This is a genomic window from Roseateles sp. GW821-FHT09H11 (assembly GCF_059415845.1).
Window position 1 is genome coordinate 431,939 of record NZ_JBWKOA010000006.1, and the last position, 108,760, is coordinate 540,698.

The 108,760-nt window shown below is 68.6% G+C and carries 89 protein-coding genes and 1 tRNA gene (1 of these 90 only partly in view); 40 read left to right on the forward strand and 50 right to left on the reverse strand.

The annotated features are described in order from the left end of the window. The 4 genes from AC07PR_RS21535 to AC07PR_RS21550 all read right to left on the reverse strand — a co-directional run. On the reverse strand, positions 1-1,358 hold the 5' portion of the coding sequence (locus AC07PR_RS21535; RefSeq protein WP_495136506.1) for an alpha/beta fold hydrolase. 952 nt of this gene lie to the left of the window's left edge; the window shows 1,358 of its 2,310 coding nt (coding positions 1-1,358); it begins with the start codon at positions 1,356-1,358; its stop codon lies off the left edge, out of view. Beyond that, the gene (locus AC07PR_RS21540) at positions 1,355-2,437 is read right to left on the reverse strand and encodes a tRNA dihydrouridine synthase (protein WP_495136507.1); all 1,083 of its coding nucleotides are present in this window, start codon (positions 2,435-2,437) and stop codon (positions 1,355-1,357) included. The genes AC07PR_RS21535 and AC07PR_RS21540 overlap by 4 nt, the downstream gene beginning before the upstream one ends. Before the next feature lie 94 nt (positions 2,438-2,531). Continuing rightward, positions 2,532-3,095, reverse strand: coding sequence for a YgjP-like metallopeptidase domain-containing protein (locus AC07PR_RS21545; RefSeq protein ID WP_495136508.1), 564 nt, complete (start codon positions 3,093-3,095; stop codon positions 2,532-2,534). A 7-nt stretch (positions 3,096-3,102) separates the two neighbouring features. Next, the gene (locus AC07PR_RS21550; RefSeq protein ID WP_495136509.1) at positions 3,103-5,103 is read right to left on the reverse strand and encodes a M3 family metallopeptidase; all 2,001 of its coding nucleotides are present in this window, start codon (positions 5,101-5,103) and stop codon (positions 3,103-3,105) included. Positions 5,104-5,136: 33 nt separating this feature from the next. Between AC07PR_RS21550 and AC07PR_RS21555 the strand changes: the two genes are divergently transcribed. The 8 genes from AC07PR_RS21555 (at position 5,137) to AC07PR_RS21590 (ending at position 12,029) form a co-directional block, all read left to right on the forward strand. After that, positions 5,137-5,541 carry a 2Fe-2S iron-sulfur cluster-binding protein gene (locus AC07PR_RS21555; protein ID WP_483105483.1) on the forward strand — a complete coding sequence of 135 codons (405 nt, stop codon included), beginning with the start codon at positions 5,137-5,139 and terminating at the stop codon, positions 5,539-5,541. A 202-nt stretch (positions 5,542-5,743) separates the two neighbouring features. After that, the gene (locus tag AC07PR_RS21560; RefSeq protein WP_377156685.1) at positions 5,744-7,288 is read left to right on the forward strand and encodes a methyl-accepting chemotaxis protein; all 1,545 of its coding nucleotides are present in this window, start codon (positions 5,744-5,746) and stop codon (positions 7,286-7,288) included. A 189-nt stretch (positions 7,289-7,477) separates the two neighbouring features. Then, positions 7,478-9,025, forward strand: a complete 1,548-nt coding sequence (locus AC07PR_RS21565; RefSeq protein WP_495136510.1) for a protein adenylyltransferase SelO — start codon at positions 7,478-7,480, stop codon at positions 9,023-9,025. Beyond that, on the forward strand, positions 9,022-9,477 hold the full coding sequence (gene msrB, locus AC07PR_RS21570) for a peptide-methionine (R)-S-oxide reductase MsrB (protein WP_495136511.1): 456 nt from the start codon (positions 9,022-9,024) through the stop codon (positions 9,475-9,477). The genes AC07PR_RS21565 and msrB overlap by 4 nt, the downstream gene beginning before the upstream one ends. A 25-nt stretch (positions 9,478-9,502) precedes the next feature. Then, entirely contained in the window at positions 9,503-10,150 is a 648-nt protein-coding gene (locus AC07PR_RS21575) for a septation protein A (RefSeq protein WP_483105481.1), read from the forward strand. Beyond that, the gene (locus AC07PR_RS21580) at positions 10,147-10,491 is read left to right on the forward strand and encodes a BolA family protein (RefSeq protein ID WP_483105480.1); all 345 of its coding nucleotides are present in this window, start codon (positions 10,147-10,149) and stop codon (positions 10,489-10,491) included. The genes AC07PR_RS21575 and AC07PR_RS21580 overlap by 4 nt, the downstream gene beginning before the upstream one ends. A gap of 69 nt (positions 10,492-10,560) precedes the next feature. Beyond that, complete coding sequence (locus tag AC07PR_RS21585; protein WP_377156693.1) at positions 10,561-11,358, forward strand: peptidylprolyl isomerase; 798 nt, start codon at positions 10,561-10,563, stop codon at positions 11,356-11,358. A gap of 110 nt (positions 11,359-11,468) precedes the next feature. Further along, positions 11,469-12,029 (forward strand): DUF2062 domain-containing protein, encoded by a 561-nt coding sequence (locus AC07PR_RS21590; RefSeq protein ID WP_377156694.1) that lies wholly within the window; start codon positions 11,469-11,471, stop codon positions 12,027-12,029. Positions 12,030-12,032: 3 nt separating this feature from the next. Here the strand turns inward: AC07PR_RS21590 and AC07PR_RS21595 are convergent, their stop codons facing one another. Then, positions 12,033-12,728, reverse strand: coding sequence for an ABC transporter ATP-binding protein (locus AC07PR_RS21595; RefSeq protein ID WP_495136512.1), 696 nt, complete (start codon positions 12,726-12,728; stop codon positions 12,033-12,035). Between AC07PR_RS21595 and AC07PR_RS21600 the strand changes: the two genes are divergently transcribed. The 5 genes from AC07PR_RS21600 (at position 12,727) to AC07PR_RS21620 (ending at position 18,638) form a co-directional block, all read left to right on the forward strand. Then, positions 12,727-13,431, forward strand: coding sequence for an arylesterase (locus tag AC07PR_RS21600; RefSeq protein WP_483105478.1), 705 nt, complete (start codon positions 12,727-12,729; stop codon positions 13,429-13,431). The genes AC07PR_RS21595 and AC07PR_RS21600 overlap by 2 nt on opposite strands. Positions 13,432-13,474: 43 nt before the next feature. After that, positions 13,475-15,136, forward strand: a complete 1,662-nt coding sequence (locus AC07PR_RS21605) for a phosphoethanolamine transferase (protein WP_495136513.1) — start codon at positions 13,475-13,477, stop codon at positions 15,134-15,136. Positions 15,137-15,250: 114 nt separating this feature from the next. Continuing rightward, positions 15,251-16,573: an Nramp family divalent metal transporter gene (locus AC07PR_RS21610; RefSeq protein ID WP_377156698.1), complete on the forward strand. Its 1,323-nt coding sequence runs from the start codon at positions 15,251-15,253 to the stop codon at positions 16,571-16,573. Positions 16,574-16,582: 9 nt separating this feature from the next. Continuing rightward, positions 16,583-17,683 (forward strand): tetratricopeptide repeat protein, encoded by a 1,101-nt coding sequence (locus AC07PR_RS21615; protein WP_495136514.1) that lies wholly within the window; start codon positions 16,583-16,585, stop codon positions 17,681-17,683. Positions 17,684-17,831: 148 nt separating this feature from the next. After that, on the forward strand, positions 17,832-18,638 hold the full coding sequence (locus AC07PR_RS21620; protein ID WP_495136515.1) for a tellurite resistance TerB family protein: 807 nt from the start codon (positions 17,832-17,834) through the stop codon (positions 18,636-18,638). A gap of 18 nt (positions 18,639-18,656) precedes the next feature. Here AC07PR_RS21620 and AC07PR_RS21625 read toward each other — a convergent pair whose 3' ends face one another. After that, complete coding sequence (locus tag AC07PR_RS21625; RefSeq protein ID WP_377156703.1) at positions 18,657-19,484, reverse strand: SPFH domain-containing protein; 828 nt, start codon at positions 19,482-19,484, stop codon at positions 18,657-18,659. Between the two features lie 12 nt (positions 19,485-19,496). Next, positions 19,497-19,679 (reverse strand): hypothetical protein, encoded by a 183-nt coding sequence (locus tag AC07PR_RS21630; protein ID WP_377156706.1) that lies wholly within the window; start codon positions 19,677-19,679, stop codon positions 19,497-19,499. 527 nt (positions 19,680-20,206) lie between these two features. On the opposite strand from AC07PR_RS21630, the gene AC07PR_RS21635 reads away from it, so the two are divergent. The 3 genes from AC07PR_RS21635 (at position 20,207) to AC07PR_RS21645 (ending at position 22,855) form a co-directional block, all read left to right on the forward strand. Next, positions 20,207-20,389, forward strand: a complete 183-nt coding sequence (locus tag AC07PR_RS21635) for a hypothetical protein (RefSeq protein ID WP_331613886.1) — start codon at positions 20,207-20,209, stop codon at positions 20,387-20,389. Beyond that, a complete protein-coding gene (locus AC07PR_RS21640) occupies positions 20,382-22,343 on the forward strand; it encodes an AAA family ATPase (protein WP_495136516.1) in 1,962 nt (653 codons plus the stop codon). The genes AC07PR_RS21635 and AC07PR_RS21640 overlap by 8 nt, the downstream gene beginning before the upstream one ends. Positions 22,344-22,456: 113 nt before the next feature. Further along, positions 22,457-22,855 carry a GFA family protein gene (locus AC07PR_RS21645; RefSeq protein WP_483105471.1) on the forward strand — a complete coding sequence of 133 codons (399 nt, stop codon included), beginning with the start codon at positions 22,457-22,459 and terminating at the stop codon, positions 22,853-22,855. A 264-nt stretch (positions 22,856-23,119) separates the two neighbouring features. On the opposite strand, the gene AC07PR_RS21650 is transcribed toward AC07PR_RS21645, so the two are convergent. Both AC07PR_RS21650 and AC07PR_RS21655 read right to left on the reverse strand, forming a co-directional pair. Continuing rightward, the gene (locus AC07PR_RS21650) at positions 23,120-23,911 is read right to left on the reverse strand and encodes a CPBP family glutamic-type intramembrane protease (RefSeq protein ID WP_495136517.1); all 792 of its coding nucleotides are present in this window, start codon (positions 23,909-23,911) and stop codon (positions 23,120-23,122) included. Between the two features lie 287 nt (positions 23,912-24,198). Further along, a complete protein-coding gene (locus AC07PR_RS21655) occupies positions 24,199-25,077 on the reverse strand; it encodes an IclR family transcriptional regulator (protein ID WP_495136518.1) in 879 nt (292 codons plus the stop codon). Between the two features lie 146 nt (positions 25,078-25,223). Here AC07PR_RS21655 and AC07PR_RS21660 point away from each other — a divergent pair, with 146 nt between their 5' ends. The 6 genes from AC07PR_RS21660 to AC07PR_RS21685 all read left to right on the forward strand — a co-directional run bounded on the left by AC07PR_RS21660 (position 25,224) and on the right by AC07PR_RS21685 (position 32,120). Next, positions 25,224-26,177, forward strand: coding sequence for an MBL fold metallo-hydrolase (locus AC07PR_RS21660; RefSeq protein ID WP_377156719.1), 954 nt, complete (start codon positions 25,224-25,226; stop codon positions 26,175-26,177). Between the two features lie 176 nt (positions 26,178-26,353). Continuing rightward, complete coding sequence (locus AC07PR_RS21665; RefSeq protein WP_495136519.1) at positions 26,354-28,177, forward strand: FAD-dependent oxidoreductase; 1,824 nt, start codon at positions 26,354-26,356, stop codon at positions 28,175-28,177. Continuing rightward, positions 28,168-28,458, forward strand: coding sequence for a DUF2783 domain-containing protein (locus AC07PR_RS21670; protein ID WP_495136520.1), 291 nt, complete (start codon positions 28,168-28,170; stop codon positions 28,456-28,458). The genes AC07PR_RS21665 and AC07PR_RS21670 overlap by 10 nt, the downstream gene beginning before the upstream one ends. After that, positions 28,455-29,828 (forward strand): homogentisate 1,2-dioxygenase, encoded by a 1,374-nt coding sequence (gene hmgA / locus AC07PR_RS21675; RefSeq protein ID WP_377156725.1) that lies wholly within the window; start codon positions 28,455-28,457, stop codon positions 29,826-29,828. Before AC07PR_RS21670 ends, hmgA begins: the two co-directional genes overlap by 4 nt. Positions 29,829-29,842: 14 nt before the next feature. Beyond that, entirely contained in the window at positions 29,843-31,165 is a 1,323-nt protein-coding gene (gene fahA, locus AC07PR_RS21680; protein ID WP_483105464.1) for a fumarylacetoacetase, read from the forward strand. Positions 31,166-31,352: 187 nt separating this feature from the next. After that, a complete protein-coding gene (locus tag AC07PR_RS21685) occupies positions 31,353-32,120 on the forward strand; it encodes a DUF481 domain-containing protein (protein WP_377156729.1) in 768 nt (255 codons plus the stop codon). Positions 32,121-32,136: 16 nt separating this feature from the next. On the opposite strand, the gene AC07PR_RS21690 is transcribed toward AC07PR_RS21685, so the two are convergent. After that, entirely contained in the window at positions 32,137-33,009 is an 873-nt protein-coding gene (locus AC07PR_RS21690; RefSeq protein WP_495136521.1) for a LysR family transcriptional regulator, read from the reverse strand. Between the two features lie 136 nt (positions 33,010-33,145). Between AC07PR_RS21690 and AC07PR_RS21695 the strand changes: the two genes are divergently transcribed. From AC07PR_RS21695 to AC07PR_RS21705, 3 genes are read left to right on the forward strand one after another with little or no spacing between them, the layout of a single operon-like run. Continuing rightward, the gene (locus tag AC07PR_RS21695) at positions 33,146-34,147 is read left to right on the forward strand and encodes a Bug family tripartite tricarboxylate transporter substrate binding protein (protein WP_495136522.1); all 1,002 of its coding nucleotides are present in this window, start codon (positions 33,146-33,148) and stop codon (positions 34,145-34,147) included. Between the two features lie 11 nt (positions 34,148-34,158). Next, positions 34,159-34,929: an RraA family protein gene (locus AC07PR_RS21700; protein ID WP_495136523.1), complete on the forward strand. Its 771-nt coding sequence runs from the start codon at positions 34,159-34,161 to the stop codon at positions 34,927-34,929. Beyond that, complete coding sequence (locus AC07PR_RS21705) at positions 34,926-35,843, forward strand: NAD(P)-dependent oxidoreductase (protein ID WP_495136524.1); 918 nt, start codon at positions 34,926-34,928, stop codon at positions 35,841-35,843. Before AC07PR_RS21700 ends, AC07PR_RS21705 begins: the two co-directional genes overlap by 4 nt. 80 nt (positions 35,844-35,923) lie before the next feature. Here the strand turns inward: AC07PR_RS21705 and AC07PR_RS21710 are convergent, their stop codons facing one another. Together AC07PR_RS21710 and def are read right to left on the reverse strand one after the other, a co-directional pair. Next, positions 35,924-38,038, reverse strand: coding sequence for a DUF6600 domain-containing protein (locus AC07PR_RS21710; protein WP_495136525.1), 2,115 nt, complete (start codon positions 38,036-38,038; stop codon positions 35,924-35,926). A 253-nt stretch (positions 38,039-38,291) separates the two neighbouring features. Then, entirely contained in the window at positions 38,292-38,828 is a 537-nt protein-coding gene (def, locus tag AC07PR_RS21715) for a peptide deformylase (protein ID WP_377156738.1), read from the reverse strand. 121 nt (positions 38,829-38,949) lie between these two features. Between def and AC07PR_RS21720 the strand changes: the two genes are divergently transcribed. Together AC07PR_RS21720 and AC07PR_RS21725 are read left to right on the forward strand one after the other, a co-directional pair. Next, positions 38,950-39,951: an MBL fold metallo-hydrolase gene (locus AC07PR_RS21720; RefSeq protein ID WP_495136526.1), complete on the forward strand. Its 1,002-nt coding sequence runs from the start codon at positions 38,950-38,952 to the stop codon at positions 39,949-39,951. Positions 39,952-40,058: 107 nt separating this feature from the next. Beyond that, positions 40,059-41,990: an NPCBM/NEW2 domain-containing protein gene (locus AC07PR_RS21725; RefSeq protein WP_495136527.1), complete on the forward strand. Its 1,932-nt coding sequence runs from the start codon at positions 40,059-40,061 to the stop codon at positions 41,988-41,990. Positions 41,991-42,086: 96 nt separating this feature from the next. Here AC07PR_RS21725 and ntrC read toward each other — a convergent pair whose 3' ends face one another. The 10 genes from ntrC to AC07PR_RS21775 all read right to left on the reverse strand — a co-directional run bounded on the left by ntrC (position 42,087) and on the right by AC07PR_RS21775 (position 53,275). Further along, complete coding sequence (ntrC, locus tag AC07PR_RS21730) at positions 42,087-43,583, reverse strand: nitrogen regulation protein NR(I) (protein WP_377156740.1); 1,497 nt, start codon at positions 43,581-43,583, stop codon at positions 42,087-42,089. A 42-nt stretch (positions 43,584-43,625) separates the two neighbouring features. After that, positions 43,626-44,735, reverse strand: coding sequence for a nitrogen regulation protein NR(II) (glnL, locus tag AC07PR_RS21735; RefSeq protein ID WP_377156742.1), 1,110 nt, complete (start codon positions 44,733-44,735; stop codon positions 43,626-43,628). A 63-nt stretch (positions 44,736-44,798) separates the two neighbouring features. Next, positions 44,799-45,338 carry a hypothetical protein gene (locus tag AC07PR_RS21740; RefSeq protein ID WP_377156744.1) on the reverse strand — a complete coding sequence of 180 codons (540 nt, stop codon included), beginning with the start codon at positions 45,336-45,338 and terminating at the stop codon, positions 44,799-44,801. Positions 45,339-45,557: 219 nt separating this feature from the next. Beyond that, on the reverse strand, positions 45,558-46,976 hold the full coding sequence (gene glnA / locus AC07PR_RS21745; protein WP_377156747.1) for a type I glutamate--ammonia ligase: 1,419 nt from the start codon (positions 46,974-46,976) through the stop codon (positions 45,558-45,560). A 243-nt stretch (positions 46,977-47,219) separates the two neighbouring features. Further along, entirely contained in the window at positions 47,220-48,014 is a 795-nt protein-coding gene (locus tag AC07PR_RS21750; protein WP_495136528.1) for a competence/damage-inducible protein A, read from the reverse strand. A 54-nt stretch (positions 48,015-48,068) separates the two neighbouring features. Further along, positions 48,069-49,046, reverse strand: coding sequence for an EI24 domain-containing protein (locus AC07PR_RS21755; protein WP_483105456.1), 978 nt, complete (start codon positions 49,044-49,046; stop codon positions 48,069-48,071). Further along, positions 49,046-50,098 (reverse strand): sterol desaturase family protein, encoded by a 1,053-nt coding sequence (locus AC07PR_RS21760; RefSeq protein WP_377156753.1) that lies wholly within the window; start codon positions 50,096-50,098, stop codon positions 49,046-49,048. The genes AC07PR_RS21755 and AC07PR_RS21760 overlap by 1 nt, the downstream gene beginning before the upstream one ends. 71 nt (positions 50,099-50,169) lie before the next feature. Beyond that, entirely contained in the window at positions 50,170-51,042 is an 873-nt protein-coding gene (locus AC07PR_RS21765) for a polysaccharide deacetylase family protein (RefSeq protein WP_495136557.1), read from the reverse strand. 98 nt (positions 51,043-51,140) lie between these two features. Next, complete coding sequence (locus AC07PR_RS21770; protein WP_483105455.1) at positions 51,141-52,169, reverse strand: YncE family protein; 1,029 nt, start codon at positions 52,167-52,169, stop codon at positions 51,141-51,143. 293 nt (positions 52,170-52,462) lie between these two features. Beyond that, positions 52,463-53,275 carry a TIGR00266 family protein gene (locus AC07PR_RS21775; protein WP_377162067.1) on the reverse strand — a complete coding sequence of 271 codons (813 nt, stop codon included), beginning with the start codon at positions 53,273-53,275 and terminating at the stop codon, positions 52,463-52,465. Positions 53,276-53,358: 83 nt separating this feature from the next. Here AC07PR_RS21775 and AC07PR_RS21780 point away from each other — a divergent pair, with 83 nt between their 5' ends. Then, a complete protein-coding gene (locus tag AC07PR_RS21780) occupies positions 53,359-54,165 on the forward strand; it encodes an IclR family transcriptional regulator domain-containing protein (protein WP_377156757.1) in 807 nt (268 codons plus the stop codon). Between the two features lie 82 nt (positions 54,166-54,247). Here the strand turns inward: AC07PR_RS21780 and phbB are convergent, their stop codons facing one another. The 3 genes from phbB to phaC form a co-directional block, all read right to left on the reverse strand. Further along, entirely contained in the window at positions 54,248-54,985 is a 738-nt protein-coding gene (phbB, locus tag AC07PR_RS21785) for an acetoacetyl-CoA reductase (RefSeq protein ID WP_377156759.1), read from the reverse strand. Between the two features lie 130 nt (positions 54,986-55,115). Further along, positions 55,116-56,303 carry an acetyl-CoA C-acetyltransferase gene (locus AC07PR_RS21790; RefSeq protein ID WP_495136529.1) on the reverse strand — a complete coding sequence of 396 codons (1,188 nt, stop codon included), beginning with the start codon at positions 56,301-56,303 and terminating at the stop codon, positions 55,116-55,118. Positions 56,304-56,415: 112 nt separating this feature from the next. Then, on the reverse strand, positions 56,416-58,209 hold the full coding sequence (phaC, locus tag AC07PR_RS21795; protein WP_483105454.1) for a class I poly(R)-hydroxyalkanoic acid synthase: 1,794 nt from the start codon (positions 58,207-58,209) through the stop codon (positions 56,416-56,418). Positions 58,210-58,358: 149 nt separating this feature from the next. Between phaC and AC07PR_RS21800 the strand changes: the two genes are divergently transcribed. After that, the gene (locus AC07PR_RS21800; protein ID WP_495136530.1) at positions 58,359-58,709 is read left to right on the forward strand and encodes a hypothetical protein; all 351 of its coding nucleotides are present in this window, start codon (positions 58,359-58,361) and stop codon (positions 58,707-58,709) included. Here the strand turns inward: AC07PR_RS21800 and pgeF are convergent. Then, a complete protein-coding gene (pgeF, locus tag AC07PR_RS21805) occupies positions 58,629-59,456 on the reverse strand; it encodes a peptidoglycan editing factor PgeF (RefSeq protein ID WP_495136531.1) in 828 nt (275 codons plus the stop codon). The two genes, AC07PR_RS21800 and pgeF, sit on opposite strands and share 81 nt — an antisense overlap. A 46-nt stretch (positions 59,457-59,502) precedes the next feature. After that, on the reverse strand, positions 59,503-60,141 hold the full coding sequence (maiA, locus tag AC07PR_RS21810) for a maleylacetoacetate isomerase (RefSeq protein WP_495136532.1): 639 nt from the start codon (positions 60,139-60,141) through the stop codon (positions 59,503-59,505). Positions 60,142-60,193: 52 nt separating this feature from the next. Here maiA and AC07PR_RS21815 point away from each other — a divergent pair, with 52 nt between their 5' ends. Further along, a complete protein-coding gene (locus AC07PR_RS21815; protein ID WP_377156768.1) occupies positions 60,194-60,742 on the forward strand; it encodes an NUDIX hydrolase in 549 nt (182 codons plus the stop codon). Between the two features lie 13 nt (positions 60,743-60,755). Here AC07PR_RS21815 and AC07PR_RS21820 read toward each other — a convergent pair whose 3' ends face one another. From AC07PR_RS21820 to AC07PR_RS21835, 4 genes are all read right to left on the reverse strand, one after another. Beyond that, on the reverse strand, positions 60,756-61,040 hold the full coding sequence (locus tag AC07PR_RS21820) for a type II toxin-antitoxin system RelE/ParE family toxin (protein WP_495136533.1): 285 nt from the start codon (positions 61,038-61,040) through the stop codon (positions 60,756-60,758). Then, complete coding sequence (locus AC07PR_RS21825; protein ID WP_495136534.1) at positions 61,037-61,369, reverse strand: hypothetical protein; 333 nt, start codon at positions 61,367-61,369, stop codon at positions 61,037-61,039. Before AC07PR_RS21825 ends, AC07PR_RS21820 begins: the two co-directional genes overlap by 4 nt. Before the next feature lie 108 nt (positions 61,370-61,477). After that, positions 61,478-63,406: an EAL domain-containing protein gene (locus AC07PR_RS21830; protein WP_377156774.1), complete on the reverse strand. Its 1,929-nt coding sequence runs from the start codon at positions 63,404-63,406 to the stop codon at positions 61,478-61,480. 22 nt (positions 63,407-63,428) lie between these two features. Beyond that, entirely contained in the window at positions 63,429-64,052 is a 624-nt protein-coding gene (locus AC07PR_RS21835; protein ID WP_495136535.1) for a transglutaminase-like cysteine peptidase, read from the reverse strand. A gap of 220 nt (positions 64,053-64,272) precedes the next feature. Here AC07PR_RS21835 and AC07PR_RS21840 point away from each other — a divergent pair, with 220 nt between their 5' ends. Beyond that, positions 64,273-65,139 carry an HDOD domain-containing protein gene (locus AC07PR_RS21840; RefSeq protein WP_483105448.1) on the forward strand — a complete coding sequence of 289 codons (867 nt, stop codon included), beginning with the start codon at positions 64,273-64,275 and terminating at the stop codon, positions 65,137-65,139. Positions 65,140-65,259: 120 nt separating this feature from the next. On the opposite strand, the gene AC07PR_RS21845 is transcribed toward AC07PR_RS21840, so the two are convergent. From AC07PR_RS21845 to aceE, 4 genes are all read right to left on the reverse strand, one after another. After that, on the reverse strand, positions 65,260-66,144 hold the full coding sequence (locus AC07PR_RS21845; protein WP_483105447.1) for a delta(1)-pyrroline-2-carboxylate reductase family protein: 885 nt from the start codon (positions 66,142-66,144) through the stop codon (positions 65,260-65,262). A 26-nt stretch (positions 66,145-66,170) separates the two neighbouring features. Beyond that, entirely contained in the window at positions 66,171-67,997 is a 1,827-nt protein-coding gene (lpdA, locus tag AC07PR_RS21850; RefSeq protein WP_495136536.1) for a dihydrolipoyl dehydrogenase, read from the reverse strand. Between the two features lie 110 nt (positions 67,998-68,107). Next, on the reverse strand, positions 68,108-69,799 hold the full coding sequence (gene aceF / locus AC07PR_RS21855) for a dihydrolipoyllysine-residue acetyltransferase (RefSeq protein WP_377156782.1): 1,692 nt from the start codon (positions 69,797-69,799) through the stop codon (positions 68,108-68,110). A gap of 24 nt (positions 69,800-69,823) precedes the next feature. Then, on the reverse strand, positions 69,824-72,553 hold the full coding sequence (aceE, locus tag AC07PR_RS21860) for a pyruvate dehydrogenase (acetyl-transferring), homodimeric type (protein WP_377156784.1): 2,730 nt from the start codon (positions 72,551-72,553) through the stop codon (positions 69,824-69,826). Between the two features lie 351 nt (positions 72,554-72,904). Between aceE and AC07PR_RS21865 the strand changes: the two genes are divergently transcribed. The 3 genes from AC07PR_RS21865 (at position 72,905) to folD (ending at position 77,108) form a co-directional block, all read left to right on the forward strand. Beyond that, positions 72,905-75,541, forward strand: coding sequence for a PAS domain-containing sensor histidine kinase (locus AC07PR_RS21865; protein ID WP_495136537.1), 2,637 nt, complete (start codon positions 72,905-72,907; stop codon positions 75,539-75,541). After that, a complete protein-coding gene (locus AC07PR_RS21870; protein ID WP_067268997.1) occupies positions 75,538-76,170 on the forward strand; it encodes a response regulator transcription factor in 633 nt (210 codons plus the stop codon). The genes AC07PR_RS21865 and AC07PR_RS21870 overlap by 4 nt, the downstream gene beginning before the upstream one ends. A gap of 80 nt (positions 76,171-76,250) precedes the next feature. Beyond that, positions 76,251-77,108 carry a bifunctional methylenetetrahydrofolate dehydrogenase/methenyltetrahydrofolate cyclohydrolase FolD gene (folD, locus tag AC07PR_RS21875; protein ID WP_495136538.1) on the forward strand — a complete coding sequence of 286 codons (858 nt, stop codon included), beginning with the start codon at positions 76,251-76,253 and terminating at the stop codon, positions 77,106-77,108. Positions 77,109-77,238: 130 nt separating this feature from the next. Here the strand turns inward: folD and AC07PR_RS21880 are convergent, their stop codons facing one another. Then, the gene (locus AC07PR_RS21880) at positions 77,239-79,731 is read right to left on the reverse strand and encodes an ABC transporter permease (protein ID WP_495136539.1); all 2,493 of its coding nucleotides are present in this window, start codon (positions 79,729-79,731) and stop codon (positions 77,239-77,241) included. A gap of 256 nt (positions 79,732-79,987) precedes the next feature. Here AC07PR_RS21880 and AC07PR_RS21885 point away from each other — a divergent pair, with 256 nt between their 5' ends. Further along, entirely contained in the window at positions 79,988-80,809 is an 822-nt protein-coding gene (locus AC07PR_RS21885) for a dioxygenase family protein (RefSeq protein WP_495136540.1), read from the forward strand. A gap of 27 nt (positions 80,810-80,836) precedes the next feature. Here AC07PR_RS21885 and AC07PR_RS21890 read toward each other — a convergent pair whose 3' ends face one another. The 8 genes from AC07PR_RS21890 to AC07PR_RS21925 all read right to left on the reverse strand — a co-directional run bounded on the left by AC07PR_RS21890 (position 80,837) and on the right by AC07PR_RS21925 (position 87,508). Further along, on the reverse strand, positions 80,837-81,754 hold the full coding sequence (locus tag AC07PR_RS21890; protein WP_377156791.1) for an aspartyl/asparaginyl beta-hydroxylase domain-containing protein: 918 nt from the start codon (positions 81,752-81,754) through the stop codon (positions 80,837-80,839). 30 nt (positions 81,755-81,784) lie between these two features. Continuing rightward, complete coding sequence (locus AC07PR_RS21895) at positions 81,785-82,987, reverse strand: MFS transporter (protein ID WP_377156793.1); 1,203 nt, start codon at positions 82,985-82,987, stop codon at positions 81,785-81,787. Between the two features lie 166 nt (positions 82,988-83,153). Continuing rightward, positions 83,154-83,228: transfer RNA gene (locus AC07PR_RS21900), tRNA-Gly, on the reverse strand. Positions 83,229-83,285: 57 nt separating this feature from the next. After that, positions 83,286-83,837 (reverse strand): PilZ domain-containing protein, encoded by a 552-nt coding sequence (locus AC07PR_RS21905; RefSeq protein ID WP_495136541.1) that lies wholly within the window; start codon positions 83,835-83,837, stop codon positions 83,286-83,288. A gap of 107 nt (positions 83,838-83,944) precedes the next feature. Next, positions 83,945-84,700, reverse strand: a complete 756-nt coding sequence (locus AC07PR_RS21910) for an SDR family oxidoreductase (protein ID WP_495136542.1) — start codon at positions 84,698-84,700, stop codon at positions 83,945-83,947. A 54-nt stretch (positions 84,701-84,754) separates the two neighbouring features. Further along, complete coding sequence (locus AC07PR_RS21915) at positions 84,755-85,330, reverse strand: TetR/AcrR family transcriptional regulator (protein ID WP_495136543.1); 576 nt, start codon at positions 85,328-85,330, stop codon at positions 84,755-84,757. 81 nt (positions 85,331-85,411) lie between these two features. Then, entirely contained in the window at positions 85,412-86,254 is an 843-nt protein-coding gene (gene dkgB / locus AC07PR_RS21920; protein WP_495136544.1) for a 2,5-didehydrogluconate reductase DkgB, read from the reverse strand. 45 nt (positions 86,255-86,299) lie between these two features. Further along, on the reverse strand, positions 86,300-87,508 hold the full coding sequence (locus tag AC07PR_RS21925) for an MFS transporter (protein ID WP_377156801.1): 1,209 nt from the start codon (positions 87,506-87,508) through the stop codon (positions 86,300-86,302). A gap of 206 nt (positions 87,509-87,714) precedes the next feature. On the opposite strand from AC07PR_RS21925, the gene AC07PR_RS21930 reads away from it, so the two are divergent. Then, positions 87,715-89,286 (forward strand): DUF1810 family protein, encoded by a 1,572-nt coding sequence (locus tag AC07PR_RS21930; RefSeq protein WP_495136545.1) that lies wholly within the window; start codon positions 87,715-87,717, stop codon positions 89,284-89,286. Positions 89,287-89,374: 88 nt separating this feature from the next. Further along, positions 89,375-90,271: a LysR substrate-binding domain-containing protein gene (locus tag AC07PR_RS21935; RefSeq protein ID WP_483105435.1), complete on the forward strand. Its 897-nt coding sequence runs from the start codon at positions 89,375-89,377 to the stop codon at positions 90,269-90,271. A 51-nt stretch (positions 90,272-90,322) separates the two neighbouring features. On the opposite strand, the gene AC07PR_RS21940 is transcribed toward AC07PR_RS21935, so the two are convergent. Beyond that, on the reverse strand, positions 90,323-91,801 hold the full coding sequence (locus AC07PR_RS21940) for an NAD-dependent succinate-semialdehyde dehydrogenase (protein ID WP_495136558.1): 1,479 nt from the start codon (positions 91,799-91,801) through the stop codon (positions 90,323-90,325). A 382-nt stretch (positions 91,802-92,183) separates the two neighbouring features. Between AC07PR_RS21940 and alaS the strand changes: the two genes are divergently transcribed. After that, positions 92,184-94,817, forward strand: a complete 2,634-nt coding sequence (gene alaS, locus AC07PR_RS21945) for an alanine--tRNA ligase (RefSeq protein ID WP_495136546.1) — start codon at positions 92,184-92,186, stop codon at positions 94,815-94,817. Between the two features lie 123 nt (positions 94,818-94,940). After that, on the forward strand, positions 94,941-95,693 hold the full coding sequence (locus AC07PR_RS21950; RefSeq protein WP_377156807.1) for a UPF0149 family protein: 753 nt from the start codon (positions 94,941-94,943) through the stop codon (positions 95,691-95,693). Between the two features lie 121 nt (positions 95,694-95,814). Here AC07PR_RS21950 and AC07PR_RS21955 read toward each other — a convergent pair whose 3' ends face one another. Then, complete coding sequence (locus tag AC07PR_RS21955) at positions 95,815-96,303, reverse strand: SET domain-containing protein (RefSeq protein WP_377156809.1); 489 nt, start codon at positions 96,301-96,303, stop codon at positions 95,815-95,817. Between the two features lie 356 nt (positions 96,304-96,659). On the opposite strand from AC07PR_RS21955, the gene AC07PR_RS21960 reads away from it, so the two are divergent. Next, a complete protein-coding gene (locus tag AC07PR_RS21960) occupies positions 96,660-97,265 on the forward strand; it encodes a GNAT family N-acetyltransferase (protein WP_495136547.1) in 606 nt (201 codons plus the stop codon). Between the two features lie 36 nt (positions 97,266-97,301). On the opposite strand, the gene AC07PR_RS21965 is transcribed toward AC07PR_RS21960, so the two are convergent. From AC07PR_RS21965 to AC07PR_RS21980, 4 genes are all read right to left on the reverse strand, one after another. Further along, entirely contained in the window at positions 97,302-99,911 is a 2,610-nt protein-coding gene (locus tag AC07PR_RS21965; protein ID WP_495136548.1) for a chemotaxis protein CheW, read from the reverse strand. 201 nt (positions 99,912-100,112) lie between these two features. After that, positions 100,113-100,418, reverse strand: a complete 306-nt coding sequence (locus tag AC07PR_RS21970) for a hypothetical protein (RefSeq protein WP_377156816.1) — start codon at positions 100,416-100,418, stop codon at positions 100,113-100,115. 52 nt (positions 100,419-100,470) lie between these two features. Further along, entirely contained in the window at positions 100,471-102,744 is a 2,274-nt protein-coding gene (gene pbpC, locus AC07PR_RS21975) for a penicillin-binding protein 1C (protein ID WP_495136549.1), read from the reverse strand. Next, entirely contained in the window at positions 102,741-108,515 is a 5,775-nt protein-coding gene (locus AC07PR_RS21980) for an alpha-2-macroglobulin family protein (protein WP_495136550.1), read from the reverse strand. The genes pbpC and AC07PR_RS21980 overlap by 4 nt, the downstream gene beginning before the upstream one ends. Between the last annotated feature and the right edge of the window lie 245 nt (positions 108,516-108,760).

The following is a 108,760-nucleotide window of genomic DNA, read 5'->3' on the forward strand; positions in this document are numbered from 1 at the left end:
TCCCGCCACTGACGCGGCTGCGCGCCATCCAGCGGGCGGCTCGTGCCGTTCAGGTCGATCGCAAACAGCTCGCGCGAGCGGCCGCGATCGCGCGCCGCCGCGTAGACCACCGTCTTGCCGTCGCTGCACACGCGGTGCGCGACCGGCTCGGGCTCGTTCGTCAGCGGCCGGCGCTCGCCGGTGCGGCGGTCCACCAGCACCAGTTGCCGGCGGCCCGAGGACTCGCTCGACCACAGCAGCGCCGGCTGACCCGACAGGGTCAGCCCGTCGATCTCCTGCAGGTCGTCGTGCACTTCGACCCAGGCCGGATCGCGTTCATCGATCACGGTGCGGCCCGGACCGGCGCCGTTCGCGTATTCGGTCAGCGCCAGCTTGTGCTGGTCGCGCGTCAGCGTCTGCAGCCACGGCGTGCCGTCGCCGAACCAGCCGGCGCGGGCGATGTATTCGGCGTCCGAAGGCAGCGGCAGCGGCGTCATGCGGCCGTCCGACACCTGCAGCGTCCACGCGGTGACACGGGCGTTGTTCTCGCCGGCGCCCGGGTAGCGCTGCTGCGTCATCGTCGTGCGGTCGGAGAAGATCTGCGCCCGCGTCTTCACCGGCACATCGCGCTCGTCGACGTTCAGCGCCAGCAGTTGTTTGCCGTCCGGAGACCACCAGTAGCCGCGCTGTCGACTGAGTTCCTCCGCCGCGATGAATTCAGCCAACCCCCAGAAACGCGTCTCCGTCGCGCCCTTCGTCAGCGCGCGCGCGGCGCCGTCACCGTCCAGCGCCTGCACCCACAGCTCGCCGCCCTTCACGTAGGCGATGCGGCTGCCGTCGGGCGAGCAGGTCGGATCCTGCTCCGGCACCTGCTCGTCGTTGGTGAGGCGCTGCGCCGTCGGCCCCTGGTCGCCGAGACGCACCAGGTACAGGTCGCCCGACAGCGGGAACAGCAGCGCCTTGCCCGACGGACCGCACCACTGATAGCCGGTGATGCCGCCCTGCGAGATCCGCTTGCGCTCCAGCGCCATGCGCTCGGCCTCGGTCAGTTGCTGGCTGCGACCGCCGAGCACGTCCGCCGCCGAGACCAGCTTGCGCGGCGCGCCGCCGGCCGCCGGCTGCGCCCAGAGTTCGAGCTGCTCGCTGTCGGTCTCCGACGGGCGCAGGTAGCTGACCCACGCGCCGTCCGGCGAGATCTCGGCCTGGCGCACCAGACGCCCCTGCAACGGCGGATCGCCGAAGACACGTTCCAGCGTCAGCGGGACGACGTCCTTGGCGGAGGAAGAAGCGGTCGGGGCGGCCGTCGCGGCCCCGGCGAACACCGGCGCCAATGCGGCGGCGAGCGCCAGCAGGCGCGAGGTCAGGCGGTAAGCGGTCATGCGGCGATCAGCGAGTCGCTGTCTTGTTGTTGATCGGGATCGGAGAGGTCTGCGGCGCGCTCGTCCGGAGCGCGCTCATCGGCCTCGCAGGCGCTGAAGGCGTCGACGAGGTCGTCCTCCTCCGTATCGGGCGGCGGCGCCGTCGGATCGAGCGGACGGCCGAACAGCGTCATGGCCAGCACGTCCGGCGCGTTGATCGTACGCACGCGCTGGTAGGTGTCTTCCGCCTCGGGATAACGGCGGCGCAGGTAATGCAGCCACTGCTTGAGGCGGCCGGCCTGGTGGCGCGTCGCCACGTTGCGGCGCACCTGGGCGAAGAATCTCTCCATCAGCGGGATCACGTCCGACCAGGGCAGCGCGGCGGCGCCGGACGCGTGGCCAAGCGCCGCGCGCACCGCCAACGCCAGTCCGGGATCGGCCACCATGCCGCGCCCCAGCATCAGCGAGGTGCAGCCGGACTCCTGCAGGCAGCGCAGCGCGTCCTCGACGGTCCACACCTCGCCGTTGGCGACGACCTCGATGCCGACGGCTTCGCGCAGCACGGCGATCTGGTCCCAGTAGGCCGGCGGCTTATAGCCGTCGCGCTTGGTGCGGCCGTGCACGACCAGCTCCGATGCGCCGGCAGCCTCGATCGCGCGGGCGCAATCGAGCATGCGGCCGCGGTCCTCGTTGCCGAGCCGCATCTTGGCCGACACCGGCAGGTGCGCCGGCACCGCGCGGCGCACGGCGGCGACGATCTCGCCGACCAGCTCCGGCTCGTCGAGCAGCACCGCGCCGCCGCGATGCCGGTTCACCGTCTTGGCCGGGCAGCCGAAGTTCAGGTCGATGCCCTCGGGGTCGAGCTCCGCGAGCCGCGCGGCGTTCTCCGCCAGGCATTGGGGGTCCGAGCCGAGCAACTGTGCCCGCACCGGCACGCCGGCGTGCGTGCGTCCGCCGTGGAGCAGCTCCGGCACGATGCGCGTGAACACGCGGCGCGGCAGCAGCCGGTCGGTGATGCGGATGAACTCGGAGACACAGCGGTCCACGCCGCCGACACGGGTCAACGTGTCGCGCAGCATGTGGTCCAGCAGGCCCTCCATGGGCGCCAGCAGAATCATTGGAGGCAGGAAGCCCGCCGCGCTCGTGGCGCCGCGGGTCGGCGGTCTGGAAAGACCGGGAGCATAGCGGAAGCGCCTATTCCAGGGACTTCCCGGACTGTTCGGCCGGCTCGGCGCCCGCACCCGCGACCGGAGCCGTGCCGGCCTTCGCCAGCTTCTCCTCGCGATCGCGCACGCTCAGCCACAGGCGCACGTCGAACTCCAGCTGCGAGTAGGCCGGCTCCATGTGGTGGCACAGCGAATAGAACGCCTTGTCGTGCTCCAGCTCCTTCAGATGCGCGAGCTCATGCACGACGATCATCTTCAGGAACTCCGCCGGCGCCTCGCGGAACAGCGTCGCGACGCGGATCTCGCGCCGCGTCTTGAGCCGGTTGCCGTGCACCACGGCCTGCCGCGTGTGCGTGCCCAGCGCGTGCTGGATGACCTTGAGCTTGGCGTCGTAGGCGACGAGCGCCAGCGGCCCTGCGTTGCGCATGAAGCGCTGCTTCAGGTCCTGGGTGTAGTCGAACAGCGCCTTGTCGCTGCGGACCTCGTGCGGCTCCGGGTACTTGCGCGCCAGCAACGGGCCGAGCTCGCCCGCGTCCAGCATCTGCTGCGCCTGCGCGACCAGCGCCGGCGAATAGCCCTGCAGGTACTTCACGACGCGGTCAGTGCGCCGCAGCGGCCGCCACTGGCGCCGGCGGCGTCGCGTAGTTCGCGCTGATCCAGTGCTCGAAGCGCTCGAACATCGCCTGCTCCGCCGACGCGCCGCCGTCGCCGTTGTCGGCCAGCAGTTCCGCGCCATGGACCACGCGGACATGCGCGTCCAGCGGCGGGCCCTCGTCGGCGCGCTCGCCGCGGCGCTCGGACGCGGCCAGCAGGTCCTGCGCCTTCGCCCAGGCCTGCTCGACGGTCTCGTCGCAGGCCTCGGCCAGATAGCGGGCCGTGAAGCCCTCGCCGGTCAGCCGGCGCAGCGTCGCGTCGTGGGACAGGCTGTTGCCCGGCGCCCAGTAGGCCTGCGCGAGCGCCGGCCCGATCGCCGGGTTGTCGGTGAGATAACCGTCGCGCTGCAGGAAGAAGGCCCGGGTCTGGTAGACCGCCATGTGCGCGAGCAGATAGCCCTGATACGACGCCGCCGACTCCTGGTTCAGCAGGTGCGGGATCGCGAGGATCGGCCGCGGCGCGCGATCGACGCCCTGGATGCGGCGCTCCATCGTGCGCGCCAGCGCGAGCACGGCCTCGGGCGTGCGCTCCTCGTCGGACATCGCGTACAGCGCCGCCTCGAAGTACGGCACCACGGCGATCGCGCGTTCGTCGAAGGCCCGCATCGGCTGCGCCGAGGCGATGCGGTCGTGGATCAGCTCGTCGGGGATCGCCTGCCCGTCGACGGTGCGCGCGTAGCGCTTGAGCCAGTCCGCGTCGCCGAGCAGGCTGTCGCAGAACATCGACTGCGTCTCAGCGTAGGCCATCGAGGTCGGCGCGAACTCCTGAGAGAAGCACGGCGAGTTCTGCGTCACGTTGGCGAAGTGGGCCGCGTGGCCGCCCTCGTGGAACAGCGTCAGCATCGCCCGCGCGCCGCTGCCGACCTGGTCGGGCTTGGCCTCGGCGGTGAAGTTGATCTCGCCGGCGTGCCAGCGGCCCTGCTCGTCGAACCACGTCGGCAGCGGGCCGTGGCAGAAGCCGTTCTGGTACTTGCCGGGGCGCTGCAGCAGGTCCAGGCGCATCGTCGCGCCGCGATACTGGATGCCCAGCCGGCGGAAGCTCCGCACCCAGCGCCGCAGCGCCGGACCGAAGGGCATGTACGGGTCCATCCGGCGGGTCACGTCGCCGGCGCTGTGGAAGCGCAGGTTCCAGGGCGCCAGCGCGTCCGGGCCGTGCTTCGCGACGAGCGCGTCATGCGCGCGCTTCTGCGCGGCCTCGGTGCGGGCGACGAAGTCGTCGAGCACGCCGAACAGCTCCGCCTTCGTCATGCGCTCGTTCTTGCGCAGCTTCATCTCGAAGTAGTCCGGGAAGCCCAGCGCGCGCGCCAGCCGGTTGCGCAGCGCGACGATCTCCAGGAAGCCGTTCTCCAGCACCCAGCGCTCGAGGCCGTGCAGCGCCTCGTAGGAACTGCGGCGACGCGATTCGTCCGGGTTGGTGGCCGCATTGGTCGACAGCATCGTCAGCGTGGCGGCCTCGGTCTCGCCGCGGTCGTTGACGTGCGTCGGCGCGAAGTCCTTGCGCTTGGCGAAGAGCAGGCGCTCGGCCTCGATCAGCTCGGCCATCAGGCGTCGGCCTTCGTCGTTGTCGACGATGTTGGCCTCGAACAGACCCAGCCAGCCGCGCAGGCCGTGGGCCAGCGCCTGACGCGCCTCCGCATCGGGGCCCGAGGCAGAGCCGCCCGGCGCGGCTTCCAACGCGGCCTCGACGGCGGCCAGGTGCGCGCGCGTCGCGCCCAGCTTCTCCGGATCGGAGATGAAGGCCTTGTAGTCGGTCTCGGCGCGGCCGAAGCCCTCATGGTCGTCGCTGGTGGCCATGTAGGTGGCCCAGAACAGGTCTTCCTTGCGCTTGTGGACCGCGACGTAATCGCGGTTGAGCTGGTCGAAGAAGGCCTGGGCGGCTGGGACGGCCTGGGCGGCCTGGGCGGTGGGCCCGCCGTCCACCGGGGTGGAAGTCGTGACGTGAGGCATCGGGCAAGCTTAGCGCACGGCATGATGGCGACCATGGATCACGCCCATGACGCCGCCGAGGACTCCGGCGCGCCCTCCCCGCCCTCGCACGCCCCGTCCGCCCCAGCCTCGCCGGCCGTCCACGCCGTCGAGCTCCATCCCCAGGGCTGGCGCTTCGACGCGCCCGAGGACCAGACGCTGCTGCTGGCGGCGCTCGACCATGGCCTGCGCCTGCCGCACTCCTGCCGCAACGGCACCTGCCGCGCCTGCATCGCGAAGCTGGCGTCGGGCCGCGTCGAGTACCGCATCGAGTGGCCCGGCCTGTCCCGGGAGGAGAAGGACGAGGGCTGGATCCTGCCCTGCGTCGCCTGCGCGCGCTCGGACCTGGTGATGGACCAGCCGCAGACGATCAACCTCTTCGACGTCCCGCCGCCGCCCGGGCCGGGTCCTCGGCGCTGAACGCATTTCGCACAAGCTGCGGCGATTCACCCACACGCGGGTTCACGACATCGCCTTCCGCGCTTTTGTTCACGGGCCACCCCGCTAATCCATCGATCAGTTTTCACCCCCAGCAGGCAGCATCGCGCCATCTGTCAAACCTGTCGGCAACGACACGACGGCCTTCCCGGGGGACGTCGGGCGAACAAGAAGGACTGTGGGAATGTTGAACCTGAATCGTTGGCGGCTGCGCAGCCGCGTGCTGGCCGGCTTCGCGCTGGTGATCGTGCTGATGGCGGTGGCCTCGGCGGTGGGCGTGATCCGGGTGTCGATGCTGCACCAGCGCATCGAGCGCCTGGTCGAGGTCGACATGCACACGCTGGAGATCTCGCGCCAGTGGTCGGGCCTGACCGAAGGCAACATCCAGCGCCGCATCGTGCAGCTGGTCGTCGACGACGAGAACTTCGTCAAGGCCTTCACCTCGCGCTCGAAGGAGCTGTCGGCGCGGATCGACAAGATCCAGAAGGAGCTGGACGACAGCATCACCGAGAAGGAAGGCGCGCGGCTGATCGACGAGATCGGCGCGGCCCGCAAGAAGTACCAGGACGCCCGCGAGGCGGCCATCAAGGTCAAGGAAGGCGGCGGCGACGTGAAGCCGATCGCCGCGTCGCAGCTGATCCCGGCGATGAACGACTACCTGGCCGCGATCGACAAGTTCGCCGAGCACACCCGCGACCTGCTGCAGGCCGCGCGCAAGGAAGCGCAGGCCGAGGCCGAAAGCACCCGCAACCTGGTCATCGCGCTGATGACGGTGGCGATCGTGCTGGGCGTGGGCATCGCGCTGGTGATCACGCGCTCGGTAACCGAGCCGCTGGCCGAGGCGCAGTCGCTGAGCCGGGCCATCGCCGAAGGCGACCTGAGCCGCCGCGGCCCTGACGTGGACGGTACCGACGAGGTCGCCGCATTGCGCCGCTCGCTGCAGGAGATGCAGCAGCGCCTGGCCAGCACCATCGCCAGCGTGCGCTCGTCCGCCGACCAGGTCCGCCACGCGTCCTCCGAGATCGCCACCGGCAACGCCGACCTGTCCAACCGGACCGAGCAGGCCGCGAGCAGCCTGGAAGAAACCGGCGCCGCGATGGCGCAGCTTGGTGAAGGTGTGAAGCTGAACGCCGAATCGGCGCGTGAAGCCGATGCCCTGGCGCAGACGGCCTCGCAGGTCGCCGGCCGCGGCGGCGCGATGGTCGAGCAGGTCGTCGCGACGATGAACGAGATCCAGCAGTCGTCCAACAAGATCGCCGACATCATCGGCGTGATCGACGGGATCGCGTTCCAGACCAACATCCTCGCCCTGAACGCCGCCGTGGAAGCGGCCCGCGCCGGCGAACAGGGCCGCGGCTTCGCGGTCGTGGCGAGCGAAGTGCGCTCGCTGGCGCAGCGCAGCGCGGAAGCCGCCAAGGAGATCAAGTCGCTGATCTCGGCATCGGTCGAACGCGTGGACGGCGGCTCCCGCCTGGTCGGCGAAACCGGCGCCACCATGCGCGAGATCGTCACCAGCGTCGAACGCGTCACCCGCGTCATCGGCGAGATCTCCGCGTCCAGCGCGGCGCAGTCGTTGACCCTCGGGGAAATCGGGCAAGCCGTGCGCCAGCTCGACCAGATGACGCAGCAGAACGCGGCATTGGTCGAGGAATCGGCCGCCGCCGCGGAGTCGCTCAAGGATCAGTCGGCGCAGCTCGTCGATACCGTCTCGAGCTTCAAGCTCGGCTGACACTCTTGAGAACCTGCGCTTAGCCAAGCGCGGGCTCTCCGCGGCGCAGGGGGCGCCCCTCCAGGGACCCCCAGCACCACTCCGGCCCCAGTGAGACCCCTCACTGCGGGCCTTTTCGCTTTCTGGGGCCTCCTCCTCCTCGGTACCCCGTGGGCCGCAGGGCCATGGAGGGGTCGGTAAACTGGCGCAATGAATGCGCCTCTCAACGCGGCCCTCCACGCGGACTTCCCAGGCGCCGAGCCTGAACGCTGGACCCATCGCTTCGCGACACTCGGTCCCGACTTCTTCACCGAACTCCCCGGCACCGGACTGCCCGACCCGCATTGGGTCGCGACCAGCCCCGATTGCGCCGCCCTGCTCGGCTGGCCCGAAGACTGGTGGACCCGCCCCGCCGCGCTCGACGCCTTCAGCGGCAACGCCCGCCTCGCCGGCATGAAACCACTGGCCACCGTGTACAGCGGCCATCAGTTCGGCGTGTGGGCCGGCCAACTCGGCGACGGACGCGCGCTGCTGCTGGGCGGCGTCGACGGCCCGAACGGCCACTTCGAACTCCAGCTCAAGGGCGCTGGCCTGACGCCCTACTCGCGTCGCGGCGACGGCCGCGCGGTGCTGCGCTCGTCGATCCGGGAATTCCTCTGCTCCGAAGCCATGGCCGCGCTGGGCATTCCGACGACGCGCGCGCTCGCGATCACCGGCTCGACCTCGCTGAAGGTGCAGCGCGAGCGCGTCGAGACCGGCGCCATCGTCACGCGTGTCGCGCCGAGCTTCCTGCGCTTCGGCCACTTCGAGCACTTCACGCATCACGGGATGGAAGCCCGCACGCGCGAGCTGTTCGACTTCTTCCTTCGCCACCACGCGCCGGAATGCGCCGACGCACCGAATCCGGTGACCGCCGCGCTGGCCAAGGTCGCCGCGCAGACGGCGGAACTCGTCGCGCAGTGGCAGGCCGTGGGCTTCATGCACGGCGTGATGAACACCGACAACATGTCGATGCTGGGCCTGACCATCGACTACGGTCCGTTCGGTTTCATGGACGGCTTCGATCCCGGCCACATCTGCAACCACTCGGACCATCAGGGCCGCTACGCCTTCGCGCGGCAGCCGCAGGTGGCGTTCTGGAACCTGCATGCGCTGGCCCAGGCGCTGCTGCCGTTGATGCCCAACATCGAGACGGATGCGGAAGCCGCCGGCGACGAGCTGATCGAGGCGCTCGAGATCTACCGCGAACGCTTCGGCGCCGCGCTGCTCGGCGCGATGCGCGCGAAGCTCGGCCTCACCGCCGAGGTCGACGAGCGCGGCGAGGACGGCCCGCTGATCGACGACTGGCTGCGGCTGCTGGCCGCCCATCACACCGACTACACGATCGCGCACCGCCGGCTGGCCGGGTTCGATCCGGCCCAGCCGCTGGATGCGGCGGCGAATGCGGGCATCCGGGACCTGTTCCTGGACCGCACCGGGTTCGACGCCTGGGCGTCCCGGTACGCGGCGCGCTTGAAGATCGAGCCGATGGACGCACTTGGGATCCGTGCCCGACGGATGAACGCGGTCAACCCGGCGGTGGTGCTTCGGAACCATCTGGCCGAGACGGCGATCCAGCGGGCCGAGGCCGGCGACTTCAGCGAAGTGCGCCGGCTGCTCGATGTGCTGCGCCGTCCGTTCGACGAGCCCGCGCTGGCGTCCGACGCCGGTTTCCCGCCCGACTGGGCGCAAACGCTGGAGGTTTCCTGTTCATCATGAGCCGCTACGACAAGTTCATCCAAGACGCCACCGACCAGGACCGTGACCGCGACACGGCGTACCCCGTCAAGAAGACGGACGCCGAGTGGCGCGAACAGCTGGATCCGACCCAGTACCAGGTCGCCCGCCATGCCGCGACCGAGCGCGCCTTCACCGGCAAGTACTGGGACCACTGGGAAGCCGGCAACTACAACTGCGTCGGCTGCGGCACGCCGCTGTTCAAGGCGGACACCAAGTTCGATGCCGGCTGCGGCTGGCCCAGCTACTACGAGCCAGTCAACGCCGAGGTCGTCGAGCGCGTCGTCGACTCGACGCACGGCATGGTCCGCGTCGAAGTGCGATGCAACAACTGCGGCACCCACCTGGGCCACGTCTTTCCCGATGGTCCGGAACCGACGGGCGAGCGCTTCTGCATCAATTCCGCCGCGATAGACTTCGAGCCCCAGCGCTGAGCGCGCCGTACTGATTCCCGACCGAATGAAGCTCCTGCTCGATTTCCTGCCGCTCCTGCTGTTCTTCGTGACGTTCAAGTACGCCGACGGACAGCCGGACTGGGCAGCGGCCTTCGCCACCGAGCATCTCGGTTTCCTGGTCTCCGGCGGCAAGGTCGGTCCGACCGAGGCGCCCGTGCTGCTCGCCACCATCGTCGTGATGCTGGCGACGATCTCCCAGGTGCTCTTCCTGAAGCTGCGCGGCCGCAAGGTCGACCTGATGCTGTGGATCAGCCTGGGTCTGGTCGTCACGCTCGGTGCGGCCACCGTCTACTTCCACAACGAGACCTTCATCAAGTGGAAGCCGACGATGCTCTATTGGGCGTTCTCCGCGGCCTTCTTCGTCAGCCACGTCTTCCTCGGCAAGAACCTGCTGCGCAAGATGCTGGGCGCCGAACTGCCGCTGCCCGATGCCGCATGGACACGGCTCAACTGGGCGTGGGTGGCCTTCTTCGGACTGATGGGTTTTGCGAATCTTTACGTCGCTTACTCGTTCAGCACCGAGGCCTGGGCCAACTTCAAGGCCTTCGGATCGACCGGCCTGATCCTGCTGTTCACGCTGGGCCAGGGCGTCTACATGAGCCGGCACCTGCCGCACGAGACCGAGGCGCCCGCCGAGGAGCCCAAGCCATGAGCGGCGGCGACGACGGCGGGCATTCCTCGTCGACATCGAGGGCGGCGCCGAATCCGGCGGCCACGCCCTCGGTCGAGATCGAGGCCCGGCTGAGGGCCGCGCTGGCGCCGGTCTCGCTGCGTCTGCGCGACGACAGCGCGCACCACGCGGGGCATGCGGGAGCGCGCGAAGGGGGGCATTACTACCTCGAAATCGTGAGCGCGCGCTTTGCCGGTTTACCCAGGGTGGCTCGGCATCGGCTCGTATATGATGCCCTCGCCGATCTGATGCAGAAGGGCATTCACGCGCTGGCCATCGAGGCTCGCGCGCCCGACGAACAGCAGAAACCAGGTCCTCAGTAGCGCCGCGTGTCGGCGCTTTGTTTTGGAGCGTTCACGCTCACCCGAGAGTCGAAAGGCCCTTTACCCATCATGAAGAAGTTTGTGCTCGCCGCCACCGTGGCGGTCATCGGCGCCGTGGCCCTGCCGGCCCTCGCCCAGAACATCGCGATCGTGAACGGCAAGCCCGTGCCGAAGGCCCGCGCCGACGTGCTGATCAGCCAGATCACCAAGGGTGGCCAGCCGCGCAGCCCGGAGATGGAAGCCAAGGTCAAGGAAGAGGTCGTCCTGCGCGAGATCTTCCTGCAGGAAGCCGAGAAGCGCGGCCTGAACAAGACCGACGACTACAAGAACCAGATGGAACTGGCGCGCCAGTCGCTGCTGATCCGTGAGCTCTTCGCCGACTACGCGAAGAAGAACCCGATCACCGACGCCGACGCCAAGACCGAATACGACAAGTTCAAGGCGCAGGCCTCGGGCACTGAATTCCACGCCCGCCACATCCTGGTGGAGAAGGAAGAAGACGCCAAGGCGCTGGTCAAGCAGCTCAACGGCGGCGCCAAGTTCGAAGACCTGGCCACCAAGAACTCCAAGGACACCGGTTCCGCCCAGAACGGCGGCGACCTGGGCTGGTCCGCGCCGGACGCCTACGTGCCTGAGTTCAGCGCTGCCCTGGGCAAGCTGAAGGCCGGCGAGATGACGCAGGAGCCGGTGAAGTCGCAGTTCGGCTATCACATCATCAAGCTGGAAGAGACGCGCCAGGCGCAGTTCCCGGCCTTCGACGACGTCAAGGGCCAGATCATCCAGCGCATGCAGCAGCAGAAGGTCGCGGAGTTCCAGGAGGAACTGCGTACCAAGGCCAAGACCGACTTCAAGTTCTCCGCGAACTGATCGCCGATCCGAACAGTCTTTGCTGTACTGTTCAGAGCCCGCGCCGCTGCAGGTCAGCCGCGCGGGTTTTTCACATCTGAAGCATTCCCGACGCCTACTCTGACGCCCCAATGACGGCTTCCCGACTTGCCCGCCGACTGCTGCCCTCGCCCGAGTCCCTGGAACAGACCAAGGGACTGAAGTGGCTCGGCCTCTACCTCAAGGAGCGCCCCTGGCTGTGGGTGGCGCACCGGCGGCGGGTCGCGCTGGGCGCGGGATTGGGGCTGGCCGTGGGCGTCATCCCCTTGCCGACGCAGATGCTGCTGGCGGCGGTGGTCGCGATCGTGTGCCGGGCCAACGTCGCCGCGGCGATCGCCGCGACCTGGCTGACGAATCCGTTGACGCTGGTGCCGATCTGGACGCTGGCGATCTTCCTGGGTCGCCAGGTGCTGGGCATTCACGGCCCGATTTCCGCCCCGAAGGAACTGGCGCTGAACTGGAGCGATCCTTCGAGCTGGTGGCACGCCTTGAGCCAATGGCTCTCCGAGCTGGGCACGCCGCTGCTGGTGGGCCTGCCGCTCGCGGGCGTGCTGCTGGGTCTGTGCCTCTACGTGATCGTCTACATCGGCTGGTGGGCCGTGATCCGCTACGAGCGCAGAAGGCGGCTGCGCGAGCGCGCGATGCGGACCTGACGCTCAGGCAGGCAGATCCGCCATCGTGATGTCCTGCAGATGGCCTGCCGAGATTTTCAACTGCCGCTCGCAGCGTGCCGCGATGCTCTGGTCGTGGGTGACCATGACCAGCGTCGTTCCGAGCTCCCGGTTGAGTTCGAACATCAACGCCATGACCTGCTCGCCAGTGGCGTAGTCGAGGCTGCCGGTCGGCTCATCGGCCAGCAGCAACGCGGGCTGCTGCACGAAGGCACGGGCCAGGGCGACGCGCTGCTGCTCACCGCCCGACAGCACGCGCGGGTAGTGCGACAGCCGCTGCCCCAGCCCCACGCGTTCCAGCATGGCCTTGGCCAGCGACCGCGCATCGCGTTCGCCGCGGAGCTCCAGCGGGAGCATGACGTTCTCCAGCGCCGTCAGGTGCGACAGCAGCTGGAAGCTCTGGAACACGAAGCCCAGGTGCGCCCCGCGCAGCGCGGCCCGGCCGTCCTCGTCGAGGACGAACATATCCTGCCCCTGCAGACGCACGGTGCCTTCGGTGGGCGTATCCAGCCCCGCGAGGATGGACAGCAGCGTGCTCTTGCCCGAGCCCGAGGCGCCGACGATGGCGACGGACTCCCGCGCCTGCAGCTGGAAATTGATGTCATGCAGAATGGTCAGCACGCCGTCGGCATCCTGGACCGACTTGCTGACGTGATCGACTTCGAGGATGTTCTGAACCATGAATCAACCGCAGATGCGCCGCCGTGAATGGATGTTGCACTGTAGCGCCTGTGTCGCGACCCTCGTCGCGACGGGGGTCCTGGCCGGGCCTGTCGCGGCGCAAGGCCGCACCGAAGCGGGCGCTGTGGCCGGAGCGACTGGCGGGGCATCGCGCCGCATCGTCGTGCTGGGCGACAGTCTCTCCGCCGAGTATGGCCTGGCCCGCGGCAGCGGCTGGGTGGCGCTGCTGGAGCAGCGGCTGAAGGCGCAGAAGCTCGACGCCGAGGTGATCAACGCCAGCATCAGCGGCGACACGACCTCGGGCGGGCGCTCGCGGCTGCCCGCGCTGCTGAAGCAGCATCGTCCGACGCACCTGATCATCGAGCTCGGCGGCAACGACGCGCTGCGCGGCCTGCCGCTGAAGATGACCCGCGAGAACCTGAAGGCGATGGTGCAGGCCGGCAAGGACGCCGGCGCGAAGGTGCTGCTGATCGGCATGCAGATCCCGCCCAACATGGGCGCGAGCTATGCGCGGGACTTCGAAGGCAGCTTCAAGACCGTCGCGCAGGAGGAGAAGGTGCCGCTGCAGCCCTTCCTGCTGGCCGGCGTGGCCGATCGGCCGGACATGGCCGAGTGGTTCCAGGGCGACCGCATCCACCCGCTGGCCAAGGCGCATCCGGTGATGCTGGACAACGTCTGGAAGGTCTTGAGGCCGATGTTGTGAGCGGGCACCTAGACTGCGCGCCTTCGCCGCTTCCTTCGACCTGATGTCCGTTTCGATTCCCGGACGCCCCGCGCTGCTGCGCTGGGGCGCCCTGAGCCTGCTCGCGCTCGCCTGCGCTGGCGCGGTGCTGGCCGGCCACGACAGCCGCCGGGCGGCGCAGGTCGGGTTGCTCGTCCTCCCCGTGCTGCTGTGGCTGCTGTGGCCGATCGAGCGCCTCGTCTGGCGCCGGGTGCGCTGGGTCACGGCCTTCGTCGTGATCTCGGCCTTCCTCGTCGACGGCGCGGTGCGTGCCTTCCTGGAGAACCAATATCAGGCGGCGCCGGACAGCTCGCTCGTGCTCGCCGCCGCGGCGAACACGACTGCGCGCGAGTCGATCGAGTACCTCGTCTCGCAGGTGCCCGCGATGGCGATGGCCGTCGCCGCGTTGATCGGGATGCTCGCGCTCAGCGGCGTCGCGATCACGCTCGCGACCCGCGCGACCGGCGTGACTGGCGCGAGCGGCAATCGGGCGGTGCTCTCGCGCCGCGCCCGCATCGCGCTGCTCGTCGTGCTGGCCGTCTGCGCCCTCGCCCACCTGAGCAAGCCCTGGCGCCGGCATCATCCGCTGCTGTTCTGGCCGGCCTGGACGCAGCAGGTCGCCGACCTGCGCGCGAACTGGGCGGACCAGCAGGTCCAGCGCGAGCAGTTGATGCGCAATGCCCGAGCCGCGTCGCCGGCGGTGGCGACGAGCAGCCCGTCGACCGTGGTGCTCGTGCTGGGCGAGAGCGTGAACCGCGACAACATGAGCCTCTACGGCTACGCACGCCCCACGACGCCCGAACTGATCGCGCTGCGCGACGAGGAGCGCGCCAAGCTGCTGACGCTGCGCCACGCGTGGTCGACGCAGGCGACGACGGTCGCGTCGTTGAGCGGCCTGTTCAGCTTCGGCGAGCGCGACGAGGACGATCCCGCCGGCCGCACGCAGCATCTGATCGCGCTGGCGAAGAGCGCCGGCTACAAGGTCTGGTGGGTGAGCAACCATGACGACGTCGCCGTCGACCAGCAGCATGCGCGGCTGGCCGATGTGGTGGAGATGATCAACCGGCAGCCGGGACGCTCGTCGGGCTCGCTCGACGAGGACCTGCTGGACGAGGTCGAACAGGCGCTGGCCGATCCCGCGCCGCGCAAGCTGGTGGTGGTGCACCTGCTGGGCGCGCACCCGCACTACCGGCTGCGCATGCCGCCGGGCGAGCATCCGTTCGACGACCAGGACGGCGACGCCGTGGACGTCGCGATGGCACGCGACGGCCGCGCCGCCTGGGTGCGCGAGTTCCGGCAGGACTACGACTCGGCCATCCACTATCACGACCGCATCGTCGCGCGGACGCTGCGGCTCACGCGCAGCCACCTGCCGGCGGGCGGACGCGGCGCCTGGATGTTCCTGTCCGACCACGGCCAGGAGGTCGGCCACAGCCTCGACCACGCCGGCCACAGTCCGGGCACGGCCTCGGGTTATCGCATCCCCGCGCTGCTGTGGCGCAGTGAATCGAGCTTCGAGGCGTCGACGGCCTCGCGGCCGTTCCGCGCCGACTGGGCCGGCTGGACGCTCGCCGAGCTGATGCAACTCCGCTGGCCGGACATGCGCGACGAGCGCAATGTGCTCCATCCCGCTTACGCGTGGGAAGCGCCGACGCTGCCGGTGAAGGACGTCCGCTTCGAGCAATAGCCGGCGGGCGCTGCGCGGGGCGTGCTTGAGCGTTGCTCGGGCATCGTGCGGACCTCGTGCGGGCCTCGTGCAGGCATTGCGCTTGCCTGTGCCTCGGCAACCCAGGAGCCAGGCATGGATCGAATCGACAGTGACGCGGCGGCTCACGCGGAGAAGGCGACCGTCGGCGCGCCCTGGTGGAGCAAGCTCGGCCCCGGCCTGATCACCGGCGCCGCCGACGACGACCCGAGCGGCATCGCCACCTATTCGCAGGCCGGCGCGCAGTACGGCTACAGCGTCGGCTGGACCATCCTCGTGACCTTCCCGCTGATGGTCGGCATCCAGCTCGCCAGCGCACGGATCGGCCGCATCACCGGCAAGGGGCTCACCGAGAACTTCTCCAAGCTCTGCCCGCGCTGGCTGGTCGTCGGGCTGGTCTCGCTGCTGGTCGTGGCCAACGTCATCAACCTCGGCGCCGACCTCAGCGCGATGGGCGATGCGATGCACCTGGCCGTCGGCGGTCCGCCGGGAGCGTTCGTCGTCGTCATGGCCTTGCTCTCCCTGCTGCTGCAGATCTGGCTGCCGTATGAGCGCTACGTGAAGCTGCTGAAATGGCTGACGCTGACACTCCTTGCCTACGTCGGCGTCGGCTTCGCGGCGCAGGCGGACTGGGTGCTCGCGCTGAAGTCGCTGGTGCTGCCGTCGCTGCACTGGGACCGCGACTACGCGACCACCGTCGTCGCGATCCTCGGCACGACGATCAGTCCCTACCTCTTCTTCTGGCAGGCCAGCCAGGAGGCCGAGGAGATCCGTCGCATCGACGCCGACCGTCCGCTCGCCGTCGCGCCGGAGCAGGCGGCCAGCCAGTTCCGCCGGCTGCGCACGGACACGCTGGTGGGCATGGGGTTCTCCAACACGATCGCGTTCTTCATGATCGTCGCGACCGCCGCCGCGCTGCATGCCCACGGCGTGCGCGACATCGAGACCACCGCGCAGGCCGCGCAGGCGCTCAAGCCGATCGCCGGGAACTTCGCGTTCGTGCTGTTCGCGGCCGGCATCGTGGGCACGGGCTTCCTCGCGCTGCCGGTGCTCGCCGGATCAGCGGCGTACGCGGTCGCCACGCTCGCGGGCGTGCGGCGCGGGCTCGACCGTCCGGCGCACTCGGCCAAGGTCTTCTACGCGATCCTCAGCGGGGCCATGCTCCTCGGACTCGCGCTCAGCCTGTCGGGGTTCAATCCGATCAAGGCGCTGTACTGGTCGGCCGTCGTGAACGCGCTGATCTCGGTGCCCATCATGGTCGCCGTGATGATCGCGGCCTCGCACCGGAAGATCGTCGGCGAGCTGCGCATGCCGCCGCTGTGGCGCGTGCTGGGATGGCTCGCGACCGGCGCGATGGCGCTGGCCACCGTGACGATGATCGTGCTGCAGACTTCCAGCATGGTCGGAGGCAGTCGCTAGACTGCCCCGATGACCGCACCCGCTCCGCTCCACGACGACTGGTCCCTGCGCATCGACGATGTCTGGCGGCGCGCACCGGATCTCACCGGCGCGCAGATCGTCGACGAGATCGATGCACTCGCCGCCGAACGTCCCGAGGGCGATGCGCGAGCCCTCTTCGAGCGCGCCTGCGCACGCGACACGGCCGGTCTCGAAGCGGAGGCCGAGCCGCTCTATCGCGCGGCGCTCGAGACCGGCGCGCTCGACCCATACCGCCGCACGCGGGCGGTCATCCAGCTCGGCAGCACGCTGCGCTGGCTGAAGCGTCTCGACGAGAGCGAAGCGCTGCTCGTCGCCGAGCTGGCTCATCACCTGCAGCCCGGCCACGATCGCCCGCTGCATGACGAGGCGCGCGCGATCCTGGCGCTCACCTATGCGGCGCAGGGCCGCGGCAACGAGGCGGCCGGACTGGCGCTGGCGACGCTCGCGCCCCGGCTGTCGCGCTACAACCGCTCGATGCTGGCCTGCGCGAAGCAGCTCGCCGGCGAGGTCTGGGACGACGGGGCCGTCGTCGCGCCGGGCATGCCGGGCGTCGAACTGATCGAAGGTCGCTTCGTGCTGCGGCCCTACCGGCCCGCCGACCTGCCGGAATTCATCACCGCGGTCCGCGAGTCGCATGCGTCCATCGGCCGATGGATGAAATGGGCGCACGCGGATTTCTCCGCCGCTGATGGCGCCGAGTGGCTCGCCCACTGCGCCCGCGGCTGGCAGAGCGGCACCGCCTACGAGTTCGGCATCTTCGACCGCGACAGCGGCGACTTCGTCGGCGGCGGCGGACTCAACTCGCTGCATGCGGTGCATCCGTTCTGCAACCTCGGCTACTGGGTGCGTTCGTCCCGGGAGGGCCAGGGCGCGGCCTCATCGGCGGTGCGCGCGCTCAGCCGGCATGCGTTCGGCAAGCTCCAGCTGATGCGCGTGGAGATCGTCGTCGCCGACGGCAACGAGCCCAGCCTCGCCGTGGCGCGGCGCTGCGGCGCGCATTACGAGGGCCTGCTGCGCAACCGGATCCGCGGCGTCGACGGCCAGGCGTGGGATGCGCACATGTTTTCGCTGGTGCCGGGCTCGTCATGAGGCGCTGATGCCCGCCATGTCACTGGCACCGAGGGCCTGGCCGAACAAGCAGGCCCGACCGAATCGATTGACAGGCCGATCGGACTTGGGGATGTCATCCGATGCCCTCAACTGACAGACTCTTCCACCGCGTTGAAAGGGGCTGACGATGAGTGCGCATGGACTTCTGGATCAATTGCTGAGATCGGGGCGCGACCTGCTGGCAGGCGGCGGCGCGCCGGGCCGAAGTGGCTCGGGTGGGCTTGGCGGCCTCGGTGGACTGGGCGGGCTGGGCAACCTCGGCAATCTGGGGAATCTGGGGAATCTCGGCAACCTGGGAGGACTCGGACAGATCGGCGCAGGCGCTGGCGTCGCCGGCGTCCTGGGCGCCCTGCTCGGCAGCAGGCGTGGACGCAGCTACGGCGGCAAGGCACTGAAGTACGGCAGCATCGCGGCGCTCGGGTTGATGGCCTACAAGGCCTATACCGCGTGGCAGGCGCAACAGCAGGCGCAAGGCCAAGGGCAGGCGCAGGGCCAGTCGTCTGCGCCCGGCTCGACGTCGTCGTCGCAGGCAAGCCTCACGGCGGAACCGCGCACGCTGGACCGGGTGCCTCAGGACGAAGCGGAGGAACACAGCCGCGCCGTGCTGCTGGCGATGATCGCCGCCGCCAAGGCCGACGGTCATCTGGACGACCGCGAGCGCGAACTGATCGAGCAGGCGCTCAGCCGCGTGGAGGACGATCCCGAGTTGCGCCGCTGGCAGGAAGACGTCCTGCGTCGTCCGCTCGATCCGGCCGCGGTGGCACAGGCTGCCACGACGCCGGAGATCGCCTCCGAGATGTACCTCGCGAGCCTGCTGATGGTCGACGAGACCAGCTACATGGAACGCGCCTACCTCGACGAGCTGGCCCGGCAGCTGAAGCTGCCGGAGGGCCTCAAGTCACAACTCGAGGCCCAGGCGCTCGCGCAAGGCTGAAGCGTCCGCGCTGACCCGTCAGCGCGCCGGGTTGGCGTTCACGATGCCCTTGAAGTCGTAAGGGACGACGATCGTCTGCACCTTCCCGGCCGCGACGCCTTCGGCGATCTTCAGCTGGGCCTGCGCGTTCATGTACTCGATCGCCTTGCTGTTGGTGTTCAGCGCGGCGATCCGTTCGGCCTCCTTCTTGGCCGTCTCGACCTCGATCTCCTTGGCGCGCAGCGCGTTCTGCGCCGTCACCACGGCGTTGGCGGACGCGATGATGTCGTCCGCCGGCATCACCGTGCGCACCTGCACCAGCGAGACCGACAGCGCCGTCCCCAGCCCTTCCGACGCCAGCGTCTCCGTCACGATGCGCTTGATCTCGGACTCGATCTTCTGGCGGTTGTCCGCGACGGCCAGGGCCTTGTATTCGCGCACGGCCTTGTAGGCCGCGTTGTTGGCCACCGTGGTCATGTAGCCATGCATCAGGATCCAGTCGCGGTCGTCGCGGCTGAAGGCATGGAAGGTGCGGCTCTTGGTGGTCCAGAGGTCCGACACCGCCGAAGGATTGATCGAGTAGACCAGGGTCATGTCGAAATCCTTGAGCGTGCTGTTGTCGGACGTCAGCGGCTGCTTGTTCTCCAGCGTGACCGCGATGTCGCGGACCGGGAAGGTCAGCACGTCGCCGAACAGCGTCTGGTTGAAGCTGCCGGGCAACAGCTCGGCGCCGCTGATCTGCTTGTCGACGCCGACGCGCAGGCCGACCTCGCCGGTCTCGATGCGGGTGCAGCCGCCGAGCAGCGCCGCCACGGCCAGCATGCCGAGCGACAGGCGCGACGAACGCGCGCGATGGGTGGTGTTCATGTCTTCTTCTCCTCAGAACAGATAGATGGTGAGTGCCGCGAGCGCCAACGCGAGTACCGCGCCGCCGACGGCCCAACGCGCGAGCTGGAACCAGGCCAACGCCTGTCTGCGCGTCATCGAACGCACCCAGACCACCAGGCCCAGACAGGCCAGCCACAACACGATGAGCACCAACCAGGCGCGAATGAGAGCCATGCTTTTTCTCCTCGGCGTGCATTGTGGGACGGCGCACCGCGATCACGCTCGACTCCGTCGGGGGGACACCCCTCGGAGGGAGGACCGCGCGGCGGGGACGCCACATCGGCGTCATCACCTTCGGTCCGCCGGTGGGTGGCGCCAGGACTTGCCTGCTTGCAGCGGAGGCTCCCGCGTGCCGCTGTTCCGCGTTGGCGCGCCGCAACGCGACACCGCTCCGCAGACGAATCGCACTTGCGCGTCCGCGCCGCAATGCGCATCATCCGCGCCCAACTGCTGAAGGCGCCCACGACAGCGCCCGCATGACGGAGATCCCTCTTATGTCCTCCTTGTTCACCTCGACGATCGACTGAACACGGTTCCCGAGCCCCGGCTGAACCGTGTCTGTTCACAGATACGGCCTCAGACCGCGCGGCAAGCAAAGCCCCGCCGCCATTGAGCCGGGGCTTTTGCTTTTCGGAAACCGAATGAGTGCACAACTCCGTTCCCGCGCCCTCCAGGAGGGGCGGGTCAAGGCCCTGCGCCGCATGAAACAAGCCATGACGCTGGTGCTCGAGACGAGCCCCGGTGCGCGCGACCCCGTGGCGCGCGCGATGGCCCAGCGTGGACTGCGTGGCGCAGGCCAACACATCCAGAGCCGCGGCGCGCAACGCCGCGCCGACCGCGTGGCGCTGCAGGCGCTGCTGCGACGAGAGGATTGGGATGAATGAATCCACCGACCTGCGCGCGCAGCTGGCGCAGAGAAACCAGCAGCTGCAAGACGTCGCCGCCCGGCTCAAGACCGAGCTGTTCGGCATCGACGCCATCATCGACCGCGTCATCGATTCGGTGCGGGCCTGGTACGTGCTGCCCGAGCTCGTCTCGCGGCCCGTCATCGTCTGTCTCTGGGGCCTGACGGGCACCGGCAAGACGCAGCTCGTGCGCCGTCTGGCGCAGCTGCTGGGCTTCTACGACCGCTTCGTCGAAGTGCAGATGGACGGCTTCTCCAACGGCGCGAGCATGCGCGGCGCGCAGAGCATCTCGGGCATGCTGGGTCGGTCCGGCGTGCGCGAGGGCGAGCCCGGCATCCTCGCGCTCGACGAGTTCCAGCGCTTCCGCACGATCAACGCCCAGCGCGACGAGGTGCGCGTCGAGCGTTATCAGGACGTCTGGGCGCTGCTCTCCGACGGCCGGCTTCCGCCGGCGCTCTCGCTGCTGGGCGACATCGAATCGTCCCTGGCCGAGGCGGCCTTCGACGCCGAACGCGCCGATGCCGACGACGCGAAGCTGCGCTTCAAGCTCCGCAGCTGGGAGGCGCAGGAGCTGCAGCGCACCCTCAAGCTCGACGAACCGCTGATGGAGATCATGGCCTGGACGCCGGACCAGGTGCAGGCGCGTCTGCGCGAATTCCGCGAGCGCGGCCAGCAGCACTGGGAGACCGACTACAGCCGGCTGCTCGTCTTCGTCTGCGGCAACCTCGACGAGATGTACGAGGACCTCGCCACCAGCGTGGACGACTGCGACAGCGATGCCGACATCTTCCATGCGCTGACCGGCAAGCTCAGCGTGATCGACGTCAAGCAGGCGCTCAATCAGCGCTTCAAGCCGGAGCAGGTGGCGCGGCTGGGCAACGAGCATGTGATCTACCCCTCGCTGTCGCGGCGCGCGTACGAGCAGGTGATCGCGCAGGGCTGTGCGCGATATGTCCGCGAATCGGAGGCGCGCTGCGGCCTGCGCTTCGAGCTGGCCGACAGCGTGCGCGCGCAGATCTACGCGAACGCGGTGTTCCCGGCGCAGGGCACGCGGCCGCTGTTCTCGTCGCTGCACGCGATCCTCGGGACCGGGCTGGCCAAGGCGGCGCTGTGGGCGATCGAGCGCGGTGCCGCGCCTGGCGACGGCGTGAGCCTCAGCGCCGACGGCCGTTGCCTGATCGCGCATTGGCGCGGCGAGTCGGGCACCGTCGCAGAGCCTTTCGAGATCAACCGCCTGCGCCAGCGCACCAACGCCGATTTCCGGGCGCTGCTCGCGGTGCACGAGGCCGGCCACGGCCTGGTCCATGCGCTGCTGTTCGGCATGGCGCCGCGGGAGATCAAGATCCATGTGGCGAGCTTCGAGGGCGGCTACAACTCGTACACGTCCCGCAAGGCGTGGTCGCGCCGGAACCTGCTCGATTCCATCTGCACGAGCCTGGCCGGCCGCGCGGCGGAGCTGCTGGTCTTCGGCGCCGACCTGAGTTCCAGCGGCGCCTCGAGCGACCTGCGCAAGGCCACGCGGACGGCCGCGCGCATGCTCCGCTACCTGGGCCACGGCGACCGCGTCGGCCGCGTCGACGTATCGACGGACAGCGAAGAGCACGTCTGCACCGACGTCGAATCCACCAACGCGGCGATCGAAGCCCTGCTGCGCTCCGAGCACGCGCGCGCCACGGCGCTGATCGATTCGCATCGTGAGGCGCTGCTGGCGCTCGTGGACGAGCTGATCGCCGAGGGACAGGTGACGCCCGAACGCTTCGCGGTCGTGGTGGGGCTGCCGCTGGGCAGGACGGAGGATGCGCTGGATCCCTATGCGGAGAGCCTGGCGGCGTTCCGGGTGGCGGGGCGGATGCCGTCGCGGCATCTCCCCGCCGAGGCAAGACACGAGCAGGTCCTTCCCGCCTTCGCTCTGCCGGCTGCGCAACAGGGATGACCATGGCCCTGGATCTCTACGCTGTCGCAGCGTCGCGAGCCCATCGAGTCGCAGGACGAATGGCTGCTGACGGCATAGACTGCGCCGAGCTTGAACTTCGAGATCCGTCCGTCATGAAAGTCCACGGTTCCTGCCACTGCGGCGCCATCCGATTCACCGGCGACGTCGATCCGACGCAAGTCGTCGTGTGCCATTGCGACGACTGCCAGATCCTGTCCGGCGCGCCGTACCGGGCGGTCATCTCGGCACCGATGGAGACCTTCGAGATCTCCGGCTCGCCAAGGACCTACGTGAAGGTCGCGCAGAGCGGGAACCGGCGCGCGCAGGTGTTCTGTCCCGATTGCGGAACCGCGCTGTACGGCGCGGCGGCGGAGAACCCGACGCATGCGGTGCTTCGGCTCGGTTGCCTGGAAGAGCGCGACCAGCTGCGGCCGTCGCGGCAGATCTGGACGCACTCGGCCGCCGGATGGACGGGCAAGCTCGCCGAGGTGCCCGCTTCGCCGGAGCAGTGACCCGAACACGGAGAGTCCCCCATGCAGATCAGGCGCATGTGGAGACGCCCACATGGCGAATGGAGCGTCACGCAGCAGTCCGCGAGCGGACAGTTCTTCAACGTTGCGTTTGGACGGCGCCAGATCTAGCGCGATTCACTCGGAGTCTTCACCAGCGCCGCTGGGCACGTTGAATTCCAGGCTCCAGCGCCAGACCTTCGACGCCGATGGCGAAGATGCCAGTTCTCGAAGCGCGGCTGGGTGTTGGAACGACCTGCAGCTGGCTCATGACGTCGTTGTGGTGTTGAGTCGGCCGCGCCGGTACGCGAGCGTCAGCAAGACGCCCGCCATGGCCAGGCAGAGAACGACCGACACGAGAGAGCCTTCGGCGCCAAAGGCACCGCCGGACAGCCAAGCGGGGCCAGTCAGTGTGCCGTGGAGCCAGGATTCCCCCGACTGACCGGAGACCGCGATTGAAAAGACGGCACCCTGCACGAAGTTCCAGGCGAAGTGCAGTGCGGTGCACAACCAGATCCGCCGGGTCAGCAGGTAGGCCGCTCCAAACAGCAGACCGAGTTCCAGCCCGAGCAAGACCCCGATCAGTGGCGTCGCTCCCGCATTGCCCAAGTGGGCCAGACCAAAAGCGATGCTGGATACCGCCAGCGCCCAAGCGACGCCAAAGGAACGCTCCAACAGGCGCAAGAGCACGAGCCGAAACAGTAGCTCCTCGATCAGCGCACCGGCTGCAATCTTTGGCACCATGCTCGCCAGCACCGCGCGAAGATCGCCGAGCGTTCCCACTGCCTCCAGCGAATACGCACCCAAGACGGTCAGGATGGCCACGACGCAGGAGAAGAGCAGCCCACCCAGCAGCAAGCCGGCAAGCAGTTCGGCGCCAGCCCCTGAAACGGAAAGCTCCCGCGCGGGTCGTCGTTCCCAGCAACGGACGTAAGTCCAGTACCCGGCGACGAGGACCAGCGCCTTGATCAGATTGCGCCACTCTCGCAGGCTCGGGTCGGGCATCAAGAGTTTCGTGCCGATGTTCGCTGCAATGAAAGGGAGGGCAATGAACAGCAACGCGGCGAGCCAAGTCCCCGCGGTGGATGTGCCAACACGCTGCACCCACGGCGCAACGCTCGTTGGCGACACAACCGCTCCCTGTTGCATACCGGGAAGGTCCATGGTGCGACGCAGAGGCTGCGCGGTGAATCAATGGTTCAGGCACTCTGCCCGATTCGCAGACCGGAACCCACCTCTCGCCGACAGGCTGCAAATTTCCAGGCTTGAACTGCAGCAGTCAGCCTGAAGCGACCCTGCCGCCGCCGCGGCTGGACGTCGAACACACGTCGTGTACAGATCAAGCCTCAGGCAGGAAAGCGCCCGCCGATCTCCCGCATCAGCGCCGTGGCCGCGCCGGTGAGTCCGCGCGCGACGGCACCGTCCCACGCCGCATCGAACGCCCCCGACGGCCCGATCGCCGTCAGCGCCAGCGCCATCTGCGCATCGCTGTCGAAGACCGGCACGGCCAGCGCGCTGACGCCCTCGACGATCCCGCCCACCGAGCGGTGCAGGACCCGGCCGCGGATCTCCGCCAGGGTCGCTGAGAACGCCGGCCACGTCGGCAGTTCACGTGGTCGATCGTGCGGACCGACGCGGGCGAGGTCCGCGGGGCCCTTGCGGCGCGCTTCCGCGAGCATCGCCTTGATCTCCGCCTCCGGCCGGTAGGCCGCGAACAGCGGACCCGACGCGGTGTCCGACAGCGACACCACCGTCCCGTGCCGCATCGTCACGTGCACCGCCGCCGGCGATGCCGCCGTGCGCACGATCGTCGCGCCCTGCGAGCCCCACACCGCGATCGCCACCGTGTGGCCGATCTCCTCGGCCAGCGCCTCCAGCCGCGCCGTCGCCAGTCGGATCGGGTCGATCTGCCGCATGCCGATCAGGCCCATCTCCATCGCCAGCGGGCCCAGGCCGTAGTACCCCGTCGCCGCGTCCTGCCGCATCAGCCCGAGCTTGCAGAAGCTCACCAGGTAAGGATGCGCCTTTGCCGGGCTCATCTCCGCCGCCTGCGACAGCGCCTTCAGCGGCAAAGGCTGGCCGCGCGCCGCCGCAGCCTTCAGCAGGCGGCCGCCCACCTCGATGCTCTGGATGCCGCGCCGGTCCTCCCGGTCGTCACGATCCTCGCGATCCTCCCGGTCGTCACGGTCGTTGGCGTCCGGCCCGTCGTCAGCAATGTCTGGCATGGTCATTTCGCTATTGTTGAACGAATTCAGCGACACAGCTATATTTGCATCCAACAAACGAATTCCGTTTTGTTGAATTTCATCGTGCTTCGACGACCATCGAAGCGCTCCCCGCCTTCCCCCTCAGCCAACGCCCGGGACACGTCATGACCAAGCAGTTCGCCAGCCACGCCGACGTCGAGGAGAAGCAGGTCTCCTTCGTCAAGCTCAGCGACAACGCCTACGCCTACACCGCCGAGGGCGACCCCAACACCGGGATCATCATCGGCGACGACGCAGTGATGGTCATCGACACCCAGGCCACGCCCGTGATGGCCCAGGACGTGATCCGCCGCATCCGCGAGGTCACCGACAAGCCCATCAAGTACGTCGTGATGAGTCACTACCACGCGGTGCGCGTGCTGGGTGCATCGGCGTATGAGCCCGAGCACATCATTGCCAGCCGCGACACCTACGACCTCATCGTCGAGCGCGGCGAGCAGGACAAGGCCAGCGAGATCGGCCGCTTCCCGCGGCTGTTCCGCAATGTCGAATCGGTGCCGGCCGGCCTCACCTGGCCGACGATCACCTTCCAGGGCGCGATGAGCCTCTGGCTCGGTAAGCTCGAGGTCCAGTTGCTGCAGCTCGGGCGCGGGCATACCAAGGGCGACACCGTCGCGTGGCTGCCCGAGCAGAAGATCCTGTTCTCCGGCGATCTGGTCGAGTTCGATGCCACGCCCTATGCCGGCGACGCGTACTTCAGCGATTGGCCGCAGACGCTGGACAACCTCGCCGCGCTCAAGCCAGCTGCGCTGGTGCCCGGCCGCGGTGCCGCGCTGACGACGCCCGAATCCGTCGCGCAGGGACTCGCCGGCACGCGCAGCTTCATCGCCGATCTGCACGCGTCGGTGAAGGCCGGCGTCGCCGCGGGCAAGGAGCTCAACGCCGTCTACAAGGACACCTACGCCGTCATGAAGCAGAAGTACGGCCACTGGGTCATCTTCGACCACTGCATGCCCTTCGACGTCACGCGCTGCTATGACGAGGTCACGCAGTTCCGCGATCCGCGCATCTGGACCGCGCAGCGCGATCAGGAGATGTGGCAGACGCTCGAAGGCTGATGGGCTTCAGCACTGCCACGGCCGCTGGCCCTCACCCCCACCCTCTCCCGCAAGCGGGAGAGGGAGCAAGAGGGCTTCAGCACTGGCTCCGACGCTGACCCTCGCCCCCAACCGCCGCCCTCTCCCGCAAGCGGGAGAGGGAGTTTGAATCGCTGACTGCCGCGATGGAGACCGCCGTGCATGCCACCTCGACCGCGCCGACGTCCGATGTCGACTATCAGCGCGTCGTCTATCCGTACCGTCGCAGCGCGGACCAGGACGCCCATGAGGGCGGCCGGGCCGCGCGCCATCCGGTGGTCGTCGTCGGTGCGGGACCGGTCGGATTGACGGCAGCGATCGACCTCGCGCTGCAGGGTGTGCCCGTCGTGCTGCTCAACAACGACGGGCGGCTCTCCGTGGGATCGCGCGCGCTGTGCTTCGCGAAGCGGACGCTGGAGATCCTCGATCGCCTCGGCTGCGGTCAGCGACTCGTCGACAAGGGCGTCTCCTGGAACGTGGGACGCGTCTTCTTCCGCGACGAGCAGGTCTACCAGTTCAACCTGCTCGCCGAGCCCGGCCACCAGCGACCGGCCTTCGTCAACCTGCAGCAGTACTACGTCGAGGGCTTCCTCGTCGAGCGCGCGCTCGAACTCCCGCTGATCGATCTGCGATGGCACCACGGCGTGACCGGACTGACGCAGCATGACGATCACGTCGCGCTGGAGATCGACACGCCCGAGGGGCCGTACACGCTGCTCGCCGATCACGTCGTCGCCTGCGACGGATCGCGCTCGACGCTGCGCAAGCTGATCGGCGAGGAGAGTCACGGCCGCACCTTCAAGGACCGATTCCTCATCGCCGACGTGCGCATGAACGCGCCCTTCCCCGCCGAGCGCTGGTTCTGGTTCGATCCGCCTTTCCATCCAGGACAGAGCGTGCTGCTGCACCGCCAGCCCGATGGCGTGTGGCGCATCGATTTCCAGCTCGGCTGGGATGCCGATCCCGAGCTCGAGAAACAACCCGAGCGCATCCTGCCGCGCGTGTGCACGCTGATGCGCGAGGCCTCGATCGCCGCGGGCGGCGACGGCGCTGTGCCTGAGATCGAGCTGGTCTGGGCGAGCGTCTACACCTTCGCCTGCATGCGCATGGATCGCTTCCGGCATGGGCGCATCCTGTTCGCGGGCGACGCGGCGCACGGCGTGTCGCCGTTCGGCGCGCGCGGGGCCAACTCCGGCATCCAGGACGCGGACAACCTCGCATGGAAGCTCGCGGCGGTCGTTCAGCGGCGTGCGCCTGACGCGCTGCTCGACACGTATGCCCGAGAGCGTGAGATCGCCGCCGACGAGAACATCCTGAACTCGACGCGCTCGACGGACTTCATTACACCGAAGAGCGACGTCAGTCGGATGTTCCGCGACGCGACGCTGACGCTCGCCAAGGACTTCGACTTCGCGCGCCGGCTGGTCAACAGCGGACGACTCTCCGTCCCGACGGTGCAGTACGGCATGCCTGCCGCGGACGCGCCGATCCGCATCAACGACTGCGACGACTGGCTGCTCCGCCAGATGCGGCCGGGTCGATTCACCTTGCTGGTCTTCCAAGATTCGAACGAGCATGAGCATGAGCATGAGCATGAGCATGAGCATGAGCATGAGCATGAGCATGAGCATGAGTACGAGGACGCCGTCGCAGTAAGTCGGCGTCAACGAGTGCCTGTGGGGCCGGAATGGGGCTTGGGGGTCCAGGAGGGATCCCCCATGCCCCGTGGAGAGCCCGCGCTTGGCGACGCGGGGTCTGGGCTTGAGGCGGTGCTGACGATCCACGTTGATGAGTCGCTCGACGCACACGGGCTGGTCCGCCAGCGCTACGCCGCCGCCCCTGGCGCGGTGGTATTGCTGCGTCCTGACCAGCACATCTGCGCGCGTTGGCGCACGATGCCGGCTGGTGGGGCGATCCGTGCGGCGATGCATAGCGCGCTCGGCCATGATGTCTCTGTGGAGGAGCCTGCCGCATGCCTCTGATCACTGCTCCCAACCTGGATGCTGGCGACGATTTCTATGAAGCGCTGCTGGGCGCGCATCATGGTCTTGACGCCGAGGCGAGCCATGCCTTCAACGCGCGGCTGATCCTGCTGCTCGCGAACCACATCGGCCGGCAGGACGTGTTGCTCGAGGCGCTGTCCGCGGCGGCCCGCGCCACTCCGGTTTCCCCGGTTTCCCCGGTCTCCCCGGCTTCCCAGGCTTCCCCAGTTTCCATCGATGCCCCGACCCCGGGCGCCGCTTCCCCACGAGGACAAGCATGAACGCACCAGAGACCCTCCGCTCGCCCGAGGCGACCGGCCAGGCGCCGAGCGCACTGGACTACCAGAGCGGCTTCGGCAATCAATTCGAGACCGAGTCCGTCCCCGGCGCGTTGCCGAAGGGCCGCAACAGCCCGCAGCGCGCGCCGATGGATCTTTATCCGGAGTTGCTGTCGGGCAGCGCCTTCACCGCACCGCGCGTGGAGAACCGCCGCACCTGGCTGTATCGCCGACAGCCCTCCGTCGTGACCGGCGCGTTCCACGCCTACGAGCAGCCGTTCTGGACCAGCGGCGCGGCAGGCGGTGTCGCGGCGCCGCCGGACCCGCTGCGCTGGCATCCGTTCCCGATGCCCGATGACAACGCGAATGCGCCGGGTGTCGACTTCGTCGACAGCATCAAGACCATCGTCAGCAACGGCGATCCTGACGCGCAGGTCGGCATGGCATCGCTGATCTACGCCTTCAACCGCCCGATGACCCGACGCGCGCTGATGAACGCCGACGGCGAGATGCTGATCGTTCCGCAGGAAGGCGGCCTGCGCCTCACGACCGAGATGGGCCTGCTCGACGTCGTGCCCGGCGAGATCGCGCTGATCCCGCGCGGCGTGAACTTCCGCGTCGAGGCGCTCGATGGTCCGCAGGCCCGCGCACGCGGCTACGTCTGCGAGAACTACGGTGCCGCCTTCCGCCTGCCGGAGCTCGGCCCCATCGGCTCCAACGGCCTGGCGAACCCGCGCGACTTCCTCGCCCCCGTCGCGGCGCACGAGCCCGACGGCGCGCCGTATGAAGTCATCCGCAAGACCGGCGGCGCGCTGTGGCGCAATGCCCAGGCGGTGACGCCCTTCAACGTCGTCGCCTGGCACGGCAACCTGACGCCGCTGAAGTACGACACGAAGGATTTCATGACGATCGGCTCGATCAGCTTCGATCATCCCGATCCGTCGATCTTCACCGTGCTCACCTCGCCGAGTGACACGCCTGGCACGGCCAACTGCGACTTCGTGATTTTCCCGCCGCGCTGGCTGGTGCAGGAGGACACCTTCCGTCCGCCCTGGTACCACCGCAACGTGATGAGCGAGTTCATGGGGCTGATCTACGGCCAGTACGATGCCAAGCCCGAAGGCTTCCGTCCCGGCGGCGCGAGCCTGCACAACTGCCTGGTGCCGCACGGCCCCGATGCCGACGCCTTCGAGGCCGCCAGCACGCGCACGCTGACGCCGCAGAAACTGGACCACACGCTGGCCTTCATGTTCGAGAGCCGCTGGCGCTTCCGTCCGTCCGAGTGGGCGCTCAACGGCGGCGCGCTCGACACGAACTACGCGGCCTGCTGGGGCGCGTTGAAGGACAAGTTCAATCCGAATGCCTCCGAATGACAAGGCCTGACCCCATGACCGACCTCGACCACACCCACGACCCCGCGCTGCGCAGCTGGATCGCCTCCGCCAACACGCCGGACACCGACTTCCCGATCCAGAACCTGCCGCTGGGCATGTTCCGCATGGCCGGCGCGACCGGCTCGTTCCGGCCCGGCACGGCGATCGGCGACCAGGTCCTGGACCTGATCGCCGCCGCCGACCTCGGCGTGCTGTCCGATGGACTCGGCGCCGTGCTGCGCACCTGCGAGGGACTCGGCCTCAATTCGCTGATGGCGATGGGCCCGGATCTGCGCCGGCAGCTGCGCCATGAACTCGTCGCCGCGCTGAACGCGGACGCGGGATCGACGTCCTCCGAGCAGCTCGCGCCAGCGCTCAAGCCGATGACCGACGTCGAGATGACGCTGCCCTGCCGCATCGGCGATTACACCGACTTCTACGCCGGCATCCATCATGCGACGACGGTGGGCAAGCTGTTCCGCCCGGACAATCCGCTGCTGCCGAACTACAAGTGGGTGCCGATCGGGTATCACGGGCGCGTGTCGTCGATCGGGGTCAGCGGGCAGACCTTCCGCCGTCCCGTCGGCCAGACCAAGGCGCCCGATGCCGAGGTGCCGAGCGTCGGTCCGATCAAGCGGCTCGACTACGAGCTGGAGGTCGGCGCACTCGTCGGCACCGGCAATGCGCAGGGCCATCCGATCGCCATCGGCGACGCGGAGCAGCATCTGTTCGGCCTCGTGCTGCTGAACGACTGGTCCGCGCGCGACATCCAGGCCTGGGAGTACCAGCCGCTGGGCCCCTTCCTGTCGAAGAGCTTCGCGACGACCTTGTCGCCGTGGGTGATCACGATGGAGGCGCTGGCGCCGTTCCGTCGCGCCTTCACCCGGCCGGAAGGCGATCCTCAGCCGCTGCCGTACCTCGACGGCGAGGCGAACCGCGATCGGGGCGCGATCTCGATCCGCCTGGAAGTCCATCTGCAGACCCGCGCGATGCGCGACGCCGGCGAGGCGCCTGCGAAGCTGATGGCCTCGGATTTCGCCGACGCCTACTGGACCGTCGCGCAGATGCTCACGCATCACGCGAGCAACGGCTGCAACCTGCAGCCGGGCGACCTGTTCGGGTCGGGGACGATGTCGGGGCCGGAGGCCGGCCAGGGCGGATCGCTGCTGGAGTTGACGAACGGCGGCAAGCAGCCGATCACGCTGCCCAACGGCGAGCAGCGCACCTTCCTGCAGGACGGCGACAGCGTCGCGCTGGTGGGTCGCTGCGAAGCGCCGGGACGTCGCACGATCGGATTCGGACCGTGCGTGGGCACGGTCGTGCCGGCGGTGGCCTGATCCGCCAGATCGGCCGGGTCACACACCGACACACCCTCAGGCGCCCGCTATCGCCCCGCCATCCCGGCGGGTTGTCAGCGGAAGCCGACGGATGACGTCGGATTGAATCCAGTCCGTGCGCATTGCAGACGCACGGGATCGGAGGTTGCCGAAGCGGCGCATGCTCACTCTCCCCAAAGGAATCGACATGCCGCCGACGCGCCTCCTCGCCGTCTCCGCCGCCGCCTGCCTGGCCGCCTCGCCCCTGCTCTCCTTCGCCCAGGTCACCGTCAAGGACGACGGCCAGTGGCGCGCCCTGTTCACCGCCGGAGCCAGTCTCTCGTCGGGCAACAGCGACTCGACGACGGTCAACCTCAGCGGCGAAGCCGTCAAGGCCACGAAGACCGACAAGCTGTCGATCAACGGCCGCGCGCTGTACCTGAAGAACGACGACGACCAGGCCGAGCAGCGCTACGCCTTCGGCACGCACTACCAGCGCGACATCAACGACCGCGTCTTCGGCTTCGGGCAATTCGACGCGCTCAAGGACGAGCCGTCCAACCTGTCGTCGCGACTCTCCGTCGGCACCGGTCTCGGCTATCACGTGATCAAGCAGGACAACGTGACCTGGGACGTCTCCACCGGCGTGGGCTACACCCGCGAGCGCTACGTCGAGCCGTCGATCGTCGACGGCGTGGCGCGCGACCGGTACGCCAACACCGAGCTGCTGTTCGCCGAAGAATCGAACCACAAGATCTCGGACAACACAACGCTCAAGCAGCGCCTGGCCTATCTGCCCGACCTGCGCAACAGCGGCGAATTCCGTGCCACCTTCGACGGCGGCATCTCGGTCGCGATGACCAAGCGGTTCAGCCTGACGGCCACCGTCCAGCACCGCTACGACAGCAATCCCGGCGATGGGCTGAAGAAGAACGACACGCTGTTCATCACCGGCGTGTCGTACCGGATCGATTGATCGAAGACCGTCCGCCTCAACCGAGCAGCGCAATGAGCCGCGTCGCCGCCGGCGGCAGGTAGGCCTGGGCGCGATGCGTCACCACCAGGTGGCGGCGCATCGTCGTCTCTTTCAGCACGACCTCGCGCAGTGATCGAAGCCGCCCAGGCCCTTCGAGGTGGCGGCGCGAGATGAAGCTGAGCAGCCCCGTCTCGGCGATCAGCGCGGGCAGCATCTGCAGCGAGCTGCTCTCCACCTGGACCACCGGCCGCGGCAGGCCGTGCCGGTCGAAGCCGTGATCGAGCCAGTCGCGCGTCGGCGCGCCCGCCGGCTGTAGCACCCAGCGGTATTCGCCGAGCGCCTTCAGGCTCGGTTTCCCCGAGAAGATCGGATGTTTCGCCGAGGCGGCGACGACGACGGCGTCCTCGACCAGCCGCTGCGACACGAAGCCCGCTTCCGCGCGCCGTTCGGTGCCGACGATCAGGTCCAGCTCGCCCGCGCGCAGCATCGGCATCAGCGCGTCGACCAGCGCGACCGTCGTCTTCAGCGTGACCTCGGGCGCCTCCTTCAACAGTCGATTCACCGCCTTGGGCATCAGGAACTGCGCCGCCGTCGGCACGACACCGACGCGGACTTCGCCCGACAGGCCGCGCCCGATGTCGCTCATCTCGCGCTGCGCGTCCTGCGCGTCGAAGCGCAGCTGACGCGCCCAGCGCAGCATCACCTTGCCGGCGGGCGTCAGACGGATGCCGCGCCCCGCGCGCTCGAACAGCGGCGCGCCGGCCGCTTTCTCGAGCCGGCGGATCGCGCCGGTCAGCGCCGGCTGGGTGCGATGCAGGCGTTCGGCCGCCTGGCCGACGTGTTCGAGCTCGGCGATGGTCTCGAAGTAGCGCAGATCACGCAGATCCATAGCAAAAGCCGTGCTGATGAAAACGAAAGAATAATCGATTGGACCGGGGTGGAACGTCCGCCAATACTTGGCCTCGACAGCTTCAAGAACGTCCAGACCCCGGCCTGCGGACCGGGGCGCACACGGAGACAGACCCATGATTCGATCGATGCCCTCGCGCCGGGCGGCCCTCGCCGTTCCGCTGGCCATGCCACTCGCCCTGACGCTGGCCCTGTGGACGACCGCCAGCCTTGCCGCGCCCTATCCGAACAAGCCCATCCGCGTCTACGTGCCCTTCCCTCCCGGCGGCGGCACCGACGTGATCGCCCGCGAGGTCACGCAGGCGGTGGCGACCTCGACCAAGTGGGTCTTCGTCATCGAGAACAAGCCCGGCGCCGGCGGCAACCTCGGCGTGGACGCGGCCGCCAAGTCGGCCAAGGACGGCTACACGCTGGTGCTCGGCCAGAGCAGCAACCTCTCGATCAATCCGTGGCTGTACGCCCGCATGCCCTACGACCCGGCGAAGGACCTCGCGCCCATCGGCCTGGTCGCGCGGGCGCCGCTGGTGCTGGTGACCTCGGCCGATTCGAAGCTGAAGACCATCGCCGACGCCGTGGCTGCCGCGAAGGCCCAGCCGGGCGCGCTGAACTACGCCTCGGCCGGCAACGGCACGGTCGCGCATCTCGCCACCGAGCTGTTCCAGAAGGCCGCCGGCGTGAAGCTCCAGCATGTGCCGTACAAGGGCGTGGGGCAGGCGCTGACCGACGTCGTCAGCGGCAACGTGGACCTGTACATGTCGACCACGCCGTCGCTGCTCGGCCACATCCGCCAGGGCAAGCTGCGGCCGCTCGCGGTGACCTCGGACAAGCGGCTGCCCGAGCTGCCCAACGTGCCGACGCTGGCCGAGTCCGGCTTCAAGGGCGCGGAGTCGGCGACCTGGTTCGGCTTCCTCGCACCGGCCGGCACGCCGCCGGAGATCGTCGCGCGATTGAACAGCGAGTTCACCAAGGCGCTGCAGCAGCCCGCGCTCGTGAAGAAGCTCGGCGACGAAGGCGTCGCCGTCACCGTCAGCACCCCCGACCAGTTCAGCCAGCTCATCCGCCAGGACCTCACCCGCTGGGGCAAGGTCGTCAAGGACGCCGGCATCAAGATCGATTGAAGGAGAGCCCCATGAGTCAAGCCGCCGCATTGCCGAACGCGTTGCCAGACGCGAGGCAGAACGTGACGCCGACCGCGACCCAGAACACGACGCCCGACGCGCTGCCGGACGTGATCCGGGACATCGAACGCACGCCCGCGGAGGTCGTGGCACGCGCCGCCGCCTATCCCTCGTCCATCCTGGCCGACGTCGCGGGACGCCGCGGCGCGTTGCACGGGCGCATCCAGGGGCTGTCCCCGTCGATGCGCTTCGCGGGCACCGCCCTCACCGTCGAGGTGCGGCCGGGCGACAACCTCATGATCCACGCCGCCATGGCGTTGGCGCAGCCGGGCGACGTGCTCGTCGTCGACGGCAAGGGCGACCTGTCGAGCGCGCTGATGGGCGAGATCATGTCGCAGCAATGCGTGGCGCTGGGCATCGCGGCCGTCGTGATCGACGGCGCCGTGCGCGACAGCGAGGCGATCCGTGCGCTCGGCTTCCCGATGTTCGCCGCGGGCTTGAATCCCAACGGGCCGACGAAGTCGGTCTCCGGCCGCTTGAACCATCCCGTCTCCATCGGCGGCGTGACGGTGCATCCGGGCGATCTGGTCGTCGGCGATGCCGACGGCGTCACCGTGGTCGAGCGCGCCAGGGCCGCGTCGCTGCTGCCGCTCGCCGAAGCGAAGGTCGCCGCCGAGACGGCCCGCATCGCGGGCATCCGCGATCGCGTGGCGTTGCGGCCGGTCTGGCTCGACGGCGCGTTGCGCGCCGCGGGCGTGATCAAGGACGGAGAGACGCTGTGAGCCGTCCCGTCCTGCTGGTGACCGGCGCGGACCTGGCGCCGCAGGCGCTCGCGCTGCTGTCGGACTTCGAGGTGACCTACGCCGGCAGGACGCCCAGCGAGGACGACATCGTCGACCTCTGCCGCGCACGCAATCCGACGGCGATCATCGTGCGCTACAGCAAGGTCGGAGCGGCGGCGATCGAAGCGGCGCCGGCCTTGAAGGTGATCTCCAAGCACGGCAGTGGCACGGACACGATCGACAAGGCGGCCGCCGCCGCGCGCGGCATCCACGTGGTGGCCGCGGTCGGCGCCAATGCGGCGGCCGTGGCCGAGCAGGCGATGGCGCTGTTGCTGGCCTGTGCGAAATCGGTCGTGGCGCTGGACGCGCGCATGCGCGACGGGCACTGGGACAAGGCGACGCACAAGAGCATCGAGCTGGAGGGGCGCACGGTGGGTCTCGTCGGCCTCGGCGCGATCGGGCAACGCTTCGCGCGGATGGCCGACGCGATGGGCATGCGCGTGATCGGATCCGATCCGTTCGCGAAGGAACTGCCCCCGTTCATCGAGCGCGTCGCGCTGGATCAGCTCTGGCGCGAGGCCGACGTGATCTCGTTGCACTGTCCGCTGACGGCGGACAACGCGGGGCTGCTCGACGCGGGCACGCTCGCGGCGTGCAGACGTGGCGTGATCCTGGTCAACACGGCGCGCGGCGGCTTGATCGACGAGGCCGCGTTGCTCGAGGCCGTCCGCAGCGGACAGGTGGCCGGTGCCGGCCTCGACAGCTTCGCGATCGAGCCGATGCCGGTGGACCATCCGTTCATTCACGAACCGCGCATCCTGCTCAGTCCGCACATCGGCGGCGTCACCGCCGACGCCTACGTGAAGATGGGCATGGCCGCGGCGCGCAACGTGCTTGCCGCGCTCGCGAGCTGACAGGCTGATGGCCTGATGGGCCACCCCATCGGAGCAGGGCTCAAAAAGCACTGAGGGGCTCGCGCCCCTCAGTCTTCCGTTCAGCGTTCCATCTGACGGCCAGGACCGTCGTTGCGGCGCGGCGGATCCACCGCGCGCGGAGGTTCCGCGGCCCGCGGCGGCTCGGCCCGCGGGGCGGGACGCGGCGCCTCGACGCGCGGCTGAGGCTGCGGCGGCATCGGGCGCGGCGCTTCGACGCGAGGCTGCTCCACACGTGGCTGCTCCACGCGCGGTTGCTCGAACCGAGGTTGCTGCGGACGCTCGAAACGAGGCTGCTCCGCACGGGGCTGCTCGAAGCGCGGTTGTTCAACACGAGGCTGCTCGAACCGTGGGTGCTCCACACGCGGCTGCTCGACACGATCGGGGCCACGATGGCGCCAGTCGCTCCGATCGCGATCGCCATCGCGGCGCTCCGACGGACGTTGCACGTCGGGACCACGCTGCGGCACCACCGTCTGCGCGGGCGGCGTCTGCTGCGCCTGCGGCAGCTGCGGCCGCACCGTGGCGATGTCGGGCTCGGGGCGGATCACGCCGCGGACGGGGCGGCTCTCGCCGGGTCTTGCATCATTCGGCGCGTCCGGGCGACCGTCGCCGTTCCGGTCCATGAAGGGACGGCTTTCGTTCCGGCCATCGTTGCGACCGTCATTCCGTCCGCCATTGCGACCGTCGTTGGGGCCATCCGGCCGGCCGTCGTGATTGCGGTCCACGAATGCACGTCCGTCGTTGCGCCCGTCATTGCGGCCATCGGGGCGGCCATCAGGGCGGCCATCCGGACGACCATCGGCCTGCCCGATCGGACGCGGCGGCCACGCGCGCTGCGGCTGCAGCGCAGTCGCCGGCAGCGGCGCCGACACAGGGCGCTGCGTGTAGAGCGCGCCGTGGTCGCGCTCGTTCCGATAGGCCGGCGGACGCTGGCCCGGCCGCACGACGGTGGCCGGATTCGCATCCGGATTCACGCGGCGCCAGTAGGCCTGGCTGTGGCGGAAGCCCGGGGTCCAGGCCTCGCGCGGCGCCAGCGGCACCCAGCTGCCGTAGCGCGGCGGCGGCGGACGCCGGCCTCCCCCCACGACAACGCCGATCGAGATCCCCGGCCCCACCCCGCCGACCAGCGCCGGCGCATACGCGGGACGACGCACATACGGTCCCGGCACCCAGCACCAGCGGTCGCGCCAGTAGGCCCAGCGGCCGTAATGGAACGGGGCGAAGCCCCAGGGCATGTCGTCCACCCAGGTGTAGCCCCAGCGCGCGCTCCACATCCAGCGGCCGTAGCGGTACGGCGCCCAGTCGGCGACGACCACCTGCGGCACCCACACGGCACCGTAATCCGAGCTCTGTTCCCAGGCGCCGTAGCGCGCCAGATCTTCAGCGCCGGTCATCTCCGGCGACACGTAGGGCACGCTCGTGCCGCTGCCCACCAGCGGCTGGACCGCGTCGCGGCTGTCCTCCAGCATCAGGCGCGCGAAGCCGTCCTGCTGCAGCGGCTGGCGCTCGGTGCGCGGGCCGTTGTCCCACCAGAATTCGGCCTGTTCATTCGTTCCCAGCCAGACCGGCTGCGCGTCGGTCGCGCGCGAGTCGAAGCGCAGCTTGCCCTGCCAGGCCTGCGCCTCGCTGCCGCGATCCAGCTGCGTCACGCGGTACAGGCCCTCGCGCTCGAAGCCGAAGCGACCTTCCAGCGTGCGCACCGTCCATTCGTCGGCCGACTCCTGGCCCCGCACCCGCAGACCGACCGCGCCCTTCACGATCTGCACCGCGATGCGGTTGTCGGCGAGCGCGTTGAACTCGATCTCGCTGCGCTGGTCGATCCAGAGCGTGGACGTGCCGATCGTGATCGTCGCGCCGCTGCCGTCGTCGGAACGCAGCCGATCGCCTTCGCCGATGCTCTGGTTGCGGTGCATCTGCACCCATTCGCGTTCATCGGCGTCGTACAGCCACACCGAACCCGCCAGATCGGCCAGCCGCCCCGCGCGCGACGGGGCGTCCGCCATCGCCGGGCCATGGGCCAGCAACGCCACCAGCGCGACCAGCACCAGCGAGGTCGCCATCCACCAGCGTGACAGTGCCCCGCGACCCCGCGCACGCGCCAGCCCGGTGGTCGTCCGTCGGAACGACGAGCGCTCCGGCAGACGATCTGGTGAACGATTCAGCGAACGGGTCATCGAGTCTGTCATGGCCTTGAGCCTCCACCGGTGTCCGGAGGAATGCGGGACGCGGAGCTCCGCGATCGTTTCTTAACGCTTTGGCGACGTCCTGGTGCACGCCTGCTTACAACTTGACGCCCTGTTGCGCGGAGGTCAAGCGGACGGCGTATGTCCATCCGATATGCCCATCCGGTCCGAGCATGCGCCACCAGACGCTCGCAACAGGTTCTGACCGTGCTCCGGCACCCGGCGCGCCCGGCACTGCGCCGGGTCAATCGTCGGTGTTCGGGTCCAGGCCCGGGAACAGGATCTCGGTGAAACCGAAGCGGCTGAAGTCCTTGATGCGCATCGGATACAGCGTTCCGACCAGGTGATCGCATTCGTGCTGGACAACGCGGGCGTGGAAGCCCTCGGCCTCGCGGTCGATCAGGCTGCCGAAGGCGTCGAAGCCCCGGTACCGGATGCGGCTCAGCCGAGGCACGACGCCGCGCAGCCCCGGCACCGACAGGCAGCCTTCCCAGCCCTCTTCCATCTCGTCGGACAGCGGCTCGATGGTCGGGTTGATCAGCACCGTCATCGGCACCGGCGGCGCCTCCGGATAACGCTCGTTGCGTTGGAAACCGAAGACGACGACCTGCAGGTCCACGCCGATCTGCGGCGCGGCCAGGCCGGCGCCGTTGGCGGCCTTCATCGTGTCGAACATGTCCTCGAGCAGCTGCTTCAGCTCCGGCGTGTCGAAGTCCTCCACCGGCTTGGCGTGGCGCAGCAGGCGCGGGTCGCCCATCTTCAGGATGTCTCGAACAGCCATGGCGGTTTCCTTGTGCGGTGGCTTCCGGGGGGAAGCGTGGCGGGTCATGCAGGCGACGGCGGCCAGGGGCGCCATCACGTAATCTGGGGACCATTCTAAGAACCCGATCCGGAGACTGCCCGTGAGCGCCACCACCGCCCTGCCCTCAGCCCCGGCATCACTGCCGGCCTACCTGGAACCACTGGGTCCCGGCGTCTTCGCCATCGACACGGCCTTCCAGCGCGACCACTTCGACGCGGCTTTCCTGATCGTGGACGGTGGACGCGCGGCCTTCATCGACACGGGCACGCGGCTGGCGCTGCCGCGGCTGCTCGGCGCGCTGGAAGCGCTCGGCGTGCCGCGCGACGCCGTGGACTGGGTGATCCCGACCCATGTGCATCTGGACCACGCCGGCGGCGTCGGTCCGCTGATGGCGGAACTCCCGTCGGCGACGCTGCTGGTGCATCCGCGCGGACTGCGGCACATGGTCGATCCGTCCGCGCTGTGGGCCGGTGCGCTCGCGGTCTACGGCGAGGCGGAGATGCGCCGCTCCTACGGCGAGCTGGTGGGCGTCCCGGAATCGCGCGCGCGGGCGAGCAGCGATGAGCAGCGCGTCACCGTGGGCGCGCGCCCGCTGCGGCTGATCGACACGCCGGGGCACGCGCGCCACCACCACTGCGTGTGGGACGAGACGAGCGGCGGCTGGTTCACCGGCGACACCTTCGGCTTGTCGTATCGCGAGTTCGACGATCCCGAACGCGGCGCGTGGATCATGCCGACCAGCACGCCGGTGCAGTTCGAGCCGGACGCGCTGCGCGCTTCGATCGCGCGGATGATGGCGACGCGGCCGTCGCGCATGTACCTGACGCACTACAGCGTCGTCGGCCGCGATGCGGCGGACGTCGAGCGCCTCGCCGCGCTGCTGGTCGCGCAGATCGACGAGATGGAAGCGATCGCGTTGCGGCTGAAGGACGCGCCGGATCGCAACGCCGCGCTCAAGCGCGAGCTGCTCGCGCTGTACCAGCGCCGCGCCATCGCGCACTGCGGCGAGCGCATGCCGCCGACGCGTGTGGCCGCGCTGCTGGCGATGGACGTCGAGCTCAATGCCCAGGGGCTGGGGATCTGGCTGGACCGCCAGCGCTGATCTTTCGATTTGATTTCATCGAAAGGCATTTTCTAGGTATCAACGATCTTCGAAATTATTCGAAAGCATTCGTAGACTTCCGTCCAAGCAAACTTCTGGGACGGACGATGACGCGACGATGGGGAAAGACGAGCCGCACCGTGCTGGCAGCAGCGGCCTTGCTGGCCACGCTGCCCGCGGGGGCCCAGCAGCATGCCGGGACGGCGTCACTGGCGCCCTCCGGCCGCTGGTCCCATGTGCCGGTGGGCAAGGCGCCCACGCCCCCCATGGGTTGGTCGAGCTGGAACGCGTTCCGGGTCGACATCTCGGAGGCCCGCATCCTCGACGCGGCTCAGCGCCTGGTCGACACCGGCCTCGCCGGCGCGGGCTACCGCTACGTCAACGTCGACGACGGCTGGTGGTTGAAGCGGCGCACGGGCGACGGGCGCCTGCAGGTGCGCACCGGCCTGTTCCCGAGCGCCGCCATCGGCGGGGCGAAGGGCTCGTCGCTGCGGCCCTTCACCGATCGCCTCCATGCAATGGGACTGAAAGCGGGCCTCTACACGGACATCGGCCGCAACGCGTGCTCGCAGGCGTATGACGCCGACAGTCCCAACCTGCCCGAGGGCACGATGGCGGAGCGCGAAGTCGGCCTGTCCGGCTTCATGGACCGGGACATCGCGCTTTTCTTCGGCGAGTGGAACTTCGATTTCGTGAAGGTCGACGGCTGCGGGCTCTCGTCCTACGGCCCGGAGCGCGCCTACGTGGCGTCCGGTCAGTACCGCGAGGTGAAGCCGCTCATCATCGATCCCAACGTCTACCAGACCGACATCGCCGGCACGAAGCGCCTCTACGCGGGTTTGCGGGAGACGCTGCGGCGCGCCCGGCCGGACGGGGACTTCGTGCTGTCGGTCTGCCTCTGGGGCACGGCCAATGTGCGCAGTTGGGGCCAGGACCACGGGACGATGTGGCGCACCAGCAGCGACATCGACGACACCTGGAGCCACATGGTCCACAACTTCGACAGCGTGGCCACGCGCGAGTTCTACGCCGGCCCGGGTCGCTGGAACGACCCCGACATGCTGGAGATCGGCAACGGCGACTTCGACGGCGATCACCTCCTCCAGGCCCGCACCCACCTGAGCCTGTGGGCGATCATGGCCGCGCCGCTGATGATCGGGACCGATCTCTCGAAGGCGCCGGGCGCGATCGTCGACCTCCTCGGCGCGCCGGAGGTGCTGGCCATCGACCAGGATCCGGCCGGTCACCAGGGTGTGATCGCCTACGCCGACAACGATCGCCAGATCGTCGTGAAGACGTTGGCCGACGGCCGCAAGGCGGTGCTGCTGTTCAACCGCACCCAGGCGCCGACGACGCTCACGCTGACGGCCGAGCATCTCAAGATGGCGGCGTCGACGCCGATCACGGTCCGCGATGCGTGGGGACGGCAAGACCTGACCCCGTTCACCGGTCGTCGCAACTTCGAGCTCCAGGGCCGCGAGGCGCAGTTGCTGGTGGTCAGTGGTCGCCACGCGCTGCAGGCCGGCTACTACCTGTCGGAGCGGCCCGCGGAGGTCTACGTCGCCCGCGACGGCATCCGCGCACTGCAGGCGGATCCGGTGATCCACCGGATGCTCGATCCTTATGGCGGCAGCACGGAAGGTTCGGGCAGCCGGCCGGTCTATGCGGGCTGGGGCGCGCCGCGCGCGGACGCGACGCCTTACGACGAGACGCTGCGGGTCGTGAACGTGCCGTACCGCCATGGGATCGGCGCGCTGGCCGGATCCCGCCTCGAGGTGAAGGTACCCGCCGGCTCGCGGCGTTTCGAGGCCATGGTGGGTGTCGACGACTCCACGCGCGGCCAGGCCGCGTCCGTGGTGTTCGAGGTCTACGGCGACGGTCGCAAGCTGGCCGTGTCGCGGCCGATGCGCTTCAACCAGGCGGCTGCGGCGCTCAGCGCCGACCTGCGCGGCGTGAAGGTGCTCGAACTCATCGCGCGCCAGGTCGGCACGGACACGGATCCGGTCCTCGCGACCTGGGGCGCGGCGCGCGTCGAATGAGCGCTCGATCCCGGCCGGTCTGAAAACAAGAAGGGGACCGCAGCGCGGTCCCCTTCAAGATGCGCCGCGCGATTCGCGCGGCGCGATCGTCTTGCCTCACGCGTCGAGGTTGAGCTCCTGGATCTTCCGCGTGATCGTGTTGCGCCCGATGCCCAGCTTCTGCGCGGCCTCGATGCGACGGCCGCGCGTCAGGTCCAGCGCGGTCAGGATCAGGCTGGCCTCGAAGCGACGCGTCAGCACGTCCCACACGTTGGGCTCGCCGGCCGCGAGCAGGCGTCTCGCCTCGCGCGCCATCTCGGCGACCCACGCGTCCGGCGACGGGGGGATGGGCACCGCCGGCAACGGCATCGAGGTGGATGCAGCCGAACTCGTCAGTCCGCTCGCCAGCGGCATGACCTCGGACGACATCGTGGCGGAGATCGCCGACGCATGCGCGCCGGGCTGCGCCAGCAGTTCCTGCGGCAGGTCCTTGGCCTCCACCACCAGGCTCGGCGCCATCACGCTCAGCCAGTGGCAGATGTTCTCCAGCTGCCGGACGTTGCCAGGGAAGTCGAAGTTCACCAGGCGCTGCAGCGCCGCCTCCGACAAGCGCTTCGGCTCGACGCCCAACTCGCCCGCGCTGCGCTGCAGGAAGTAGCGAGTGAGCAGCGGCACGTCCTCGCGGCGCTCGCGCAGCGGCGGCAGTCTCAGGCGGATCACGTTCAGGCGGTGGAACAGGTCTTCGCGGAAGCGCCCTTCCTTGACCAGCGTCTCGAGGTTCTGGTGCGTCGCCGCGACCACGCGCACATTCGCCTTCTGCGGGCTGTGCCCGCCGACGCGATAGAACTGGCCGTCCGACAGCACACGCAGCAATCGCGTCTGCAGGTCCAGCGGCATGTCGCCGATCTCGTCGAGGAAGAGCGTGCCGCCTTCGGCCTGCTCGAAGCGGCCGCGACGCGTCGCCTGCGCGCCGGTGAACGCGCCACGCTCATGGCCGAACAGCTCCGACTCCAGCAGGTCCTTCGGGATCGCCGCCGTGTTGATCGCGACGAACGGTCCGTCCGCGCGCGGGCTGTGCTTGTGCAGCGCCCGCGCCACCAGTTCCTTGCCGGAACCCGATTCGCCGGTGATCAGCACCGTCACGTGGCTCTGGCTCAGCCGGCCGATCGCGCGGAACACGTCCTGCATCGCCGGTGCCTGGCCCAGCATCTCGGGCATCTGCACCTGCTCGGCCTCGCCGACGGCTTCGCGCTGGCTCTCTTCCTGCGCGCGCCGGATCAGCTCCACCGCGCGCGGCAGGTCGAAGGGCTTGGGCAGGTATTCGAAGGCCCCGCCCTGGAACGCGCTCACCGCGCTGTCCAGGTCCGAGTACGCCGTCATGATGATCACCGGCAGCCCCGGCAGCTGCTTCTTGATCGTGCTCAGCAGCTCCAGGCCCGAGCCGCCCGGCATGCGGATGTCCGACACCAGCACCTGCGGCGTGTCCTCCTCCAGCGCGGCCAGCACCTCGCGGGTCTGGCTGAAGCTGCGCACCGGCAGCCCTTCGCGCGTCAGCGCCTTCTCGAGAACAAAACGGATGGAATGGTCGTCGTCAACAATCCAGATCGACTTCATCTATGGCTCCCCTTTCCCCCGTTGTCGGCTTGTGGCCGCGGCTCAGGGCAAAGGCAGGGTGATTCGGAAATCGGTCCGACCCGGCTGGCTGTCGCAATCGATCATCCCCTGGTGCTGTTGGGCGATCGTCTGCGCCAGCGTCAGCCCGAGACCGGAACCGCCCTCTCTCCCTGAAACCAGCGGAAAGAAGATGCGGTCCTTGATCTCCTCGGGCACGCCCGGGCCGTTGTCTTCGATATGCAATTCCAATGCCAAGCGCCAACGCTGCTTGCCGATCGTCACCTGCCGGGCCACGCGTGTGCGCAGGGCGATGAAGGCATCGCCCATCGGGATTCGCTCGTGCAGCGCCTGCGCGGCGTTCTGGACGATGTTGAGCACCGCCTGGATCAGTTGCTCGCGGTCGCCGCGGAAGTCGGGCAGCGAGATGTCGTAGTCGCGGATCATCGTCAGCCCGCGCGGGTACTGCGCCAGCACCAGCGTGCGCACCCGCTCGCAGACCTCGTGGATGTTGACGTCGCCCACCACCTGCGCGCGCCGGTGCGGCGCCAGCAGCCGGTCCACCAGCGACTGCAGCCGGTCGGCCTCGTGGATGATGACCTCGGTGTATTCCTCGAGCTCCGGCCACAGGTCCGTCGGCTGCAGCTCCAGCGCGAGCAGCTGCGCCGCGCCGCGGATGCCGCCCAGCGGATTCTTGATCTCGTGCGCGAGGTTGCGCGTCAGTTCCTTGGTCGCGTGGACCTGGTCGAGGTTGCGTTCCTCGCGGTCCTGGCGCGTCTGCTGCGCGTTCTCGATGAGCTCGATCACCAGCCGCTGCGGGTCGTCGGTCTGGCTGACGATCACGTGCACCGGCAGCAGGTCGTCATGCGTGCGCGGGCCGCGACGGATGGTGGCGTCGAAGCGCGAACTCGAGAACGCGTTGCGGCTCACCTCCTCGAGCGCCTCGACCACGCGCCCGGTGTCGACAAACCATTCGAGCAGGTTGCTGCCCTGCACCGCGCGGCGCGGCAGGTTGAACAGCGTCTCGACGGCGGTGTTGGCGAACTCGCAGGTGCCGTCGGCACGGACCACGGCGACCAGGGTCGCCAGCAGGTCGAAGCAGGCGTACTGCGCGTGATGCGGATCGTGGGGGACTGGGGCGGGCGTCTTCTTCATGCGGTGTCGCTCTCGTCGCCATCGACGCGCGACACACCGGCGGCCTGGCCCGCCGTCCCTCGATCAGAGGTTGGGCGGCGGCAGCTTGGCGAGCTCGCGCTTGATGGCCTGGACGTCGGCCTCCTGGCGCGATACCGAAGCCTTGAGCTCGGTCGTGCGGTCCAGGTACTTCTGGTAGTTGCGTTCGTCGCCGCGGCGCTCGGGCTGGCCGTTGTTGTATTCCTGCTGGATCTTGGCGAGCTTGCCTTCGGCGTCGCGCAGTTCCTGCTCGAGGATGCGGCGGCGGTCATCATCGCGGACGCGCTGGTCCTTGACATCGACCTTGAGGTCACCACTCTGACCTCCCGAAGCGGGCGCCGTCGTCGACGGCGCGCGCGGCTTGCTCGGCGCGATCACGGAGATCGGCGTGCCCTCGATGCTGCGGCAGCCCTTGTCGGCGGCTTCCTTCGCGGACATCGCGTCGGTGTACAGCACGGGAGGGCCGGGGCAGCGATACACCACGCCCTGCGCCGATGCCTGCCCGGCCGCCATGCCCACCATGGCGGTCAGCATCATCACCAACCACGAACGTCCCACCCGCTTGTGCTGCAGCGTCATCTGCATTCCCTGCTTCTAACTGACCAGAGTCGTCGGGCATTGTGACGCAATCAGTCACTGTCAGGCGAGGGCGTGCGTTCACGCGCTGTTGCCAGGTGTACGCACGGGCAAGGTCCGGCACGGCGTGCCAAAGAGAAAGGGACGGCCGGAGCCGTCCCTCTGCGTGGTCACGAACGTGCGGAGCGGGCCGTGCCGAAGCGGTCATGGCGCCCTCCGCGCGGACGATCACAGCGAGTAGTACATGTCGAACTCGACCGGGTGGGTGGTCATGCGGAAGCGCTGGACTTCCTGCATCTTCAGCTCGATGTAGGCATCGATGAAGCTGTCGGTGAACACGCCGCCCTTGGTCAGGAATGCGCGGTCCTTGTCCAGGTACTCCAGCGCCTGGTCCAGCGAGTGGCAGACGGTCGGGATCTTCGCGTCTTCTTCCGGCGGCAGGTGGTACAGGTCCTTGGTGGCGGCTTCGCCCGGATGGATCTTGTTCTCGACGCCGTCCAGACCGGCCATCAGCAGGGCCGCGAAGGCCAGGTACGGGTTGGCCGAGGGATCCGGGAAACGTGCCTCGATGCGGCGGCCCTTGGGGTTCGCCACGTACGGGATGCGGATCGAGGCCGAACGGTTCTTGGCCGAGTAGGCCAGCTTCACCGGGGCTTCGAAGCCGGGCACCAGGCGCTTGTACGAGTTCGTGCCGGGGTTGGTGATGGCGTTCAGCGCGCGGGCGTGCTTGATGATGCCGCCGATGTAGTACAGCGCGAAGTCGCTCAGGCCGGCGTAGCCGTCACCGGCGAACAGGTTCTTGCCGTCCTTCCACACCGACTGGTGGACGTGCATGCCCGAGCCGTTGTCGCCGACGATGGGCTTCGGCATGAACGTGGCAGTCTTGCCGTAGGCGTGCGCGACGTTCTGGATGATGTACTTCTGCAGCTGCAGCCAGTCGGCGCGCTGGACCAGCGAGCTGAACTTGGTGCCGATCTCCATCTGGCCCGCGTTCGCGACCTCGTGGTGGTGGACTTCGACGGGGATGCCCATCTGTTCCAGGATCAGGCACATCTCCGAGCGCATGTCCTGGCCGCTGTCGACCGGGGGCACCGGGAAGTAGCCGCCCTTGACGGTCGGACGGTAGCCGCTGTTGCCGTGCTCGTAGTCCTTGCCGGTGTTCCAGGCCGCCTCTTCCGCCTCGATCTTGACGAAGGAGCCGGACATGTCGACGTTCCAGCGCACGCTGTCGAAGATGAAGAACTCGGGTTCCGGACCGAAGTAGGCGGTGTCGCCCAGGCCGGACGACTTCAGGTAGGCCTCGGCACGACGGGCCAGCGAACGCGGATCGCGCTCATAGGCCTTGCCGTCGGTCGGATCGATGACGTCGCAGCTCAGGATCAGGGTCGGTTCTTCGAAGAACGGGTCGATGTTGGCCGTGTTCGGATCCGGGATCAGCAGCATGTCGGACGCTTCGATGCCCTTCCAGCCGGCGATCGAGGAGCCGTCGAAGGCATGGCCCGACGTGAACTTGTCTTCGTCGAAATGGGAGACGGGCACGGTCACGTGCTGCTCCTTGCCGCGCGTGTCGGTGAAGCGGAAGTCAACGAACTTGACTTCATGCTCCTTGACCAGGTTCATCACGTCGGCGACGGTCTTGGTGGCCATCAATCACTCCTAGAGGGGGCTGGATGAGAAAGAAAGAGTCGTGGGGCATCGGCCCAGCGCGGACGATTTAGCAGTTTGCATGCCAACAGATGGCGGCAAGGTGACAGTCAGGCGCCAGAGCGGTGCATGGCACGCAAGCCCTTGATGCCCAACGCGCCACACGGGGGCGGTGTCAGGCAACCAGAGAGAACCGCTGCCCGACCACGCCCGGCATCGTCCGGGCGACCTGCCCGAAGCGGTGCATCATCGCACCAATTCAGTGCTGATGGCGGCACCAAACTGAACCACGCCCGCCCGCAGGGCAGCGTAGGCGGCGTCCATGGCGGCCGGGTCGCCCTTGACCCCCAGTTCGATGTGCCGGCCCCATTGCGGGTGGTCGACGCTGGGCAGCGAGAAGACCTTGATGCCGGGGAAGTCGGACTCGACGCGTTCCATCAGCGGCGTCAGGCTGGCTTCCATCGCGCCTTGCACGATCAGCGAGCGCTCCCGCGTGCCGACCTCGCGATGCAGGTCCGCGTGCAGGTGGTCCAGAACCCACTCGATCATCGGATGCGCCATCACCGGGAAGCCGGGGACGAAATAGGCGCGACCGACCGAGAAACCGGGGATCTTGTTGTACGGGTTCGGGATGATGGCGGCCCCTTGGGGGAACACGCCCATCTCCATGCGGCGCCGCGTGTCCGGATGGTCACGCTCGGGCGTCGTGCCCTGCTCCGCAGCCATCTGCTGGACGCGTTGCCAGATCAGGTCCGCGGCTTCGGGATGCAGCTCGAGCGGTCGACCCAGCGCCGCGGCCGCGGCCTGCCGCGTGTGGTCGTCCGGCGTCGCGCCGATACCGCCGCAGCTGAAGAACAGGTCGCCGCTGGCGAAGGCGGCGCGGTACTCGCGGATCAGGTGCTCGCGGTCGTCGCCGAGGTACTTCGCCCAGGCGAGCGACAGGCCGCGCGCGCCCAGCAGCTCGATCACCTTGGACAGGTGCTTGTCCTGGCGCTTTCCGGAGAGGATCTCGTCGCCGATGATGAAGAGGCCGATGTTCATGCGGGGTTCCTGCGAAAGCGTGGGAGCGGAGGTCGGCGCGGGCCTGGATCGGGATCAGAGCGGCGACGGCTTGTTCTCGATGCGGGGCGTCGGACCGGGGGCCGGGTCTTGCCTGTCGTCGACATTCTCGACCTGGTCGACCTGGTCAAGGACACGCGGCGGTGCCGCCTCGTAGTTCGCCGGCAGCGCGTCCATCACCGGATCCGGCGCGCGATCGGCGACGGTGTCGGCGCGTCGCATCTCCTGCAGCGCGGCCAGCGCGTAATGCGAGAACCACAGCGAGCTGAACGCGAAAACCAGCGTGTACAGCCACACCGAGACCAGGATCAGCACCGGCGCGAAGGCGATCGTCAGCGCGCCCATCGCCCAGATCGCGGCGGGCGCCGCACCGAGGTAGCCGGTGGCCAGTCCGAGCACCAGCAGCGGCATCCGGTGCTCGGTGATCAGGCGGCGGCGCTCGGGGCCGGACGCGTGTTCGGCGAGCACGTCGAAGGTGAAGACGCGGTAGCCCAGCCAGCCCCAGATCAGCGGCGGCAGGATCAGCGCCAGCGGCGGGATCAGCCAGAACGGCAGCGACGCGACCAGCAGCACGACGCACAGCACCGTGTGGCCGAGCGACCAGCTCAGGCTCGCGACGAAACCCGCGCCGTGCTTGCGCTCCAGGCTGGCGAAGCGCCGCTGCGCGACCAGGTCCACCATCGACGGCGTCATCAGCAGCGCCACCAGCAGCAGGCTCAGCACGACCAGCGCCGGCACGGCCATCGCCAGCACGATGATGGGCGCGAGCACGGTGCGGAAGGACGCGGCGCCGAGGCTGTCCAGCCACTTCAGCATCCCGTCGATGAGACTCCACGACTCCATCGTGGCGCGCACGCCGGCGACCGCCGCTTCCCAGAAGAAGTAGCCGAGTCCGAACGCCAGCGCCGCCGACACGATCAACGGCAGCAGCGACAGGCCGATCACCCGCGGATGCAGGCAGTACGCGGCGGCGCGCCAGAACGAGTCCGCCAGGCGGCTCATCGGCTTGATCATCAGTCGTTCCCTCCGGCCGGCGCGCGGCCGGCGATGTCCATGGGCGCGCCGCCGGACGGGGTCGATCCGTTCCCGGGCGCGTCCGCGATCTTGTCACGCCCGACCATCCGCTTGAGCCCCAGCCACTGCTGCGCCCAGAAGCCGCGCCCGTAGTCGCGACCGCCCTCCTCCGGCAACTGGTCGCGCACGCCGGTCGGATCCCAGCGGTCCTCGAAGTTGGCGGTGCGGAACAGCACGTCCCAGATCGGGAACATCACCGCGAAGTTGTGGCCGCCCAAGGTGCCGCGGCCGAAGCCCTCATGGCCGATGCCGATCGAATGATGCAAGCGGTGGAAGCGCGGGCTCACCAGCAGCCGCTCGCCGATCAGGCCGAAGGTCAGTCGCAGGTTCGCGTGCTGCAGGTTCTCCAGCAGCTGCGAGATCGCCACCAGCGCGACGAACTGTCCGGGACCGACGCCGATCAGCCGCGCCGTCACCGCGACGGCGCTGTCGATGATCAGGTCGTCGAGCAGATGGTTGCGGCTGTCGCTCCACATCGTCATCTGGCGCTGGCTGTGGTGCAGCGAATGCAGCGCCCACCACCAGTTCCACGAATGCTGCGCGCGATGCAGCCAGTACATCAGCAGGTCGAAGGCGACGAGGTAGACCACGAAGCTGACCCACGCCACGTCGGTGACGCCGGGCCACAGCGCGTCGAGCTGGAAGGTCGGGATGCCGTGCATGCGCATCTCGCCGACGGCGCTGTCGAACAGTGGTTCCAGCGAGAAGAACATCACCAGCCGGAACAGGCCCAGCCGCTGGATCAGCGTGTAGAGGATGTCGATGCGGATCGCGTGGCGGTCGGTGACGGCCTCGGCCGGACGCCAGCGCTGCAAGGCGCCGATCACCGCCAGCATGACGATGATCTGGATCAGGCCGACGAGCAGCCAGCCGGTCGCGTCGAACGCGTCCTCGAGCAGGTTGCCGTAACCCAGGTTGAAGACGATCGGTTGAATGACGCTTTCGAACAGCGCCTGCTGCACCTGTCCGAACAGATCGGTGAACCAGTCCATCACGCTGTCGGCCCTCCTGAAAATCGATGCATCGCCGCTTCAGTCTGGAAGCACGTCCACACGCCGACGCCTCAGCGCCTGAGCGCGTCCTTCGGGCCCGGCGCCCCGGCGCCACCGCCGGACGCCGCGTTGCCCGCGGTCGACGTCGCCTTCAGGGCGACCGCCTCCTGCGGCCTGCGCATCCACGCGACGTACTCCGGATGATCGCGCAACGGCGCGAAGCACATGCCCCGGGCTTTCAACCCTTGCAGCAGCGGCTCCAGCACCGTCGGCGCCCAGGGGTCCTGCCGCGACCAGATGCCCAGGTGCGCCATCAGGATGTCGCCGGGCTTCACACGTCGCAGCGCCTGATCGAGCAGCGCCTGGTTGGGAAACTTGTCGCTCGGCAGTTCGTCGCCGAGGAAACCCGACGCGCTCCAGCCCACATGCCGGAAGCCGCAGGCCTGCGCCGCCGCGAGCAGCGCCGGCGAGGTGCGCCCGGCCGGCGCGCGGAAGATCATCGACATCGGCCGCCCCGTCATCTCGAGGAAGCGCCGCGCGGGGCGCTTGAGCTCCTCGCAGTACTCCGCCGAGGTCAGCACGACGTTCTGCGGCACCTGCTCGCCCGCCGCGCGCTTGAAGCGGAACTTCCCGTCGGGCAGATCCGCCGACCAGGTGTCGTGGAACCAGGTGTGCGAGCCGAAGTCGTGGCCCTGCTCCGCCAGTTGCTTCCACCAGGGCGCCCACTTGTCGTCGAGCGTCTGGCCGCCGTCCATCGTCGGCTCCTGCGCCAGGAAGAACGTCGCCTTCGCGTCGAAGCGCTTGAGCGTGTCGACGATCAAGGGCGCGACCCCCATGTGACCGGTGTCGAAGGTCAGGTAGACGGGTTTGTCGCAGGGCGCGGCGGCCGGTGCCGACGCGGACTGCGGCTGCGCCTGCACGACCGCAGTCAGGCCGAGCAGCAGCACCGCGCCATGACGCGACACCTGACGCAGCGCATGACGGCGCGCCTGGCGCAGGACGAACGAAGTCTTCACGGGCAGTGGCCTGGGTGGGGACGCGCTCACTGGCGCGGCATCTGGTCGAGCGTCCACACGCCGTGCGGCGACTTGCCGACCTTGACCTGCTGCAGGATCTGCTTGGTCTGCAGGTCCATCACCGTCAGCTTGCGGGCCCAGCGCGACGTGAACATCAGCGTGCGGCCGTCGGTCAGGATCTCCATGTCGTCCGGGCCACCGGGCGCCTTGAAGGTGTCGACGACCGTGAAGTCCGCCAGCGCGATCTTGCTGATCGTGTTGGCCGCGCGGTTGCTCACCAGCACATGCTTCCTGTCGCCGAGCGCGCGGAACGAATGCGCGCCGTCGCCGGTCTCGATGCGCTTGACCAGCTTGGGTTGCGCTGCGCTGACGTCGTAGACCTCGACGCTGCGCTCGCCGGTCAGCGCGACCAGCAGGTACTTGTCGTCGGGCGTCAGGTAGAGGTCGGCGGGCAGCTTGCCGACGGGGATCTTCCAGCGCGCGGCCATCGTGTTCAGGTCGATGGACAGCAGTTCGCTGCTGTCCTGCAGGCTCGCGTAGACGACGCTGCTCTTGCTGTCGATGGACAGGTGGCTCGGCGTCTTCGGCGCGGAGAAACGCTTGAACAGCGCCAGCGGCTGGGCCGCGTTCTGCGGCTGCCACTTGTAGATGTCGACGTGGTCCAGGCGATTGCCGGCCAGCACCAGCCACTTCATGTCGGGCGAGAAGCGCAGGTGGTACGGATCGGGAATGCCCCGCACGGTGCGCTGCACTTCGGCCGTCACCGGATCGAGGAAGGTCAGGGAATCGCCCAGCGCGTTCGCCACGACCATCGTCTTGCGATCGGGCGTCAGGTAGAGGTGATGGGGTTCCTTGCCGGTCGGGATGCGCTTGAGCTCGCGGAAGTCCTTCGGGTCGATGACGCTGATGTCGGCGTCCAGCGAGTTCAGCACGAAGATGGGACTGCCGACGGACGCGAAGGCGGCCGGGGCCGCGGTCAGCGCGCCCAAGGCGGTAACGACCAGGGCGGTGACGGCCAGGGCGGCCCGCACGGGCCGCACGAGGGAAGACAGCATGGAGATCCTCAACAGGAGATGCCCGGCGCGCCCAGCGCCACGCAGCCCTCAAGTGTAGGCGGGTTCACCCTAGGTCCCGGCCGGAACAGGACCGCGCAGCCCCTGCTGATGCGGGCTTGGGCGCCAGACAGGTCCGGGGCGTGAGCTGATCTTGAGCGATTCGAGGCGCCGTCTTCACGCCGCCAGCGCGCCAGGCACGGAGCGATCGTCTGGGCCCGCCGTTGCATCCGGTTGCGCCAGACTTGCCGCCAGCGTTGCGGCAAGTCTGCGCATGGCGAACTTCGCCCGACGGCTTATTCGTCGTCGCCGCCCAGCAGGCCACCCAGCAATCCGCCGCCGGCGATGCCGGTCAACAGGCCGCCCTCTTCCCGCGAGCCCCCGCGTTGCGGGGCTGCGGCGAAGACACGCGAGGCCAGGCGCGAGAACGGCAGGCTCTGCAGCCAGATCTCGCCGGGGCCGGTCAGCTTCGCCAGGAACAGACCTTCGCCGCCGAACAGGGCGGTCTTGATCTTGCCTACGTACTGGATCTCAAAACTCACGCTGGGCGTGTAGGCGACGACGCAGCCGGTATCCACCAGCAGCGTCTGACCCGGCTGGAGCGTACGTCGAACCACGGTACCCCCTGCATGCACGAAGGCCAGCCCATCACCATCGAGCTTCTGCATGATGAACCCTTCGCCACCGAAGAAGCCAGTCGACAGGCGCTGCTGGAGTGCGATCCCCAGCGACACGCCGCGGGCCGCACACAGGAACGCATCCTTCTGGCAGATGAGCGTGCCCCCGAGCTTGCCGAGATCCATCGGCAGGATCTTGCCGGGATACGGCGCCGCGAAAGCGACCCGCAACTTCCCATGACTCTGGTTCGTGTAGACCGTGGTGAACAGCGATTCACCGGTCACCAGCCGCTTGCCGGCGCCCAGCAACTTCCCGAAGAAACCGCCCTGGTTGGCGGACCCGTCGCCGAACACCGTGTCCATGCCGATACCGGCATCCATGAACATCATGCTGCCGGCTTCACCGATCGCTGCTTCGCCGGGGTCGAGTTCGACCTCGACGAACTGCATCTCGGCACCCTTGATTTCGTAGTCGACTACATCCATGGCCATGGTCTTCACCTTCTGTCTTTTCACCCGGAAACGGGCGCGATATTAACGTCTCGCGGCCTTCCTATACTGCGGTCATGACGCCCATGTCTCCTGACGAAAGCGCACCCAACACCCCCCTGAAGCCCGGCGACAGCTACGTGCAATCCTTCGCACGCGGCCTGTCGGTGATCCGGACCTTCGATACCCACCACGCCCGGCAGACGCTGACGGAAGTCGCCAAGCGCTGCGGACTGACGCGCGCCGGCGCGCGTCGCATCCTGCTGACGCTGCAGACGCTGGGCTACGTGAGATCGGAGGGGCGGCTGTTCGAGCTGACGCCGAAGATCCTCGACCTCGGCTTCGCCTACCTGTCCTCGCAACCGCTGTGGCGCTTCGCCGAGCCGGTGGCCATCCAGCTGGCCAACGACCTGCGGGAGTCCGTCTCCATCGCGGTGCTCGACGGCGACGACGTGGTCTTCGTGCTGCGCGCGCCGCTGCGCAAGATCCTGTCCGACCCGATGGGCATCGGCAGCCGTCTGCCGGCGTGGGCGACGGCCACGGGTCGCGTGCTGCTGGCCTCGCTGACGGTCGAGGAACGCGAGACCCGCGTGGCGCAGGTGCAGCTGGCGCGACGCGCGAGCAACACCGTGCGCTCGCACGAGGAGCTGCGCGCCGCGATCGAGCAGGCGCGGCGTCAGCACTGGTGCCTGGTGGACCAGGAACTCGAGGATGGCGTGCTGAGCGTCGCCGTGCCCATCACCGGCCGTGACGGCCGGGTCGTGGCGGCGATGAATGTCAGCACGCATGCCTCGCGCACGCCGCCGCAGCTGCTGCTGGAACAGAGCCTGCCCAAGCTCCAGGCGGCGGCGCAGAACCTGTCGCAGCTGCTGGTGCTGATGAAGAAGGACTGAGGCCGAAGGGCGCAGTCTTGCGTCCAGCAACGACGAAGGGCTGCCGAGGCAGCCCTTCTTCATTGGAACCGGCGCCTGGCGCTCAGCCCATGTGCAGCCCACCGTTGCAGCTGAAGTCCGCGCCGGTGGTGAAGCCGGACGTCTCGCCGGCGAGCCAGCCGACGATCGAGGCGATCTCCTCGGGTTCGCCCAGGCGCTTCACCGGGATGCCCGCCACGATCTTCTCGAGCACGTCGGGCCTCACCGCCTTCACCATGTCGGTGCCGATGTAGCCCGGGCTGACGGTGTTCACCGTCACGCCCTTGGCCGCCAGCTCCTGCGCCAGCGCCATCGTGAAGCCGTGCATGCCGGCCTTCGCCGCCGAGTAGTTGGTCTGACCGACCTGGCCCTTCTCGCCGTTGACCGACGAGATGTTGATGATGCGCCCCCAGCCCTTGTCGACCATGCCCGGCACCACCTGCTTGGTGACGTTGAACATGCTGTTGAGGTTGGTGTCGATGACGGTGTCCCACTCGTCGCGGGTCATCTTGAGGAACATGCGGTCCTTGGTCACGCCGGCGTTGTTGACCAGCACCTCGATCGGTCCGTGCTCCGCGATCGTGCGATCGAAGGCGGCGACGGTCGAGTCCCAGTCCGCCACGTTGCCGACCGAGGCATAGAACGTGTAGCCCAGCGCCGTCTGCTCGGACAGCCACTTGGCGTGATCGCGGCTCGGACCGCAACCGGCGATGACCTTGAAGCCTTCCTTGTGGAGGCGCTGGCAGATGGCGGTGCCGATGCCGCCCATGCCGCCGGTGACGTATGCAACTTTCTGACTCATGCTTGCCTCCTGTATGACCCCCCGGTGCGCCGCGTCCGCGGTCGGGGTGCCTGGAATATCGGTACGGGAAAGACGCGAAAAAACCACTCCGGAACGAAGCGGGAAAGAAGCCGGGAAATCGCCGATCGCTTCAGCGCTCGACGCACAGGGCGACGCCCATGCCGCCGCCGATGCACAGGCTGGCGATGCCCTTCTTCGCATCGCGCTTGATCATCTCGTGCAGCAGCGTGACCAGGATGCGGGCGCCGGACGCGCCGATCGGATGGCCCAGCGCGATCGCGCCGCCGTTGACGTTGACCTTGCTGACGTCCCAGCCCATCTCCTGATGCACCGCGCAGGCCTGCGCGGCGAAGGCCTCGTTGATCTCGAGCAGGTCCAGGTCCTTGGGCTGCCAGCCGGCGCGCTGGAGCGCCTTCCTCGACGCCGGCACCGGGCCCATGCCCATGGTCTTGGGATCGACGCCGGCGCTCGCGTACGAGGCCAGGCGCGCCAGCGGCGTCAGCCCCAGCGACTTGGCCTTGGCGTCGGTCATCAGCACCAGGCCCGCGGCGCCGTCGTTCAGGCCCGACGCATTGCCGGCCGTCACCGAACCCGCCTTGTCGAAGGCGGGCTTCAGGCCGGCCAGCGCTTCGGCGTTGGACTTGCGGTTGATGAACTCGTCGGCCGAGAACACCACCGGATCGCCCTTCTTCTGCGGGGTCGTGACCGGCACGATCTCGGCGGTGAAGCGGCCCGCGTCCTGCGCCGCGGCGGCCTTCTGCTGGCTGGCCAGCGCCAGCTCATCCTGCTGCGCGCGGCTGACGTGGTACTCCTTGGCCACGTTCTCGGCGGTGATGCCCATGTGGTACTGGTTGTACACGTCCCACAGGCCGTCGGTGATCATCGTGTCGACCAGCTTCCAGTCGCCCATGCGCTGGCCTTCGCGCGAGCCCGGCAGCACGTGCGGCGCCAGGCTCATGCTCTCCTGGCCGCCGGCGATGATGATGTCCGAATCGCCGTCGCGGATCGCCTGCGCGGCCAGCATCACGGCCTTCAGGCCGGAGCCGCAGACCTTGTTGATCGTCAGCGCCGGCACCGTCACCGGCAGGCCCGCCTTGATGACGGCCTGGCGCGCCGGGTTCTGCCCGACGCCGGCCGTCAGCACCTGGCCGAGGATGACCTCGTTGATCTGGTCGGGCTGCAGGCCGCTTCTGCGCAGCAGCTCCTGGATGACGATCGCGCCCAGCTCGCTGGCGGGGGTCTTCGACAGCGTCCCTCCGAATTTGCCGATCGGCGTGCGCGTCGCGGCGACGATGACGATGTCTTGGGGTGAACTCATGACGGTCTCCTTTTTCGAAACTGCTGGACGGCGGGCGTCAGCGGGTGACTGCTGGATGAACTGGCGGAATCAACTTTGAACCGGATGGGTTCTCACTGCGCGGGAGTGGGTTTCACGCGCGCTGCTTCACATAGCGGCCTGGCGCCGGCTCGATGGCCTCGTGGCCGTGACCGCCCGGCTTGCGCGGTGCCGCCTTCTGCGGACCCGCGTGGCCGGCCAGCCACTGCGACCAGTCGGTCCACCAGCTGCCGGGATGCTCGGTGGCGCCCTGCAGCCATTGCTGGTGATCGGCGGGCAGCGCCGCGCCTTTCCCCAGCCAGTGGCTGCGCTTCTTCTTCTCCGGCGGATTGATGACGCCGGCGATGTGCCCGGACGCGCCGAGCACGAAACGCTTCTTGCCCTTGAACACCTGCGTGCTGCGGTAGGCGGCGTCCCACGGGACGATGTGGTCCTCGCGCGAGCCGTAGATGTAGACCGGCGCCTGGATCGCGCCGAGGTCGATCTTCTCGCCGCAGACCGTCAGTTGACCAGGCACGCGCAGGTCGTTCTGCAGATAGGTGTGGCGCAGGTACCAGCAGTACATCGGTCCCGGCAGGTTGGTCGCGTCGCCGTTCCAGTACAGCAGGTCGAAGGCCGGCGGCGCATCACCCTTCAGGTAATTGCCGACGACGTAGTTCCAGACGAGGTCGTTGGGGCGCAGGAAGCTGAAGGTCGTCGCGAGCTCCTGGCCCTTGAGCAGGCCCGGACCGCTCACCGCCTGGTCGCCGAGCGTCATCTCGCGCAACTGCACGGCCTGCTCGTCGATGAACAGGTCCAGCACGCCGTTGCTGCTGAAGTCGATCAGCGTGGTCAGCAGGGTGACGCTTTCGGCGGGCTGCTCGCCGCGCGCGGCCAGCACGGCCAGCGCGGTCGCCAGGATCGTGCCGCCGACGCAGAAGCCCAGCGTGTTGATCGTGTCGGTGCCGGCGATCTCGCGCGTGACCTCGATGGCCTTGATCGCGGCGCGGCCGATGTAGTCGTCCCAGGTCCAGTGCACGCAGTCCGCATCGGGATTGCGCCAGCTCACCACGAAGGTGCGGTGCCCCTGCGCCACCGCGTAGCGGATCAGCGAGTTCTCCGGCTGCAGGTCGAGGATGTAGTACTTGTTGATGCAGGGCGGCACCATCAGCAGCGGCCGCGCATGCACCTTCGCGGTGAGCGGCTTGTACTCGAGCAGTTGGAAGAATTCGTTCTCGAAGACGACGTTCCCTTCGGTCGTCGCGACGTTGCGGCCGACCTCGAAGGCGGATTCGTCGGTCTGCGACACGTGCCCGCGCCGCAAGTCGGCCATCAGCAGCTGCAGCCCGCGCGACAGGCTTTCGCCCTGCGTGTTCAGCGCGCGCTGCTGGGCTTCGGGATTGAGCGCGAGGTAGTTGCTCGGCGAGGCCGCGTCGACGAACTGCTGCACCGCGAAGCGGACGCGCGCCCGGGTCTTGTCGTCGGCCTGCACCTGGTCGGCCATCCGCTGCAGCGTCTTCGCGTTGAGCAGGTAGAGCTGCGCGGTGAAGTGGGCCAGACGGTTGTCGTTCCAGGACGCGTCGGCAAAGCGGCGGTCCTTCAGCGCAGCGGTCGCACCGGAGACCGTGGCGGACGCCGTCGAGGCGGCGGTCGCGCCGTGCGCGGCGGCCTGCACCGCCGCCTGGGAATCACCGAGCGCGGCGTTCCACAGCTCGCCGGCCTCGCGGACGTACTCGGACTGCAGCCGCGACCAGGCGTCGGCGGGGATCTGCATGGCCTGCAATTGCTTGAAGGCATCGCCGAAGCCATGCGACAGACTGCTGGCCGTCTGTTGGGCCTGCTGGGCCCAGTGTTCGAAACCGTGGACCGATGCGCCGGGGAACCCGGCTGCGGCGTTGTTCGCGCTCATGTGTCTCCTCATGCCGACCTGAGCAAGAAGCTTGCCACAGCCGGTCACGCGGATCGACGGGGAGGCTTCGCATATGCTCAGGCGCTTTGTAGCCCGACCAGCTTACCCCCGCGTGACGCTGCTGTCGCGAAGAGCCGAGGAAATCGTTGATGTATCTGGTGGCCATCGCCTGGATGTACGTGGTGCTGATGATGGCGATCGTCGAGGCCTTCAGCTCGCAGGGTTCGGTGCTGGGCGCACTGATCACCTTCGTGTTCTACGGCGTGGTACCGCTATCGATCGTGATGTACCTGATGGGCACGCCCGGGCGGCGCGCCGCACGCCGGAAGGCCGAAGCGTCCGGAAAGCCGCATGACGACGGCGAAGGCGATGTTGCGCCGATGCCGACGTCGAGTCCGATGCAGGCGGCCGCGCCGGCCTCAGCGCAGCCGGATGACCGCAGCCATGCGCCCGCTGCGCAGTCGGGTGACGCGTTCGTGGCGGAACGAAAAGAACCGTGACGGCTCGCTGAGCGTGCACCAGCCGCCGCCGCTGACGGCGGCGATGCCGAGCGCTTCGAGTCTTCGCCGCGCCAGGCCGTAGAGATCGGCGCGCCAACGCGCCTCCCCCTGTTCGTTCGGCTGGAAGCGGAACATCGGCTGATCCTGATGGCGCGGCTCCGCGCCGAAGGCCGCGAGCACGTCGGCACCGACCTCGAACTGCGCCGGTCCGATGCACGCGCCCATCCAGGCGCTGATCTCGCGAGGCTCGGAGCGCACGGCCTCGCACATCGCGGCGACGGTGTTCTCCAGCACGCCGCCCGCGAGACCTCGCCAGCCCGCATGCGCGGCACCCACCACGCCCGGTCCGGCGAACAGCACCGGCAGGCAGTCCGCCACCATCACCGCGCAGGCGAGCGCGGGATCGGTGCTGACGGCGGCGTCGGCAGGCTCGGGATCGGCGCCGGGAAGCGCATGCTCGGCGCGAAGTCGCAGCACGGTGGTCCCATGCACCTGCTTCAGGAACACGGGCAGGCCGCCAATGGCGACCGCGACACGCCGGCGGTTCTCGGCCACATGCGCCGGATCGTCGCCGACCGAGCGTCCGAGGTTGAGGCTCGCCAAGCCGCGTTGATCGTCGGGCGCTTCCGGCCCGCCGCTGACGCCGCCAGCGCGCGTGGTCATGAAGGCATCGACGTGCGACACGCTCCAAGCCGGCCGCAGCCAGTCCGGAGGCGACGTCGCGGTGAACGCCTCATCTGCGCTCATGCCGCTCATGTCGCTCGCGCCGCTCATGCCGTTCGGCTTGCCCACCTCACTCGGCATCGGGGCAGGCGCTCGGTTGCGTCTTGTTGAAGGCGTCGAGCGCCATGCACTGCTCGAAGATCGCCATGACCGTCGGCACGTGATCGAGCCGGCTGTTGAAACGCTGCGCATTGAAGATCTGCGGCACGAGCACGCAATCGGCCATGGTCGGGCTGTCGCCGAAGCAGAAGCGGCCCGATCTTCCTTCGACCTTCAAGCGATGCTCGACGACCGCCAGCCCGCTCTCGACCCAGTGATGGATCCAGCGGTTCTTGTTGTCGTCCCCGACAGCAAGATCCTTCACCAGGTAGCGCAGCACCCGCAGGTTGTTCAGCGGATGGATCTCGCAGGCGATGTCCTGCGACAGCGCGCGGATGTAGGCGCGGCTCAGCGCGTCGCCGGGCAGCAGCGGCGGCTCGGGGTGCGTCTCGTCGAGGTACTCGATGATCGCCATCGACTGCGTGACCAGCGCGTCGCCGTCCTTGAGCAGCGGCACCAGGCGCGACGCGGACACGGCGGCGTAGGACTCGTTGAACTGTTCGTTCTTCGCGAGGTGGACGGACTTGTAGTCGAAGTCCAGGCCCTTGAGCGCCATCGCGATGCGGACGCGGTACGAGGCGGACGAACGGAAGTAGTTGTAGAGCTCCATGGCCGGCGATGATGCCACGGAGGCCCTGGCGGAGGCCGGTACACTGCGGGCCATGTTCCAAGCGCGGCGCTACCAGCATTGCCCCACCTGCGGCGGCCAGATCGAATACCGCGTCCCGGCCGATGACAACCGGGAGCGCGCGACCTGCACCGCGTGCGGCGCGATCCATTACGAGAACCCGTTGAACGTCGTCGGCACCTTGCCGGTGTGGGGCGATCAGGTGCTGCTGTGCAAGCGCGCGATCGAGCCGCGGCTCGGCAAGTGGACGCTGCCGGCGGGCTTCATGGAACTCGGCGAGACGCTGGCCGAAGGCGCGGCGCGCGAGACGGTCGAGGAGGCCGGCGCGCAGATCGAGCTGCAGAACCTGTACTGCGTGATGAACGTGGTCCGCGTCGGGCAGGTGCACACCTTCTACCGCGCGAAGCTGCTGAGCCCGGCGTTCGATCCGGGCCCCGAGACCCTCGAAGCGAAGCTGTTCCACGAGCACGAAGTGCCCTGGGACGAGATCGCCTTCCACACGATCCGCGAAGCGCTGCAGCGCTTCTTCGAGGACCGCCGCAGCGGCAACGGGTATCCGTTGCATACGGCGGATATCGACTGATGGCGCTCCTTGCTCATGCTGGCAACGATCGCTCTTGAGCCGTGTGCCAGAACTCCACGATGTCTACGACCAGGACCTTGGGAACGTAGCGAAGTACGTAGCGCTTGTCCTTGCCAATTCCCCACTCCCGCACGCGAGGTTCGATGGGCCGGCCAAACTCCGGATGTCGAGTAATCAGGTCCGCCGCGGCGTGCGCATCCAGGTAGAGCCGATCGGCTGCCTGTTGACTGCGTTCCGCAAGGTAACGGACTTGATGATTGAGTTGGGCACGGGCTTCGCGGGTCCACCGGGCCCTCACCCGGCACTTCCTTGACGACGACGGATGTCGGCCATCATCTGAGCGTGCTCGGCCTCGATCTCCTCGTCGGGAACCACATCTCCACGCAGAGACGCCTTGACGCCGTTATCGAGACGCCGCTCCTGCAACACCTCTTCCACTGTGACGTCGGGCTCCTCTGGCGCCGTGCGTTCGATCCAGCGCTTGACCAGATGTTCGACAAGTTCGTTCATGTCCACGCAGATCGAAGCGGCCAGCGTCTCAACGCGGGCCTTCAGTTGCTCATCGATCTGGACATTGAAATCGACGCGGGGCATGAAGAATTCAAGGGGCTGTAGGAGTGCGGACATTCTGCGCCTGCTCTTTCAAAAACAAGAGGAAGGCGCCGATTCTCAGAGCTTCAAAACACTTGGCAAGAGTGCTTGACGGAGGTCAAGCGATTCACCGACTTCGATGAGTCAGGGCTTGATTTCCTGCGCCGACGCCCACGGCCCGGTGATGCCGTCGAGTTCGCAATCCCACAGCGCCTGTGCGTCGAGCGCATCGGTGACGCCTTCCGCATAGACCTTCAGAGAGAGGCTGCGCAGCATGACCACCAGGCTGCGCACGAAAGCGGCGCGCGCCACGTCCGCCGACACGCCGCTGACCACCGAGCTGTCGAGCTTCACGTAGTCCAGTCCGGCCTGGAAAAGACGGTCGATTTGAGCCAGTCCCGCCCCCGCGTGTTCGAGGCCGAGCTGCACGCCCAACGGGCGCAATTGACGACCGAGTTCCTGCAGCGCCTCGAAGTGCTGCACCGCCGCCGGCTCGGCCAGTTCGAGGCCGATCTGCCGCCGCACCGCGGCCGGCGCGGCCTGCACCAGTTCGCGCGCACGGGCGATGAAGCTGCCGTCGTTCAGCGACGCCGGCGCCACGTTGACGCAGCGCATCCGCCCGTCACGCTGCGTGGCCTGCAGCGCCAGTGCCAGCGCCTGCAGGTCCGCCTCGGCGCTCAGCCGATGGCGCAGCGCCAACGGCAACCAGCGCGCCGCGGGCTCGAACTCGCCGACCGGATTCAGCTTCAGCTGCAGCGGGCATTCGAGATGCAAGACCTGACGCTCGCGTCCGATCAGCGGGAACTCCAGCAGCCGGCTGCGCTGATGCGCCAGCGCGTCCGAGATCAGCGCGCGCCACGCCCGCTCGCCCTGCGCGACCTCGTCCGACGGCGGCGCCTCGCGCAGCTCCAGCACGACGCCCTCGCCCTGCTCGGCCTTCGCCAGCGCCGCGTCGGCCGCGGCGAACCAGGCGCTCATCGGCTGGTCTCGCATCAGCTCGACCGCGCCCAGCGCGACGCCGACGCCCGAGCCCAGGTTCTGCAGGCCGGCCCGCAGCGCATCGGCCAACGCCTGCGCGGTGTCGCCGACCACGTTCGGCGCCGGCAGCCACAACGCGAAGTCCGAGCCGTTGAGCCGCCCCGCGAGGCAGCCGCGCACCTGCTCCGGATACACCCGCAGCGCCTGCGCGATCGCCGTCAGCGCCTGATCCGTCGCGCCGTGCCCGAGGCGCTGGTTCAGCCCCTGCAGGTCCCGCAGCCGCACCAGCACGAGGCCCGCGCGCAGCGGACCGTCGTCGCGCTCCAGCGCCGAGTTCAACTCCGCCACGAACTGCCGCCGGTGCGACAGGCCCGTCAACTCGTCGCACAGCAACTGGTGATGCAGCGTGCGCAGCTGCTCGGCCTGGGCCTCGAACATCTGCCGCGTGCGCACCACCATCGTGTTCATGGCGCTCGTGAGTTTGCGCATCTCCGGCACGCGCGGCTCCAGCACGGTCTCGAAGCGCCCTTGCGACACGCCCTCGGCCTGCCGCACGGCGGTGTCCAGCGGCCGGCGCAGCCGCGCCAGCACCGCCGCCGCCGCCACGCCCGTCAACACGCCCACCGCGATCAGCCACAGGGCCGTGCTGAGCGTCGCGCGCCACAGCGCCTCGTGCACGTAACCGGTCTGGCCGCGCAACTCGATCTCGCCGGCGGCCTTCCAGCCGTCCGACACCTTCGCCACGCCCGGCGCCACGTCCAGCGGCAGCAGCGCGACGAACCATCGCGGCGCGTGCGAGACCTGCGGCGTCTCCAGATGGCGCTCGAACACCTGCGCGCCGCTGCCGTCACGCCAGCGCACGCTCTCGTACGCGCCTGCGTCGAATTGCGCCGAGATCAGCAGCGACATCAGCTCCGCGTCGCCCTTCTGCTGCGACAGCGCCAGCGCCAGTGCATTGGCGTTGTCGGCGTTCTTCAGCTGCGCCTGCGTCTGCAGCAGCTCGCGCAGCGACCAGGTGCTCACCGCGACGCCGCCCAGCGCCGAAGCCAGTACAGCGCCCAGGACCAGCCACCAGATTTGTCTTATCAGGGACATGTCTTGAATTCTCCGTCGCCCATCAGAAGCCCTCCGCCTTCGCCTTCGCCAGCAGGTCGCGCCACAGCGACAGACGGACCAGCGGATTCCCCGCCGTCGTGGCGCCGACGCCGCTCCACAGACCTTCGCCGTTGAAGCTGAACACCGGCGTCAGGTCCGGCCGCAGCGACGCGGGCCGGATCTCCGGATTGATATTGTCCAGAATCAAGGGCTCCGCCTCCGGCTGCGCATAGTAGGCCAGGACCATGTGCGCCTGCGACCGGCCCTGGAACTGCGCCCGCACGTACACCATCCGCAGCCTGGACTGCGGCACGCCGGCGCTCAGCAGGCTCATGTACTTGGCGATCGCGTAGTCCTCGCAATCGCCGGCGCCCTTGTCCAGCATCTCCAGCGGCGTGGCCCAGTAGTCGACCTGACCCCAGACCTCGATGTCGTCCTTGAACGCCACCCGCTGGTTGAAGAAGCTGTTGACCGCCGTCAGCCGGTCGCGTTCCTCGGGCATCGCCGCCGCGCGATCGGCCATCTGGATCATGGCCTTCACCGACGCCTGCGTCTTCGGCGACAGCTTCGCCGCGGATTCGGTCAGCTTGTCCTGGTCCCACCCCCAGGCCAGCGCGGACCACAGGCCCGCCGCGGACACCAGCACGGCCAACGCCCGTTGCGCCGGCCGGATTGTCCGGCCTGCGCGTGACGTTGCACGAGTGACGAAACGTGACATGCGCTGCAATGTATCTGCCCCGGCGCGCTCTGGCGGGCGAAGTGCGACATGCGATGCGCCCCCGGGGACGCCCCTTCCGACAAGCGGCAATTTGCCGCATCCCCCGCGCGCCTCGGGTCGGAGAGCGCCGGGATAATCCGGCTCTCACATGAAGACCCAAGCCATCCGCCAGGAACTCGATCAGGCACGCGCCAACGGCCCGCTGCGCCAGATCCAGATTCCGCCCTGCCCCGAGCTGCTGCAGCGCCTGCGCGCGGTGATGGCACTGCCTCAGCCTGACCTCCATGAAGTCGGCCGCGTCGCCGCCGCCGACGTCGCCATGTCCGCGACGCTGCTGCGCGTGGCCAACAGCCCCTTGCATCTGGTGGCAGGCAACGTGCCTTGCACGACCGTCGGCCAGGCGATGTACCGCCTGGGCCTGGATGAGAGTGTCGCGCTGATGCAGGCCTTCCTGGTCCGTCATGCGATCCCCGTCAACAGCCCGCACCTGCTGCGCTTCTGGCAGCGATCGACCAAGCGTTCGGTCGCGATGGGCTTCATCGCCGGCCAGTTGCCCGGCATGCGCGTCGACCTGGCGCAGAGCTATGGCCTGTTCTGCCATGTCGGCATGCCGGTGCTGCTGCAGAGCGTGCGCGGCTATGGCGCGACGATGGTCGAAGCCGCCGCCCGCATCGACCGCCCCTTCATCGCGACGGAGAACGCCAACCACCGCACCGACCACGCCGTCGTCGGCGCGCTCGTGATCAAGGTCTGGCACCTCGCGCCCGAACTGATGACGGCGATCCGCCTGCATCACGACTTCGAGGCGCTGAAGGACGGAAGCATCGAGCCGGAGATCCGCTCGCTGATCGCCGCGGGCCTGATCGCCGAGCACCTGATGCGCCAGCACGAGGGGCTGGACGAGGACGTCGACTGGGCCGCCAACCGCGACGCGGCGCTGGCCTGGCTGCACCTGTCGGAGGACGAGCTCGAGCAGTGGGACGACGCACTGCGTCCGTTGCTGGACGAGGCCTGAGTTCGGCTTGCGGGGCCAGGGGGCCGGCCCTCATACGTCTCGCAGGCTCCACAAATCGGGCCGGCCCCCTGGCCCCGCAAGCCTCCAGCTCGTGGTGGGCGTCGGCGTGGCGTGCGACGGTCAGGTGGCGCGTACGGCCACACGGGCAGCCGCGAGGTCCCAACGCGCGCAACCGACACTCTTGAAGAGCCGCGTGCGGCCGTCGTTCACAGGCCGCTGACCGAGCACGAGGTCGTCGAGCGCGTCCTGCGGCTCGAAGCGGCCGGCCGCCATCAGGTCGCCGGCCTCGGCCTGCGCGCCGACCGGGTCGTCGACCCAGATCTGCGCGCCGCGGACCAGCTCCTGCGGCAGCTCCACCATGTCGTCGCGGAACGCGCCGACACCGATCACCACCGCGCCCTCGCCCACGCCGGGACGCAGCACCGGCACGCGACTGGTGGTCGCGCACACGATCACGTCCCAGGGGTGACGCGTCTGGGATTCCGCCGGCAGCGGCTCGACGCCGAGCTCCTCGACAAAACCTGGCACCGTCTGGTGTCCTTGCACGTGGATCGTCGCCTGCGGATGCAGCGCCTGGAGCGCCTCCACATGCGCGCGCGCCTGCACGCCGCCGCCGACTACCAGCACGCGGCGCGGCGCCTTGCGGATGAGGTGCTGCAGCGCCAGCATGCTGACGGCCGCCGTGCGGCGCGCCGTCAGCGCGGGCCCGTCCAGCACCGCCAGTCGCTGGCCGGTGCGGCTGTCCAGCACGACGACCTCGCCCGAGATCGTCGGCAGGCCGAGCGCCGCGTTGAGCGGATGCACGCTGACGAGCTTGGTGATCGACAGCGTGTCGCTCAGGCAGGGCATCACCAGCAGCACGCCGTCCTGGCGCAGCGGCAGCACCTGCCGCGGCGGACAGGTGAGCCGGCCGTCGCGATGCTCGCGGCAGACCGTCGCGATCTCCTCCATCAGGGGGGACCACGGGAGCGCGCGCGAAGTCGCGGCGGCGTCGAGGACCAGCATCCGGGCGCGTGCTCCGTGGACGGCGCTTACTTGCGCGGCGGCGGGACGTCGGTGCACGAACCGTGCGCGACTTCCGCGGCCAGACCGATCGACTCGCCCAGCGTCGGGTGCGGGTGGATCGTCTTGCCGATGTCGACGGCGTCGGCGCCCATCTCGATGGCCAGCGCGATCTCGCCGATCATGTCGCCCGCATGCGTGCCGACGATGCCGCCGCCGATGATGCGGTGGGTCTCCTCGTCGAACAGCAGCTTGGTGAAGCCCTCGTCGCGGCCGTTGGCGATCGCGCGGCCGGAGGCCGACCAGGGCAGCAGGCCCTTCTTGACCTTGATGCCGCGGGCCTTGGCCTCATCCTCGGTCACGCCAACCCAGGCCACTTCCGGATCGGTGTAGGCGACGCTGGGGATCACGCGCGCATCGAAGCGCGACTTGGCCAGCGCCTCGTCGCCGAGCAGCTCGCCGGCGATGACTTCCGCCGCCACGTGGCCCTCATGCACCGCCTTGTGCGCCAGCATCGGCTGGCCGACGATGTCGCCGATGGCGAAGACGTTCGCGACGTTGGTGCGCATCTGCACGTCGACCGGGATGAAGCCGCGATCGCTGACGATCACGCCGGCCTTGTCCGCGCCGATCTTCTTGCCGTTGGGCGTGCGGCCCACCGCCTGCAGCACCAGGTCGTAGACCTGCGGTTCCTTCGGGGCGCCCTCGCCTTCGAAGGTCACCTTGATGCCTTCGGGCGTCGCTTCCGCGGCCACGGTCTTCGTGTTCAACATGATGTTGTCGAAGCGCGGCGCGTTCATCTTCTGCCAGACCTTGACCAGGTCGCGGTCCGCGCCGGTCATCAGCGTGGGCAGCATTTCCACGACGTCCAGGCGAGCGCCCAGCGTCGAGTAGACCGTGCCCATCTCCAGGCCGATGATGCCGCCGCCGACGATCAGCATGCGCTTGGGGCGGCTGGTCAGCTCGAGCGCGCCGGTCGAGTCGATCACGCGCGGGTCGTTCGGCATGAAGGGCAGGCGCACCGCCTGCGAGCCGGCCGCCAGGATGATCTTCCTGAACTTCAGCGTCTGGGTCTTGCCGGTGCGCTCCTGGGCCTCGCCGCTGGTCTCCTCGACCGACAGGTGGTTGGCGTCCAGCAGCGTGCCGTAGCCGCGCACGACCGTGACCTTGCGGCCCTTGGCCATGAAGGCCAGGCCGCCGGTCAGCTTGCCGACGACCTTCTGCTTGTGGGCGAGCAGCTTGGGCAGCTCGACGGTCGGCTCGCTGAACGAGACGCCCAGGTCGGCGAAATGCTTGACTTCGTCCATCACCGCCGCGACGTGCAGCAGCGCCTTGGACGGGATGCAGCCGACGTTCAGGCAGACGCCGCCCAGCGTGGCGTAACGCTCGACGATCGCGACCTTGAGGCCGAGGTCGGCCGCGCGGAACGCCGCCGAATAGCCGCCAGGACCGCCGCCGAGCACGATCACGTCGTACTCGCCTTCGGCCGGGCCGGTGTAGGTCGCGGCTTGCGGAGCCGGCGCCGCGGGGGCGGGCGCAGGCGCAGCCGTCGGAGCGGGCGCAGGCGCCGCTGCGGCCGGAGCCGGCGCAGCAGCGGCCGGCGCCGGAGCAGCGGCGGCATCGCTCTCCAGCACGACCAGCAGGTCGCCCTGGTTGAGCTTGTCGCCGAGCTTGACCTTGAGTTCCTTGACCACGCCGGCGACGGAGGACGGGATTTCCATCGAGGCCTTGTCGGACTCGACGGTCACCAGGCTCTGCTCGACCTTCACCGTGTCGCCGACCTTGACCAGGACTTCGATGATCGCGACGTCCTTGAAGTCCCCGATGTCGGGAACCTTGACTTCAACTTGTGCCATGTTGTCTTTCACTCATGGATTCTTAGCGCGCCCGGCCGGCGCCGGGCCGCCCCAAGGCGGCCGGGCACCCGCCCGGCGGGTGGCGGCGGTATCCCGCCGCCGGGTGCCCATCACAAAACGATGCGGCGGAAGTCCGCCAGCAGGGACGCGAAGTACACGTTGAAGCGTGCGGCCGACGCGCCGTCGATGACACGGTGGTCCCAGCTCAGCGACAGCGGCAGGATCAGGCGCGGCTGGAACTGCTTGCCGTCCCACACGGGCTGCGTCGAGGACTTGCACACGCCCATGATCGCGACTTCCGGCGCGTTGATGATCGGCGTGAAGTAGGTGCCGCCGATGCCGCCCAGCGACGAGATCGAGAAGCAGCCGCCGGTCATGTCGGCCGGGCCGAGCTTGCCGTCGCGGGCCTTCTTGGCCAGCTCCGACATCTCCTGGCTGATCTGGAAGATGCCCTTCTTGTCGCAATCGCGGATCACCGGCACGACCAGGCCGTTCGGCGTGTCCGCGGCGAAGCCGATGTGGAAGTAGTTCTTCAGGACCAGCGTGTCGCCGTCGAGCGAGGCGTTGAATTCGGGGAACTTCTTCAGCGCCGCCACGGTCGCCTTGATCATGAAGGCCAGCATCGTGACCTTGATGCCGGACTTCTCGTTCTCCTTGTTCAGCTGGACGCGGAAGGCTTCCAGCTCGGTGATGTCCGCATCGTCGTGGTTGGTGACGTGCGGGATCGTGACCCAGTTGCGATGCAGGTTGGCGCCGCTGATCTTCTTGATCCGCGACAGGTCCTTGCGCTCGACCGGGCCGAACTTCTCGAAGTCGACCTTGGGCCAGGGCAGCAGGCCGGGGAAGGCGCCACCACCGGCAGCGCCGCCGGCGGGCGCCGCGGCCTTCTGCGCGACGGTCTGCGTCGTGCCCGCCATGACGGCCTTGACGAAGCCCTGCACGTCGGATTCGGTGATGCGGCCCTTGGCGCCGGACCCCTTCACCTCGTCGAGCGGCACGCCCAGTTCGCGGGCGATCTTGCGGATGCTCGGCGACGCGTGCGGCAGCTTGCCGGAGGGCTTGGTCGGCTCGTGCGGCGGCAGCGCGGCGGTCGGGACCTGACGGTCCGACGGCGCCGCGACCGGCGCGCTGGCGGCGGCCGGAGCCGGCGCGGCGGCAGCCTGCGCCGGAGCGGGCGCGGCAGCAGCCGGGGCGGCGGCACCGCCAGCGGCTTCGATCACGGCGATCTTCGAGCCCTTGGCGACCTTGTCGCCGAGCTTGACCAGCAGCGCCTTGATCACGCCGCCATGCGACGACGGGATCTCCATCGAGGCCTTGTCGCTCTCGACGGTGATCAGGCTCTGCTCCTGCTTGACCGTGTCACCGACCTTGACCAGCACCTCGATCACCGCGACTTCGTCGAAATCGCCGATGTCGGGCACGACGATGTCCACGGCACCCGCCGGTGCAGCGGCAGCGGCCGGCGCGGCGGCCGGCGCCGCTGCGGGTGCAGCCTGCGGCGCGGGCGCCGGAGCAGCGGCCGCCGGAGCGGGCGCGGCGGCGGCCGGCGCCGGAGCACCCGCGGCATCGCTTTCGAGCACGACGATCAGGTCACCCTGGTTGATCGTGTCGCCGATCTTGACCTTCACCTCCTTGACGACGCCCGCCACCGAGGACGGGATCTCCATCGAGGCCTTGTCGGACTCGACGGTCAGGAGGCTCTGTTCGACTTTCACCGTGTCGCCGGGCTTGACCAGCAACTCGATGATCGCGACGTCCTTGAAGTCCCCGATGTCGGGAACCTTGACTTCCACCAATGCCATTTGTGTTGTCTCCGAGTCCGACGCTTAGGCGTACAGCGGGTTGATCTTGTCGACGTTGATGCCGTACTTCTTGAGGGCTTCGGCCACCTTCGCCTGCGGGATCTTGCCCTCGTCGGCCAGGCTCTTCAGCGCGGCCACGACGATGTAGTGGCGGTTGATCTCGAAGTGCTCACGCAGCTTGGAGCGGAAGTCGCTGCGGCCGAAGCCGTCGGTGCCCAGCACCTTGTACGAACGGCCGGCCGGGATGAAGGCGCGGATCTGCTCCGCGTAGTTCTTCATGTAGTCGGTCGACGCGATCACCGGACCCTGCACCTTGCTCAGCTGCTGCGTCACGTAGGGCACGCAGGCCAGTTCGGTCGGGTGCAGCAGGTTCCAGCGCTCGGCGTTCTGGCCGTCGCGGGCCAGCTCGTTGAAGCTGGGGCAGGACCACACGTTGGCGCCGACGCCCCAGTCCGCTTCGAGCAGCTTCTTGGCGGCCTGGCTCTCGCGCAGGATCGTGCCCGAGCCCAGCAGGTTCACCGTCAGCGGCTGCGCGCCCTGCGGCTGCACGGCCTCTTCCAGCAGGTACATGCCCTTGAGGATCTGCTCCTCGGTGCCGGCCTTCAGGCCGGGCATCGGGTAGTTCTCGTTGAGCAGGGTCAGGTAGAAGTAGACGTTCTCCTGGTTCTCGACCATGCGCTTCAGGCCCGAGTGCAGGATGACGGCGACCTCGTGCGCGAAGGTCGGGTCGTAGCTGATGCAGTTCGGGATCGTGCCGGCCAGGATGTGGCTGTGGCCGTCCTCGTGCTGCAGGCCTTCGCCGTTCAGCGTCGTGCGGCCCGACGTGCCGCCCAGCAGGAAGCCGCGCGCCTGCATGTCGCCCGCCGCCCAGGCCAGGTCGCCGATGCGCTGGAAGCCGAACATCGAGTAGTAGACGTAGAACGGGATCATCACGCGGTTGTTCGTCGAGTACGACGTCGCCGCGGCGATCCAGCTGGCCATGCCGCCCGCTTCGTTGATGCCTTCCTGCAGGATCTGGCCGGCCTTGTCCTCGCGGTAGTACATGACCTGGTCCTTGTCGACCGGCGTGTAGTTCTGACCCGCGGGGTTGTAGATGCCGATCTGGCGGAACAGGCCTTCCATGCCGAAGGTGCGCGCCTCGTCGACCAGGATGGGCACCGTGCGCGGGCCCAGGTCCTTGTCGCGCAGCAGCGTCGTCAGGAAGCGGACGTAGGCCTGCGTCGTCGAGATCTCGCGGCCTTCGGCCGTCGGATCCAGCACGGCCTGGAAGGTCGCCAGGTCGGGCACCTTCAGCGACTCTTCCGCCTGCGGACGGCGCTTGGGCAGGTAGCCGCCCAGCGTCTTGCGGCGCTCGTGCAGGTACTGCATCTCCGGCGTGTCGTCGGCCGGCTTGTAGAACGGGATCTTCGACAGTTCGCTGTCCGGGATGGGGATGTTGAAGCGGTCGCGGAAGGCCTTGATGTCCTCGTCCTGCAGCTTCTTGGTCTGGTGCGCGGTGTTCTTGCCTTCACCGATCTTGCCCATGCCGTAACCCTTGACGGTCTTGATCAGCATGACGGTCGGCTGGCCGACGGTGTTCACCGCCTTGTGGTACGCCGCGTACACCTTCTGCGGGTCGTGGCCGCCGCGGTTCAGGCGCCAGATGTCCTCGTCGGACATGCTCTCGACCATCTTCAGCAGCTCGGGGTGCTTGCCGAAGAAGTGCTTGCGCACGAACGCGCCGTCGTTGGCCTTGTAGGCCTGGTAGTCGCCGTCCAGCGTCTCCATCATGACCTTGCGCAGCAGCTCCTGCTTGTCGCGCGCCAGCAGCGGGTCCCAGTACGAGCCCCAGATCAGCTTGATGACGTTCCAGCCGGAGCCGCGGAATTCGCCTTCCAGCTCCTGGATGATCTTGCCGTTGCCGCGCACCGGGCCGTCCAGGCGCTGCAGGTTGCAGTTGACGACGAAGATCAGGTTGTCCAGCTTCTCGCGCGCGGCCAGGCCGATCGCGCCCAGGCTTTCCGGCTCGTCCATCTCGCCGTCGCCCAGGAAGACCCAGACCTTGCGCTTGGAGGTGTCGGCGATGCCGCGGGCGTGCAGGTACTTCAGGAAGCGCGCCTGATAGATCGCCATCAGCGGGCCCAGGCCCATGGACACCGTCGGGAACTGCCAGAACTCGGGCATCAGCTTCGGATGCGGGTAGCTCGACAGGCCCTTGCCTTCGACTTCCTGGCGGAAGTTGTTCAGCTGGTCCTCGGTGATGCGGCCTTCCAGGAAGGCGCGGGCGTAGATGCCGGGCGCGCTGTGGCCCTGGATGTAGAGCAGGTCGCCGCCGTGCACGCCGCCTTCGCCGGTGTCGTCGCCGTGCCAGAAGTGGTTGAACCCGCAGCCCAGCATCGTCGCCAGCGAGGCGAAGCTCGAGATGTGGCCGCCCAGGTCGCCGCCGTCTTCCGGATGCAGGCGGTTCGCGCGCACCACCATCGCCATCGCGTTCCAGCGCATGAAGGCGCGCAGGCGCTCTTCCATCTCGATGTTGCCGGGGAAGCGCTCTTCCTTGTCGGCCGGGATGGTGTTGACGTAGGCCGTGGTGGCCGAGAAGGGCACGTCGATGCCGGCCTGACGCGCGTGGTCGATCAGGGTCTCGAGCAGGAAGTGGGCGCGATCGCCGCCTTCCTCACCGATGACGGCGGACAGGGCGTCCAGCCATTCCTTGGTTTCGAGGGCGTCGGTGTCATTGGCGGCTGCGCCGAGGAACGACTGGGGCTGCGCGGACATGTCTTGTCTCCTAGCTATCTCAATCACGGCCTTCTGGCGGGCTGGTTGCCGCGCGAGGCTCTCGGTTCGAACGGGTCACTGTGCCCGAACTTGCGAGAACCGTCATGCGTGCGCCGTCATGCGTTCGCACGCGGCAAACCCCACCGGAAGGGCTATGGCGGCGGAGTGTCGCATAAGCCGCTCATTTTCCAAATAGCGCGATGCGTTTCCATATCATGAAATGCAATAGCCTTTGGAGGCTTCGTTTCGTGACGGATGTCTTTCACGATGCGATCCGGGAATGCCCGGATCGGGAATGCCCCGGGGCCGCCCGGCCCGGGGCGGGCTGAACGCGCCGGGATAATCGCGCCCATGTTGTCCCGCCTCGATGTCCAAGGCTTTGCGCGCCGTGCCCTGAATCCCGTCAAACGCCTGATCTCGGCGTGGTGGCGCCGGCAGTCCCCGTCCCGGCAGGACCGCTTCGCGACCTTGGGGCCGCTGCTGTCGGTGGTGCTGTTCCTGGCGGCGATCGTGTCGGCCTTCTGGTACCTGCGCAACGAGGAGATCGAGCGCGAGGCCGAGGCCGTCAAGCGCGACACCGAGATGGCGCAGCAGCAGATCCGCTCCCGCCTGATCGAGAACGAGGACTTCCTGATCCCGCTGCAGCGCGATCTGGCCAACCGCTCGATCGACAACCTCGAGTTCACGCAGCGCGCGATGGCGATCGCGCGCAACCGGCCCGAGATCACCCACATCACCTGGCTGAACGCGCGCCGCGAGAAGCGCGTCAGCGTCGCGGCGATCGGCGAGCAGGCCGAGTCGCTGATGACGCTGGAGGGCAGCGACCCCTCCATGCCCAACGGCCACGCCAACAGCGAGCCCGAGCGCGCCTTCCAGGGCGCGCGCGACCGGCGCACGCGGACGTATTCGGCCTCGTTCGCCGACGCCAACAACTCGACCGTCTTCCAGCTGCAGCTGCCGCTGAGCGACCGCGCCGGTTTCGCCGGCGTGCTGATCGCCGAATACGCGGTCGAAGGCCTGCTGCGCTACTCGGTCCCCAACGAGCTGACCTCGCGCCACGCGGTCGCGGTGCTCGATCCCCGCGAGCAGGTCGTCGCCAGCACGGTCACGCCGATGCCGGGCAAACGCATCACGCGCGCCCCGATCTATCACGAGGTGCCGATGACCCCCGCGCCCGGCCTGGTGCTGCGCGGCCAGGGCTATCGCACGTCGATCGGCCTGATCTCCAACACGCTGTTCTGGATGGTGATGGCGCTGTCGGTGCTGACCGTCTGGATGCTGCTCGGCACCTGGAAGCACATGCGCCGCCGCGCGCAGGTGCAGAACGCGCTCGCCGCCGAGACCAACTTCCGGCGCGCGATGGAGAACTCCATGCTGACCGGCATGCGGGCGATGGACCTGGAGACGCGCATCAGCTACGTCAATCCGGCCTTCTGCGCGATGACGGGCTTCGCCGAGTCCGAGCTGATCGGCCGCAAGCCGCCCTTCCCCTACTGGCCGCCCGACCGCTACGAGGAGAACCTGCGCCTGCTGCAGCAGGAGATGCAGGGCCGCAGCCCGGCCGGCGGTTCCGAGGTGAAGGTGATGCGCAAGGACGGCAGCATCTTCGACGCCCGCATGTACGTCTCGCCGCTGATCGACCCCAAGGGCAAGCAGAACGGCTGGATGACCTCGATGACCAACATCACCGAGGCCAAGCGCGTGCGCGACCAGCTGTCGGCCTCGCACGAGCGCTTCACCACGGTGCTGGAAGGCCTGGACGCGGCGGTGTCGGTGCTGTCGGTGCAGCAGGGCGAACTGCTCTTCGCCAACCGCAGCTACCGGCTGTGGTTCGGCGCCGATCCGAAGGGGCACGCGATGCTGGCGGGCTCGCAGCCGGCCGGGCTGGCCGGCGCGACGAGCACGCAGGAGGCGGGCTACGTGGCAGGCGCCGGCGGTGACGGCGGCCACGGCGAGGAAGAGGACGTCGACGGCTACGGCGGCCTGCCCGCGCAGCACCTGACCGAGGTCGGCGGCGATTCGCGCGAAGTGTTCATCGCGCAGCTCGACATGTGGTTCGACGTCCGCGCCCGCTACCTGCAGTGGACCGACGGCCGCCTGGCGCAGATGCTGATCGCCACCGACATCACCGCGCGCCGGCATGCCGAGGCCCAGCAGCAGCAGCAGACCGAGAAGGCGCAGGTCACCAGCCGGCTGATCACGATGGGCGAGATGGCGTCGAGCGTCGCGCACGAGCTCAACCAGCCGCTGACCGCGATCACCAACTACTGCAACGGCATGGTCTCGCGCGTGCGCGGCGACAACATCCAGAAGGACGACCTGATCGTCGCGCTGGAGAAGACCGCCAAGCAGGCGCAGCGCGCGGGGCAGATCATCCACCGCATCCGCGCCTTCGTGAAGAAGAGCGAACCGCAGCGCCAGCCCGCGTTCGCGGCGTCAATCGTCGAGGATTCGGTCGAGCTGGCCGGCATCGAGCTGCGCCGGCGCAACGTGCAGATCCACACCTACGTCGCGCAGCGGCTGCCGGTGATGCGCGTCGATCCGATCCTGATCGAACAGGTGCTGCTGAACCTGCTCAAGAACGCCGCCGAGGCGATCGACAACGCGGCGCTGCCGCCCTCGCGCCGGCACATCGAGCTGCGCGTCGTGCCCAAGCACACCGCCGAGCTCGGCGCCAACATCGAGTTCTCGGTGACCGACATGGGACCGGGCCTGCCGGTCGAGGTCATCGAGCGCATGTACGAGGCCTTCTTCTCCACGAAGGCCGATGGATTGGGGATCGGCCTAGGGTTATGCCGGTCCATCATCGAGTCCCACCAGGGTCGGATCCGTGCCGAGAACCTCTACAATGGCCCGTCCATCGTCGGGTGCCGGTTCGCCTTCACGATCCCCGTGGACATTCCGCGTCCGGAGTCTTCACTCGCCCCTCTGGACAAGAGCGGCGACGCAGGGACGGGCACTGCACACAACACCGCAGCAACACCATGAGCTTGATTCCGAAGAAGGGTAACGTCTATGTCGTCGACGATGACGAGGCCGTGCGAGATTCCTTGCAATGGTTGCTGGAAGGCAAGGACTACCGGGTCAAGTGCTATGACTCCGCCGAGAGTTTCCTGAGCCGCTACGACCCGCGCGAAGTCGCCTGCCTGATCGCCGACATCCGCATGGAAGGCATGAGCGGCCTGGAACTCCAGGACAAGCTGATCGAACGCAAGAGCCCGCTGCCCATCGTCTTCATCACCGGTCACGGCGACGTGCCGATGGCGGTGCAGACGATGAAGAAGGGCGCGGTCGACTTCATCGAGAAGCCGTTCAAGGAAGAGGAACTGCTGTCGCTGGTCGAGCGCATGCTGGACCAGGCCCGCGGCGCCTTCGCCACGCAGCAGGAAGCGGCCAGCCGCGACGCGCTGCTGTCGCGCCTGACGACGCGCGAGGCGCAAGTGCTGGAACGCATCGTCGCCGGCCGCCTGAACAAGCAGATCGCCGACGACCTGGGCATCAGCATCAAGACGGTGGAAGCGCATCGCGCCAACATCATGGAAAAGCTGAACGCCAACACCGTGGCCGATCTGCTGAAGATCGCGCTCGGCGCGAACACGCAGGCCAAGGCCGGCTGAGTTCCCTCCGCATCCCCCGAGGCCGCCCTGTGCGGCCTCTTTCATTTCAGAGTTTCGTTCTCGAGTTCCGGAGTACCGACATGACCGCACAACTGATCGACGGCAACGCCCTGTCCAAGCAACTGCGCGCCGAAGTGGCGACGCGCGCCGCCGCGCTGACGGCCAAGGGCGTGAAGCCGGGACTCGCCGTGGTGCTGGTCGGCGACAACCCCGCGAGCCAGGTCTACGTGCGCAACAAGGTCAAGGCCTGCGAGGACGCCGGCCTGCACTCAGTGCTGGAGAAGTACGCGGACACGATGACCGAGGCGGAGCTGCTCGCGCGCGTCGACGCGCTGAACAACGACCCCACGATCCACGGCATCCTGGTGCAGCTGCCGCTGCCCAAGGGCATCGACGCGCACAAGGTCATCGAGGCGATCGCGCCGGAGAAGGACGTCGACGGTTTCCACGTCGCCAGCGCCGGCGCGCTGATGGTCGGCCAGGACGGCTTCAAGCCGTGCACGCCCTACGGCTGCATGAAGATGCTGGAGTTCATCGGCTATGACACCAAGGGCAAGCACGCCGTCGTGATCGGCCGCAGCAACATCGTCGGCAAGCCGATGGCGATGCTGCTGCTGCAGGCCAATGCGACCGTGACCGTCTGCCACAGCGCGACGCCGGACTTGGCCCACTTCACGCGTCAGGCCGACATCGTCGTGGCGGCGGTGGGCAAGCGCAACGTGCTGACCGCCGACATGGTCAAGCCGGGCGCGGTGGTGCTGGACGTCGGCATGAACCGCACCGAGGAAGGCAAGCTCTGCGGCGACGTCGACTTCGACGGCGTCAAGGAAGTCGCCGGCTGGATCACGCCGGTGCCGGGCGGCGTCGGCCCGATGACGATCACGATGCTGCTGGTCAATACGATGGAGTCGGCAGAGCGCGCTGCCGCCGCTCGCTGATCCTCATCGCACCATGACAAACGGGCGGCCAGTGGCCGCCCGTTGTCGTTGAAGATCGCGTCCGTACTGCCACCGCCGCTGGCCCTCACCCCTGCCCTCTCCCGCAAGCGGGAGAGGGGGTAAGAAGAGGTCAGTTCGTATCGGCCTCGCGCAGCGTCTGGACGACCGGGCGCTGCAGCACCCCGCGCAGCGCCCACCAGCCCGCGAGTTGCGCCAGCACGGCACCGCCGATGGTCGTGCCGATCAGCACCCAGGGCTTGAACTGCCATTCGAAGTCGAAGGCGTAGTGCGTCAGTGCCCACCCCAACGCCTGGGCGGCGATGCCGGCGAGGAAACCGGCGAGCGCCCCGAGCCCGAGCAGCTCGGCCCGCTGCACCGCGGCGAGCAGCGCGCTCGACGCGCCGAAGGCCCGCATCAAAGCGAACTCCCGCGTGCGCGCATCACGTGACCCCACCGCCGCCACCAGCAGCACGACCACGCCCAGCGCCAGCGCCACCGCGAACAGCAGCTGCACGGCCATGATCACCTGCTCCAGCACCTGCTGCACCTGCTTGAGCTCGGCCGAGACGTCGATCAGCGTGAGGTTGGGGAACTCCTTGACCAGCTGGCGATCGAGCGCCGCCGCGGCGCCCTGCCCTTCCGGCGAGCGGTACGCGGAGATGAAGCTGACCGGCAGCTCCGGCATCTCCGCGCGCGGGTACAGCACGAAGAAGTTGACCCGCATCGATCCCCAGTCGACCTTGCGCAGCGAGGTGATCTTCGAATCGACCAGCACGCCCGCGATGTCGAAGCGCATCGTGTCGCCGAGCTTCAGGCCGAGCTGTTCCGCGAGGCCCTGCTCGACGCTGACGCCGTCCTTCTCCTCGGCCGTCCAGGTCCCGCCGTCGATCAGGTTGTGCGACGGCAGCGTGCCGCTGTGACTGAGGTTGAACTCCCGCTCCACCAGACGCTGGGCGCGCTCCTCGGTGAAGCGGCTGGCCTTGATCGCCTCGCCGTTGATGGCGACCAGCCGGCCGCGGATCATCGGGTACCAGTCGTAGTCCTTCACGCCGGCCTTGTCGAGATCGCCACGGAAACCCGGGCCCTGCTCCGGCTGGATGTTGATGACGAAACGGTCCGGCGCGTTCACCGGCGTCGCGGCGCGCCAGCTCTCGATCAGGTCGGTGCGCATCAGCACCAGCAGCGCCAATGCGAGCAGCCCCAGCGACAACGAGCCGACCTGCAGCACCGCGAAGGCCGGCCGCGCGGCGACCTGCCGCGTCGCCAGCAGCAGCCAGCGCGGCGCGCCGGCCTGCGGCACGAGCCGACGCAGCGCCAGCACCGCGCCATACGCCAGCAGCGCGAAGAGGCCCAGCGCGACCGCGAAGCCGCCGGTGGCGAACAACCCCAGGCGCCAGTCCGCCGACAGCGCCGTGAGCACCGCGGAGAAGCCGATGACACCGGCCAGCAGCACGGCGATCGACCCCATCTTCGGTCGGCCCAGTTCGCGGCGGATCACGCGCAGCGGCGGCACGGCCGCGAGTTGCAGCACCGGCGGCAGGCCGAAGCCGAGCAGCAGGCTCATGCCCATGCCCAGGCCCAGCAACACCGGCCAGAGGCCCGGCGCCGGCAGATTGACCTCGATCAGTCCCGCCAGCATCGCGATGAAGCCGTAATGCAGCAGGAAGCCGAGCAGCACGCCGATCGCGCTGCCGATCAGGCCGACGGTGGCGAACTCCAGCGTGAACACCCAGGTCAGCCGGCGCTGCGGCTGGCCAAGCACGCGCAGCATCGCGCAGTCGTCGAGGTGACGGTTGGCGAATTCACGTGCCGCGAGCGCGACCGCGATGGCGGCGAGCAACGCGGCCAACAGCGCGACGAGGTTCAGGAACTTGGTCGCGCGGTCCAGCGTCTGGCGCATCTCGGGGCGGCCCGTCTCGAGCGACTCCAACCGTACGCCGCGCCAGTTGCCATCCTTCATCTGCTGGCGGGCCTGCGCGTTGAACTGCTGCACCGAGGTCGCCTGGCCGATCACCGCGAAGCGGTAGGTGATGCGGCTCGCGGGCTGGATCAGCGCGGTCGCGGCGATGTCCGACTGCGCCAGCATCACGCGCGGCGCGAAGTTCATGAAGCCGGCGCCGCGATCGGGCTCGTTCGAGATCTCGCCGGCAATCTTCAGCGTCGAATCACCGAGCAGCAGCGGATCGCCGACCTTCAGTCCCAATGCGCTCAGCACGCCCGGATCGACCCACACGGTGCCGGCCGCCGGCGCGCCCACCTGGCGGCCGTCCTTCAGCGCCAGCGCGCCGCGCAGCGGATAACGCGGGCTGACCGACTTCACCGCCACCAGCCGGCTGCCGCCGCCCTGGTCCTCGTTGGCGCGGGCCATGCTGGGGAAGTTGAGCGTCTCGACGCTGCTCAGGTTCAGGCGCTGGGCAAGTTCCTTCAGCGGCGCGGGTGTCGGTTGATCGCTGGCGACGACCGCGTCCCCGCCCAGCAGTTGCGCCGCGTCGCGACGCAAGCCCTGGTCCAGCCGGTCCGACAGGAAGGCCACCGCGCACACCGCGGCGACGGCCAGCATCAGGGCCAGGATCAGCAGATGGAGTTCGCCCGCGCGGAAGTCGCGCCAGGTCTGCAGTCCCATCTGCCGCCATAACGACGGCGGTCGGCGGCCCGTGGGAGAACCGGAAGCCGGCCGGGCCGAGGGGGTCCCGGCCGGCGTGCCGGCAGGGGCGCCGGCGGGGGTGGCGGACGGAGAAGACGGGTGCGCGCTCATGCGCGGACTGTAGCGAACCGCATGCCCGCGCGCTGGCACGGGGGTGCGGCCATGCAATCGGCTTGAACAGTCCGTGCAAGCGGTTTTGACGATGCGGCTCCCGCCCGGGCGTTCAATGGAACGCATGAACACCCACTTCCCTCCCCTGTTCGTCTCCCATGGCTCGCCGATGATCGCGCTGGAGCCCGGCGAGGCCGGCGCCTTCATGCAGCGCCTGGGCCGCACGCTGGACGCCGTCTGGGGCCGGCCGAAGGCGGTGCTGGCGATCTCCGCGCACACGACGGCGCGCGAAGCCGTCCTGCTCGGCACCAACCGGCACGAGGCGGTGTACGACTTCGGCGGCTTCCCGCCGGCGCTCTATCAGCTGCGTTACGACGCGCCGGGTGACCGGGCGCTGGCGACGCTGCTCGGCGAGACGCTCGCGCTGCCGGTGGTCGATCATGGCGGCCTGGACCATGGCATCTGGACCGCGCTGCGCTACATCTACCCGGACGCGGATGTGCCCGTGATCCCGCTCACGCTGACGCCGCACGCCTCGCCGGCGCAACTGATCGAGCTCGGCGACAAGCTGCAGGCGCTGTCGCGCGAGGGCGTGTTGATCCTGGGCACCGGCAGCATCACGCACAACCTGCGCCTGCTGATGCGCGCGGCGTCCGAGGACATGCCCGAGATGGCCGAATCGGCGGCGTTCAGAGGCTGGTTCGCGGAGCGCTCCGCGGCCCGGGACTGGGAGGCGCTGGCGGCCTATCGCACGCAGGCGCCGGCGGCCGCGCTGATGCACCCGACGGACGAGCATCTGCTGCCCTGGTATGTCGCCGCGGGCGCGGGTGGTCGCGACGACGCGCCCATCCGCATCCACGACGGCGTCACCTTCGGCGCGCTCGGGATGGACGCCTATGCGTTCGGCCCGCAGGCCAAGCGCCTGTCCCAGGCGCTGGCCGACTGAGCCTTCAGCGGGCGGTCTGCGCGGCGGTCAGAGGAAGATCGCCGCCAGGATGCCGAGGATCAGCGCCCACTTGACGACGTAGTAGCCGGTGCGGGACTTCGCCTTGAACGCCTTGAAGAACAGGCGCACTTTGTAGGCGTGATAGAAGAACTTGTTGAGGCCGCCGATGGGCTCGCTCTCCAGGTTCTGCGTCGCAGCGGACGTCATCACCAGCTTGCCGAACGCACGGTTCAACCAGCGGATCGGCGCGAAGTGGACCGGGCGCTCCACGTCGCAGAACAGGATCACGCGCTGATGCGTCGTGGTGTTCTCGGCGTAATGGATGAAGGTCTCGTCGAACATCACGTCCTCGCCGTCCTTCCAGTGGTACTTCTCGCCGTCGACGTCGATGTAGCAGCCGGGGTCATTGGGCGTCGTCAGGCCGAGGTGGTAACGCAACGAGCCCGCGTACGGGTCGCGGTGGCGCACCAGCTTCGCGCCCGGCGGCAGCGACGCGAACATCGCCGCCTTCACGCCGGGGATCTGCTTGAGCAGCTCGACCGTCTTCGGGCACAGCGCGTTCGCCGAGGCCATGTCCCGGTCGTACCACTTCAGGTAGAAGCGCTTCCAGCCGGTGCGGAAGAACGAGTTGAAGCCGATGTCGTTGTAGCCGGACGCGGCCTTGATGTAGCCCTCGTCGTTGAGCTTGAGGGCTTCCTCGCGGATCACCTGCCAGTTGTCGCGCAGCAGGCTGAGCTCGGGGAATGCCGAGGTCTTCAGGTAGGGCGTGGCGGGGGCGCGGGAGAACAGGTACATGACCGCATTGATCGGCGAGATCAGCACGGTGAAGTCGGTCAGCGCGCGGGCCAGCTTGAAGCGGACACGCCCGCGGAAGTGGGCATACAGCGCCGAGGCGATGAAGATCGCCAGCACCCAGTAACGCGTGGGCGGCAGCCAGTCGGCCATGTGCGGGACTCCAGCAAGAGAAGCCGGCGATTATCGACGATCGAATGCGAGCGACACCGCCCAGAACATCAAGCCCCCGAACGCGAGGGCGACCCCCACCCATCCGGTGGACGTCCAGCCGTGGCCGGCGGCGATCGCCAGGCCGCCCAGCCAGGGGCCGAGCGCGTTCGCCGCGTTGAAGGCCGAGTGGTTCAGCGCCGCGGCCAGCGTCTGCGCCTCGCCGGCGACGTCCATCAGCCGGGTCTGCAGCACGGCGCCGAGACCGCCGCCGCAACCGATCAGGAACACCACCGGCAGCAGCGTCCACAGGCTGCCGGCCGCGAACGGGTACAGCGCCAGCGACGCCGCGCTCCACAGCAGCAGCCCCCCGATGGTGGGCATCAGCGCGCGGTCGGCGGCCCAGGCGGAGACCAGCGTGCCCGCGGTCATGCCCATGCCGAACACGCTCAGCACGACCGGCAGCATGCCGGGGCCGGTGCGCGTGACCTCCAGCAGCGTGGAGCCGAGGTAGGTGTAGACGGCGAACATGCCGCCGAAGCCGATCGTCGCGATCCCGAGCGTCAGCCAGACCTGGCGACGGCCGAGCGCGCCGAGCTCGCGCATGGCACTGGCGCCGGGCTGGACGCGATCGCGCGGCGCATGCAACGCGACCAGCGCGGCGGTCAGCAGCGCCAGCAGCGTCACGACGCCGAAGCCCCAGCGCCAGCCGGCCCACTGCCCCAGAGAGTTGGCCAGCGGCACGCCGACGATGGTCGCCACGGTGAGCCCCAGCATCATGAGACTGACCGCCTGCGCGCGGCGCGCTGGCGCGACCAGCGAGGCGGCGACCAGCGCGCCGACGCCGAAGTAGGCGCCATGCGGCAGGCCGCTGAGGAAGCGGAACAGCAGCATCGCGTGATAGCCGGGGGCGAGCGCGCTCAGGCCATTGCCGACGGCGAAGGCCAGCATCAGCGCGATCAGCAGCGTGCGTCGCGGCACCTTGGCGCCGAGCACCGCCAGCAGCGGCGCGCCGACCACCACGCCCAGCGCGTAGGCGCTGATCACGTGGCCCGCCGTCGGGGCATCGATGCCGAGATCGGGCGCGAAGAACGGGACCAGGCTCATCGCCGCGAATTCGGTCGTGCCGATCGCGAAACCGCCGATCGCCAGCGCGAGCAGGGCCCAGCCCGTGTGGGCGGCCGGCGTCGGGTCGTCGGAGAGCTGGGGGGAAGCGATCGGAGAGGCGGCGGACATGTCGGACGGCTGAAAGGAAACGCTCAGGGAGCGTTCAGGAAACGTTCAGCATTGCAACACGGATCGGGTCGCCCCACCGGTGGCGGGGACTGGAGAGCGCCCTGTGGAAGGGGCTGGGGCCGCCTGCCTGGAGCGGCGCCGTAGGCACTTGTCGCAGGCGTGTCTCTGGAGCGGGCGAAGGGAGTCGAACCCTCGTCATTGGCTTGGGAAGCCAAGGTAATAGCCGTTATACGACGCCCGCGGAGGAGGCGCATTATGGCCCAAGCGAGCGGCGGTCTAGCGGCCCCAGGGCCACCGCTCAGCGGGTGCGCTGACCGATCAGTTGAGACAGCAGGCGCTGGAGTTCTGCTTCGGCCAGCGGGTTCAGGCCCACGAAGCGGCAGCCGATGTGGACCTGTTCGCCGGCAAGGAAGGACCGGAAACTGCGCCGGATACGCACCTCGAGATCGGTCACCAGCACGAGCTGATCGCCGACCATCACCCTCGCCTGCGAGACCTTCTGGCCGAGGAACAGGCCGCGTCCCTCCTCGACCGTGCCGCGCAGCCCGAGACCGCCCAGCGACACGTCGTCCACGCTCAGGCTGCGGGCGCGGCCCAGCAGCACAAACTCGACGCGCACCGCGGGCCCGAGCGGCACGTCGCGGCGCGGGGTGCTGCGGCGCTCGTCGCCGTCGCCGTCGCCGTCGACATCCTCGGAAACTGCCTCAGCGTCGGCGTCGGCCTCGGCCGCAATCACATCGACGGCGTCGACGTCGGCGATAGCGGGGGCGATAGCGGGGGCGATGCCTTCGGCGGCGACTGGCGCTTCATTGGCCGCGGGCGGTTTCGGTCGGAATCGGAGGCGGAACATGGGAAGGTCGGAAAGCACAGGCCCCCGGGTTGTATGCGCTCCGGGTGAACGCCTTCATGTCTGGCCGACCTGGAAACGTGACCGATTTCACGCCCGAGAACATCCGCTTACAGGACCCACCCACCGTCGATCGTGAGGCTGGCGCCGGTCATGTAGCCCGACTCGGGGCCGGCGAGGTAAGACACCAGCGCCCCGATCTCGTGGGGCTGGCCCATCCGGCCCAGCTTCAACTTGTCCTGAAGGTAGTCCGCGAACGGCGCGGTCATGTCCGTGGCGATCGGCCCCGGCTGCACGTTGTTGATCGTGATGCCCCGCGGCGCGAGATCCAGTGCGAGGTTCTGGACCATCGAGGCCACCGCCGCCTTGGTCATCGCGTACACGCTGCTGCCCGGCGACCCGGTGCGGATCGCCGTGTTGCTGCCGATGGTGATCACCCGCCCGCCATCGCGCATCTGCGCCACCGCGGCCTGGATCGCGAGGAAGACGCCGCGTACGTTGACGCTCAGAGACAGGTCGAGGTCTTCGAGCGACACGACGTCGATCGTCCCGTGCCGCAGCACGCCCGCGTTGACGACGACCGCGTCCAGCCGTCCCAGCCGCTCGGCCGCCGCGGCGACCGCCGCGCGGATCGCGACCGGATCGGCGCTGTCGGCCTGGATCGCCAGGCCTCGCCCGCCGGCGGCCTCCACCACGCCGAGCGCCGCTTGCGCCGCGTCCGGCCGCGACACATAGGTCAGCGCGACGTCGAAACCATCCTTCGCGAGTCGCTCCACGATGCCCGCGCCGATGCCGCGCGAACCACCGAAGACCAGCGCGACACGTCGAGTGCCCTGCTGATCCGGGCTCATGTTGTCATGCTTCATTGCTTCCACTCTTTTCTGGAACGATCGTTCCATAATTGGTCAAAAAAAACAGACTCACTTCAGAGCCTGCAGGGACAGTCGCGCCAACTCGCGCAATTCGGTGTCCGTCGCGCCTCCGCGCGCAGCCAGACGCAAGGCGGCGATCTGCGCGAAGACGAAGGCCACGGCGTGTTTCGCTTCAACCACCGCGGACAGCTCGCCCTTGGCCTGCGCATCCCGGAGGCGTTCCAGCAGCGCCGCCTGCATCGCCCGGCCGCCCGCCTCGCGGATCTCGACCAGCGCGGCGCTGCCTTCGCTGTCCATGCCGAACTCCTGGACCGAGCCCACGCCCAGGCAGGGCAGGTGCGCCTCGTTCACGACGCGCTTGAGCAATCGCTCGATGCCGTCCAGCGCGGTCTTGCCGCTCTTGAGCGCCTCGATGTGCCGGCTGGTCTCGCTCTGCGCGTAACGCTGCAACGCCGCGCAGTACAGGGGCCACTTGCCGCCGTAGGTGCTGTACAGGCTCTGCTTGCCAATGCCCATCGAGGCGGTGAGCATCTCCGCGGAACTGCCCGCGTAGCCGTGCTCGCGGAACACCGCCACCGCGGCGTCCAGCGCTTCGTCGGGATCGAACTGCTTGGGTCTGGCCATGTGGCGGACTGTAGCGATTCTGGAATGACCGTTCCATAAATGAGGCTTTCACCTCGGACCGGTGCCAGGATCGAACCGACCTCAGTCCCAGGCGGGCGCGAAGTCCGGATTGGCCAGCCGTTCGCCGCGATCGAGCGTGGCGATGCGGGCCATGTCGTCATCGCTCAGGCGCAAGCGCAGCGCCTCCAGGTTCGCGGCCTGGTTGGCGGGCTTCGTCGACGACGGGATCACCGCGAATCCCCGTTGCAACAGCCAGGCCAGCGACACCTGCGCCGGCGTCGTGCCATGTCGCGCGGCGATGTCGAGCAGTACCGGCTCGGTCATGACCTTGCCGTAGGCCAGCGGCATGTAGGCGGTCAGGGGCAAGCCCGCCGCCTTCGCATGGTCGACGACCTGGCGGTTCTGCAGGAACGGGTGGATCTCGACCTGGTTGGTCGCCAACTCGCCGACGCCGACGAGATCGATCGCTTCACGCATCTGCGCGACGGTGAAATTGGACAGGCCGATCGCCCGCGTCAGGCCGAGGCGCTTCGCTTCGATCAGCGCGTCGAGGGTGTCCTTCAGCGGCACCGCGCCGCCGGGCGACGGCCAGTGGATCAGCGTGAGATCGACAGCCGCCATGCGCAGCTTCGCGAGGCTCTCACGCAGGCTGGGAATCAGGCGGTCGCCGGCCAGTTGCTCGGTCCAGATCTTGGTCGTGACGAACAGCTCGGCGCGCGGCACGCCGCTCTCGGCGATCGCCTGGCCGACCTCGGCTTCGTTGCCGTAGATCTGGGCGGTGTCGATGTGACGGTAGCCGAGCGACAGGCCGCTCTTGACCGCATCGATGACGACCTGGCCCTTCAGGCGGAAGGTGCCGAGGCCCAGCGGCGGCATGGGGATGGCGACGGGGTGGGAGGTGGGGTGGGAGGTGGGTGTGCTCATGAGGAACTCCGGAAGATGCGGGACGGGCGCAGCGAGCGTGCGCGATCAATGGCCGACGGCGATGGGCGCGGCGCCGGCGGCACGCGCCGGCAGCGGGAAGCGGCGGTCGAGGCGCCCTGCCAGCACGGTGAGCGCGAAGGCGCCGAGCACGACGATCGCGCCGATCCAGGGCGTGTGCAACAGGCCCAGATGCTCGACGATCAGACCGCCGCCCCAGGCGCCGCCGGCGATGCCGAGGTTGAACGCGGCGATGTTCAGGCCCGAGGCGACGTCGACGGCCTGGGGCGCATGCGCTTCGGCCTGCTGGACGACGTAGAGCTGTAGACCCGGCACGTTGCCGAAGGCGAAGGCGCCCCAGGCGAGCACGGTCAGCACGGCGAAGACCGGCGACTGCGCGGTGAGGCTCAGCACGAAGAGCACGGCGGCGAGCCCGAGGAAGATCAGCTTGAGCGCGCCGATGGGGCCGCGCTTGTCCGCGAGCTTGCCGCCCCAGACATTGCCGACCGCAACCGAGAGGCCATACACGAGCAGCACGAGGCTGACGCCGTTGGCGGAGATGCCGCTGACCTGCTGGAGGATCGGGGCGAGGTAGGTGAAGGCGATGAACGAACCGCCGTAGCCGACCGCCGTCATCGCGTAGACGAGCAGCAAGCGCGGCTGACGCAGCGGCTCGAGCTGGTGAAGCAGGCTGGCCGGCGCGGGCTGGGCGAGCTTGCGCGGGACGAAGGCCAGGCTGGCGAAGAAGGCGACGAGGCCGAGCGCCGCGACGGCGAGGAAGGTTGCGCGCCAGCCGAAGTGCTGGCCGACGAAGGTGCCCAGCGGCACGCCGGTGACCAGCGCGACGGTGAGCCCCGAGAACATCGTCGCGATGGCGCTGGCGGCCTTCTCGCGGGGGACGAGGCTGGTGGCGATGGTCGAGCCGATCGAGAAGAACACCCCGTGCGCCAGGCCGGTCAGCACGCGGGCGACGACGAGCGCGCCATAGCCCGGCGCGAGCCATGCGAGCAGGTTGCCGGCGGTGAACAGCAGCATCAGCGCGAGCAGCAGCCGCTTGCGCGGCCAGCGGCCGGAGAGCGCGGTGAGGACGGGGGCGCCGATGGCGACGCCCAGCGCGTACAGCGAGACCAGCAGGCCCGCGGACGGCAGGCTGACGCCGAGGTCGGCGGCCATGGTCGGGATCAGGCCCACGATGACGAATTCCGTGGTCCCGATGGCAAAGGCGCTGACGGTCAGCGCCCATAAGGCGATCGGCATGAGGGGCTCCTGCAAAGCGTGGAACGTGAGGGAACGGTCGCCAGTGTTCCCTGTTCCAACTTGCAGAAAAAGCCGTCAATCTTCAAAACATTGTTGATTAAAAGGCAAGTTCCAGTGAGCCAACCGATGCGGCGCACCCTTCCAACTGGCGAACCAATTTCACGGGCGCATCACTGCGAAGCTTCCTTCCTGCAAGAGCGCCCGCCATGCCCCATTCATTTCCAGCTTCATTCCGGAGCATCCCCTCTTCATCCGCTCAGATTCAGCACCCGACCACTGGACAGAGCCATTCGTACGGACCAGACCCCTACAAGCTGCAACGCTTCCTCGATGCGCAGAAGCAGAGGGACAGCGGGCGTGACCTGATCGACGTCGACATCAACTCAGGCCAGGTGCAACACGACTGGATGTGGTACGTCTTTCCCCAGGTCAAAGGCCTCGGGAACTCAGCGCTCTGCAATGACTACGGCATCAATTCATTGGCGGAGGCTGAAGCATTCTTCAAGCACCCCGTCCTTGGCAGGAAGATGATGGAGCGGCTCGACACGATTGACCATGCCCTCAGGACTCAGTACTGCATGAACGCCGACATCTACCTCGGAAAGCAGCGTGCCCCGAAGCTCGCGGCGTGCCTGACGCTCATGTTCCAGGCGACCGGCGACAAGAAGATCGAACGCTTTCTGAAGGACCACTTCGGCTCAAACCATGAGCCGACCATGAAGGTCCTGCGCGGATGGCAAGACTGGCACTACCGCCAGACGAGCGTGGACACGTACAACCTCGAGCGATTCTTCGATCGCGATCCAAAGCGGTTTGACCGGATCGTCCAAAACCTCAGCAGAGGCTCGATGGAGCTTCAATCCTTGCCTTACATCTTTCCGCGGATGCGTCGCGCCGGCGAAACGCAACGGATGGATCGAGCAGGCATGACCTGCGAGGATGAGATGTGGACCTACGCGTACCGTCCCGAACTCCGCCGCAACTTGAACTTGGCCATGGATGCGCTGCTCGCCAACAGGGCGGGCGTCACCGCGCAGGACATCTTTGGCAAAGCCGGTGCCACGCAGGTCGAGGCGTCGATGAGATTCATCAACAGGAGCGTGGATTTAACGGACTTGTTCGACAAGTCAAAGGAGATTCTTGAACGATTCTTCGGCGCGGAGGACCGCCGAGCGCCCAAGGCCTCGCCATCCGTCGCCGACGCCACGACGGCACGTCCACACGCGCAGCCTGATCGGAACCAACGCGTCAACGCGCAGCGACTCCCGGCGGCTCATATCGGCACTTCCAAGGCGGCAAGCTCGCACGCCACGCTTGGGCAGACCGGTCCTTTCAACCCGGAACGCTTCCTGAAGACCCACGGTCGGACGATCGACAACTTCGTCAACGAGTTGCGGGCAGGCCGCAAGCAGACGCACTGCATGTGGTACGCGTTTCCTCAGCTCGAAGGCCTGGGCAAAAGCAAGGAGGCCAGGACCTACGCGCTCAGGTCGATGGACGATGCCCGTCTCTACCTGGCTGAGCCCCTCTTGAGACGGAACTACGAGCGCTGCCTCGATGCGTTGATGGATGACAGGAACAAGGGCCGCGACGCCTTGTCGATTCTGGTGAATCCGATTGACGTGCAGAAGCTCCAATCCTCGCTGACCCTCTTCCGGTATGCCGCTGACGACGACACCTTGATCACGAAGATCGACGACGTCCTGGCGCGCTACTTCGGCCATCACCTCTGCCAGCGAACGAGGGACGCCTGCTTGAATCAGCCAAGGGCGCACTGACGCAGGCGCGGCGCCATCACGCGCCTTGCGACCGCCTGGCGCGGGGCCGGCTCTATCATCCGGCCCTCCCCGCGCCCTCACGCCGTCGATGAAAAGCTCCCTCGATGAACTCGCCGTCCTCGCCGCCATCGTCGATGCGGGATCGATCAGCGCGGCGGCGGAGCATCTGGGGCAGACGGTCTCCGCTGTCAGCCGCTCGCTGAGCCGCCTCGAGCAGAAGCTGGGCACGACGCTGATGCGGCGGTCCACGAGACGTCTGGAACTCACCGAGGAGGGCCAGTTCTTCCTCGCCCGCGCCCGCAACGTGCTGGCCGCCGTCGAGGACGCCGAGGAACAGCTGGCGCTGCGCCGCGACCAGCCCGCCGGGCGGCTGCGCGTGAATGCGGCCTCGCCGTTCATGCTCCATGTGCTGGTGCCGTTGATCGGCGGCTTTCGCGAGCGCTATCCGCAGATCGAGCTCGAACTCAACAGCAGCGACCAGATCATCGACCTGCTGGAGCAGCGCACCGACGTCGCGCTGCGCATCGGCACGCTCGCCGATTCTTCGCTGCATGCGCGGCCGCTCGGCAGCTTCCGGCTGCGGGTGCTCGCGAGTCCCGCCTACCTCGCCGCGCGCGGACGTCCGACCCAGGTCGAATCGCTCGCGAACCACTCGCTGCTCGGTTTCACCGCGCCGGAAAGCCTCAACACCTGGCCCCTGCGCTGGTCCGGCGGCGAGGGCTATCCGATCAAGGCCGCGGTGAGCGCGTCCTCGGGCGAGACGCTGCGCCAACTGGCGCTCGCCGGCCAGGGCCTCGTGTCGCTGTCCGATTTCATGACCGCGCGGGACCGCGCCGACGGCACGCTGGTGCAGGTCCTCGCGACGCACACGGTCGACACGCGCCAGCCGGTGCACGCGGTCTATTACCGCAACACCGCGCTGGCCTCGCGCATCAGCTGCTTCCTCGACGACCTCGCAGCCCAGATGGCGAACCTCACTGCCTGACCCACCCTGTCGTGCCCGCGTCGATGCGCGCCGGACCGCGCCATGCGACCTTCACTTGTTCAGGTCGCCCATGCACAGGTACTTCGTCTCGACGTATTCGTCGATGCCCTGGTGCCCGCCCTCGCGGCCCAGGCCCGATTGCTTGACGCCGCCGAACGGCACCTCCGCCGTCGAGATCAAGCCGGTGTTGATGCCGACCATGCCGTACTCCAGGCCTTCGGACACGCGCGTGATGCGGCCGATGTCGCGGGCGTAGAAGTAGCTCGCCAGGCCGAACTCGGTGGCGTTGGCCAAGGCGACGCCCTCGGCCTCCGTGCCGAAGCGGAACACCGGCGCCACCGGACCGAAGGTCTCCTCGCGCGCGCACAGCATGTCGGCCGTCGCGTCAGACAGCACCGTCGGCTGGAAGAAGCGGTCGTGCAGCCGCGCGCCGCCGACCAGCACCTTCGCGCCCTTCTCCACCGCATCGGCGACGTGGCGCTCGACCTTCTCGATCGCCGCGTCCTCGATCAGCGGCCCCTGCGTCACGCCGGCCTCGAAGCCGTTGCCGACCTTCAGCCCGCCGACCTTCTCCGCCAGCTTCGCCACGAACGCGTCGTACACACCCGCCTGCACGTAGAGCCGGTTCGCGCACACGCAGGTCTGGCCCGCGTTGCGGTACTTGCTCGCAATCGCGCCCTCGACGGCGCTGTCGATGTCGGCGTCGTCGAAGACCAGGAACGGCGCGTTGCCGCCCAGCTCCAGCGACAGCTTCTTGATCGTCGGCGCGCATTGCGCCATCAGGATCCGGCCGACCTCCGTCGAGCCGGTGAATGACAGGTGCCGCACCACGTCGCTCTCGCACAGCACCTTGCCGATGGCGATGGAGTGCTCCCCGTCGCCGGTGATCACGTTCAACACGCCGGCCGGCATGCCGGCGCGCTGCGCCAGCTCCGCCGCGGCCAGCGCGGTCAGCGGCGTCTGCTCCGCCGGCTTGATCACGACCGGGCATCCGGCCGCCAGCGCCGGCGCCACCTTGCGGGTGATCATCGCCAGCGGGAAGTTCCACGGCGTGATGGCCGCGCACACACCCACCGGCTGCTTGATGACCATGTAGCGCTTGGTGGGGTCGGTCGTCGGCACGATCTCGCCGCGCACGCGCTTGGATTCCTCCGCGAACCATTCGACGAAGCTCGCGCCGTAGACGATCTCGCCGCGCGCCTCGGCCAGCGGCTTGCCCTGCTCCGCCGTCAGGATGCGCGCCAGGTCGTCCGCATGCTGGATCAGCAGGTGGTACCAGCGCATCAGGATCGCGGCCCGCTCCTTGGCCGTCTTCGCCCGCCACGCCGGCCAGGCGGCGTTCGCGGCCGTCACCGCCGCGTCGGCCTCGGACGCGCCCAGGTTGGCCACGTGCGTCAGCAGCGCGCCGGTCGCCGGGTCCTCCACATCGAAGCGGCTCGTGCCGCCCACCCACTCGCCGTTGATCAGCGCGTCGGTCTTCAGCAGGCTCGGGTCCTTCAGCTGCGCCAGCGGGGAGGTCTTGGGGTCCATCGTCGCCATGTCATATCTCCGCGTCCCGTCTCCGGGCAAGGCAGGCATCCTAGCGGCGCCACCGGGGCCGCCATGTCAACGCCGCGTCACCTCCTGTGCGCCCATGTACGGCTTCCCGGCCGGTAAGCCGCGCCTGCGGCGCGGGTTGACTCCGCATCACAACACTGCAGCGAGGGCCGGAAGGGCCCGCTCCTATAATCGAAAGCTTCGCGAAATCAGGCGCTTGCAGGCGGCCACCCGCCGCCCCGGCGTCGATCACGGGCGGACATGCGCCCGGATCGGAGCCGGCAACCCGCGCACCCGCGAAGACACAACTGGATTCACATCGCAGCGTCGTCTGCGCCACACCCGACCCGCCAGGCCCATCAAGCAAAGGACAGGCATGAAAGCCGCAGAGATCCGCCACACCTTCCTGAAGTTCTTCGAGTCCAAGGGCCACCAGATCGTCGCGTCCAGCCCGGTCGTGCCCGGCGACGACCCGACGCTGCTGTTCACCAACGCGGGGATGAACCAGTTCAAGGACGTGTTCCTGGGCTTCGACAAGCGCGCCTACTCGCGCGCGACCACGGCGCAGAAGTGCATCCGCGCCGGCGGCAAGCACAACGACCTGGACAACGTCGGCTACACCGCGCGCCACCACACCTTCTTCGAGATGCTGGGCAACTTCAGCTTCGGCGACTACTTCAAGAAGGACGCCATCGGCTACGCCTGGGAACTGCTGACGCAGCACTTCAAGCTGCCGGCGGAGAAGCTGTGGGTGACGGTGTACTCCGAGGACGACGAGGCCTACGAGATCTGGAACAAGCAGGTCGGCGTGCCCGCCGAGCGCATCGTGCGCATCGGCGACAACAAGGGCGGCCGCTACATGTCCGACAACTTCTGGATGATGGGCGACACGGGCCCCTGCGGCCCCTGCACCGAGATCTTCTACGACCACGGTCCGGACGTGGCGGGCGGCCCTCCGGGCTCGGCCAATGAAGACGGCGACCGCTACATCGAGATCTGGAACAACGTCTTCATGCAGTTCAACCGGACTGAAGACGGCGTGATGCACAAGCTGCCCAAGCCCAGCGTCGACACCGGCATGGGCCTGGAACGCCTGACGGCCGTGCTGCAGCACGTGCATTCGAACTACGAGATCGACCTGTTCGTGAACCTGCTGGCCGCGGCCAAGCAGAGCGTGGACGCCGCAACGCCTGGCACCGGTGACTGCGACAAGGAATCCCCGTCGCTGAAGGTCATCGCCGATCACATCCGCGCCTGCTCGTTCACCGTCGTCGACGGCGTCATCCCGGGCAACGCCGGCCGCGGCTACGTGCTGCGCCGCATCGCCCGCCGCGCGATCCGCCACGGCTACAAGCTGGGCGCGCGCGCGCCGTTCTTCCACAAGCTCGTGGCCGCGCTGGCCAAGGAGATGGGCGAGGCCTATCCCGAGTTGCGCCGCGATGAAGCGCGCGTGACCGAGGTGCTGAAGCAGGAAGAGGAGCGCTTCTTCAAGACGATCGCGACCGGCATGGAGCTGCTGGAATCGGCCCTGGCCGGCGGCGCGACGCAGATCGACGGCGACACCGCCTTCAAGCTGCACGACACCTACGGCTTCCCGGTGGACCTGACCGCCGACGTCTGCCGCGAACGCGGCGTGACCGTCGACGAGGCCGGCTTCAACCGCCTGCTGGAAGAGCAGAAGGACCGGGGCCGTCAGGCCGGCAAGTTCAAGATGGCGCAGGGCCTGGCGTACACCGGCGCCGCGACCACCTTCCACGGCTACGACCACCTGACGCGTGACGAAGCCCAGGTCGTCGCGCTGTACGTCGACGGCAGCGCGGTGCAGAGCGCCGACGCCGGCGACGACGTCGTGGTCGTGCTCGACCACACGCCGTTCTATGCGGAAAGCGGCGGCCAGGTCGGCGACGCCGGCGAACTGCGCAACGCCACGACCCGCCTGGTCGTCGACGACACGCTGAAGATCCAGGCCGACGTGTTCGGCCACCACGCGCAGGTCGTCGAAGGCACGGTCAAGGTCGGCGACGTCTTCGCCGCCAAGGTCGACGCCGAGCGCCGCGCGAAGACCATCCGCAACCACAGCGCGACCCACCTGATGCACAAGGCGCTGCGCGAGGTGCTGGGCGCGCACGTCCAGCAGAAGGGCTCGCTGGTCAACGCCGAACGCACCCGCTTCGACTTCGCCCACACCGCGCCGATGACCGCCGAGGAAATCCGCAAGGTCGAGGCCATCGTCAACGCCGAGATCCTGGCCAACGCCGACACGCAGGCCGCCGTCATGGCACTGGACGACGCGCAGAAGAGCGGCGCGATGATGCTGTTCGGCGAGAAGTACGGCGAGACCGTGCGCGTGCTGAGCATCGGCTCGTCGAAGGAACTCTGCGGCGGCACGCACGTGCGCCGCACCGGCGACATCGGTCTGTTCAAGATCGTCGCCGAGAGCGGCGTCGCGGCCGGCATCCGTCGCGTCGAGGCGGTCACCGGCGACAACGCGCTGCACTACCTGCAGTCGCTGGAGACGACCGTGCAGGCCGTCGCCGGCACGCTGAAGGCCGCGCCCGCCGAACTGGAACCGCGTGTCCACGCGGTGCTGGAGCAGCTCCGCGCGCTGGAGAAGGAACTGGCCGCCGCCAAGAGCAAGCTGGCTTCCGCGCAGGGCGACGAACTGCTGTCGCAGGCGGTCGACGTCAAGGGACTGAAGGTGCTGGCGGCGACGCTGGTCGGCGCCGACGCCAAGACGCTGCGCGAGACGATGGACAAGCTCAAGGACAAGCTCAAGACCGCCGCGATCGTGCTGGCCGCCGTCGACGGCGACAAGGTCCAGCTGGCCGCGGGCGTCACCGCGGACAGCATCGGCAAGGTCAAGGCCGGCGAGCTGGTCAACTTCGTCGCGCAGCAGGTCGGCGGCAAGGGCGGCGGCAAGCCGGACCTGGCGATGGCCGGCGGCACCGACGCCAAGGCCCTGCCCGCCGCGCTGGCGAGCGTGCAGGCCTGGGTCGGCGAACGCGTCTGACTCCCCCCTCGAACAGACTCCGGGACACGGGCGACGATCGAACCGCCCACCCCGGAGTTTCGACGAACAACCTCTTCAAGGGCCCCGGTCGGGCCCTTGTCGTTTCAAGCCACTGGAGCAACCATGACTGACACCCCGATGGACGACGACTTCGGCGACTCGATCGACGTCGAGAACGCGCAGCGCCTCGGCGAGCTGCTGGCCGTGCTGGCCGGACAGGCCGATCCGGATGCGCCGGCGATCACGCTGGACACGATGGACGGCTACCTGACCGCCTTGCGGGTCGGACCGTCCGACGCCGCGCCCATCCAGGCGATGGACGCGCTGTTCGGCGAGGACTGGCCCGCCGGTCTCGACGAGCAGGACCTGACCGACGCGTTCATGGAAGCCTTGCACGTGCGCTGGAACGAGATCGGCGACAGCCTGGAACCCCAGCCCCTGCTGGAAGCGCCTGAGCAGATGCACCTGACGCCGCTGATCTCCGAGTTCGACGAGGAGACCAAGGCCGAGCTGGTCGCGCAGGGCACGATCACCGCGGAACTGCTGGAGCGCATGCCCGCGCCGGGCGCGATGTGGGCGCAGGGATTCCTGCAGGCGGTCGAGGACACGAACGCGTGGTCGCTGCCCGCCGGTGACGGCGCCGACGACCTGCAGGCGATGCTGGAAGCGATCGAGGCCGTGACGCTTGCCGAGGACGCCACGCCGCGCGCCGAGTACGTCCAGCGGGCCTACGAGGAGCCGGAAGGCATCGACCAGAACGCCCTGATCGACGACATGCTGTTCACCGTGCAGGACCTGCGCCTGTTCTGGATGCAGCAGCGCGTGATGAAGGAAGCGATCTCCGGACTGACCTCGGATCCGGACACGACGCACTGATCGCGCGGATCAGACGGGCCCACGCATCGAAGGCGGACTCGGGCCGCCTCGCACAAACGCCGGCCTTGCGCCGGCGTTTTTCATGGCGCCGGCGACGAGGCAGCGCTCAACGCCGCTCGCCTCAAAGCCGGCCCTTGCAGTTCGGCGCACCGCAGCGGCAACGCAGTCGGCCTTCGTGATGGCTCTCGCCATAGTCGGCGCAGATCTCCTCGCCCGGGTCGATGTCGCGGATCGCGTAGAACTCGGCGCGTCCTTGCCGGATGCGCAAGACCGCGTTCGGCGCGCAGCTGTGATTCACGTGGCGCAGCGCGCAATCGGACTTCGTCGCATCGATGGCGGTCTTGTCGGTCACCTCGACCACGTGGATCCGACGCCGCCCCTCGATGCGCCGCCGGGCCTCGCGCACCGGGACGATCTCACCGCGCATCTCGCCGATCTTGCGGCGCGCAGGGATGGACTCGGCGGCGAAGACCCCGAGCCCGTCGATCGGACTCTTGTCCACGGCCAGCGCGAAGCGCTCAGCCGGTTGCGGCTCGCCCTTCGGGCGCGAGGCCGTGTCGGCGGCGGAGGCCGGGGCAGGAGCGGCAGCGACGGAACTCAGTCGAGGCATGAAGGCGACGCGCGGCGCCGGCCGCGACGAAAGGGGGAAACGCACATTGTCGCGCCCTTGCCACTGGTCTCAAGAAGAGCGCGCTTGACGCGTCCGTCGCGTCGCCAAGATACTGGTTCGCATGTCCTTCGCGCTCCGCACCACCCGCCTCGTCCAGATGTGCTGCCTGCATCCGCTGCAGGCGCACCTGTGCGCACGCGGCCAGGGACGGCGTCGAACGCGGCAGACGCCCCCAGGATCCCGGACCCAACGGTCCTGAAGCGATCCACCGGACTCCCCCTGACAAGGCCCGCGCAACCCGCGGGCCTTGTTCATTTCCGCCCCCTCGGTCCTTCCATCCCACCAGGAGAACCCCGATGCAGACCCCGACGAATCCGACCCGCTCCACCGACGATCGCGACGCTGGCCGCCGCGCCGTGCGCATCGCCGAAGGCCTCTCGCTGCGCCGCCCTCGCCCCGAGGACGCCCGCGCGCACGCCGAGCTGGTAGGACACCCGGGCGTGCAACCGTCGCTGCTGCAGGTGCCTTACACCTCCGAGCTGCTCTGGCACGAACGCTTCTCGAAAGTGCCCGACACCAACAGCGGCGAGTTGCAGCTGCTCGCATTCGACGGCGAACGATTGCTGGGGTCCGCCGGACTGCATCCGGTCGGACCGCAGGCGCGGCGCCGGCACGCGATGATGCTGGGCATCGGCGTGCATCCGGACGCGCAGGGTCGCGGTGTCGGCGCGGCCCTGATGGACGCGCTCATGCGGCAGGCGGACGACTGGCTCGGCGTGCTGCGGATCGAGCTCACCGTATTCGCCGACAACACGCGCGCCATCAGGCTCTATGAACGTTTCGGCTTCGAGCACGAGGGCCGCCTGCGCGGCTACGCGTTGCGCGACGGACGTTACGTCGATGCCTTCACGATGGCACGGCTGCATCCGCGGCCGCCCGTGATCGAGCGGACCGCGACCTGAGCCGGGAGCGCGACGGGCCCAGCCCGTCCGTGGCGGTCAATCGGCAGCCAGCGCGGGCACCTGCGCCTCGACCACGCCGTTGACCAGGCGCCACAGGTCGTCGCCGTCCAGCAGGGTGAGCATCTGCGGCCCGTGGCCCTTGAGCAGGTGCACCTGCGCCTGCGCGGCCCAGCCCGGTCGCGTCGGGCTGGGTTGCAGCTGCTCCGCGCCCGCGACGAAGACCTGCCCCAGCTGCTGGACCGCCAGCACCAGACGTTGTCCGGCGCCGGTCTGGCACACCATCAGCGCGGCTTCGTCGCCGCAGGGGCGGTGGAACAGCAACTGACCGAGATCCAGCACGGGCAACATGCGGCCCTCGAAGCTCAGCATGCCGCGCACGGCCGCGGGGGCCGTGGGCCAGGCGGTGATGCGCTGGCGCTCCAGCGCCGCGACCACCTGCACCGCGGGAAGTCCCAGCCACTGGTGGTCGACGAGGAAGCTCGCCACGTCCAGCGTCTTCGCGCCGGCTGGCGGCATCGGCTTGAACGCCACGGGCATCGCGCCTGCGCCGGTCGACTCGCCGGCCGCCAGACGCCCGCCCAGCGGCAGCATCACCAGCGCGGCAAGATCGTTCGCGTCAGGCGGCGTGAGGAGACGGTACTCCCGGTAGCCGCCCGACATCGCCAGGCCATAGGCATGGACACAGCCATCGAGGTCCAGCTCGCCGGTCACATGCTGATCCGACGGCAACGTGGAGAGCGCGGGCAGCGCCATCGGCAGTCGATCGCCCGGCGACCAGCGCGCATCGCTGCTCGCCACGACCTCGCCCGCGCGCGTCACCAGCAGCGCCGCCGCACCGGCCTGGTCAGGCAGGGCCGCACGCAGCATCGCGCGGAACTGCGGCGCGCCGTCGAACACGATCGCGATGCCGCCCACCATGGCCGCGCCATCCGGATGCGGCACGCCGGCCGCGTAGACGAGACAAGGCGCATGGCCGTCGTCGCCGTAAAGGCCGGAAGGCGCATGCGACGACACCACATACTGCCCGGCATCGCGCAAGCCGAGCGCACCGGATACCCAGTCCCCTTGCAGGGAACGCCCGACGTGATGCGCCTGGCTCGGGTCCGACACGGCGACGACACGTCCGGCGCTGTCGAAGACCAGCAGCAACGAGTAGACGGTGTAGAGCGCGTGGATGCTCGCGAGCACCGCTCCGGCCGATGCGGCGTCGCCGTCGGCGAGCGCACGTTGCAGTCGCGCGTCGAGCGCCCACCAGCGGCAGTCGTTGGCGCGTTCATAGAGGTTGCGGTTGACGATGGAGATCGCCAGTTCCGCCTGGAAGCCGGCACCGTCGAAGACGGCGTCCAGCGCGCCGTCCTCGAGCTGCGCGATCGCGCGTTCGAACACCTGGCGCAGTTGGTCTCCCGTGCGTTCGACCTCGTTGAGCAGGGTCACGGCGAAGGCGTTCCCGCCAGCCTGGCCAGCCACGGCGCCCTCGCCGGCGCGGGCGCCGGGCTGCGCATGGGCGCGGCTCTTGAGCTTGCCGTTCCACAGCGAGCGCGACAGCTCGCGCTGGATGCGGCGCGCTTCGACGGGGATGCTGCGCAGTTCCTCGTCGAACAGTTCGCGCGTGTCGAGGTCGCGCGCGCGGCCGGCCTGGCGCTCGGCGGGCGCATCCGCGAAGGCGTGCTGCAGCGGCTGCAGCATCTGCGCCCGCCAGCCGGGTCCGAAGTAGCCTTCATAACCGCTGGCCGTGCTGTCGCAGGCCAGGTAGTCCCGACCGGCGAAATCGAGTCGCCAGCCTTGCGCTTCGCCGGCGTCGGCCAGCGGCGCGCCGAGCGGGATCTGCCAGGGGTCCGAGGTCAGCAGCACGCGCCCTTGCGCATCCTTGAGCACCAGCACCGAGCGTGGCACGCCCGAGCACAGCGCGCGGAAGAGGCCGAGCATCTCGTCCTCGAGCTTGAAGGACAGGCACAGCAGACCGCGCGCGCCGCCGGAGTCGGCGCCGTCATGGCCGCTCACCGCCGCTGCGTAGATCAGGCCGCTGCGGCCGCCGAGCAGCCCGGTCGGGCCGTGCACTTCGACGAAGGCGCGGCCGGGCTCGAAGGCGCCCTGCAGCCGCGCGTCATCGACGACGGGAGCACAACTCGATTCATCCAATGCCGCCAGACGACGCCCGTCGGCGGCCAGCAGCGCGACCTGGTCGTAGACGGAGTACTTGGCGACATAGGCGGCAAAGCGGCGACGCAGCGCCTCGACCTCGCCGGCATCGACATCTCCGGCCGCATCCGCCTGGAGCAGCGCACGCAACGGGCCGTCGCTGGCGAGGAAACCGACGTCGGCAGTCCGTTCGAAGAGGTTGCGCACCAGGATGTCGATCGCGACCTGCGAACGCCCTTGCAAGTGCCCGACCGCATGTCGCAACTGCCGGCGGGCCAGGCTGTCCAGCAGCCGTCCCGTCAGCGCCTCGAAGGCGGTGCGGGTGTCGGCCATGTCGGTGGCCGCGCCGCTCATCTGGCCCAGCAGCGCCAGGCTGTCCCAGGCGCCCTGCAAGCGCAGCAGCGGCTCGCGGTATTCCTCCAGCAGCGGCATGGCGGCCAGCAACGGCGCCACTTCGGCGCTGAACGGCAGGCCTTTCCGATAGACCTTGTTGGATCCCTGCGTCATCTCATTTCCTCCCAACGACCACGCCCTCGTGAGGCGACGCGCGGCAGTGTGGCGCGCGTTGACGACGTTGTCAGGGGGAGAAACGCACGGTTTCCGAGAGTAACTTCGTTGATCGCACGGCGATCAGAGATGAAGTGCCGCGCTGGTGCGGCGATGCCGCGAGTTGGGGAGAAAACCCCGGCGATGCGACAAGCTGGTGCGTCAGTCCATCGACACCGCGGCACCTTCCGAGGTGCGGCGCTGTGTCTGGGCATGGAGTTCGCCGTCGGATGCACGGCTCTGGGGCTGGCTGGTGGCATCGGTGCCGCGTTCCGGCGCCGCCGGTTGCGGCGCGGGCGGGCGACTCGGCTGGCGCTTGCCCGTGATCAGCAGCCGGGCCAGCTTGACGACCTCGCTGGCCTGGGCAGGCGCGGCCGGCACCCACAGCGCAGCGCCGAGCACGGCGACGCCCAGCACCCTCCAAAGGGGCCGATAGGCGGTCAGCGCTTGTTGTTGTCGGCTTTGCATGGTCTCCCCGCGCGAATCTGCATCTTAGCGACGATGAGAGGAGTATCGAAAGTCAGCCCCCTGGCCGCCAGGGGGCGGCGACGAACTGCGCCTTGGAGCGGTTGACTTGCGGAATGGGGGGACGAGAGTCGCCCTTGGGCAGGAGCGCCTGTTTCAGGCCGGCTCCGCGCACCTCGAAGCGCACCTCCTGCAGCACCCGCCCACCTGCATCGAGCAGCGCCAGTTCATGCCGTCCCGGCATCGGCAGCCAGTCCCAGATCGCACCGCGCCCGATGACGCGGCCATCCAGCCGCCATGCCGCGAGGGCGCCACGTTCGAGTCGACCTTCGTGCGTGAATCGCAGCCGCTGCGCCTCCGGCGGGATGTCCGGATCCAACGCGTAGATCGCGCCGTCGATCGGATTGCTGAGCGCCACGGAGGTGCCCGCCGACTGGATGACCGCCTGCTCGGTGCCCGCGACGAACCACTCGCGCCGCACAGGCTCCTGGCCGCCCTCGAAGCGCGTGTCCCGCGGCACGACACCGGCCGGCGGCCTGATCGCCGGCGGCACACCGCCAGCATGAAGCGCCAGCATGATCTCGCGCCACACGGGCGCCGCACCGCTCACGCCAGACACCTGGTGCATCGCTTCGCCGCTCGAGTTGCCGACCCAGACGCCCACCGTGAACCGGCTGGTCCATCCGATGCACCAGTTGTCGCGCATGTCCTTGCTCGTGCCGGTCTTCACCGAGGCCGGGAAAGGCAAAGCCAGCGCGCTGGACAGTCCGAAGGTCAGCGCGCGGGCGTTGTTGTCGGCCAGGATGTCGCCGACGATGAAGCTGGCCTTGGGATCCGCGACCCGACGCGATTCGACCGGCAGCGTTCCGGCCTGCTGGCGCGCATCGCTCCGAGGCGCGCTCACTTCGGCATATCGCCCCCCATTGGCCAGCGCACGGTACGCGTTCGTGAGGGCCAGCAACGTCACGTCGGCGCTGCCCAGTGCCAGCGAGGGGCCATAGAAGCCGCCCGTTTCCGGCAGTTGCAGGCCCAGCGCGTTGAGCCGCTCGAAGACCGCTTCCGGCGTCAGCATCAGCGCCAGCCGCACCGCCGGCACATTCAGGCTGTTGCCGAGCGAGGCCCGGGCGCTGATCCAGCCGCGGTACTGCTTGTCGTAGTTCTGAGGCAAGTACATCCCTGCCCCCGTCGCGATCTGCGCCGGCGAGTCGTCCAGCAGGCTGGCCGCGGTGATCAGGCGACGCTCGATCGCCAATTCATAGAGGAAGGGCTTCAGCGTCGATCCCGGCTGCCGGCGAGCAAGCACATGATCCACCTGGGCCGCATCCGACAGTTGGCTGCCACTCGATCCGACCCAGACGCGGATCTCGCCGCTGGCGTTGTCCAGCACGAGCACCGCCCCGTCCTCGACCTGCCGGCCGGACAGCTCCGCCAGGTGCCGCCGCAGCGACAGCACCGCCACGCGTTGCCAGGTTGCATCGAGCGTGCTGCGTTGGGTCGGCGGCCCGTCCGCTCGCAGTGCGAGGCGGGCGTAATGCGGCGCCCACTGCGGCGCATCCGCGACTGACAGCGCCTTGCGCCGCAGCACGGCGCCGACCTCGTCGACGAGACCGTCACAGCCCTGCCCCATCGCGCGCAGCACGCCGCAGGCGCGCGTCGCGAGGGTCTCGCTCGCGGCGTTCGGTCCGCGCAGCATCGCCGCGAGCAATGCGGATTCGCGCGCGTCGAGCCCGCTGGGGCGCTTGCCGAAGAGCGCCTGGGCCGCTGCGGGCACGCCGACCAGCTCGCCACGAAGAGGCACGCGGTTCAGGTAGGCCTCGAGGATCTGCGCCTTGGTCCACCGCTTCTCCAGTCGTGCGGCCACCCACGCCTGCCCGAGCTTCTGCGTCACGCTGCGTCCGCCGCGCCGGGCCAGATCCTGATCGAGGAGGCCCGCGAGCTGCATCGTCACCGTCGATGCACCGCGCGTGCGGGTGTTCCACAGATTGGCCCAGGCGCTGGCGGCGACGGCCGACCAGTCGACGCCGCTGTGCTCGTAGAAGTGCTGGTCCTCGGAGACCAGCATCGCTCGCAGCAGCGAGGGCGACATCTGGTCCAGCGGCACCCAGGCGAGCACACGCCGGCTGGGGTCGACGCGCAAGGTCTGCAGCAGCTCGCCTCGACGGTCCAGCAGTTGGAAATCCGACACAGGATGCACTGCGCGCGTCTGCGCGAACGAGGGCAGATCCGCGGCCGGCGCCGCGACGGCGGATCCGGCGCCGAGGAGCGTCACGGCCAGCGTGCGCCTCCACCGCGCCAGTCCGCGCAAGCGCCCGGCCGCGGGCGTCTTCAAGGCTGGACCTCCAGGGTCGCATTCGGGACCTCGCCGAAACGGTCGGGCGAATACATCGCCTCGGCGCGCGTCGTCGGCATCTGGAAGCGTCCGGCATTGTTCAGGCGGATCGTGTACTCGAGGACATGCCTGCCGCGCGGCAGGTAATCGAAGTAGGCGCGCCACGCCGTGAAGCTGCGTTCGATGAAGCTGGGCCACGCCTGACCCTCGGCACGCTCGCCCTGCGTATCGATCGTGCCCTCGACCACGGCCGCGCCTGTCGGCATCGGGTCGCTGAGCACCACCCAGGACATGTCGGCGGCCGCGTCGACCTCCAGCCGCACACGCATCACGTCGCCGCGCGACCATCGCGGCGCCGCCTTCTGCGACACGGCAGTGATCGTCCGCTTGATCGCATAACCGGCCGTGAGTGGCGCCTTCAACGGGACGGCGGACAGGGCCTGCACGGTGGCCCAGGGCCGGCCGCCGCCCGTCTGCGTCACGGTCAGCGTGCCGTTGCCCGAGGCGGGCCATGGCAGACGCAACTCGCCGCCCTCGGGCTTCGTCGTCCAGTCGAGCGCGACACTTGAAGCCGCCAGCTTGGCCTCGGTTTTCCCCTTGACCGGCTGCGATTCGAAACGCGCCGAGAACTTCTCGAGCGCCAACGCGCCCCACAGGTTCGCCGTCGTGTTGAACCAGGCGCCCCGCTCCTGACGCGCCAGCGCGCCGACGACCATTCGGGGCAGGTCCTCCTTCCAGCCGGGGTCGTCCACCAGCGCCAGGATCGCGCGCGCCGCCGTCGCATCGCCGCTGCCCATCAGCCACCACCAGGCGTCGGACTCTTCGTTGACGAAACGCAGCGTCGTCCCCGCGAAGCTCAGTCGACTGCGCAACTGGTTCTGCGCCGCGGCGATCTGATTGGCGCGGTCGGGCGCATCGGTCATCCGCTGGTGCAGCACCAGCCAATCCACGACGGTGCCGGTCGGCCAAGTCGTCAGGTTGCGGCCCTCCACGGTGCCCAACTGTCGAGGCGTCGCTTTCCCATACCGTGCCAAGGCGGCCAGCGCCGCAATGCGCCGCGGTTCATCGTCCGGGCGCGGGGCCCAGTGGCGACGCTCCAGTCGTCCTTCGACGAATGCAGCCAAGCCATCGAGCGCCTTGCCCAGCTGCGACGCAGGCAAGGGGCGGCCGGCCTCTTGCGCCACCGACAGCAGATGGGCCGTCAGGACGTCGCTCCCCTGCGTCAGATGCTTCGAAAGCGGGAAATAGGCGAAGAGTCCATCGGCGTCCTGGTAAGTCGCCAGCTGCCCCATCAGCCCATCCCATGCGGCGCTGTCATGCAGCGCGATGAACTTCGAACTCTGCTGCTCGAGGCAGGTATACGGGTATTGCTCGAAATAGCGACGGATGCCCGGCAGCGCCGTCGACAGCTTCGGTTGCAGGCCGATCTGGAGCCCGCCCCGCTTGATGCCTTGCGCAGGGAGCGCGTCGGCGGGCGCGCCGACCGGGATGCTGATGGGCGCGTCGAGTTGACGCAGCGTCGCCTGCAGCACCCGTACGGGCACCGCGGGCTGGACAGCCTGCGTGGTCCGCATGGCGTCCTTCGCGCCACCGCCCTGCTCCTGGGCCTGCGCCTCCCAGACGATGCGCTGGGCGCCTTCGGGGATGACCACGTCCCAGGTCAGCTCCTGGGCTTGACCCGCGGCCAGCTTGACGGTTCGCGCCTCGGCGGGCACCGCCTGGTCGCCGCTCTCGCCGCTCGCCTTGCCCGTCAGCGTCACCTTGAGGTCCATCGCACGAGTCGTGGCGTTGCGAAGCGTGAGCATGGCCTGGACACGGTCGCCTTCGCGCACCAGCGGCGGCAGACCGGAGAGCAGCTGCAGATCCTGACTCACGTTGATGCTGCCCTCGCCAGTACCGAACCGCTGTCCTGGCGCATCGGCAACGGCCACCAGCCGGAAGCGCGTGAGCGAATCGTTCAGCGGCACGCGCACGAGCGCCTCGCCCCGTGCATCGACGGTGACCAGCGGCTGCCAGGTCAGCAGCGTGTCGAACAGCTCGCGCGTCGCGAACCCGCCCCCGCCCCCGGCGGCCACGGCCTTGCGACCGTAATGCCGCCGGCCAATGATCTCGCTGTGGCCGGTGGCCGTCGTCACGCCCCAGGGGCGCGTCTGGATCATGCCGTCCAGCAGCTTCCAGCTCGGGTTGGGCGCAAGGGCCAGCAGCCCCTCGTCCACCGCCGCGAACGCGATCTGGGCGTCAGGAACCGGCTTGCCATCCTGGGTCACGCGCAGCTTCACCTGCGCGCTCTGCCGCACGCCGTACTGCGCCTGCTGCGGTACGACTTCAACCTGCAACCGGTGTTTGGCCTGGCCGATCTCGATCGGTGCCATGCCCAGCTTGAACGACGGCTTGGACAGGTCGACCATGGCGGTGGGGGCCTGATAGTCGCCCGAGGCGCGCCACTCCCGCCACCAGTTCACCGGCTCGCGCCAGCCCCACGAGAAGAACGAATACCACGGCACTTCGCGCAATCGGCCGCGCAACACCATCACGCTGACAAAAGCGTTTGGCGTCCAGTTGCTGTCGATCTTCAATTCCAACCAGGGGTCGCGCCCCGATAGACGGCGGACCTCGCTGTACAACACGCCTTCCCGCTCGACGGTGATCAGCGCAGTGGCGTCGCGATAGGGCATGCGCACTTGGAACCGGGCCGTTTCGCCGGGCTCATAGCGCCGCCGTTCCGGGATCACATCGATACGATCGTCGTTGTCCTGCGCGAACCAGAGTTCTCCGGCCTTCGTCACCCACAGGGATCGGGCGGCACGTGCGGTGCGGCCGCCATCGTCATTGGAGGACCCGATCAATTCGATCTGCCCGCCTTGACTCAGCTTGACTTCGCAGTGCATGAGCCCGAGCGCATCGGTCTTGCCGCTGCAGAGCTCGCCCAAGTCCTTCAGGTTCCGTTGATGCTCATAGGCGTAGAAGCCGCCCACCAGTCGCTTGCGCGTGCTGAGCGTCTGGATCTGGCGTGCACTGAGCGTGATCTTCCGATTGGCCATCGGCTTGCCATTGGTGTCCAGCGCCACCGCCTGGACCGACAACGCCTGGCCGTTGGCCACCCAGGTCGCGGCGCGCAGACCGACGATCACATCGGCGGGCCAGACGACCTGGGACGCGGAGCGCGTGTGCGTCTGACCATCGGGGTCGCGGTAGTTCAGCTCAACACGCAGTTCGGCGGGACGGTCGATGTTTCCCTTCAGCGGCACCTTGAACGACGCACCGCCTTTCGCGTCCGTCTGCAGTGCGAGCTTGTCCAGAACGAGTCGGCTCGCCCCTGGCGTGCCGCCACTGGATTCGCCATCGCCCTCGTCCATGTCGCCCGCAGACCCGGAATCCTGAGGCCCCTCCGGCGACGGTGGCTCGAAGGCGTAATCATCGAACCCGGGGAAGTTGGTCCAGCGGGGCTGCAGCATGGCACTGACTTCCACCGGCGACTTCGCCATCGGGCCACCGGCCATGTAGTTCAGTTGGGCCGTCCAGGCCTGCTCTTTCGCACCTGTCGCTGGTGTTTTCGGCGGGATGAGGCGCGCATCGACGAGCGGCACGCGGAATTCCTCAACGCGTACGCTGCCACTGTCCCAGGTACGACGCCCACCGCGCGCGTCCCCTCGCTCCATCACGAAGCGATATCGGCCAAGCTTGGCCTCCGGCGGTACCTTCCATGAGCTCAGCGCGTAGCGAGCCCCTTGCCATCGCAGGTCCAGTGTCGCGATGTCCTCCCCGGTGCCTTCAAACACGACACGCAGCTTGTCAGGCAACTGGTCTGGTGTCGCATCCGTCAGCCCCTGCACGGTTTCCAGGCGGAAGAAATGCTTCATCGACAGCGTCTCGCCGGCGCGCAACAGCGGGCGGTCGGTGACGGTATGGGCGCGCGCTGCGCGCTCTGATCCCCATGCAATCGGCACATTGAAACGCCACGGCTCGATGCCACGGCTCCAGCCGCTGAACATGAACGACTGGTCCAGAGCCTTCCCTGGCTGAGCGAGCCTCGCCGTGATGAACAGGCCCGCCTCGGCGATGCACTCGCCGCCCCCGCTGTCGCGGTCCAGGTTCGGCCGATCAATGCGCGCCAGGCCTTGCCCATCGGTTCGGCCGCTCCAAAGGGCCTTGCCGCGGCAGTCGTAGACCGACACCTGAGCCCCATCGACTGGCCGCCCCTTGTCGAGCGATGTCACCCACACCAAGCTGTCATCCTTCCCGAGCTTGAAATGCAAGCCGAGATTGGTGACGAGCGTCCCCGTCCGCACGAACATGGGCTGGATCGGATCAAGGAGCGATTGGCCCAGGCGCGGCGACTTCAGCTCGAGCACGTGATAGCCAGGCTGCGACAGCGGAATGCCGATCACATCAATGACCTTGTCCGGATTCGGCGGGGGCACTGTCATCGACTGAAGGTCCGAGACATCTTTCAACCACTCAGCCTTGCGGTCCTCCCACTCGTTCTGTCGGAACAGGCGCCCGTACCAGCGCAGGATCTCAACATCGTCAGTCAATCTTTTGATTCGCAAGTGCCCACTGGCGCGCGGCTGCAAGTCGGTCTGCACGTGCCGCAAGCTCAGAGGGACCAGACTAGGTCCGGCCGCTTCCCATTCGACGATCCCGAAGGGCGCCGCGGCGAACTTCGCCAGAGGCGGCGCCTCCGACGTTCGGACTTTCATCGGAAAACTGGCAGCGTTTGAAAGAAGCCGGCCGCTCTCATCCTTGATCCCGCTGGGAAGCTCGAGCAGATATTCCTGCTGCTCCGCCAACGGTGCAGGGAACCGCACTGTCGACAACCAATGGGCCGATTGCTGCTCCTGATCGACCGGCGCCAAAGGCGCCACGCTTACACCATTCGCTCCCTTGAGGCGAACCTTCAGCGCAAGGTCTCGCGCAATCGGCTCCGAGAAACTCACCGTGATCGGACGGATCGACAGGCATGGCGCATTCGCGCGCTCACGCTCGCACGAAAGCTCCGCAGTCAGCGGCCCTCGGACTGAGAAGCGGATTCGTCGGTCGGCACGCGTCCTCACGGAATCGTTGGCGGCGGCCGCGATGCCTGCCCCCCACACCAAGGTTGCCTCCGCGCCGGCCGGCAAGGGACGCGCGCAAGCCACCAGGATCCAGCTCTGACGCTTGACGTCGCCCATCTTGAGGGAGCGGAGTAGCTCGTCTCGATCAGACACGCTGCGAAGCTCGACCGGAATGCGCTCGCCAAGTGCCTTCGATTCGCACCACATGTGTGGCGCAATCGTCTCGGATTTGGCGTCACCGGAGAGTTGCAGGAGGAATCGTTGGTCTTCCTCGATCCTGCTGCCCTCCCAAGGACTGACTCGCCGTATGGCGGGCGCTCCCAACTGAAACGAGAATTCGCGCGCTCCGCTCCATCCGGTAGGCGCGCCAGGCGCTGTGGGGCGGAAGTCGTCCTTCGCTGCCACCAGGCACTTCGATCCAGCAGGCAATGGACGGGAGAAGTCGAAGGCCCACTCCCGATCGTTGATCCAGCGTCCGCTCCCCTGCGGTGTCGAATCTCCACAGCGGACCGTGACGGGATCGGGTAACCGCAAATCGCCCAACCTCGATGTCGGCGCTTTGAATCGCACGACGATGTTCTGGACCTGCGCCACCTCACCCTGAGGCGAGACTGACGCGATTTCCGCCGCATGCCCCTCTGGATTCCCCAACAGCAAGCCAATTGCCGCCCATGCTGGCAATGAAACAAATTTCGCTTTTTTCCAGAAACGCTGCATACGCTCCCCGTCATGCTCGAACGAGGGAGTCAGTCTATTCTGAGGTCGATCAAAAATCAGTCCCACAAAAGGGGCGGGTTCCAATCCACTTCCGCCATGTTCCTGCAATCAGCCCCTCAAATCAGTGATCTGATAGCCGAGGAGCCACGTCAGGAAAAATTACTCGCAGAAAAGGCAAAACCCCTCGACCATGGCTGATCGAGGGGTTTGGCGGGGTATTAGCCTGACGATGACCTACTTTCACA

Excerpts from the sequence above, each read along its gene's own strand:
- AC07PR_RS21870 (WP_067268997.1), top strand. The coding sequence starts at position 75,538 with ATGAGCTTGATTCCGAAGAAGGGTAACGTCTATGTCGTCGACGATGAC.
- AC07PR_RS21960 (WP_495136547.1), top strand. The coding sequence starts at position 96,660 with ATGCAGACCCCGACGAATCCGACCCGCTCCACCGACGATCGCGACGCT.
- AC07PR_RS21930 (WP_495136545.1), top strand. The coding sequence starts at position 87,715 with ATGCCCCATTCATTTCCAGCTTCATTCCGGAGCATCCCCTCTTCATCC.
- AC07PR_RS21620 (WP_495136515.1), top strand. The coding sequence starts at position 17,832 with ATGAGTGCGCATGGACTTCTGGATCAATTGCTGAGATCGGGGCGCGAC.
- lpdA (WP_495136536.1), bottom strand. The coding sequence starts at position 67,997 with ATGGCACAAGTTGAAGTCAAGGTTCCCGACATCGGGGACTTCAAGGAC.
- AC07PR_RS21630 (WP_377156706.1), bottom strand. The coding sequence starts at position 19,679 with ATGGCTCTCATTCGCGCCTGGTTGGTGCTCATCGTGTTGTGGCTGGCC.
- AC07PR_RS21725 (WP_495136527.1), top strand. The coding sequence starts at position 40,059 with ATGACGCGACGATGGGGAAAGACGAGCCGCACCGTGCTGGCAGCAGCG.
- AC07PR_RS21885 (WP_495136540.1), top strand. The coding sequence starts at position 79,988 with ATGAACACCCACTTCCCTCCCCTGTTCGTCTCCCATGGCTCGCCGATG.
- AC07PR_RS21750 (WP_495136528.1), bottom strand. The coding sequence starts at position 48,014 with ATGAACATCGGCCTCTTCATCATCGGCGACGAGATCCTCTCCGGAAAG.
- AC07PR_RS21775 (WP_377162067.1), bottom strand. The coding sequence starts at position 53,275 with ATGGCCATGGATGTAGTCGACTACGAAATCAAGGGTGCCGAGATGCAG.
- AC07PR_RS21940 (WP_495136558.1), bottom strand. The coding sequence starts at position 91,801 with ATGGACCCCAAGACCTCCCCGCTGGCGCAGCTGAAGGACCCGAGCCTG.
- AC07PR_RS21555 (WP_483105483.1), top strand. The coding sequence starts at position 5,137 with ATGGATCACGCCCATGACGCCGCCGAGGACTCCGGCGCGCCCTCCCCG.
- AC07PR_RS21815 (WP_377156768.1), top strand. The coding sequence starts at position 60,194 with ATGTTCCAAGCGCGGCGCTACCAGCATTGCCCCACCTGCGGCGGCCAG.
- AC07PR_RS21690 (WP_495136521.1), bottom strand. The coding sequence starts at position 33,009 with ATGGATCTGCGTGATCTGCGCTACTTCGAGACCATCGCCGAGCTCGAA.
- AC07PR_RS21770 (WP_483105455.1), bottom strand. The coding sequence starts at position 52,169 with ATGCTGTCTTCCCTCGTGCGGCCCGTGCGGGCCGCCCTGGCCGTCACC.
- AC07PR_RS21925 (WP_377156801.1), bottom strand. The coding sequence starts at position 87,508 with ATGCCGATCGCCTTATGGGCGCTGACCGTCAGCGCCTTTGCCATCGGG.
- AC07PR_RS21910 (WP_495136542.1), bottom strand. The coding sequence starts at position 84,700 with ATGAAGCATGACAACATGAGCCCGGATCAGCAGGGCACTCGACGTGTC.
- AC07PR_RS21830 (WP_377156774.1), bottom strand. The coding sequence starts at position 63,406 with ATGTCCCTGATAAGACAAATCTGGTGGCTGGTCCTGGGCGCTGTACTG.
- AC07PR_RS21950 (WP_377156807.1), top strand. The coding sequence starts at position 94,941 with ATGACTGACACCCCGATGGACGACGACTTCGGCGACTCGATCGACGTC.
- AC07PR_RS21760 (WP_377156753.1), bottom strand. The coding sequence starts at position 50,098 with ATGGACTGGTTCACCGATCTGTTCGGACAGGTGCAGCAGGCGCTGTTC.
- AC07PR_RS21865 (WP_495136537.1), top strand. The coding sequence starts at position 72,905 with ATGTTGTCCCGCCTCGATGTCCAAGGCTTTGCGCGCCGTGCCCTGAAT.
- AC07PR_RS21595 (WP_495136512.1), bottom strand. The coding sequence starts at position 12,728 with ATGGTTCAGAACATCCTCGAAGTCGATCACGTCAGCAAGTCGGTCCAG.
- AC07PR_RS21840 (WP_483105448.1), top strand. The coding sequence starts at position 64,273 with ATGAAGACCCAAGCCATCCGCCAGGAACTCGATCAGGCACGCGCCAAC.
- AC07PR_RS21585 (WP_377156693.1), top strand. The coding sequence starts at position 10,561 with ATGAAGAAGTTTGTGCTCGCCGCCACCGTGGCGGTCATCGGCGCCGTG.
- AC07PR_RS21970 (WP_377156816.1), bottom strand. The coding sequence starts at position 100,418 with ATGCAAAGCCGACAACAACAAGCGCTGACCGCCTATCGGCCCCTTTGG.
- AC07PR_RS21895 (WP_377156793.1), bottom strand. The coding sequence starts at position 82,987 with ATGTCCGCCGCCTCTCCGATCGCTTCCCCCCAGCTCTCCGACGACCCG.
- hmgA (WP_377156725.1), top strand. The coding sequence starts at position 28,455 with ATGAACGCACCAGAGACCCTCCGCTCGCCCGAGGCGACCGGCCAGGCG.
- AC07PR_RS21645 (WP_483105471.1), top strand. The coding sequence starts at position 22,457 with ATGAAAGTCCACGGTTCCTGCCACTGCGGCGCCATCCGATTCACCGGC.
- AC07PR_RS21670 (WP_495136520.1), top strand. The coding sequence starts at position 28,168 with ATGCCTCTGATCACTGCTCCCAACCTGGATGCTGGCGACGATTTCTAT.
- phbB (WP_377156759.1), bottom strand. The coding sequence starts at position 54,985 with ATGAGTCAGAAAGTTGCATACGTCACCGGCGGCATGGGCGGCATCGGC.
- AC07PR_RS21600 (WP_483105478.1), top strand. The coding sequence starts at position 12,727 with ATGAATCAACCGCAGATGCGCCGCCGTGAATGGATGTTGCACTGTAGC.
- AC07PR_RS21755 (WP_483105456.1), bottom strand. The coding sequence starts at position 49,046 with ATGATCAAGCCGATGAGCCGCCTGGCGGACTCGTTCTGGCGCGCCGCC.
- fahA (WP_483105464.1), top strand. The coding sequence starts at position 29,843 with ATGACCGACCTCGACCACACCCACGACCCCGCGCTGCGCAGCTGGATC.
- AC07PR_RS21635 (WP_331613886.1), top strand. The coding sequence starts at position 20,207 with ATGAAACAAGCCATGACGCTGGTGCTCGAGACGAGCCCCGGTGCGCGC.
- ntrC (WP_377156740.1), bottom strand. The coding sequence starts at position 43,583 with ATGAAGTCGATCTGGATTGTTGACGACGACCATTCCATCCGTTTTGTT.
- AC07PR_RS21590 (WP_377156694.1), top strand. The coding sequence starts at position 11,469 with ATGACGGCTTCCCGACTTGCCCGCCGACTGCTGCCCTCGCCCGAGTCC.
- glnL (WP_377156742.1), bottom strand. The coding sequence starts at position 44,735 with ATGAAGAAGACGCCCGCCCCAGTCCCCCACGATCCGCATCACGCGCAG.
- AC07PR_RS21660 (WP_377156719.1), top strand. The coding sequence starts at position 25,224 with ATGACCAAGCAGTTCGCCAGCCACGCCGACGTCGAGGAGAAGCAGGTC.
- AC07PR_RS21685 (WP_377156729.1), top strand. The coding sequence starts at position 31,353 with ATGCCGCCGACGCGCCTCCTCGCCGTCTCCGCCGCCGCCTGCCTGGCC.
- AC07PR_RS21565 (WP_495136510.1), top strand. The coding sequence starts at position 7,478 with ATGAATGCGCCTCTCAACGCGGCCCTCCACGCGGACTTCCCAGGCGCC.
- AC07PR_RS21710 (WP_495136525.1), bottom strand. The coding sequence starts at position 38,038 with ATGACCCGTTCGCTGAATCGTTCACCAGATCGTCTGCCGGAGCGCTCG.
- AC07PR_RS21825 (WP_495136534.1), bottom strand. The coding sequence starts at position 61,369 with ATGTCCGCACTCCTACAGCCCCTTGAATTCTTCATGCCCCGCGTCGAT.
- alaS (WP_495136546.1), top strand. The coding sequence starts at position 92,184 with ATGAAAGCCGCAGAGATCCGCCACACCTTCCTGAAGTTCTTCGAGTCC.
- AC07PR_RS21980 (WP_495136550.1), bottom strand. The coding sequence starts at position 108,515 with ATGCAGCGTTTCTGGAAAAAAGCGAAATTTGTTTCATTGCCAGCATGG.
- AC07PR_RS21550 (WP_495136509.1), bottom strand. The coding sequence starts at position 5,103 with ATGCCTCACGTCACGACTTCCACCCCGGTGGACGGCGGGCCCACCGCC.
- AC07PR_RS21965 (WP_495136548.1), bottom strand. The coding sequence starts at position 99,911 with ATGACGCAGGGATCCAACAAGGTCTATCGGAAAGGCCTGCCGTTCAGC.
- AC07PR_RS21700 (WP_495136523.1), top strand. The coding sequence starts at position 34,159 with ATGAGTCAAGCCGCCGCATTGCCGAACGCGTTGCCAGACGCGAGGCAG.
- aceE (WP_377156784.1), bottom strand. The coding sequence starts at position 72,553 with ATGTCCGCGCAGCCCCAGTCGTTCCTCGGCGCAGCCGCCAATGACACC.
- maiA (WP_495136532.1), bottom strand. The coding sequence starts at position 60,141 with ATGGAGCTCTACAACTACTTCCGTTCGTCCGCCTCGTACCGCGTCCGC.
- phaC (WP_483105454.1), bottom strand. The coding sequence starts at position 58,209 with ATGAGCGCGAACAACGCCGCAGCCGGGTTCCCCGGCGCATCGGTCCAC.
- AC07PR_RS21890 (WP_377156791.1), bottom strand. The coding sequence starts at position 81,754 with ATGGCCGACTGGCTGCCGCCCACGCGTTACTGGGTGCTGGCGATCTTC.
- AC07PR_RS21575 (WP_483105481.1), top strand. The coding sequence starts at position 9,503 with ATGAAGCTCCTGCTCGATTTCCTGCCGCTCCTGCTGTTCTTCGTGACG.
- AC07PR_RS21655 (WP_495136518.1), bottom strand. The coding sequence starts at position 25,077 with ATGCCAGACATTGCTGACGACGGGCCGGACGCCAACGACCGTGACGAC.
- AC07PR_RS21780 (WP_377156757.1), top strand. The coding sequence starts at position 53,359 with ATGTCTCCTGACGAAAGCGCACCCAACACCCCCCTGAAGCCCGGCGAC.
- AC07PR_RS21540 (WP_495136507.1), bottom strand. The coding sequence starts at position 2,437 with ATGGAGGGCCTGCTGGACCACATGCTGCGCGACACGTTGACCCGTGTC.
- AC07PR_RS21615 (WP_495136514.1), top strand. The coding sequence starts at position 16,583 with ATGACCGCACCCGCTCCGCTCCACGACGACTGGTCCCTGCGCATCGAC.
- AC07PR_RS21695 (WP_495136522.1), top strand. The coding sequence starts at position 33,146 with ATGATTCGATCGATGCCCTCGCGCCGGGCGGCCCTCGCCGTTCCGCTG.
- AC07PR_RS21640 (WP_495136516.1), top strand. The coding sequence starts at position 20,382 with ATGAATGAATCCACCGACCTGCGCGCGCAGCTGGCGCAGAGAAACCAG.
- glnA (WP_377156747.1), bottom strand. The coding sequence starts at position 46,976 with ATGGCCACCAAGACCGTCGCCGACGTGATGAACCTGGTCAAGGAGCAT.
- folD (WP_495136538.1), top strand. The coding sequence starts at position 76,251 with ATGACCGCACAACTGATCGACGGCAACGCCCTGTCCAAGCAACTGCGC.
- pgeF (WP_495136531.1), bottom strand. The coding sequence starts at position 59,456 with ATGAGCGCAGATGAGGCGTTCACCGCGACGTCGCCTCCGGACTGGCTG.
- AC07PR_RS21790 (WP_495136529.1), bottom strand. The coding sequence starts at position 56,303 with ATGAGTTCACCCCAAGACATCGTCATCGTCGCCGCGACGCGCACGCCG.
- aceF (WP_377156782.1), bottom strand. The coding sequence starts at position 69,799 with ATGGCATTGGTGGAAGTCAAGGTTCCCGACATCGGGGACTTCAAGGAC.
- AC07PR_RS21610 (WP_377156698.1), top strand. The coding sequence starts at position 15,251 with ATGGATCGAATCGACAGTGACGCGGCGGCTCACGCGGAGAAGGCGACC.
- AC07PR_RS21740 (WP_377156744.1), bottom strand. The coding sequence starts at position 45,338 with ATGCAGATGACGCTGCAGCACAAGCGGGTGGGACGTTCGTGGTTGGTG.
- AC07PR_RS21560 (WP_377156685.1), top strand. The coding sequence starts at position 5,744 with ATGTTGAACCTGAATCGTTGGCGGCTGCGCAGCCGCGTGCTGGCCGGC.
- AC07PR_RS21845 (WP_483105447.1), bottom strand. The coding sequence starts at position 66,144 with ATGCTGGTCCTCGACGCCGCCGCGACTTCGCGCGCGCTCCCGTGGTCC.
- dkgB (WP_495136544.1), bottom strand. The coding sequence starts at position 86,254 with ATGAGCACACCCACCTCCCACCCCACCTCCCACCCCGTCGCCATCCCC.
- AC07PR_RS21915 (WP_495136543.1), bottom strand. The coding sequence starts at position 85,330 with ATGGCCAGACCCAAGCAGTTCGATCCCGACGAAGCGCTGGACGCCGCG.
- def (WP_377156738.1), bottom strand. The coding sequence starts at position 38,828 with ATGGCTGTTCGAGACATCCTGAAGATGGGCGACCCGCGCCTGCTGCGC.
- AC07PR_RS21605 (WP_495136513.1), top strand. The coding sequence starts at position 13,475 with ATGTCCGTTTCGATTCCCGGACGCCCCGCGCTGCTGCGCTGGGGCGCC.
- AC07PR_RS21625 (WP_377156703.1), bottom strand. The coding sequence starts at position 19,484 with ATGAACACCACCCATCGCGCGCGTTCGTCGCGCCTGTCGCTCGGCATG.
- AC07PR_RS21880 (WP_495136539.1), bottom strand. The coding sequence starts at position 79,731 with ATGGGACTGCAGACCTGGCGCGACTTCCGCGCGGGCGAACTCCATCTG.
- AC07PR_RS21800 (WP_495136530.1), top strand. The coding sequence starts at position 58,359 with ATGTATCTGGTGGCCATCGCCTGGATGTACGTGGTGCTGATGATGGCG.
- AC07PR_RS21905 (WP_495136541.1), bottom strand. The coding sequence starts at position 83,837 with ATGTTCCGCCTCCGATTCCGACCGAAACCGCCCGCGGCCAATGAAGCG.
- AC07PR_RS21955 (WP_377156809.1), bottom strand. The coding sequence starts at position 96,303 with ATGCCTCGACTGAGTTCCGTCGCTGCCGCTCCTGCCCCGGCCTCCGCC.
- msrB (WP_495136511.1), top strand. The coding sequence starts at position 9,022 with ATGAGCCGCTACGACAAGTTCATCCAAGACGCCACCGACCAGGACCGT.
- AC07PR_RS21580 (WP_483105480.1), top strand. The coding sequence starts at position 10,147 with ATGAGCGGCGGCGACGACGGCGGGCATTCCTCGTCGACATCGAGGGCG.
- AC07PR_RS21935 (WP_483105435.1), top strand. The coding sequence starts at position 89,375 with ATGAAAAGCTCCCTCGATGAACTCGCCGTCCTCGCCGCCATCGTCGAT.